At 66.3% G+C, this 108961-nt stretch carries 116 protein-coding genes and 2 tRNA genes (1 of these 118 cut by a window edge); 59 read left to right on the top strand and 59 right to left on the bottom strand.

What is annotated here, in order from left to right:
• Together MH112_RS13995 and glmS are read right to left on the bottom strand one after the other, a co-directional pair.
• Positions 1 to 439, bottom strand: partial view of a UTP--glucose-1-phosphate uridylyltransferase gene (locus tag MH112_RS13995; RefSeq protein WP_296568852.1) — the 5' portion only. 431 nt of this gene lie to the left of the window's left edge; the window shows 439 of its 870 coding nt (coding positions 1-439); the start codon lies at positions 437 to 439; its stop codon lies beyond the left edge, outside the window.
• Positions 440 to 545: 106 nt separating this feature from the next.
• Positions 546 to 2369: a glutamine--fructose-6-phosphate transaminase (isomerizing) gene (gene glmS, locus MH112_RS13990; RefSeq protein WP_296568850.1), complete on the bottom strand. Its 1824-nt coding sequence runs from the start codon at positions 2367 to 2369 to the stop codon at positions 546 to 548.
• 125 nt (positions 2370 to 2494) lie between these two features.
• On the opposite strand from glmS, the gene glmM reads away from it, so the two are divergent.
• Together glmM and MH112_RS13980 are read left to right on the top strand one after the other, a co-directional pair.
• The gene (glmM, locus tag MH112_RS13985) at positions 2495 to 3847 is read left to right on the top strand and encodes a phosphoglucosamine mutase (RefSeq protein ID WP_296568847.1); all 1353 of its coding nucleotides are present in this window, start codon (positions 2495 to 2497) and stop codon (positions 3845 to 3847) included.
• 126 nt (positions 3848 to 3973) lie between these two features.
• Positions 3974 to 4135 (top strand): hypothetical protein, encoded by a 162-nt coding sequence (locus tag MH112_RS13980; protein WP_296568845.1) that lies wholly within the window; start codon positions 3974 to 3976, stop codon positions 4133 to 4135.
• A gap of 22 nt (positions 4136 to 4157) precedes the next feature.
• Here the strand turns inward: MH112_RS13980 and MH112_RS13975 are convergent, their stop codons facing one another.
• The 4 genes from MH112_RS13975 to MH112_RS13960 form a co-directional block, all read right to left on the bottom strand.
• A complete protein-coding gene (locus tag MH112_RS13975) occupies positions 4158 to 5462 on the bottom strand; it encodes a UDP-glucose/GDP-mannose dehydrogenase family protein (protein WP_296568843.1) in 1305 nt (434 codons plus the stop codon).
• A gap of 57 nt (positions 5463 to 5519) precedes the next feature.
• The gene (locus MH112_RS13970; RefSeq protein WP_296568841.1) at positions 5520 to 7022 is read right to left on the bottom strand and encodes a phosphomannomutase/phosphoglucomutase; all 1503 of its coding nucleotides are present in this window, start codon (positions 7020 to 7022) and stop codon (positions 5520 to 5522) included.
• Positions 7023 to 7117: 95 nt separating this feature from the next.
• Entirely contained in the window at positions 7118 to 8086 is a 969-nt protein-coding gene (locus tag MH112_RS13965) for a KpsF/GutQ family sugar-phosphate isomerase (RefSeq protein ID WP_296568839.1), read from the bottom strand.
• On the bottom strand, positions 8083 to 8328 hold the full coding sequence (locus MH112_RS13960; RefSeq protein ID WP_296568836.1) for a hypothetical protein: 246 nt from the start codon (positions 8326 to 8328) through the stop codon (positions 8083 to 8085). The genes MH112_RS13965 and MH112_RS13960 overlap by 4 nt, the downstream gene beginning before the upstream one ends.
• Before the next feature lie 121 nt (positions 8329 to 8449).
• On the opposite strand from MH112_RS13960, the gene gpmA reads away from it, so the two are divergent.
• From gpmA to MH112_RS13940, 4 genes are all read left to right on the top strand, one after another.
• Complete coding sequence (gene gpmA, locus MH112_RS13955; protein WP_296568833.1) at positions 8450 to 9163, top strand: 2,3-diphosphoglycerate-dependent phosphoglycerate mutase; 714 nt, start codon at positions 8450 to 8452, stop codon at positions 9161 to 9163.
• Entirely contained in the window at positions 9160 to 9618 is a 459-nt protein-coding gene (locus MH112_RS13950; protein ID WP_296568832.1) for a bifunctional diaminohydroxyphosphoribosylaminopyrimidine deaminase/5-amino-6-(5-phosphoribosylamino)uracil reductase RibD, read from the top strand. The genes gpmA and MH112_RS13950 overlap by 4 nt, the downstream gene beginning before the upstream one ends.
• A 65-nt stretch (positions 9619 to 9683) precedes the next feature.
• Positions 9684 to 10946: a pentapeptide repeat-containing protein gene (locus MH112_RS13945; RefSeq protein ID WP_296568830.1), complete on the top strand. Its 1263-nt coding sequence runs from the start codon at positions 9684 to 9686 to the stop codon at positions 10944 to 10946.
• A gap of 95 nt (positions 10947 to 11041) precedes the next feature.
• Complete coding sequence (locus MH112_RS13940; protein WP_296568828.1) at positions 11042 to 12298, top strand: pentapeptide repeat-containing protein; 1257 nt, start codon at positions 11042 to 11044, stop codon at positions 12296 to 12298.
• Between the two features lie 93 nt (positions 12299 to 12391).
• Here MH112_RS13940 and MH112_RS13935 read toward each other — a convergent pair whose 3' ends face one another.
• Positions 12392 to 12847: an Hsp20 family protein gene (locus MH112_RS13935; RefSeq protein WP_296568825.1), complete on the bottom strand. Its 456-nt coding sequence runs from the start codon at positions 12845 to 12847 to the stop codon at positions 12392 to 12394.
• 218 nt (positions 12848 to 13065) lie between these two features.
• Between MH112_RS13935 and MH112_RS13930 the strand changes: the two genes are divergently transcribed.
• Together MH112_RS13930 and MH112_RS13925 are read left to right on the top strand one after the other, a co-directional pair.
• On the top strand, positions 13066 to 13911 hold the full coding sequence (locus tag MH112_RS13930) for a methyltransferase domain-containing protein (protein WP_296568823.1): 846 nt from the start codon (positions 13066 to 13068) through the stop codon (positions 13909 to 13911).
• 3 nt (positions 13912 to 13914) lie between these two features.
• The gene (locus MH112_RS13925; protein ID WP_296568820.1) at positions 13915 to 14793 is read left to right on the top strand and encodes a methyltransferase; all 879 of its coding nucleotides are present in this window, start codon (positions 13915 to 13917) and stop codon (positions 14791 to 14793) included.
• A 6-nt stretch (positions 14794 to 14799) separates the two neighbouring features.
• Here the strand turns inward: MH112_RS13925 and MH112_RS13920 are convergent, their stop codons facing one another.
• On the bottom strand, positions 14800 to 15411 hold the full coding sequence (locus tag MH112_RS13920; RefSeq protein WP_296568818.1) for an MSMEG_1061 family FMN-dependent PPOX-type flavoprotein: 612 nt from the start codon (positions 15409 to 15411) through the stop codon (positions 14800 to 14802).
• 138 nt (positions 15412 to 15549) lie between these two features.
• Here MH112_RS13920 and MH112_RS13915 point away from each other — a divergent pair, with 138 nt between their 5' ends.
• Both MH112_RS13915 and MH112_RS13910 read left to right on the top strand, forming a co-directional pair.
• The gene (locus tag MH112_RS13915; protein WP_296568816.1) at positions 15550 to 15858 is read left to right on the top strand and encodes an SCP2 sterol-binding domain-containing protein; all 309 of its coding nucleotides are present in this window, start codon (positions 15550 to 15552) and stop codon (positions 15856 to 15858) included.
• 11 nt (positions 15859 to 15869) lie between these two features.
• Positions 15870 to 16841, top strand: a complete 972-nt coding sequence (locus MH112_RS13910) for an alpha/beta hydrolase (protein ID WP_296568813.1) — start codon at positions 15870 to 15872, stop codon at positions 16839 to 16841.
• Here MH112_RS13910 and hisN read toward each other — a convergent pair.
• Entirely contained in the window at positions 16816 to 17640 is an 825-nt protein-coding gene (hisN, locus tag MH112_RS13905; protein ID WP_296568809.1) for a histidinol-phosphatase, read from the bottom strand. The two genes, MH112_RS13910 and hisN, sit on opposite strands and share 26 nt — an antisense overlap.
• Before the next feature lie 58 nt (positions 17641 to 17698).
• A complete protein-coding gene (locus MH112_RS13900) occupies positions 17699 to 18079 on the bottom strand; it encodes a helix-turn-helix transcriptional regulator (protein ID WP_296568807.1) in 381 nt (126 codons plus the stop codon).
• A 197-nt stretch (positions 18080 to 18276) separates the two neighbouring features.
• Between MH112_RS13900 and MH112_RS13895 the strand changes: the two genes are divergently transcribed.
• Complete coding sequence (locus tag MH112_RS13895) at positions 18277 to 19206, top strand: lysophospholipid acyltransferase family protein (RefSeq protein ID WP_296568805.1); 930 nt, start codon at positions 18277 to 18279, stop codon at positions 19204 to 19206.
• A gap of 6 nt (positions 19207 to 19212) precedes the next feature.
• On the opposite strand, the gene MH112_RS13890 is transcribed toward MH112_RS13895, so the two are convergent.
• The 3 genes from MH112_RS13890 to xseA form a co-directional block, all read right to left on the bottom strand.
• Positions 19213 to 19995, bottom strand: coding sequence for a M23 family metallopeptidase (locus MH112_RS13890; protein ID WP_296568803.1), 783 nt, complete (start codon positions 19993 to 19995; stop codon positions 19213 to 19215).
• 65 nt (positions 19996 to 20060) lie between these two features.
• On the bottom strand, positions 20061 to 20285 hold the full coding sequence (locus tag MH112_RS13885; protein WP_296568800.1) for a DUF2093 domain-containing protein: 225 nt from the start codon (positions 20283 to 20285) through the stop codon (positions 20061 to 20063).
• Positions 20286 to 20352: 67 nt separating this feature from the next.
• Positions 20353 to 21804, bottom strand: a complete 1452-nt coding sequence (gene xseA, locus MH112_RS13880) for an exodeoxyribonuclease VII large subunit (RefSeq protein ID WP_296568799.1) — start codon at positions 21802 to 21804, stop codon at positions 20353 to 20355.
• Positions 21805 to 21986: 182 nt separating this feature from the next.
• Between xseA and MH112_RS13875 the strand changes: the two genes are divergently transcribed.
• Both MH112_RS13875 and MH112_RS13870 read left to right on the top strand, forming a co-directional pair.
• The gene (locus tag MH112_RS13875; protein WP_296568796.1) at positions 21987 to 22577 is read left to right on the top strand and encodes a GNAT family N-acetyltransferase; all 591 of its coding nucleotides are present in this window, start codon (positions 21987 to 21989) and stop codon (positions 22575 to 22577) included.
• Positions 22578 to 22669: 92 nt separating this feature from the next.
• Positions 22670 to 23020 carry a MarR family transcriptional regulator gene (locus MH112_RS13870; protein WP_296568793.1) on the top strand — a complete coding sequence of 117 codons (351 nt, stop codon included), beginning with the start codon at positions 22670 to 22672 and terminating at the stop codon, positions 23018 to 23020.
• A 245-nt stretch (positions 23021 to 23265) separates the two neighbouring features.
• Here MH112_RS13870 and MH112_RS13865 read toward each other — a convergent pair whose 3' ends face one another.
• Positions 23266 to 23859 carry a lysophospholipid acyltransferase family protein gene (locus tag MH112_RS13865; protein ID WP_296568791.1) on the bottom strand — a complete coding sequence of 198 codons (594 nt, stop codon included), beginning with the start codon at positions 23857 to 23859 and terminating at the stop codon, positions 23266 to 23268.
• 283 nt (positions 23860 to 24142) lie between these two features.
• Here MH112_RS13865 and MH112_RS13860 point away from each other — a divergent pair, with 283 nt between their 5' ends.
• Positions 24143 to 24478, top strand: a complete 336-nt coding sequence (locus tag MH112_RS13860; protein ID WP_296568788.1) for a GAP family protein — start codon at positions 24143 to 24145, stop codon at positions 24476 to 24478.
• Between the two features lie 256 nt (positions 24479 to 24734).
• Here the strand turns inward: MH112_RS13860 and MH112_RS13855 are convergent, their stop codons facing one another.
• Positions 24735 to 25244 (bottom strand): GcrA family cell cycle regulator, encoded by a 510-nt coding sequence (locus MH112_RS13855; RefSeq protein ID WP_296568786.1) that lies wholly within the window; start codon positions 25242 to 25244, stop codon positions 24735 to 24737.
• A gap of 224 nt (positions 25245 to 25468) precedes the next feature.
• Between MH112_RS13855 and MH112_RS13850 the strand changes: the two genes are divergently transcribed.
• From MH112_RS13850 to MH112_RS13835, 4 genes are all read left to right on the top strand, one after another.
• Positions 25469 to 26305, top strand: a complete 837-nt coding sequence (locus MH112_RS13850) for an ABC transporter permease (RefSeq protein ID WP_296568783.1) — start codon at positions 25469 to 25471, stop codon at positions 26303 to 26305.
• A 217-nt stretch (positions 26306 to 26522) separates the two neighbouring features.
• A complete protein-coding gene (locus MH112_RS13845) occupies positions 26523 to 27704 on the top strand; it encodes an aspartate aminotransferase family protein (RefSeq protein WP_296568892.1) in 1182 nt (393 codons plus the stop codon).
• A 111-nt stretch (positions 27705 to 27815) separates the two neighbouring features.
• Positions 27816 to 28751, top strand: a complete 936-nt coding sequence (argF, locus tag MH112_RS13840; RefSeq protein ID WP_296568781.1) for an ornithine carbamoyltransferase — start codon at positions 27816 to 27818, stop codon at positions 28749 to 28751.
• Between the two features lie 56 nt (positions 28752 to 28807).
• Positions 28808 to 29719, top strand: coding sequence for an Hsp33 family molecular chaperone (locus MH112_RS13835; protein ID WP_296568780.1), 912 nt, complete (start codon positions 28808 to 28810; stop codon positions 29717 to 29719).
• On the opposite strand, the gene metZ is transcribed toward MH112_RS13835, so the two are convergent.
• Positions 29716 to 30900, bottom strand: a complete 1185-nt coding sequence (metZ, locus tag MH112_RS13830) for an O-succinylhomoserine sulfhydrylase (RefSeq protein WP_296568777.1) — start codon at positions 30898 to 30900, stop codon at positions 29716 to 29718. The two genes, MH112_RS13835 and metZ, sit on opposite strands and share 4 nt — an antisense overlap.
• A 134-nt stretch (positions 30901 to 31034) precedes the next feature.
• Here metZ and MH112_RS13825 point away from each other — a divergent pair, with 134 nt between their 5' ends.
• Complete coding sequence (locus MH112_RS13825) at positions 31035 to 32057, top strand: 2'-deoxycytidine 5'-triphosphate deaminase (protein WP_296568775.1); 1023 nt, start codon at positions 31035 to 31037, stop codon at positions 32055 to 32057.
• 13 nt (positions 32058 to 32070) lie between these two features.
• On the opposite strand, the gene MH112_RS13820 is transcribed toward MH112_RS13825, so the two are convergent.
• Positions 32071 to 32436 (bottom strand): VOC family protein, encoded by a 366-nt coding sequence (locus tag MH112_RS13820; RefSeq protein ID WP_296568772.1) that lies wholly within the window; start codon positions 32434 to 32436, stop codon positions 32071 to 32073.
• A 131-nt stretch (positions 32437 to 32567) separates the two neighbouring features.
• Here MH112_RS13820 and MH112_RS13815 point away from each other — a divergent pair.
• From MH112_RS13815 to MH112_RS13805, 3 genes are all read left to right on the top strand, one after another.
• Positions 32568 to 32642 (top strand) — tRNA-Gly (locus MH112_RS13815).
• Positions 32643 to 32822: 180 nt separating this feature from the next.
• Positions 32823 to 33464: a TetR/AcrR family transcriptional regulator gene (locus tag MH112_RS13810; protein ID WP_296568769.1), complete on the top strand. Its 642-nt coding sequence runs from the start codon at positions 32823 to 32825 to the stop codon at positions 33462 to 33464.
• Between the two features lie 271 nt (positions 33465 to 33735).
• Positions 33736 to 34101, top strand: coding sequence for a hypothetical protein (locus MH112_RS13805; RefSeq protein WP_296568767.1), 366 nt, complete (start codon positions 33736 to 33738; stop codon positions 34099 to 34101).
• Positions 34102 to 34131: 30 nt separating this feature from the next.
• Here MH112_RS13805 and MH112_RS13800 read toward each other — a convergent pair whose 3' ends face one another.
• From MH112_RS13800 to MH112_RS13785, 4 genes are all read right to left on the bottom strand, one after another.
• The gene (locus tag MH112_RS13800) at positions 34132 to 34515 is read right to left on the bottom strand and encodes a limonene-1,2-epoxide hydrolase family protein (protein ID WP_296568764.1); all 384 of its coding nucleotides are present in this window, start codon (positions 34513 to 34515) and stop codon (positions 34132 to 34134) included.
• Between the two features lie 86 nt (positions 34516 to 34601).
• Entirely contained in the window at positions 34602 to 35228 is a 627-nt protein-coding gene (locus tag MH112_RS13795; protein WP_296568761.1) for a retropepsin-like aspartic protease, read from the bottom strand.
• Between the two features lie 45 nt (positions 35229 to 35273).
• A complete protein-coding gene (locus tag MH112_RS13790; protein WP_296568759.1) occupies positions 35274 to 35951 on the bottom strand; it encodes a nitroreductase in 678 nt (225 codons plus the stop codon).
• 144 nt (positions 35952 to 36095) lie between these two features.
• Complete coding sequence (locus tag MH112_RS13785; protein WP_296568756.1) at positions 36096 to 36758, bottom strand: Fe2+-dependent dioxygenase; 663 nt, start codon at positions 36756 to 36758, stop codon at positions 36096 to 36098.
• Between the two features lie 224 nt (positions 36759 to 36982).
• Between MH112_RS13785 and MH112_RS14990 the strand changes: the two genes are divergently transcribed.
• A complete protein-coding gene (locus tag MH112_RS14990) occupies positions 36983 to 37342 on the top strand; it encodes a zf-TFIIB domain-containing protein (protein WP_365787389.1) in 360 nt (119 codons plus the stop codon).
• 51 nt (positions 37343 to 37393) lie between these two features.
• On the opposite strand, the gene MH112_RS13775 is transcribed toward MH112_RS14990, so the two are convergent.
• Together MH112_RS13775 and MH112_RS13770 are read right to left on the bottom strand one after the other, a co-directional pair.
• Positions 37394 to 37597, bottom strand: a complete 204-nt coding sequence (locus tag MH112_RS13775; RefSeq protein WP_296568753.1) for a hypothetical protein — start codon at positions 37595 to 37597, stop codon at positions 37394 to 37396.
• An 8-nt stretch (positions 37598 to 37605) separates the two neighbouring features.
• Positions 37606 to 37920 carry a helix-turn-helix domain-containing protein gene (locus MH112_RS13770; protein WP_296568751.1) on the bottom strand — a complete coding sequence of 105 codons (315 nt, stop codon included), beginning with the start codon at positions 37918 to 37920 and terminating at the stop codon, positions 37606 to 37608.
• Positions 37921 to 38100: 180 nt separating this feature from the next.
• On the opposite strand from MH112_RS13770, the gene MH112_RS13765 reads away from it, so the two are divergent.
• From MH112_RS13765 to MH112_RS13755, 3 genes are read left to right on the top strand one after another with little or no spacing between them, the layout of a single operon-like run.
• The gene (locus MH112_RS13765) at positions 38101 to 39867 is read left to right on the top strand and encodes a copper resistance system multicopper oxidase (RefSeq protein ID WP_296568747.1); all 1767 of its coding nucleotides are present in this window, start codon (positions 38101 to 38103) and stop codon (positions 39865 to 39867) included.
• Positions 39864 to 40814, top strand: coding sequence for a copper resistance protein B (locus tag MH112_RS13760; RefSeq protein ID WP_296568744.1), 951 nt, complete (start codon positions 39864 to 39866; stop codon positions 40812 to 40814). Before MH112_RS13765 ends, MH112_RS13760 begins: the two co-directional genes overlap by 4 nt.
• 11 nt (positions 40815 to 40825) lie before the next feature.
• Positions 40826 to 41215, top strand: coding sequence for a copper resistance protein CopC (locus MH112_RS13755; RefSeq protein ID WP_296568740.1), 390 nt, complete (start codon positions 40826 to 40828; stop codon positions 41213 to 41215).
• On the opposite strand, the gene MH112_RS13750 is transcribed toward MH112_RS13755, so the two are convergent.
• Complete coding sequence (locus MH112_RS13750) at positions 41202 to 41633, bottom strand: MerR family DNA-binding protein (protein WP_296568738.1); 432 nt, start codon at positions 41631 to 41633, stop codon at positions 41202 to 41204. The two genes, MH112_RS13755 and MH112_RS13750, sit on opposite strands and share 14 nt — an antisense overlap.
• Positions 41634 to 41699: 66 nt before the next feature.
• Here MH112_RS13750 and MH112_RS13745 point away from each other — a divergent pair, with 66 nt between their 5' ends.
• The 5 genes from MH112_RS13745 to MH112_RS13725 all read left to right on the top strand — a co-directional run bounded on the left by MH112_RS13745 (position 41700) and on the right by MH112_RS13725 (position 44272).
• Complete coding sequence (locus MH112_RS13745) at positions 41700 to 42446, top strand: glutaredoxin (RefSeq protein WP_296568735.1); 747 nt, start codon at positions 41700 to 41702, stop codon at positions 42444 to 42446.
• A gap of 103 nt (positions 42447 to 42549) precedes the next feature.
• Complete coding sequence (locus MH112_RS13740) at positions 42550 to 42996, top strand: hypothetical protein (protein WP_296568732.1); 447 nt, start codon at positions 42550 to 42552, stop codon at positions 42994 to 42996.
• A gap of 89 nt (positions 42997 to 43085) precedes the next feature.
• The gene (locus MH112_RS13735; protein ID WP_296568730.1) at positions 43086 to 43388 is read left to right on the top strand and encodes a TM2 domain-containing protein; all 303 of its coding nucleotides are present in this window, start codon (positions 43086 to 43088) and stop codon (positions 43386 to 43388) included.
• Positions 43389 to 43547: 159 nt separating this feature from the next.
• Entirely contained in the window at positions 43548 to 43847 is a 300-nt protein-coding gene (locus MH112_RS13730) for a hypothetical protein (protein ID WP_296568726.1), read from the top strand.
• Positions 43847 to 44272, top strand: a complete 426-nt coding sequence (locus MH112_RS13725) for a type II toxin-antitoxin system VapC family toxin (protein WP_296568723.1) — start codon at positions 43847 to 43849, stop codon at positions 44270 to 44272. Before MH112_RS13730 ends, MH112_RS13725 begins: the two co-directional genes overlap by 1 nt.
• A 72-nt stretch (positions 44273 to 44344) precedes the next feature.
• On the opposite strand, the gene MH112_RS13720 is transcribed toward MH112_RS13725, so the two are convergent.
• The 6 genes from MH112_RS13720 to MH112_RS13695 all read right to left on the bottom strand — a co-directional run bounded on the left by MH112_RS13720 (position 44345) and on the right by MH112_RS13695 (position 49729).
• A tRNA-Arg gene (locus MH112_RS13720) sits at positions 44345 to 44421 on the bottom strand.
• Positions 44422 to 44545: 124 nt separating this feature from the next.
• On the bottom strand, positions 44546 to 45061 hold the full coding sequence (locus MH112_RS13715) for a CarD family transcriptional regulator (RefSeq protein WP_296568721.1): 516 nt from the start codon (positions 45059 to 45061) through the stop codon (positions 44546 to 44548).
• A 290-nt stretch (positions 45062 to 45351) separates the two neighbouring features.
• The gene (gene fdxA, locus MH112_RS13710) at positions 45352 to 45693 is read right to left on the bottom strand and encodes a ferredoxin FdxA (protein ID WP_296568720.1); all 342 of its coding nucleotides are present in this window, start codon (positions 45691 to 45693) and stop codon (positions 45352 to 45354) included.
• A gap of 118 nt (positions 45694 to 45811) precedes the next feature.
• Positions 45812 to 46105 (bottom strand): RNA-binding S4 domain-containing protein, encoded by a 294-nt coding sequence (locus MH112_RS13705; RefSeq protein ID WP_296568718.1) that lies wholly within the window; start codon positions 46103 to 46105, stop codon positions 45812 to 45814.
• The gene (locus tag MH112_RS13700; protein WP_296568717.1) at positions 46102 to 48744 is read right to left on the bottom strand and encodes a helicase-related protein; all 2643 of its coding nucleotides are present in this window, start codon (positions 48742 to 48744) and stop codon (positions 46102 to 46104) included. The genes MH112_RS13705 and MH112_RS13700 overlap by 4 nt, the downstream gene beginning before the upstream one ends.
• Before the next feature lie 154 nt (positions 48745 to 48898).
• Positions 48899 to 49729 (bottom strand): universal stress protein, encoded by an 831-nt coding sequence (locus MH112_RS13695; RefSeq protein ID WP_296568715.1) that lies wholly within the window; start codon positions 49727 to 49729, stop codon positions 48899 to 48901.
• Positions 49730 to 49912: 183 nt separating this feature from the next.
• On the opposite strand from MH112_RS13695, the gene MH112_RS13690 reads away from it, so the two are divergent.
• Positions 49913 to 50881, top strand: a complete 969-nt coding sequence (locus MH112_RS13690; RefSeq protein ID WP_296568712.1) for an alpha/beta hydrolase — start codon at positions 49913 to 49915, stop codon at positions 50879 to 50881.
• Between the two features lie 310 nt (positions 50882 to 51191).
• Positions 51192 to 51491, top strand: a complete 300-nt coding sequence (gene rpmB / locus MH112_RS13685; protein ID WP_296568709.1) for a 50S ribosomal protein L28 — start codon at positions 51192 to 51194, stop codon at positions 51489 to 51491.
• 86 nt (positions 51492 to 51577) lie between these two features.
• On the opposite strand, the gene MH112_RS13680 is transcribed toward rpmB, so the two are convergent.
• Positions 51578 to 52540 carry an esterase-like activity of phytase family protein gene (locus MH112_RS13680; RefSeq protein WP_296568707.1) on the bottom strand — a complete coding sequence of 321 codons (963 nt, stop codon included), beginning with the start codon at positions 52538 to 52540 and terminating at the stop codon, positions 51578 to 51580.
• On the bottom strand, positions 52537 to 54489 hold the full coding sequence (gene cobT / locus MH112_RS13675) for a cobaltochelatase subunit CobT (protein WP_296568706.1): 1953 nt from the start codon (positions 54487 to 54489) through the stop codon (positions 52537 to 52539). The genes MH112_RS13680 and cobT overlap by 4 nt, the downstream gene beginning before the upstream one ends.
• A 128-nt stretch (positions 54490 to 54617) precedes the next feature.
• Here cobT and MH112_RS13670 point away from each other — a divergent pair, with 128 nt between their 5' ends.
• Complete coding sequence (locus MH112_RS13670; RefSeq protein WP_296568703.1) at positions 54618 to 54797, top strand: DUF1328 family protein; 180 nt, start codon at positions 54618 to 54620, stop codon at positions 54795 to 54797.
• Between the two features lie 82 nt (positions 54798 to 54879).
• Here MH112_RS13670 and MH112_RS13665 read toward each other — a convergent pair whose 3' ends face one another.
• Positions 54880 to 56094: a DUF3089 domain-containing protein gene (locus MH112_RS13665; protein WP_296568700.1), complete on the bottom strand. Its 1215-nt coding sequence runs from the start codon at positions 56092 to 56094 to the stop codon at positions 54880 to 54882.
• Positions 56095 to 56373: 279 nt separating this feature from the next.
• Between MH112_RS13665 and MH112_RS13660 the strand changes: the two genes are divergently transcribed.
• Positions 56374 to 56682: a hypothetical protein gene (locus MH112_RS13660; RefSeq protein ID WP_296568697.1), complete on the top strand. Its 309-nt coding sequence runs from the start codon at positions 56374 to 56376 to the stop codon at positions 56680 to 56682.
• A gap of 81 nt (positions 56683 to 56763) precedes the next feature.
• On the opposite strand, the gene cobS is transcribed toward MH112_RS13660, so the two are convergent.
• Positions 56764 to 57768, bottom strand: coding sequence for a cobaltochelatase subunit CobS (gene cobS, locus MH112_RS13655; RefSeq protein WP_296568693.1), 1005 nt, complete (start codon positions 57766 to 57768; stop codon positions 56764 to 56766).
• Positions 57769 to 57895: 127 nt separating this feature from the next.
• Between cobS and MH112_RS13650 the strand changes: the two genes are divergently transcribed.
• Together MH112_RS13650 and MH112_RS13645 are read left to right on the top strand one after the other, a co-directional pair.
• The gene (locus tag MH112_RS13650) at positions 57896 to 58729 is read left to right on the top strand and encodes a TauD/TfdA family dioxygenase (protein ID WP_296568690.1); all 834 of its coding nucleotides are present in this window, start codon (positions 57896 to 57898) and stop codon (positions 58727 to 58729) included.
• Positions 58730 to 58841: 112 nt separating this feature from the next.
• On the top strand, positions 58842 to 59225 hold the full coding sequence (locus tag MH112_RS13645) for a hypothetical protein (RefSeq protein ID WP_296568687.1): 384 nt from the start codon (positions 58842 to 58844) through the stop codon (positions 59223 to 59225).
• Positions 59226 to 59260: 35 nt separating this feature from the next.
• Here MH112_RS13645 and MH112_RS13640 read toward each other — a convergent pair whose 3' ends face one another.
• Together MH112_RS13640 and MH112_RS13635 are read right to left on the bottom strand one after the other, a co-directional pair.
• Positions 59261 to 60511, bottom strand: coding sequence for a serine hydrolase (locus MH112_RS13640; protein WP_296568684.1), 1251 nt, complete (start codon positions 60509 to 60511; stop codon positions 59261 to 59263).
• 21 nt (positions 60512 to 60532) lie between these two features.
• A complete protein-coding gene (locus tag MH112_RS13635; RefSeq protein WP_296568681.1) occupies positions 60533 to 61192 on the bottom strand; it encodes a J domain-containing protein in 660 nt (219 codons plus the stop codon).
• Positions 61193 to 61245: 53 nt separating this feature from the next.
• Here MH112_RS13635 and MH112_RS13630 point away from each other — a divergent pair, with 53 nt between their 5' ends.
• From MH112_RS13630 to MH112_RS13615, 4 genes are all read left to right on the top strand, one after another.
• Positions 61246 to 61518 carry a BolA family protein gene (locus MH112_RS13630; RefSeq protein WP_296568677.1) on the top strand — a complete coding sequence of 91 codons (273 nt, stop codon included), beginning with the start codon at positions 61246 to 61248 and terminating at the stop codon, positions 61516 to 61518.
• A gap of 67 nt (positions 61519 to 61585) precedes the next feature.
• Positions 61586 to 62089: a 2Fe-2S iron-sulfur cluster-binding protein gene (locus MH112_RS13625; RefSeq protein ID WP_296568674.1), complete on the top strand. Its 504-nt coding sequence runs from the start codon at positions 61586 to 61588 to the stop codon at positions 62087 to 62089.
• Positions 62086 to 63042 carry a xanthine dehydrogenase family protein subunit M gene (locus MH112_RS13620; protein WP_296568671.1) on the top strand — a complete coding sequence of 319 codons (957 nt, stop codon included), beginning with the start codon at positions 62086 to 62088 and terminating at the stop codon, positions 63040 to 63042. Before MH112_RS13625 ends, MH112_RS13620 begins: the two co-directional genes overlap by 4 nt.
• Positions 63039 to 65288 carry a xanthine dehydrogenase family protein molybdopterin-binding subunit gene (locus tag MH112_RS13615; RefSeq protein WP_296568669.1) on the top strand — a complete coding sequence of 750 codons (2250 nt, stop codon included), beginning with the start codon at positions 63039 to 63041 and terminating at the stop codon, positions 65286 to 65288. The genes MH112_RS13620 and MH112_RS13615 overlap by 4 nt, the downstream gene beginning before the upstream one ends.
• 23 nt (positions 65289 to 65311) lie before the next feature.
• Here MH112_RS13615 and MH112_RS13610 read toward each other — a convergent pair whose 3' ends face one another.
• From MH112_RS13610 to MH112_RS13590, 5 genes are all read right to left on the bottom strand, one after another.
• Positions 65312 to 65686 (bottom strand): response regulator, encoded by a 375-nt coding sequence (locus tag MH112_RS13610; RefSeq protein WP_296568666.1) that lies wholly within the window; start codon positions 65684 to 65686, stop codon positions 65312 to 65314.
• Between the two features lie 308 nt (positions 65687 to 65994).
• Positions 65995 to 67284 (bottom strand): HlyC/CorC family transporter, encoded by a 1290-nt coding sequence (locus tag MH112_RS13605; protein WP_296568664.1) that lies wholly within the window; start codon positions 67282 to 67284, stop codon positions 65995 to 65997.
• Positions 67281 to 68408, bottom strand: coding sequence for a 3-dehydroquinate synthase (aroB, locus tag MH112_RS13600; protein WP_296568661.1), 1128 nt, complete (start codon positions 68406 to 68408; stop codon positions 67281 to 67283). Before aroB ends, MH112_RS13605 begins: the two co-directional genes overlap by 4 nt.
• Complete coding sequence (locus tag MH112_RS13595; RefSeq protein ID WP_296568658.1) at positions 68405 to 68953, bottom strand: shikimate kinase; 549 nt, start codon at positions 68951 to 68953, stop codon at positions 68405 to 68407. Before MH112_RS13595 ends, aroB begins: the two co-directional genes overlap by 4 nt.
• A gap of 110 nt (positions 68954 to 69063) precedes the next feature.
• Positions 69064 to 70509 (bottom strand): coniferyl aldehyde dehydrogenase, encoded by a 1446-nt coding sequence (locus MH112_RS13590; protein WP_296568656.1) that lies wholly within the window; start codon positions 70507 to 70509, stop codon positions 69064 to 69066.
• A 114-nt stretch (positions 70510 to 70623) separates the two neighbouring features.
• On the opposite strand from MH112_RS13590, the gene MH112_RS13585 reads away from it, so the two are divergent.
• The 6 genes from MH112_RS13585 to MH112_RS13560 all read left to right on the top strand — a co-directional run bounded on the left by MH112_RS13585 (position 70624) and on the right by MH112_RS13560 (position 77839).
• The gene (locus MH112_RS13585) at positions 70624 to 71943 is read left to right on the top strand and encodes a hypothetical protein (RefSeq protein ID WP_296568654.1); all 1320 of its coding nucleotides are present in this window, start codon (positions 70624 to 70626) and stop codon (positions 71941 to 71943) included.
• Complete coding sequence (locus MH112_RS13580; protein ID WP_296568652.1) at positions 71940 to 72860, top strand: tyrosine recombinase; 921 nt, start codon at positions 71940 to 71942, stop codon at positions 72858 to 72860. Before MH112_RS13585 ends, MH112_RS13580 begins: the two co-directional genes overlap by 4 nt.
• Positions 72861 to 73907, top strand: coding sequence for a mechanosensitive ion channel domain-containing protein (locus MH112_RS13575; RefSeq protein WP_296568650.1), 1047 nt, complete (start codon positions 72861 to 72863; stop codon positions 73905 to 73907). It begins immediately after the preceding gene.
• A 119-nt stretch (positions 73908 to 74026) separates the two neighbouring features.
• Complete coding sequence (locus MH112_RS13570; RefSeq protein ID WP_296568649.1) at positions 74027 to 74986, top strand: acetyl-CoA carboxylase carboxyltransferase subunit alpha; 960 nt, start codon at positions 74027 to 74029, stop codon at positions 74984 to 74986.
• 84 nt (positions 74987 to 75070) lie between these two features.
• Positions 75071 to 76066 carry a nitronate monooxygenase family protein gene (locus MH112_RS13565; protein ID WP_296568647.1) on the top strand — a complete coding sequence of 332 codons (996 nt, stop codon included), beginning with the start codon at positions 75071 to 75073 and terminating at the stop codon, positions 76064 to 76066.
• 90 nt (positions 76067 to 76156) lie between these two features.
• Positions 76157 to 77839 (top strand): LuxR C-terminal-related transcriptional regulator, encoded by a 1683-nt coding sequence (locus MH112_RS13560; RefSeq protein WP_296568646.1) that lies wholly within the window; start codon positions 76157 to 76159, stop codon positions 77837 to 77839.
• Positions 77840 to 77853: 14 nt separating this feature from the next.
• On the opposite strand, the gene MH112_RS13555 is transcribed toward MH112_RS13560, so the two are convergent.
• The 5 genes from MH112_RS13555 to MH112_RS13535 form a co-directional block, all read right to left on the bottom strand.
• A complete protein-coding gene (locus tag MH112_RS13555) occupies positions 77854 to 78876 on the bottom strand; it encodes a beta-eliminating lyase-related protein (RefSeq protein WP_296568643.1) in 1023 nt (340 codons plus the stop codon).
• Complete coding sequence (locus tag MH112_RS13550; protein WP_296568641.1) at positions 78873 to 80024, bottom strand: epoxide hydrolase family protein; 1152 nt, start codon at positions 80022 to 80024, stop codon at positions 78873 to 78875. The genes MH112_RS13555 and MH112_RS13550 overlap by 4 nt, the downstream gene beginning before the upstream one ends.
• Before the next feature lie 83 nt (positions 80025 to 80107).
• A complete protein-coding gene (locus MH112_RS13545) occupies positions 80108 to 80707 on the bottom strand; it encodes a TetR/AcrR family transcriptional regulator (protein ID WP_296568639.1) in 600 nt (199 codons plus the stop codon).
• A gap of 128 nt (positions 80708 to 80835) precedes the next feature.
• A complete protein-coding gene (locus MH112_RS13540) occupies positions 80836 to 81987 on the bottom strand; it encodes a saccharopine dehydrogenase NADP-binding domain-containing protein (RefSeq protein WP_296568637.1) in 1152 nt (383 codons plus the stop codon).
• Complete coding sequence (locus MH112_RS13535) at positions 81984 to 83087, bottom strand: NADH:flavin oxidoreductase (protein WP_296568635.1); 1104 nt, start codon at positions 83085 to 83087, stop codon at positions 81984 to 81986. Before MH112_RS13535 ends, MH112_RS13540 begins: the two co-directional genes overlap by 4 nt.
• Before the next feature lie 141 nt (positions 83088 to 83228).
• Between MH112_RS13535 and MH112_RS13530 the strand changes: the two genes are divergently transcribed.
• Both MH112_RS13530 and MH112_RS13525 read left to right on the top strand, forming a co-directional pair.
• Complete coding sequence (locus MH112_RS13530; protein ID WP_296568634.1) at positions 83229 to 84215, top strand: NADPH:quinone reductase; 987 nt, start codon at positions 83229 to 83231, stop codon at positions 84213 to 84215.
• On the top strand, positions 84212 to 84595 hold the full coding sequence (locus MH112_RS13525; protein WP_296568632.1) for a nuclear transport factor 2 family protein: 384 nt from the start codon (positions 84212 to 84214) through the stop codon (positions 84593 to 84595). Before MH112_RS13530 ends, MH112_RS13525 begins: the two co-directional genes overlap by 4 nt.
• A gap of 98 nt (positions 84596 to 84693) precedes the next feature.
• Here the strand turns inward: MH112_RS13525 and MH112_RS13520 are convergent, their stop codons facing one another.
• The 4 genes from MH112_RS13520 to MH112_RS13505 form a co-directional block, all read right to left on the bottom strand.
• Positions 84694 to 85104, bottom strand: a complete 411-nt coding sequence (locus MH112_RS13520; protein WP_296568630.1) for a hypothetical protein — start codon at positions 85102 to 85104, stop codon at positions 84694 to 84696.
• Positions 85105 to 85197: 93 nt separating this feature from the next.
• Positions 85198 to 86010: a class I SAM-dependent methyltransferase gene (locus MH112_RS13515; protein ID WP_296568628.1), complete on the bottom strand. Its 813-nt coding sequence runs from the start codon at positions 86008 to 86010 to the stop codon at positions 85198 to 85200.
• Positions 86011 to 88770, bottom strand: a complete 2760-nt coding sequence (gene secA, locus MH112_RS13510) for a preprotein translocase subunit SecA (protein WP_296568626.1) — start codon at positions 88768 to 88770, stop codon at positions 86011 to 86013.
• Between the two features lie 243 nt (positions 88771 to 89013).
• A complete protein-coding gene (locus MH112_RS13505) occupies positions 89014 to 90183 on the bottom strand; it encodes an acetyl-CoA C-acyltransferase (RefSeq protein WP_296568624.1) in 1170 nt (389 codons plus the stop codon).
• 150 nt (positions 90184 to 90333) lie between these two features.
• On the opposite strand from MH112_RS13505, the gene MH112_RS13500 reads away from it, so the two are divergent.
• Positions 90334 to 91314 carry a peptidylprolyl isomerase gene (locus MH112_RS13500; RefSeq protein ID WP_296568622.1) on the top strand — a complete coding sequence of 327 codons (981 nt, stop codon included), beginning with the start codon at positions 90334 to 90336 and terminating at the stop codon, positions 91312 to 91314.
• 101 nt (positions 91315 to 91415) lie between these two features.
• Entirely contained in the window at positions 91416 to 92780 is a 1365-nt protein-coding gene (gene argJ / locus MH112_RS13495) for a bifunctional glutamate N-acetyltransferase/amino-acid acetyltransferase ArgJ (RefSeq protein ID WP_296568889.1), read from the top strand.
• A gap of 64 nt (positions 92781 to 92844) precedes the next feature.
• Here argJ and MH112_RS13490 read toward each other — a convergent pair whose 3' ends face one another.
• Positions 92845 to 94269, bottom strand: a complete 1425-nt coding sequence (locus tag MH112_RS13490; RefSeq protein WP_296568619.1) for a DEAD/DEAH box helicase — start codon at positions 94267 to 94269, stop codon at positions 92845 to 92847.
• 311 nt (positions 94270 to 94580) lie between these two features.
• Between MH112_RS13490 and MH112_RS13485 the strand changes: the two genes are divergently transcribed.
• Positions 94581 to 94988, top strand: a complete 408-nt coding sequence (locus tag MH112_RS13485; RefSeq protein WP_296568617.1) for a (deoxy)nucleoside triphosphate pyrophosphohydrolase — start codon at positions 94581 to 94583, stop codon at positions 94986 to 94988.
• Positions 94904 to 95137, top strand: a complete 234-nt coding sequence (locus tag MH112_RS14985; RefSeq protein ID WP_365787343.1) for a Flp family type IVb pilin — start codon at positions 94904 to 94906, stop codon at positions 95135 to 95137. The genes MH112_RS13485 and MH112_RS14985 overlap by 85 nt, the downstream gene beginning before the upstream one ends.
• Positions 95138 to 95146: 9 nt before the next feature.
• Here the strand turns inward: MH112_RS14985 and MH112_RS13480 are convergent, their stop codons facing one another.
• The gene (locus MH112_RS13480; protein ID WP_296568614.1) at positions 95147 to 96061 is read right to left on the bottom strand and encodes a methyltransferase domain-containing protein; all 915 of its coding nucleotides are present in this window, start codon (positions 96059 to 96061) and stop codon (positions 95147 to 95149) included.
• Here MH112_RS13480 and MH112_RS13475 point away from each other — a divergent pair.
• The 5 genes from MH112_RS13475 (at position 96060) to clpB (ending at position 101184) form a co-directional block, all read left to right on the top strand.
• Complete coding sequence (locus tag MH112_RS13475; RefSeq protein WP_296568612.1) at positions 96060 to 96842, top strand: ComF family protein; 783 nt, start codon at positions 96060 to 96062, stop codon at positions 96840 to 96842. The genes MH112_RS13480 and MH112_RS13475 overlap by 2 nt on opposite strands.
• A 57-nt stretch (positions 96843 to 96899) precedes the next feature.
• The gene (gene grxC / locus MH112_RS13470; RefSeq protein WP_296568610.1) at positions 96900 to 97157 is read left to right on the top strand and encodes a glutaredoxin 3; all 258 of its coding nucleotides are present in this window, start codon (positions 96900 to 96902) and stop codon (positions 97155 to 97157) included.
• Between the two features lie 19 nt (positions 97158 to 97176).
• Positions 97177 to 98010: a carbon-nitrogen hydrolase family protein gene (locus MH112_RS13465; RefSeq protein WP_296568609.1), complete on the top strand. Its 834-nt coding sequence runs from the start codon at positions 97177 to 97179 to the stop codon at positions 98008 to 98010.
• Positions 98007 to 98435, top strand: a complete 429-nt coding sequence (locus tag MH112_RS13460; protein ID WP_296568608.1) for a DUF1178 family protein — start codon at positions 98007 to 98009, stop codon at positions 98433 to 98435. The genes MH112_RS13465 and MH112_RS13460 overlap by 4 nt, the downstream gene beginning before the upstream one ends.
• 166 nt (positions 98436 to 98601) lie before the next feature.
• On the top strand, positions 98602 to 101184 hold the full coding sequence (clpB, locus tag MH112_RS13455) for an ATP-dependent chaperone ClpB (protein ID WP_296568607.1): 2583 nt from the start codon (positions 98602 to 98604) through the stop codon (positions 101182 to 101184).
• 88 nt (positions 101185 to 101272) lie between these two features.
• Here clpB and MH112_RS13450 read toward each other — a convergent pair whose 3' ends face one another.
• The 4 genes from MH112_RS13450 to MH112_RS13435 form a co-directional block, all read right to left on the bottom strand.
• The gene (locus MH112_RS13450; RefSeq protein ID WP_296568606.1) at positions 101273 to 101806 is read right to left on the bottom strand and encodes a hypothetical protein; all 534 of its coding nucleotides are present in this window, start codon (positions 101804 to 101806) and stop codon (positions 101273 to 101275) included.
• Positions 101807 to 101874: 68 nt separating this feature from the next.
• Positions 101875 to 102300 carry an alternative ribosome rescue aminoacyl-tRNA hydrolase ArfB gene (arfB, locus tag MH112_RS13445; protein ID WP_296568604.1) on the bottom strand — a complete coding sequence of 142 codons (426 nt, stop codon included), beginning with the start codon at positions 102298 to 102300 and terminating at the stop codon, positions 101875 to 101877.
• A complete protein-coding gene (locus MH112_RS13440; RefSeq protein ID WP_296568603.1) occupies positions 102284 to 103588 on the bottom strand; it encodes a hemolysin family protein in 1305 nt (434 codons plus the stop codon). The genes arfB and MH112_RS13440 overlap by 17 nt, the downstream gene beginning before the upstream one ends.
• A gap of 82 nt (positions 103589 to 103670) precedes the next feature.
• A complete protein-coding gene (locus MH112_RS13435) occupies positions 103671 to 104156 on the bottom strand; it encodes a Fur family transcriptional regulator (RefSeq protein WP_296568601.1) in 486 nt (161 codons plus the stop codon).
• 102 nt (positions 104157 to 104258) lie between these two features.
• Here MH112_RS13435 and MH112_RS13430 point away from each other — a divergent pair, with 102 nt between their 5' ends.
• Positions 104259 to 106325, top strand: a complete 2067-nt coding sequence (locus MH112_RS13430) for a TonB-dependent receptor (RefSeq protein WP_296568599.1) — start codon at positions 104259 to 104261, stop codon at positions 106323 to 106325.
• A gap of 96 nt (positions 106326 to 106421) precedes the next feature.
• On the opposite strand, the gene MH112_RS13425 is transcribed toward MH112_RS13430, so the two are convergent.
• The 3 genes from MH112_RS13425 to MH112_RS13415 all read right to left on the bottom strand — a co-directional run.
• Entirely contained in the window at positions 106422 to 107315 is an 894-nt protein-coding gene (locus MH112_RS13425) for a DUF4167 domain-containing protein (RefSeq protein ID WP_296568597.1), read from the bottom strand.
• Positions 107316 to 107564: 249 nt separating this feature from the next.
• On the bottom strand, positions 107565 to 108434 hold the full coding sequence (gene prmC, locus MH112_RS13420) for a peptide chain release factor N(5)-glutamine methyltransferase (RefSeq protein ID WP_296568595.1): 870 nt from the start codon (positions 108432 to 108434) through the stop codon (positions 107565 to 107567).
• A partial coding sequence (locus MH112_RS13415; RefSeq protein ID WP_296568593.1) for an MOSC domain-containing protein occupies positions 108431 to 108961 on the bottom strand: 531 nt, incomplete at its 5' end. The genes prmC and MH112_RS13415, both read right to left, overlap by 4 nt.

Below are 108961 nucleotides of genomic sequence, written 5' to 3'. Positions count from 1 at the left end.
CCTGCGCTAGCGCCGCAGGATCGGCTGCCATCAGCATGTCCGGCAGCATGACGGCAAAGGGCTCGTCACCGATGATGTCGCGGGCGCACCAGACTGCGTGGCCCAGACCCAAAGGGGCCATCTGACGCACGAAGCTCATCTGGCCGGGCTTGGGCAGGTCCCGGCGCACCTCGGCCAGGATGTCGGTCTTACCCTTGGCCTCAAGGGCACCCTCGATTTCAGGGGCGGCGTCGAAATAGTCCTCGATCGCGCCCTGTCCGCGCCCGACGATAAAGACGAAGTGCTCGATACCGGCCGCCCGGCCTTCCTCGATCACATAGGACAGGATGGGGCGGTCAAAGACGTTGAGCATGTTCTTTGGGGTCGTCTTGGCCCCGGGAAGCACCCGCGTCCCCAGTCCCGCCACCGGCAGCACCGCCTTACGAACCCGCCTCGTCATCCCGTCCTCCGTCCATGCCGCCCAACTCGCTAGACGAGGGCGCGGGGGAAATCCACCACCGTCGGATGAAATCCCATGGGCCTGGAGCGCTTAGCCCAGGATCATGTCACTCGACGGTGACCGACTTGGCCAGGTTGCGCGGCTGATCCACGTCGGCACCCTTCTGCACGGCCACATGATAGGCCAGCAGCTGGATGGGGGCTGACATGACCAGGGTAGACACCAGAGGGTCGGAGGAGGGGGCTGTGACCACCACCTTGGCCCCGTCCGGCGCATGCTTGGCCCCTTCAGTGTCGGTGATGAACACCACCTGGCCGCCCCGGGCCATGACCTCGCTCATGTTGGAGGCCGACTTCTCGAACCAGGAGTCATAAGGTGCCAGGATGATGATCGGCGTCTGGTCGTCCACCAGGGCGATAGGGCCATGCTTCAGCTCGCCAGCCGCATAGCCCTCGGCATGGATGTAGCTGATCTCCTTGAGCTTCAGCGCGCCCTCCAGGGCCAGCGCCGACATGGGCCCTCGGCCGAGATAGAGCACGTCCTTGGCCTTGGCGATCTCGGTGGCGATGGCGCTGATGGCGTCCTCCAGGCCGATGGCCTCAGCCATCAGACGGGGTGCGCCCAGCAGCACCTTGACCAGCCGGGCCTCCTCGGCCGCATCGATCCTGCCCCGGGCCTTGGCCGCGGCGATGGCCAGGGCGATCAGCACACTGACCTGGGCGGTGAAGGCCTTGGTCGACGCCACCCCGATCTCTGGCCCGCAATGGATCGGCCACACCACATCCACCTCCCGGGCGATGGTGGATTCGGTGGCATTGACGATGGCGGCGCTGCGCATGTCCCGGGCCTTGCAGTAGCGCAGGGCCGCCAGGGTGTCGGCGGTTTCCCCCGACTGGGACATGGCGATCACCAGGGCACCGGGCCGCAGGGCGGGCTGGCGGTAGCGGAACTCCGAGGCGATCTCCACGTCCACCGGCAGATCGGCCAGCTGCTCGATCAGATAGCGGCCGATCATGCCGGCGATATAAGAGGTGCCGCAGGCGACGATCTGAATGCGCTCCAGGCTAGCGAAATCCAGCCCCCCGGGAATGGCGGCCCGGCTGGTCAAGGTGTCCACATAGGCCGCGATGGTGCGCTGGCACCCCTCGGGCTGGTCGTGGATTTCCTTCTCCATGAAGTGCCGGTAGTTGCCCCGCTCTACCAGGGCTGCAGCCTGGGCGAGCTGCTTGACCTCCCGGACCACGCCTTCGCCCGCGGCATCGAAGATCTCGGCCTTGTCATGGTCGATGCGGACGAAGTCACCCTCCTCCAGATAGGCCACACGGTTGGTGAAGGGGCCGACCGCCAGGGCGTCGGAGCCCAGGAACATCTCGCCTACGCCATAGCCGACCACCAGGGGGCTGCCCCGCCGGGCACCAAACACTGCCTGATCCTCGCCGGCGATCAGCACCGCCAGGGCATAGGCGCCGGTCAGTCGGTCCAGGGTGGCCTTCAGGGCCTTGAGCGGCGGAAGGCCCGCCTGCAGCTGACTGTCCAGCAGGTGGGCGATGATCTCGGTGTCGGTGTCGCTGGAAAAGGTCCGCCCCTGAGCCTCCAGCTCCCGCCGCAGCTCGGCGAAATTCTCGATGATGCCGTTATGGACCAGGGTGACCCTGCCGGCCGTATGGGGATGGGCGTTACGCTCCGAAGGTGCCCCGTGGGTCGCCCATCGGGTGTGGCCAATGCCCACCTTGGCCACTAGGGGCTCGGCCGCCAGCACGTCCTGCAGGGCGCGGATCTTGCCCTTGGCCCGGCGGCGCTCGACCTGCCCTGTGCCCGTAACCCCCGCCACCCCGGCGGAGTCATAGCCGCGATATTCCAGGCGCAGCAGGCTCTCCACCAGCCGGTCCTGAACGTCGGTCTTGCCGACAATGCCAATGATGCCGCACATGGCCTGAACCTCACGTTTTGCCGGATGGCTCCGACACGCCTAATGTCTGGCCATGCGCCGCCTTTAGCATTCGCAAACGCCGCGTCGACTAAATCTGGGTTTCCGATCGTTTCGTGAGTCCGACCATGACCAAGCGCACCTATTTTGGAACTGACGGCATCCGGGGGGAGGCTAACCGCCATCCCATGACCGCCGAGGTCGCCCTTCGGGTCGGCATGGCGGCGGGCAAGGTGTTCATGTCCCAGGACGCCCGACGCCATCTGGTCGTGATCGGCAAGGACACGCGACTGTCTGGCTATATGATCGAGCCCGCCCTGGTGGCCGGCTTCACCAGCGTGGGCATGGATGTCCGCCTGCTGGGCCCCATGCCCACCCCGGGCGTCGCCATGATGACCCGCTCCATGCGGGCTGATCTCGGCGTCATGATCAGCGCATCGCACAACGCCTTTTCCGACAATGGCATCAAGCTGTTTGGTCCCGATGGCTTCAAGCTCTCCGACGCCCGAGAGCTGGAGATCGAGGCCCTGATGGACGAGGGGTTGCAGGAGCGACTTGCGGCGCCGGACGCGCTGGGTCGAGTGGCGCGGATCGATGACTCCCAGGCCCGTTATGTGGAAATCGCCAAGGCCACCTTCCCCCGCCGCCTCAGCCTCAACGGCCTGCGCATCGTCATCGATTGCGCCAATGGGGCGGCCTATAAGGTGGCCCCTACCGCCCTCTACGAGCTGGGTGCCGAGGTCATCCGCCTGGGGGTGGAGCCCAATGGCTTCAACATCAACAATGACTGCGGCTCAACCCACCCGGAAGCCATGGCGCGGATGGTGCGGGAGTATCGTGCCGATATCGGCATTGCCCTGGATGGAGACGCCGATCGTCTTGTGATCTGCGATGAGACGGGCCACGTGGTCGACGGCGACCAGATCATGGCCATGATCGCCGGGCACTGGGCGGCTCGCGGCCGACTGACCGGCGGCGGCGTCGTGGCCACGGTGATGTCCAATCTGGGCCTTGAGCGTTTCCTCAGCGACCGAGACCTGATTCTGGAGCGGACCGCCGTGGGCGACCGCTCGGTGATGAAGCGCATGCGCGAGGGCGGCTTCAATCTCGGCGGCGAGCAGTCGGGCCATGTGATCCTGTCGGACTTTTCGACCACTGGCGATGGCCTGCTGGCGGCCCTGCAGGTCCTGGCCGTCCTCAAGGAGTCCGACAAGCCGATGAGCGCGCTCGCCCGCCAGTTCGAGCCGGTGCCGCAACTGCTGGAAAACGTCCGCTTTGGCAGTGGCCGCCCCCTGGACTCCGACAGCGTCAAGGGAGCCATCGCCAGTGCCGAAAAGCGCCTGAACGGCTGTGGCCGCCTGCTGGTGCGGGCGTCCGGCACCGAGCCGCTGATTCGTATCATGGCTGAAGGTGACGATGAGAAACTGATCTTCGAGATCGTCCACGAGATCGCCGGCGTGGTGCGACAGGCCGCAGCCTGAGACCTATTGTCACCGATTTGGGTTTGGACTTCAGAAACCCTGTTCAGTCTCCCAGGTTTATGTCAGTCTCGTAACGTTCGACCCGCTCGACCGGGTCGAAGACACAAGATCGACTGGGAGAAACGCATGTCTCGCAACACCGCTACGGCGGAGCGCGGGCAAGGGACTGGGAATCGGGGCCCCGCCTCGATCGCCTGCCTGGCCTTCGTCGCCCTTCTCAGCCTGGCCTTCTGGGCTGGTGCACTCTGGATCGTCCAGCAGATTATGGGTTTGATGCCGCTGGGCTGACCGGCCCCATCTCAGGCGGGCCTTAGACCCGCCCGATGCTCACATAGTCAAAGCCCTGGCGGCGTACATCGTCAGGCCGGTAGATATTGCGCAGATCGACCAGCACTGGAGCGGCCATGTCGGCCTTGATCCGGTCTAGATCCAGCGCCCTGAACTCATCCCATTCGGTGATGATCACGATGGCGTCGGCGTCCTTGGCCACAGCATAGGGCTCGGCGGCGAAGGTGACGCCCGGCAGCAGGTGGCGCGCCTCGGTCTCGCCTTCCGGATCAAACGCCGTGATCACGGCACCGGCCGCCTGCAGGGCCGGAATGATGTCCAGGCTCGGGGCATCGCGCATGTCGTCGGTGTTGGGCTTGAAGGTCAGGCCGAGAACCCCGATCCGCTTTCCCTGCACATCCCCGCCCATGGCCTTCACCACCTTGTCGGCCATGGCCTTCTTGCGCTGGTCATTGACCCGCACCGTGGCCTCGATCAGCTGCACCGGCGCGCCGAAGTCGGTGGCGGTGCGCACAAGCGCCAGGGTGTCTTTCGGAAAGCATGAACCGCCATAGCCAGGACCGGCATTCAGGAACTTGCCCCCGATCCGTCCGTCCAGGCCGATACCCTTGGCCACCTGCTGCACATCAGCACCCACGGCCTCGCAGAGATCAGCCATCTCGTTGATGAAGGTGATCTTCATGGCCAGGAAGGCGTTGGCCGCATACTTGATCAGCTCGCTGGTCCGCCGGCCGGTGAACACGATCGGGGTCTCGTTCAGATAAAGCGGCCGGTAAAGCTCGCTCATCACCGGCCGGGCCCGCTCATCCTCCAGACCCACCACCACCCGGTCGGGGCGCTTGAAATCCTCGATGGCTGCGCCTTCGCGCAGGAACTCCGGGTTGGACACCACGGCAAACTGCGCGTCCGGCCGCCTGGCCTTGATGATCTTCTCGATCTCATCGCCGGTGCCCACCGGCACGGTGGACTTGGTCACCACCACGGTGAAGCCCTCCATGAGGTCGGCGATCTCTTCGGCCGCCGCATAGACGTAAGAGAGGTCCGCATGGCCATCGCCACGCCGCGACGGCGTGCCCACGGCGATGAACACCGCATCAGCACTGCGCACCGCCTCGGCGGCCTCGGTGTCGAAGAACAGCCGGCCTGCCGTCACATTGCGCGCCACCAGACCCTCAAGGCCCGGCTCAAAGATCGGGATGCCCCCTTGGCGCAGGCGCTCAATCTTGCCCGCGTCCTTGTCGATGCAGGTCACCTGATGGCCAAAGTCAGCAAAGCACGCCCCGCTCACCAGGCCCACATAACCCGTCCCGATCATCGCCACTTGCATGGGTTGGTCCTTAAGTCCTGCAATCGCTGAAACCGCCGCCGCGAGGGCTAGGGTCGGTTAGATTTCCTGGTTGTAGCTGCCGACCTGCGGGTGCTGTCCCAGGCGGGGCTTCACCTCTTTGTGGAACAGGGCGCGCATGTCGTCGGCCGAATGCGTGCTTTCCACCACCACCACGATTTCCGGCTTATTGGACGAGGCCCGGACCAGCACCCAGGACCCGTCCTCCAGCGCCACGCGCACGCCATTGACGGTGATCAGATCAACGATCTTACGTCCTAGGATCGTGCCGCCCGCCGCCCGCAGGGCCTCGTACTCGGCGACGATCTTGTCGACCACCCCGTACTTTTCCTCGTCGGCGCAGTGGGGGGACATGGTCAGGGACGTATAGGCTACCGGCAGGGCCTTCTTGAGGTCCGACAGCTTTCTGTCCGGATTGCGGTCCAGCATGGCCAGGATGGCGGCGGCGGCCACCAGGCCGTCGTCATAGCCCCGGCCGATGGGGTCGTTGAAGAAGAAGTGGCCGCTCTTTTCGAACCCGGCCAGGGCGCCGAGCTCGGCGGTCTTGCGCTTGATATAGCTGTGGCCGGTCTTCCAGTAGACGGTCTTGGCGCCGTTGGCGGCCAGCACTTCGTCGGTGGCGTAGAGGCCCGTGGACTTCACATCGACGACGAACGTGGCGTCCTTGTGCAGGGCCGACAGATCCCTGGCCAGCATCAGGCCGATCTTGTCGGCGAAGATCTCCTCGCCCTCGTCGTCCACCACCCCGCAGCGATCCCCGTCGCCGTCAAAGCCCAGGGCGCAGTCGGCACCATACTGGCGCACGGCCTCAGCCATGGCGTGCAGCATTTCCTGGTCTTCGGGGTTGGGATTGTAGCGCGGGAAGGTCCAGTCCAGCTCGCAGTCCATCTCATAGACCACCGCCACGCCCATCTTGCGCAGGCCCTCGGCGGCAAAGGCGCCGGCCGTACCATTGCCACAGGCGCAGACCACCTTGAGCGGGCGCTTCAGGCTGACGCCAGCGGCCACGTCGGCGATGTAGCGCTCAGCCACGCCAGCGACGTGGGTCAGGCTGCCGCCAGGACGCAGCTCCCATTTGCCGCCCAGCACGATGTCCTTCAGGCGGCCCATTTCGTCGGGTCCGAAGGTCAGGGGCCGCTGGGCACCCATCTTCACCCCGGTCCAGCCGTTCTCATTGTGGCTGGCGGTGACCATGGCGACGCAGGGGGCGTCCAGGTCGAACTGAGCGAAATAGGCGATGGGCGACAGCGCCAGGCCGATGTCCAGCACCTCGCAGCCGGCCTGGATGAGTCCCAGGGTCAGGGCCTGTTTGATCGACAGGGAGTAGGACCTGAAATCATGGCCGACCACGATCTTCGTCTGACCCATCTGCCGGATCAGCGTGCCCAGCCCCATGCCGAGCGCTTCGACACCCAGCAGGTTGATGTCTGGGCCAAACAGCCACCGCGCATCGTACTCCCGAAAGCCTGTGGCTTTCACCAGCGGCTGGTTCTCATAGGCGAGGGTATTGGGGACAAGATCGGCGCTGGGGGCGAGAAGCATCTGAACTCCGCAGGTGGGTGGTCAACAGCTTTGGCGAGTGGAGGGCCGGAAGGCCACCCTGTTGCGTACGCCCTAAGGGCGCTCCGCGACAGTTGCTACATGACACCGGCCCGAAGCAGGTCATGGACGTGCAATATGCCCACAGGGCGGTCGTTTTCCACCACGAACAGCACGGTGACCGGGGGCGCCGGATCGCTCATCAGGGCCAGGGCCTCAGACGCCATCATGTTCGGAGGGGCGGTTTTCTTGGGTCCTGCGGTCATCACCTGGCCCGCGGTCTGGGTCAGCAGACCTTCGATGTGGCGGCGCAGGTCGCCGTCGGTAATGGCGCCCACCAGCCGACCAGCCCCGTCGGTGACCCCGACGATCCCCCAGCGCTTCTCGGTCATGATCAGCAGGGCCTCAGGCATGGGAGTGTCCTGGCTGACCAGGGGCAGCTCGGCCGCCCCATGCATCAGGTCCCCTACCGTGCGCAGCATGGCGCCCAGCTTGCCGCCGGGATGGAAGGTCTTGAAGTCCTTGGCCGTGAACCCCCGCCGTTCCAACAGCGCCACAGCGAGCGCGTCGCCCAGGGCAATCTGCAGGGTGGTGGAGGTGGTCGGGGCGCTGACCTCGGCGGTGGCCTCCGGCGCATCGGCCAGGCGCAGCACCACGTCGGCGGCCTGCCCAAGGGCGCTGCCGGGGGCTGCCGTCAGGGCGATCAGCGGGATCTTGAATCGCTTAGCATAGGCCAGGATGTCGGCGAGTTCGCGCACTTCGCCGGACTTGGAAAGCGCCAGGACGGCGTCTTCCTGGCCGATCATCCCCAGGTCCCCGTGGCTGGCCTCCGAGGCGTGGACAAAAAAGGCCGCTGTGCCGGTGGAGGCGAAGGTGGCCGCGATCTTGCGCGCCACATGCCCAGACTTGCCAATGCCAGTGCAGGCGATCCGGCCCTTGGCGGCATAGAGAATGTTCACCGCCTGAACAAAGGCCTCACCCAGGCCCTCGGCCTGCTGGCTCAGGGCGGCGGCCTCTGCGGCCAGCACCCGGCGACCGACGGCGACGGCGTCAAAATCAGCGCTCATGGTTGGGCCGCGAGCGCTTCGGCCTGCAGCCCGCGCATGGTTTCACGGGCCTGATTGATCCGCTTCTGAGACGCCTCGGTCTGGCGTTGCATGGCCGCCTGCATCTCTGGGCTCTGCAGGATCGGCTCGTGGCCGAAGGGTCCAGGCGAGCGCGCGCCTATGCCCTGGGGCCAGACGAGGGCCAGGGCGATGATCAGGGCGGCGGCCAGCGCCGACAGCGGAAAGAACAAGCGATCAAGCATTATGGTTCGCTATAGCCGCTCCTGACGGCCTCGGCCATGTCCTAGGCAGACGTGGCGGCTTGACGACGCTCAAGCCGCGCCCTAGCCGAACGGGCGACCCCGCCGACCCAGGAGATGCCCCATGCCGACCCTTGTCCTGCTCCGCCATGGCCAGAGCCGTTGGAACCTGGAAAATCGCTTCACCGGCTGGGTGGATGTGGACCTGACCGCCGAGGGCGAGGCTCAGGCCACCAAGGGCGGAGAGCTGATCCAGGCGGCCGGTATTCAGTTTGACCGGGTCTATACCTCGGTGCTGACCCGGGCGATCCGCACCAGCTGGCTGGCCCTCGCCGCGGCCGGCCAGGCCTATGTGCCCGAGGTCAAGGACTGGCGTCTGAACGAGCGCCACTATGGCGGGCTGACCGGCCTCAATAAGGCCGAGACGGCTCAAAAGCACGGCGATGACCAGGTCAAGATCTGGCGGCGCTCCTATGATGTCCCACCGCCGGCCCTGAGCGCCGACAGTGAGTATGATTTTGCGGGCGACCGCCGCTATGCCGGCGCGGTCCTGCCGCTGACTGAGAGCCTGAAGACCACCCTTGAACGGGTTCAGCCCTATTGGCAGGACGAGATCGCCCCGCGCCTGACGGCCGGCGAAACCCTGCTGGTGGCGGCCCACGGCAATTCCCTGCGGGCCATCGTCAAGCTGCTGTTTGGCCTGGACGACGCCGCGATCATCGACGTGGAAATTCCCACTGGAAACCCCCTGCTGATCCAGTTGTCGAACACCCTCACCCCGGTGGCGGCCCGATATCTGGACGAGAGCCGCGCCCAGCCCCTGCCGACCCTGCCGTGAGCCAGGCCGCCCACGAGACGCATATGCGCCAGGCCATAGCTCTGGCGCAGCGCCATCTGGGTCAGACGGCTGAGAACCCCTCGGTGGGCTGCGTCATCGTCTCCGACGACGAGGTTCTTGGGGAGGGCGTCACCGGGATCGGCGGGCGCCCCCATGCCGAAGAGCTGGCCCTCCAGGCCGCTGGCTCCAAGGCCCGGGGCGCAGTGGCCTATGTGACCCTGGAGCCCTGCGGCGCGCGGTCGTCGGGGGCGGCGTCCTGCGCCCAGCGCCTGGTTGAAGCCGGGGTCAGTCAGGTGTTCGTCGCCTGCCGCGATCCCAGTCCTTATGCCGATGGCCAGGGTCTGGCTCTGCTGGCAGCTGCAGGCCTTGAGGTTCAGTTGGGGTGCCTGAAAGCCGAGGCCCAGTCGCTCTACACTGACTATCGGCCCGCCGATGCCTCGCCTACACAAGATTAACCCTGCGAAGGGCTCGTTAATCTTGCCGCGCTAACGTTGAAGCCTCGACTTCACGATGGCGCACGATGCTGGCCTCCCGTCCGACCTCCGTCCCCGAACTGCGATGCCTGACTCAGGCTGAGGTGGATGCAGTCTGTGCGCGCCATGATCGCCTGTGGACCTCCCGTCCTGGGGGCGCCCGGGCGGTGTTCGCCTGGAAAGATCTCAGTGGTCTGGACCTGCGCGGACGCAATCTCTCCGATGCGGACTTTCTTGGGGCCTGTCTGAACGATTGCCAATTGCAGGGCACCAAGCTCGACAACGCCAATCTGTTTGGCTGCGACATGCAGAATGCCGATCTGACCGAGGCGTCCCTGCGCCGGGCCGATCTGCGCGGGGCCTGCCTACGGGGTGCCAATCTCACCGGCGCCGATCTCTTCGAGGCCGATCTGCGGGAAGGGTCCATTGCGGCGGCGGATCGAGACAAGGGACTGCGCATCCTCGAACACATGGCGCGACCGGGGGAGGTGCAGGGCGCGGTGCTGGCCGGGGCTAATCTGGAGCGCTCGCGGCTGTCTGGAGTCATGGCCGCCCGAGCTGACTTCTCCGATGCCATTCTCAAGGACGCCAAGCTCGTCCGGGCCAATCTCAAACAGGCCAATATGTCCGGTGCCAATCTGCAGGGCGCTGACCTCTCAGGGGCGGATCTGGCAGGTGCCGATCTGCGCGACGCCATCCTGGTAGGGGCCAAGACCTATTCCTGGAACGTCAGCAAGGCGGAAATGGAGGGGGTGCTGACCGACGCCCCGTCTGGGCTCGCAGTCTCCGACCTGCCCTACAAGACCATGATCCGTGAACATGCCCGCTGGTGTGAAACCGGCGGTGGCGAGGGCAATCCCTCGGTGTTCGACGGTGCCGACCTCCGGGCCCTTGAGACCATTCGGGGGTTTAACCTCACCGCCCTTTCGGCCAAGGGTGCCGTCTTCTACGGGCTGGACATGGAAGGTGTTCAGCTCCAGGGCGCGCAGCTGGAAGGCGCTGACCTGCGGGCCTGCAATCTGCGTCGGGCCGATCTGCGCGGGGCCCGGCTGGTCAACGCCAAGCTTTCAGGTGCCGATCTGCGGGATGCTCAGATGGGACCGCTGCTGATCGGCTCTGACCGCCTGTTGCCCTGCAACCTTTCGGGGGCAACGCTGAAAAACACCGACTGCGCTCGCGCTGACCTGCGCCAGGCGATTTTGCAGGATGCGGACCTCTCCCGGGCGAATTTTACCGGTGCCCAGCTCAAACAGGTGAACATCACAGGCGCCCGACGTGGCGGTGCGCGCGGGCTCGATGACTTAATTTAGGGTCTCGCCGCTCGGATATCTGGGGTCTCTTAACCCTTGAGTTGCTCTTATGCGTCTAAAGGTCGCGGGTTCGGAAACCATACGGGAGCCTTCTTGTGTCAGCCGCCATCGCGCTATCAGGCCGTCGCAAGCTGTCTCGCGGCGAGATCGAGATGATCCTGTCCGCTCACGAGCGCTTCATCACCGGACGCCCCGGTGGAAAGCTGGCCTCGATGCGGTTCATCGACTTCACAGGCGTTGATCTGGCGGGCGCCAATCTCCAAGACGCCGATCTCTCATCGTCCATTTTTGACAGCGCGCGGCTGACGGGGGCCAACCTCTCTCGGGCCAATCTGTTTGGCTGTGATCTGCGCAAGGCTGACCTTCGCCGGGCCAATCTGTCCCGGGCCGACCTGCGGGGCGCTTGCCTGCGTGGGGCCGATATGAGCGAGGCCGATCTGACCCAGGCTGACTTCCGCGTGGGACAGGTGGCGATGCCGCATCCCTCCAAGGGACTTACTTCTCTGATCCACCATCAGCGCAGCGGCGAGCTTGATCATGCCAAGCTTAGCGGGGCCACGCTCGACGGGTCGCAGATGGAGGATGTCACGGCCTTCGCCACCGACTTCACCGACTGTTCCATGCGCGGCGCCAAGCTGAACCGGGCCAACCTCAAGGACGCCAATCTCGAAGGCGCCAGCATGGAGGGGGCAGATGTGGGCGGGGCCAACCTGGAAGGGGCCCGTTTGGTGGACGCAATCCTGACCGGGGTGGATATCCGCACGGCCCGCATCTCCGGTGCCATCATCGAAGGCAACCTTTCAGCGCCCAACGCCGAGGCAATGGCCCGGGCCGATGAGCTCTATGAGATGGCGATCGCCAATCAGACCTGGTGCAAGACCGGGGGCAAGCAAGGGACCCCGGCCTGTTTCGACGGACTGGACGTGCGCCCCCTTGATCAACGTCTTCGCAATCTGCGCCTGTCTGTGATGAGCGCCCGGGGTGCGATCCTCGTCGGCATGGACCTCACAGGCACCCATCTCCAGGGCGCCAATCTGGAGAACGCCGACATGCGCGGGGTCTGCCTGCGGGGTGCCGATCTGCGCGGTGCCAAGCTCGCCGGCGCGAAGCTGATCAAGGCTGATTTGCGGGAGGCGGTACTGGGGCCTCTGCCAATCAGCGCAGATCGGGTCAGTCGCGGTGACCTGCACAGCGCCAAGCTGCGCTATGTAAAGGCCCAGGGTGCCGATCTCACCGGGGCAATTCTCGATGAAGCCGACGTGCGCGGGTGCAATTTCGAAGGTGCCTTGATGCGAGGCGTCAGCCTGCGCGGTGCCGATATGACCTTGGCTCTGGGCCTCAGCCCTCCTTGAGACAGCCGCTCAGGGTCTGATGGATCGCCACACCTGAAAAAAGGGCGACGCATCGCAGCGCCGCCCTCGTCTCACAGTGCCGCTGTCTCAGGCTCAGGCGGCCTGCTCACCCTCAATCAGGGGGGTTGCGGCAGCGGAGGTAATCGGAATCTGCCGAGGCTTCAGGGCTTCTGGCAATTCGCGGCGGAGCGAGATGGATAGCAGGCCGTCCGCCAGGGCCGCCTCACTCACCACCACATAGTCCGCCAGCTGGAACCGCCGCTCGAAGTCCCGCTCAGCCAGACCACGATGCAGATAGCGGCGGGCCTCTTCATTGGCGGCCTTGCGCCCTTGGACGGTGAGCAGGTTTTCCTTCACCTCGATGGCCAATTCCTCAGATCGGAAGCCGGCCACGGCGATCTCGATGCGATAGGCGTTCTCGCCCGTGCGCTCAATATTGTAGGGGGGATAGCCCGAGGCGGCGTCAGCGGCGGCCGTTTCGAGCAGGCCAGCCAGACGGTCGAAACCGACCACGGAGCGATAGAGCGGGGAAAAATCGAGGGTACGCATTTGCGTCACATCCTTCTTGTCTAAGCAAGGTTGCGGGGTCGATCTTTGGCGAGCCGTTATGGCCTCGTCAGCGATCGGAAGGCCCGGAGGTCCAGCGCCTTCGAGGTAGATTTGGGGTGGGTTGTGCGGGTTTCAAGACCTTGTGTGCGCAACGCCCTTGCCAGATCAGCCAACCCCACTAGGGTCACCGCCTCAACGACTTGCCGGAGCTCCAGACCATGTTTCACGACAAGTTCCCCGCCTTGATCGCGGGCGCCCTCGGGGCGCTAATTCTCGGCTCGGCCGCCCAGGCCGAGGACACTGCCCTGCGCGGCGCCGTCGATGGCGCGCAGCGCACGGAGGCCCACAAGGCCCGGGACCCCGCCCGCAATCCCTATGAAAGCCTCACCTTCTGGGGGCTCAAGCCTGGCCAGACGGTGATCGAGATTTCGCCGGGCAGTGGCTACTGGACCGAAATCCTGGCGCCCTACGCCATGGCCACCAACGGTGCCTATGTGGCCGGGGTGACCGATCTGGAAGACCCGGCTGTGACCGAGGCGGGCCGACGGGGCCGCGAGGCCTTTGCCGCCCGCTACGCCGACGCCAATGTTTTTGGCAACATCACCTATGTGGGCTTCGGCGCGGTTTCCAAGCCCCTGGGCGAGGCCGGCTCGGCCGACATGGTCCTGACGGCGCGCAACCTCCACAACTGGTATTGGCGCGAGGGCATGCTGGATAAGGCCCTGGCAGACTTCTTCGCCGTGCTTAAGCCAGGCGGCGTGCTGGCCGTGGAAGAGCACCGCTCCGATCCGCGGCCGCAGGTCGAGGGGGCCCGGGACGGCTACATGGCCACGGCCGTTGTCGTTGCCGCTGCGGAAAAGGCAGGCTTCAAGCTGGCCGAATCCAGTGAGATCAATGCCAATCCCAAGGACACCAAGGACCATCCGTTCGGCGTCTGGACCCTTCCGCCAGTTCGCCAGACCGCAGGCCGGGGCGAGCCCGCCAATCCGGACTTCGACCGGTCCAAGTATGACGCGATCGGCGAGAGCGATCGCATGACCCTGCGCTTCGTCAAGCCGTCCTGATCCGTGCAGGCGCCGAGACTGTCCCGGCGGGGCCTGCTGCTCTCCGGCCTCGCGGCCGGTGGGGCAGCGGCCCTCGCCGGCTGTAACCGGGCCGAGGAGGCCCCGCCTTCGACCCCAGCGTCGGCCATGAGCCTCGAAGAGGCCGTGGCCGGCGACTGGCGTGAGGCTCAGGACAAGGCCAGGGATATCTGGCGCCGCCCCCAGGAGACCCTGACCTTCTTTGGGCTCAAGCCCGGCATGACCGTGGTTGAGATGTGGCCCGGAGCCGGTTGGTATACGGACATTTTGGCCCCCTTCCTGGCGGCCTCAGGGGGAAAGCTCTACGCCGCCAATCTTCAACCCAACGATCCTGCCGCCGCCGAGATCGTGGAGGCTTATCGCCAGAAGCTGCGTTCCCGTCCGAGGCTCTATGGGGATGTGGAGATTACCGCCTTTGGCCCCACCAGCGGCCCAGTGGCGCCAGCCGGTACGGCCGACCTTGTTTTGACGGCGCGCAATATTCACAACTGGATGGCTGCGGGTATCGCCGACAAGGCCTTTGCCGACGCCTTCGCTGCCTTGAAACCCGGTGGTGCATTCGGGGTTGTGGAGCACCGGGCCAATCCTGGGGGGGTGCAGGATCCCACAGCGGCGGATGGCTATGTGGACCAGGCCTATGTCATCCGTCTGGTGCAGGAGGCGGGCTTCCTGCTGAACGAGGCCAGCGAGATCAACGCCAATCCCCGCGACACCAAGGATCATCCCTTCGGGGTCTGGACCTTGCCGCCGGTCCGGCTGTCTGCGCCCAGGGGACAACCGGCCGACCCCAGTTTCGACAGCAGCCCCTATGAGGCCATTGGCGAAAGTGACCGGATGACCCTGCGGTTCATCAAGCCCACCTGAGCGGCCTCACAGCTGCTGGCGATAGCTGTCGATGATCTGTTCATTGGTCACCGGCAGCTTGCCGAGGTTCAGCTGGTCAGAGATCATTTCCGCTCCGCTGGGCAGGACACTGCGCTCCATACGCGCTTCAGGATCCCACAGCCGTCCGCGCATGATCGCCTTGGGGCAATGGATAAAGGCCTCCTGAACCTCGACCATCAGCACCAGCCTGGGCAACCGGCCAAATTCCTCGAAGCACGACAGAAGGGGCCCGTCATCAGTGGCGCTGGCCCTGCCATTGACGCGGTAGACGTCGTCAAACCCCGGAATCATGAACATCAGCCCGATCTGACCGTCCCCGGCCAGCAGGTTGCGCAGGGTGTCCAGGCGGTTGTTCCCCGGTCGGTCGGGCAGAAACAGAGTTTTGCCGTCCTCGCTCACCTGCACAAAGCCCGGCTCGCCACCCCGAGGCGAAACGTCCACCGTGCCGCCGGGGCCTGCCGAACTCACCACGCAGAACGGCGAATGGCCGATGAAGGCTCGGCCATGGCGCTCCACATGGTCCAGGACCTTGTCCATCACCAGCTTCCCAGGGGCCCGATAGAGCTGGTCGAGATCTTCGAGAGAAAGCCGGCGCATGGCGCTTCCTTGGATTTGCGAGTTACTCGCAATTATTGGTCCATTCCAGCCGCCCTGTCCATGGCGCACGGCGGCGGGGCAGTTTGTTTACTTCGCGCCGGGGGCGGGCCAATCTCCCGCTCCCGTCTGAGAGGTCCGATGGCCACGATTGAACAGCTCACCACCCGCATCGCAGACACCCTTCGGGCCGGTGTGCCCCTGTCCCATGTGGTCAAGATCGACCTGAAGGGGGCGGGCTTCATCCATATCGATGGGGCGGTGGTGACCAATCAGGACGCCCCGGCCGATCTGGTGGTGACCATCAGCCTGGACGATGTGGTGGCGCTTGGCCGTCGTCGCCTGGACCCCATGACCGCCCTGATGAGCCGCCGGATGCGCATGTCCAATATGGGCCTGGCCATGTCCATGCAGTCTCAGATCCAGACCCTTTTTTCCCAGGCCGCCTGAAGGACCCACCCATGACCGAATCGGCGCCGCTCATCGACATTCCCGCCGCCCCCGTCCCCACGGGGGGAGCGGCCGAGTGGTTTACCGGCGCCAAGGGGGCGCGGCTGCGGGCGGCCCTGTTTCCGGCCCGGGGCAAGGCTCGGGGCACGGTTGTGCTGAGCGGCGGGCGGACCGAGGCGATCGAAAAGTATTTCGAGACCATCGAGGATCTCACCCTGCGGGGCTTTGTGGTCCTGGCCCATGACTGGCGTGGCCAGGGGCTTTCGCACAGGGACCTTTCCGACGACCGATTGAAGGGTCATGCGGTGGGTTTTGAGCCCTTTTTGGCCGATTTCGACGCCCTTTTGGCGCATTATGAAGAGCGGCTTCCCAAGCCCTGGTTTGCGGTGGGCCACTCCATGGGGGGCTGCCTGACCCTGCTGGCCCTGGCCAAGGGGCAGGCCCCGAGGTTCGCCGGCGCGGTGCTGTCGGCGCCGATGTTGGGGCTGCGGGTCGGGCGTTATCCCAAGGCGGTGCGGCTGCTGGCGGGCTGGAACCGCCTGACCGGTCGGGGGGGTGACTATTGCATGGGCGACCCCGGCAAGCCCTTCGACGACACCTTCGATGACAATGTGCTGACCCATGACCGGGTGCGGTTCGCCAGGGGCCGGGCCCTGATCGCCGCGCACCGGGACCTGGCGCTGGGGGCGCCCACCTGGGGGTGGCTGGACTTTGCCCTGCGGTCTGCGGCCGTCTTCGCCAGACCGTCCAATCTGGCGTCGGTGAACATCCCGGTGATCATCTGTCAGGCCGAGGATGAAAAGCTGGTGGACAATGCCGCCCAGGACCAGGTGGCGCGCAGCCTGCCCCAGGGCAAGCTGGTGGTGGTCAAGGGGGCCCTGCACGAGATCCTGATGGAGACCGACGACAAGCGCGCGGTGTTCTGGGCCGAGTTCGACGCCCTGGCGGCGAAGGTGGTTAGCCCGTCGTCGCCGAGCGCCTGAGGGCGACCAGGGCCTCGTCCAGGCAGGCCTGGTCGCCGGCGATCACCACCTGGCCGCCCATGGACCCGACGGGCCCGCCGCGCCAGTCGGTGACCAGGCCGCCGGCCCCTTCGATGATCGGAATGGCGGCTTCGATGTCCCAGGCCTTGAGGCCGGCCTCAATCACCATGTCCATGCTGCCGGCCGCCACCATGGCGTAGCCATAGGCATCCAGGCCCAGACGGGCCAGACGGGCGGCAGCGCGAACCTGGGTCCAGGCGCCCAGTTCGGCGCCGTTGAAACAGGCTTCTGGGTCGGTGGTGGCGATGACGGCATCGGTCAGCTTGGGACAGGCCCGTACCTTCAGAGGCCGGGACGCCCCCCGGGCCACCAGCCGCGAACCCCCGGCATGGCCGAGATAGACTTCATCGAGATAGGGCTGGCCGATGGAGCCCAGGACGGGACGGCCCTGATGGCGCAGGCCAATGAGCACGCACCACAGGGGCAGGCCGGAAATGAAGGAACGGGTGCCGTCGATGGGGTCGAGCACCCAGACGAACTCGGCGTCCGGGCGGTCCTCACCGTACTCCTCGCCGATCACCCCATGGTCTGGGAAGTGCTGGCTGATCAGCCGCCGGATGGCCGCCTCCGCCCCGCGATCAGCCGCCGTGACGGGATCGAAGGCGTTGAGGCCGGGCTGGCCGCCCTTGTTCTCCAGACCATGGTCGGCCCGGAACAGGGGCAGGGCCACATCGGCGGCGGCTTGGTTGAGCGCGAGGAGGAAGTCCTCGAGGGCGGGCAGACGATCAGGGCTCAGCATGCCCTCCTGTAGCCTGCCCCGCCGCCCGGCGAAATCCCGCCTGCGCGGGACCGCCGGCTCAGCCGTGCTCGACGTCGCCGTTGAGGGACTTGGCCAGATCCAGTAGCCGCCGGCGGGGACGCTCACCCAGCTGGTAGTAGGCCCGGATAAGATCCATGGTCTCCTTGCTGGCCAGAACCTCGCCGCCGCTCTCGCCCTCGGCCGCCTGGGCCTGAGCCGCCGCTGAGAGGCCGTCATAGAAATAGGCCACGGGAACCTCCAGGGCCTCCGACAGCTGCCAGAGGCGGGCGGCTGAGATCCGATTGGCACCGCACTCGTACTTCTGGATCTGCTGGAAGCGGACGCCGCAGGCGCCGGCTAGCTGTTGCTGGGTCAGACCCAGCAGGCGACGACGCCGGCGCAGACGCTTACCCAGGTGGACGTCAATCTCATTGCCCATGTCTCTTGCCCCCTTGTGGTTAAGAAGCCCGGCCGTCCCGATCGGGGACGGTCTGGGTTGACAGTGGCAAGTCGCGCGCCAAGCGACTGTGTTTCGCCTCTCCGAGGTCTCGGGATATGCGCCAAACTCAAGACAGGACGACTACATCAGTCCCAAAACCGGGTTCCACTTTTGCCGAACGCGCACTAGTACAAAGGATGGCGAGCGCCCGATCCTCCTGGCTCAAGACCTTCGCCCGCCGCCTCGGCTGGCGGCTGGAGGTCATGGCCTACGATGCTGTGACCTGGCTGGCGCGCCTGTTCCCGATCGATGCGGTGTCCGATTTCGGCGCAGCGGCGCTTAGCTGGCTGGGACCGATGACCAGCACCCACCGGGTGGCGGTGCGCAATCTGCAGATCGCCTTTCCGGACCTGACTCCGGCGGAGATCGACGCCCTGGCCGCCGAGCAGTGGCGCGAGATCGGCCGGACGTTTGCGGAGTTTCCCATTATCGACCGCATTGTCGCCGCGGGCGACCGGGTCGAAATCATCAATGCCGAGCGCCTGGCCGAGATTGCCCGCACCGGCGAACCGGTGGTGTTCATCTCTGGACACCTGTCCAACTGGGAGATCATGCCGGCGGTGATCGCCCATTCCGGCGTGGTCTGTCACATGACCTATCGGGCGGCCAACAATCCCTATTTCGACCAGCGCATCCGCGAGAACCGCTTCCGCTACGGGGTGCGGCTGTTTGCGCCCAAAGGGGGCGACGGGGCCCGCGAACTGCTCGACGCCCTGGGGCGGGGCGAGTCCGTCGCCCTGATGAACGATCAGAAGTTCAACGGCGGGGTCGCATCCCCCTTCTTCGGCAAGCTGGCCCACACCGCCCCAGGACCCTCGCGCCTGGCCCTGCGGTTTGACACGGTGCTGCAGCCCATGTCGGTGCAGCGCCTGGGCAAGGCCCGGTTCCGGGTCATCGTCCATCCGCCGATCAAGCCGATCGCCACTGGCGACCGCAGCGCCGACATCGCCCGGGCGGTGGAGCGGATCAATCTGTTCATGGAAGAGCGGATCGCCGAGCGTCCCGCCGAATGGTTCTGGGTCCATAAGCGCTGGCCCAGTGAGACCTACGCCCGCAAGCGGCGCTGAACCGCCTCAGGCGGCGCGGAACCCCACCAGGCTCATGGGATTGAGGTTGCGGTCGCGCCACTTCATCCGCCAGCAGAGGTGCGGTCCCGTGGCCCGGCCCTCGGCGCCGACGGCCCCGATCACCTGACCCTGGCTCACAGACTGGCCCGCCACCACGTCCAGGCGTGATAGGTGCAGATAGGCGCTGACCAGGCCCTGGCCGTGATCGATCATGATCAGGCCGCCCTCAAAGTGCAGACCGGTTTCGGCAAACGACACCAGGCCCCCAGCCGGGGCCACGATGGGCGTGCCCCGGGGGGCGGCCAGGTCGACGCCGTAATGCGGTCGGGCTGGCACGCCGTTCAAGATCCGCTGGCCGCCGAACCGCCCGGTCAGACGATAGGACGACAGAGGCAAGATGAAGCCCTCGCGGAAGTCGGTGCGCGGCGCCTGACTGGCGAACCCGGCCCGTTTCCGCTCTGCCTCGGCGGCGATGCGGGACAGCAGGACGGGATCTGTAGGGGCGACCTGATTGCGCGGCAGGCCGCTGATCCGCTGAATGTCGAAGTCGCCGGGTTGCAGGGTAATGGGCCGCCGGGTCTCGGCCCCGTCTGCGGCCACGCGCAGGACCTGTCCAACGGGCGCGTCCCGATCAAAGCCGACCACGAACCAGCCCTCAGGGGACGCCTGGCCCACTGGCATGTCGTCGAGAAACACCCCAGCGCCGGGCTGGGTCTGACCCACCGCCACACCACCCTGGATCAGGCGCCCGTCCAGGCGCAGGGGCAGGGAGGCCCCTTGCGCGCGCAAGGACGCTGGCAGGGCCAGGGCCGCCAGTCCACCAAGCAGGGTGGCGCGCCGATGCAGGGCGCGGCTCAGCTGCTGGTTTCCTTCCAGCGGGCAAAGGCCTCTGTGGGGCCGGCATAGGCTTCCTGCAGGGCCGGGCTCCAATAGCGCAGGGCCTGGAGGGGGATCTTCACCCCTGAGACGGCGCACACCACATGGCGGCCGGGCTTGAGGACGACGAACTCGCCGTCGCCATAATGCAGCACGGCAAGCTCGGCGGGCTTGCCGGAGAGGTCACGGTCATGGGCGTTCATGGGGCCAATCTAGCGTGCCGCCGCCGCCTCGAACAGACCTGAGGCATGCGCAAGCCTCAAGCGGTGCTCAGAACAGGTCGCCCTGCACCTTGCCGGGGTCAGCGGGGGAGGGGGCGGCCTTGCGGGGTTTGGGCCGGGGGATGGGGGGCGCCTCAGGCTCCCCACCGCCGCCGTCCACCACGGCGCTGCGGTGGGCGTCGGCAAACACCAGGGTGACGGTCTCGCCGGCCTCCAGGGCCGCCCCTTGCCGCGCCAGACTGCCATCGGCCCGGTGCACCCGGGCAAAGCCCCGGGACAGGGGGCGGTCGGGGTTCAGGGACTGGCGCAGCTTTTCCACCGCCGCCAGCCGCTCGGCCAGGCGCTCGGTCTGGCGCATTACTGCCGGGGCGAGCCGGGCGGTCAGGCTGTCCAGCCGCTGGCGGCGAACCTCCTGGGGGCGCAGCAGCAGGCCCGGCGACAGGCGGCTTGTGATGCGCACCAGGTCGCGCTCATGGGCCGCTGCGTTCTTCTGCAATCCCGCGCTCAGGCGGCCGGCCGCCAGGTTGAAGCGCTGGGCGGCCATCTCCACCAGGTCCGGTACGCGGGCCAGGCTGCGACCGGCGCTCTGCACCCGGCCCTGGCGGTCCTCCACCACGCGGCCGCCGCCTCGGTGCAGGCGGGCGTGCAGATCGCTCAACCCCGCCCGCAGCTCGGCCAGCACAGGCGTCGCCATTTCGGCCGCGGCCGTCGGCGTCGGCGCCCGGCGGTCGGAAACGAAGTCGATCAGGGTGGTGTCGGTCTCATGCCCCACCGCCGAGATGATCGGGATGTCGGCGGCCGCCACGGCGCGCACCAGGGCCTCGTCATTGAAGGCCCACAGGTCCTCCACCGAGCCGCCGCCCCGGGCGACAATGATGATGTCAGGGCGGGGCAGGTCGCCATGGGCCGGCAGATCACAGAAGCCGCGAATGGCCGCGCTGACCTGTGACGCAGCCTGCTCCCCCTGGACCACCACAGGCCAGACAATGACCCGGCAGGGCCAGCGATCGCGGATGCGGTGCAGGATGTCGCGGATCACCGCGCCGGTGGGGCTGGTCACCACCCCGATCACGGCGGGCATGGCCGGCAGGGGGCGTTTGCGGGCCGGCTCGAACAGCCCCTCGGCCGCCAGCTTGGCCTTCAGCCGCTCCAGCTGGGCCAACAGGGCGCCGACGCCGGCGGCCTCCATGGTCTCGATGACGATCTGATAGCGCGAGCCGGCCGGGAAGGTGGTGATCTTGCCGGTGACGATCACCTCCAGCCCCTGTTCGGGCCGGATGGACAGGCCCCGCACCGACCCCTTCCAGACCACCCCATCGATGGCGGCGCGCTCGTCCTTCAGGGTCAGATAGACGTGGCCATTGCCATGGTGGGTGACCTTGGACAGCTCGCCCCGCAGGCGCACAAAGCCATAGCGATCCTCCAGCGTCCGCTTGAGCGCGAAGGCGAGCTCGGAGACGGAGTAGGGCTGGGCATTGGAGTCAGGCGCGGCGTCGCTCATGACGCGAAGCTAGCCCGTCTCGCGGTAGGGCAAAACCGGGCGCGGGGAAAAACCTGGCGGGGGAGTTCAGCGCTCCGCTACGAACATCTGCGACAATGACCGCAAACGACCCTAGTCGGACCTTCCTCGGTCGGCTCGGGGCGGGTAAGCCCTGCTGAACACAAACCCCTGAGATAGGCATCGTGCGGTATTTGGCTCTTCCGAACATCATCGCAGCCGAGCGAAGTTCCGCTCCAGCGTTGCTAAGCACGCTCACCGTCGCTTTCGCCGCCGATCCCGTGTTTCGCTTCTGGTGGCCGGAACCGGCTGAGTATTTGAAGGTGTGGCCATCTTTCGCTTTGGCCATGGGGGAGCGCGGCTTTGACGCAAAGACAGTGCTTGCTACCAGCGACGCGCGGGCGGTGGCCTTCTGGCTGCCACCGGGCATCGAAGCGAACCCTGAGCAGATAGCTGCGCTCGATCTAGGAGGTTCGCCCGAGGACGATGAGATAGCGCGTGAACTCCGTTCGGAGATGGACCGCTATCATCCAGCGGCACCGCACTGGTATCTTTGGCTCATTGGCGTCGATCCCATCGCCCAAGGTCGAGGCCTCGGATCACACCTCCTAAGGCATACGCTGGCGACCTGCGATGAGCTGGGTGAGATCGCCTATCTGGAGAGTTCTGATCCTAGCAACGTGCCCTTTTATGAGCGGCACGGCTTCGAGCCCTTGGCTGAAATTCGCGTGCGGGACGTGCCCGTGGTCACGCCGATGATCAGGCATCCACGCTGAGAGAGGACAGCTCTCCCCCCTTCTCAGACGCTCCGCATGTCCGCTCGCCCGCCGGGCGCAGCGGCGCTAAACTGGGTCAGAGGCGGTGCGATATGACGAAGGACGTGAAGATACAGGTCGGCGGAACCCTTCGGGACGATCTCGTCGCGTTCAAGGACGCCTGGAAGCGGGCCGAGGCCGGCGATGATCGCCAGGAACGGGTGATCGCCTTTGAGAGCTGGGAGGGTCTCGCCTCGGTGATGACGGGGGAGCGCTACCGGCTGCTGCGGCATCTGCACGCCCATCCGGAGAAGTCGGTCAATGCGCTCGCCCAGGCCCTTCAACGACAATACCGCCGCGTCCATGAGGATGTGACGGTGCTGGAAAAGGCCGGGCTGGTGGAGCGGGTGGAGGGCCAGGTCCGCGCCACGGCCGACCGGCTGAGCGCGGTCGTCATTCTCTGACCACCCGGCCCCGCCCCCGCCCAATTAACTCGGGCAGCCAAGGTTAAAACGCTCGTATAGAGTGGTGATGGCCGCGAGCTCAGGACGAGCGTCGAAACCGCCGACCTTTTCGCCTTCCTGACGACCGCACCTTCGGAGCCTGTGAAGACGGCTCACCACCCATAGCGGCGGTCAGAAACGTCCGATTCATACCCTGATCCGGCCCAAGGACACCCAATCCCAGTGTCCACGTCACCGGCTTCCGTTCAGGAAGCCTGGCGCGATGCGGGCTCCGGCAGGATGGGCGAGGTGCGTTCCGGATGCTTACCGACGGCCCCCTGATAGAAGACGGCGACCTCCTTCATATCGGCCACATAGTCGCCGCTCGGGAAGATCGTGGGGCCGATCGTGATCCGTTTGCTGGGGAAGTCGATCGCGGCGCAGACGATGGGAACCTTGGCGGCCATGGCGATCGTGTAGAAGCCCGTCTTCCAACGATCCCGTCGTGCCCGGGATCCCTCGGGCGCGATGGTCAGGATGAGATTGTCGCGACGCGCAAACTCGGCCGCCATCGTCCCGACGATGTCCAGGGCCTGGGACCGGTCCACCGGGACGCCGCCGAGATCGCGCATGGCGCCGGCCAGGGGCCATCGGAACAGGGAGGATTTGCCGAGGAAGCTCAGGTCCAGATTCAGGGCTTCCGCGCCGCCAAGAAAGCCGACGAAATCCCAGTTGCTCGTGTGCGGGGCCCCGATGAGCACAAACTTCGGGTACGCCGGTCGCGGCCCGTGAACCTTCCAGCCCTGCATCTTGAACAGCAGCCCGAGGGTCAGTTTGATTGCATCTGCGAGCGCTGGCATAACGCAGTTTCAGTCGATTCAGCGACGCCGGGCAAGCAAAGCCTTGCCGGGTGCGGGCGACCCGGAACCCCCTGCCAATCCCGCCATGACCCGGTCGAGGCGGCGGGTGACAGGCTCCCGGTCTGTCCGACCTGTCGGGGCAGGGCCCTGGCCCAACCCGACCCAAAGCGGCGGTTGGAAGGGTCTGCTTGAGAGTAGCCGTTCCCGGCCGTGCTGGAGCCTAGCCTCGCCCCCGAACTCATGGCGTTGTCGTGCCATCGCTGAACGGGGCAGTCGCGCACAGATGAGCCTTGGTTGGATTGCTGCACTCCTGGGACTGGCGTTCCTCGACGCGATGAACCCGTTTTCGATCGCTGCCATGGTCTTTCTGCTGAGCACCGATCGGCCAGTACTGTGGGGCCTGGTTTTTTTGGTCGGGACCTTCGCCGTCTATCTGTTCGGGGGAGTGGTCCTGCTTGAGGGGTGGCTCGTCGTGCTGCGGACGTTCCTCCCGTCCTTGCCCGGGTGGGCACCGGGAGGCCTCGAGATGCTGGCCGGCGGGCTGGCCTCCGCTCTTGTTCTGGCCGGCATCGCACTGCTCATCGACGGGGCCAGGCGCGTGTTCGCGGTCCTGGTCTGAAGACAAAGTCGCGCGTCCCACCCTTCTCACCCTGCCGCTGATCGTTTGCGCATGGCTTTGGGGGTATGCTCGGATTGTGCTTGGGGTCGGTGGAGCCGTCCTGCTCCACGCGGCCTACAATGTCCCTGCGGTTATCGGAATGATCGCTTTGATGGCTCTGCAGAGCGCCTGAAAGCGTGCCGAGGCTGGCGATGACCTCCCGGCCCCCAAGCGGGCTGTGAACCCCCTGGCGCGCCGGGCCGATCTCAGAGTCTCGTCAGATATAGCGCCGCAGGGAGCGGGCGAGGTCGGAGCCGCCGGCGCGCTTTTTGGCCTGGGCCGGCTGATAGGCCACCCGGGCATGTTCGGTGCAATAGGGGCCATCGCTGCAACGGCGGCCGCAGAAGGTGAAGCTGTCGCTGGAGGGGTCGCCGATCGGCCACTTGCACATGTGGGCGCCGAGCGTCAGCACGGTGGCCGAGCCCGGGGCTTCGTCCACATAGCGCACCGGGGCCGTCGCCGGGGCGGCGGCCTCGGTCTCCACCGGTTCAGCGATGCGGCGCGGCGCCGAGGGTGCGGCGGCCGCAGCCCGCTGGGGCCTCGGCGCCTTGAACACCGGACGGGCCGGCTTGGACGGAATGGCCCGGCCTGACAGGCCCAGGCGGTGGACCTTGCCGATCACCGCATTGCGGGTGACGCCGCCCAGTTGTTTTGCGATCTGGCTGGCCGAAAGGCCGTCCTGCCAGAGCTTTTTGAGTGTCTCGACTCGCTCGTCAGTCCAACCCATCAGAGCCTCCCAAACCGGCCGCCTGCTTCGGTGGCCACCCCGCGCGGCCGGCCGAAACAATATGTTGTGGGGCGTGCTGTCGTCTCACCCCCCGGACTACCAGATATCGTAAAGACTTCCTTAAGGGCCACAATAGGCGCCCCTGGTTCCATCCACAGGAACTACATATAGCGTCCGAAGGTCGCGGACTTGCGGCCCGAGCCGTCCCGGCGCAAAAGTGGGTCATGAATGATATGACCCCGCTCCGCGCCGCCGAAATCGCCACCGCCACGCCGCCGGCGCCAAGGGCCTATCGCGGGTTCAACTGGCCGGGCTTCCGCACCCTCTATCTGCGGGAGGTGAAGCGATTCTGGAAGGTGGGCACCCAGACCCTGGCGGCGCCTGTGGTGACGTCGCTGCTCTATATGATGGTGTTCGTGGTCGCCGTGGGTGGGGCGCGGCCGACGGTGGCGGGGGTGGCCTTCGCCACCTTCATCGCGCCGGGCCTGATCATGATGACCGTGCTCAACAACGCCTTCGCCAATTCCTCCTCCAGCCTGCTGCAGGCCAAGATCAATGGCCTGGTGGGGGACTTCATGACCCCGCCGCTGACGCCTCTGGAACATGTGGCGGGTTTTGCCCTGGGGGCAGCGACCCGGGGCCTGGCCGTGGGCGCGGTGACCTGGCTGGCCGTGCTGCCCTTTGCCGACCTGCCACTGACCCACCTGTGGGCGGTGCTCTATTTCGCCGCCGTGGCCTCGATGATCCTGGGCTTGCTTGGCATCATGGCCGGGCTTTGGGCGGAGAAGTTCGACCACATGGCGGCGGTGTCCAACTTCGTCATCATGCCCATGACCTTCCTGTCGGGGACCTTCTATCTGGTCGACCGCCTGCCCGAGCCGTTCCGCACGGCCAGCCATTTCAACCCGTTCTTCTATCTGATCGACGGGTTCCGCTATGGCTTCATCGGCAAGGCTGAGGGCTCCCTGATCACCGGCGTGGGGATGACCGCGGGCATCGCCATTACGTTCGCCTGTGTCTGCCTGTGGATGTTTGAGAGCGGATACAAACTGAAGACCTGAGGCGCAAGGCCAGGCCACAGGCTGGCGGTGAGGCCACAGCCAAAGGCCCGCCGTTCCCCTGACCCTGCGAAATCATTGACAGCCTGGGGTTTGCGCCAGAAAAGGTTGAGCCTCTCAGTCCCCGTCGCCCGGCGTGCGGGGACGTTTCCTTTGGAGGCCCCCTCCCGTGACCGACAAGACCGCGACACCCGCCGCGACCGTTCCCAGCGACCACATCATGGGCGTCTATAACCGCGCCCCGCTGGCGTTCGAGCGAGGCGAGGGCGCGCGACTGTTCACGGCGGACGGCGAGGCCTATCTGGACTGTATGGCCGGCATCGCGGTGAACGCGCTCGGCCACGCCCATCCCCGCCTGGTTCAGGCCCTGAAGGACCAGGCCGAGAAGCTCTGGCACGTCTCCAACATCTTCAAGATCCCCGGCCAGGAGGCCCTGGCCAAGCGCCTGTGCGCCGAGACCTTTGCCGACGTGGTGTTCTTCACCAATTCCGGGGCTGAGGCCGTGGAATGCGCCATCAAGACGGCGCGGAAGTATCACTGGGCCCGGGGCAATCCTGAGCGGGTAGACATCATCGGCTTCGAGGGCTCGTTCCACGGGCGCACCGTGGCTGCGGTCAACGCCTCGGGCAACGCGTCCTATCTGGAGGGCTTTGGCCCGCCGCTGCCGGGCTTCATTCATCTGCCTTACGGCGACCACGACGCCCTGCGCGCGGCCATCGGCCCGACCACGGCGGCGATCATCATCGAGCCGGTCCAGGGGGAGGGCGGCGCCCGCTCCCTGCCGGTGGCCTGCATGACGGGCCTGCGCCAGCTGTGTGATGAGCAGGGCATCCTGCTGATCTATGACGAGATCCAGTGCGGCCTCGGCCGGACGGGCCGCCTGTTTGCCCATGACTGGGCCGACGGCGCGGGCAATCCCGACATCATGTGCGTAGCCAAGGCCCTGGGCGGCGGCTTCCCGGTGGGGGCTTGCCTCGCCACCATCGAGGCCGGTGCGGCCATGAGCGTCGGCTCCCACGGCTCGACCTATGGGGGCAACCCGTTGGCCATGGCCGTGGGCGAAGCGGCCCTGGACGAGTTGGCCAAGCCCGAATTGCTGGCCCATGTCCGCGACATCGCTGGCTATTTCAATCAGCAGATCGCCGGCTTGAAGGACCGCTTTCCCGACGTGGTGGCCGATGTGCGCGGCAAGGGCCTGCTGATCGGCGTCAAGCTGGTGACCCCCAACCGCGAGTTCATGCAGCATGCCCGCGACGAGCATCTGCTGATCGCCGGCGGCGGCGACAACTGCATCCGACTTCTGCCCCCCCTGACCCTCACCCAGGACGAGGCGCAGGAGGCGGTCGAGCGGTTCGAGCGCGCCTGTGAGCGGGCGCGCGCCAAGGCCCAGGCGGCGGCCTAAGGTTTTCACCCCCGGCGCTGATGCCGGGAGACATCAATCAAGGACCCCGCGCGCAGCACGCGTCACTTCGAATTTCCGGCGCAGGCGCGGGGTCGACGGGATTTCCCTTCGATGACCTCTTCACCGAGACATTTTCTCGACCTCTGGCGGATGGAGTCCGCGGACCTGCGCGCCATCCTCGATGACGCCAAGGCCCGCAAGGCCGCCCGGTCCGGCTGGCCCAAGGGCAAGGTGGACGCCGACGCCCCGGCCCGCGACCGGGTGCTGGCGATGATCTTCGAGAAGCATTCCACCCGCACCCGCTTCTCCTTTGACGCGGCCATGCGCCAGCTGGGGGGCGATGTGATCATCTCCACCTCCGCCGACATGCAGCTCGGCCGGGGCGAGCCCATCGAGGACACCGCCAAGGTGCTGTCGCGGATGGTGGACGCCGTCATGCTGCGGGCCAAGGTGCATGAGGACCTGGAGCGCCTGGCCCTGGCGTCTTCGGTGCCAGTGATCAATGGCCTGACCGACAAGAGCCATCCCTGTCAGATCCTGGCCGACCTCCTGACCTTCGAGGAGCATCTGGGGCCGGTGAAGGGCCGCACGCTCGCCTGGGTCGGCGACGGCAACAATGTCTGTTCCAGCTTCATCCATGCGGCCGGCAAGTTCGGCTTTAAGCTGAACATCGCCTGTCCGACCATCTACCATCCCGACCTCACCGACCTGGCCCGGGCCTCTGAGATGCAGGCCAACGTGGTGATGACCGATGATCCCAAGGCCGCCGTGCGCGGTGCTGACTGTGTGATCACCGACACCTGGGTCTCCATGGGCGACACCGACCATGAGGCAAGGATTTCCGCCTTTGAGCCCTATCAGGTGGATGACGGCCTGATGGATCTGGCGGCCCAGGACGCCATCTTCCTCCACTGCCTGCCGGCCCACAGGGGGGAGGAAGTCACCGACGCCGTCATGGACGGCACCCGCTCGAAGATCTGGGACGAGGCGGAAAATCGCCTGCACGCCCAGAAGTCGATCCTGGCCTGGTGCTTCGAAGCGATCTGAGGCGGCGATAGAGCCGGGCTCGCAATCGGGGCGCGAGGCACCTATATGGCCTCCCCATGCCCCAGAACACGCTGCTCATCCCCGACGATGTCGTCGCCCCGTTCCAGATCGAGGACGCTGCGGTCCGTGGCCGTCTCGTGCGGCTGGGCCCGGCCATCGACGAGATCCTGGCCGCGCACGCCTATCCCGAGGCCGTGGCCAACCTGCTGGGGGAGACCTGCGCACTGGCAGCCCTGGTGGGCTCCGCACTCAAGTTCGAAGGCCGGCTGATCGTCCAGGCGCAAGGGGATGGCCCGGTGCGCTACGTGGTCGCCGACTATGACACCGCCGGTCACCTGCGGGGCTATTGCCGGTTCGACGCCGATGCTGTGGCCGAGGCCTCAAAGGGCTTTGTGCGGCCCGGCGCCCGCACCCTGCTGGGCGGCGGGGTGTTCATCATGACTGTCGACCAGGGCCCGGACATGGACCGTTATCAGGGGGTCACGGCCATCGAGGGCGAGACCCTGGCGCTGTGTGCCGAGCAGTACTTCGTCCAGTCCGAACAGACCCCGACGCGGGTCCGGCTGGCCGTGGGTCAGGCCGATGTGGGCGATGGCCTGCGCTGGCGGGCCGGCGGCATGCTGATCCAGAACGTGGCCGAGGATCAGGCCCGGGGCTCCACCGAAGAGCCCTGGACCCGCAGCCAGGCCTTCTTCGAGACCATTGGCGAGGACGAACTGCTCGACCCGACCATTTCGGGCCAGACCCTGCTATTCCGCCTGTTCCACGAGGACGGGGTGCGGGTGTTCGAGGACCAGGCGCTGGCTGCGGTCTGCCGGTGTTCGGAAGACCGCATCCGTGGGGTCCTGGCCTCCTTTGATGCCGCAGAGCGCGCCGACATGATCGAGCCCGATGGGCGCATCCACGTCACGTGCGAGTACTGCGCCCGCACCTACCGGCTTGAGCCCGAGAGCCTGACCGGCGGCTAAGCCTGGTCCAGGGCCCGCTCCACGTCCCGCTGCAGGTCCTGAGCGCTCTCCAGGCCGACGCTCATCCGTACCCAGCCCTCGGTGAGGCCGATGGACTCCCGCTCAGCCGCTGGCATCGAGCGGTGGGTGGTGGTGCAGGGGTGGGTGGCCATGGACTTGGCGTCGCCGAGGTTGTTGGAGATGTCGACGATCTGCAGGGCGTCCAGGAACCGCCAGGCGGCCTCACGGCTGCCGAGGTCAAAGGCCAGTACGTTGCCGCCGCCGGTCATCTGCTCAGCGATGATGGCAGCCTGGGGATGATCGGACCGACCACAATAGACGGTCTGGCGCACCTTTGAGTGCGCGGCCACGGCGTCCGCCACATGGGCGGCGTTGTCGCTCTGACGGCGCACCCGCAGGTCCAGGGTCTCCAGACCTTTGAGCAGCACCCAGGCGTTGAAGGGCGAGAGCGCTGGCCCGGTATGGCGCAGGATGTCCTTATAGGACTCCAGCATCACCTCTTCGCCGCCCAGGATGGCGCCGCCCAGCACGCGGCCCTGGCCGTCGATATGCTTGGTGGCCGAATAGACGACGATGTCGGCACCCAATTCCAAGGGCTTCTGGAAGATCGGGGTGGCGAACACATTGTCCACCACGAGCTTCGCACCGCAGGCCCGGGCGATCTGCGCCACCGCAGCGATGGGGGTCACCTCCAGCAGGGGATTGGCCGGGCTCTCCACCAGGAAGCAGCGGGTATTGTCGCGTACAGCCGCCTGCCAGGCGGCGGGGTCGACGGCGTCCACATAGGTCACCTCGACGCCAAAGCGCGGCATCCACTCCGACAGGATCCAGCGGCAGGAGCCAAACAGGGCCCGGCCGGCCACGATGTGGTCGCCCGCCCGCACGAGACCCGTCAGGGCCACATGCACCGCCGACATGCCTGACGCCGTGGCCCGGCAGAGGTCAGCCCCCTCCAGCAGGGCCAGCCGGTCCTCGAACATCTGGGTCGTGGGGTTACCAAACCGCTGATAGATGAAGCCCGGTGCCTCGCCGGCGAACCGGGCGTCGGCGGCGGCTGCCGTGTCATAGGCAAAGCTCTGGGTGAGAAACAGCGCCTCGGAGATCTCGCCATAGGGGGTGCGGGCCATGCCGCCCCGGACCAGCTTGGTCTCCAGGTTCCAGTCGCGCGGATCTTCGGCCATGGGGGCTCCTCCCGGCAGGCAAGCAAGGCCTGCGCATCAACCGCCTTGCGGGGCTGGGGTCAAGGCCCGGCGCTAGGCTCTGGCCCTCAGACAGCCGCTTGTCAGACTCATGGCCAGCGGCGAGTGTCGCGGGGATGACAGCGCCCCTTCTCCCGCCCGGAATCCTGCCCTGCCAGGCCATTGATGCCCTGATCGCCCAGGGTGCCATCACCAGCGCCCGGCCCTTCGACGCCGATCAGGTCCAGCCCGCCAGCCTCGACCTGCGCTTAGGCGTGCGGGCCTGGCGGGTGCGGGCCTCCTTCCTGCCGGGCCTTGGTCGTAAGGTGGTCCAGCGGCTCGAGGACGTGGCCATGCATGAGCTGGACCTCTCCCGCGGCGCGGTGCTGGAAAAGGGCTGTGTCTATATCGCCGAGCTGCAGGAGGCACTGGCCCTGCCCCCTGGCATCTCGGCCCGGGCCAATCCCAAGAGTTCGACCGGTCGGGTGGATGTCTTTGTGCGTCTGCTCACCGACCACGGGGCCGCCTTTGACGATGTGGCCGAGGGCTATGCCGGGCCCATCTATATGGAGATCGCCCCCCAGACCTTTTCTGTGCTGGTGCGGGCCGGGACGAGGCTGAACCAGCTGCGGCTCAAGCGGGGGGAGCCCCCCAAGCTCGATCTGCGCAGCGTCGGCGTCGATCTCACCGAAGGGGTGGCGGGCTTCCGCGCCAGGCGCCATGCCGGGGTGATCGACATGGACAGGGAGGACGGCCACGACCCCCGGGACTTCTGGGAGCCGCTGGTCCCGCGCCGGGGGGAACTGCTGCTCGATCCGGGCGAGTTCTACATCCTGGCGTCCAAGGAGGCCGTGGAGATCCCCGTCCTTCAGGCCGCCGAAATGACCCCAATTGACCCCTCAGTGGGGGAGTTTCGGGTGCATTATGCGGGGTTTTTCGACCCTGGATTTGGCACAGAAGAGGCTGGCGGCCAGGGCTCGCGCGGGGTGCTGGAGGTGCGCAGCCACGAGACCCCCTTCCTGCTGGAGGACGGTCAGACCGTGGCCCGTCTGGTCTATGAGCCGCTCACCGAAAAGCCCGAACGGCTCTATGGCGAGGGGGGCTCCCACTACCAGCGCCAGGGGCTGAAGCTGTCGAAACACTTCCGCCCCTGGGGCTGAGCAGCTTGGGCGTTTAGCCCATTTTGAACACGCAGAGCTTGTTGCCGTCGGGGTCGCGGAAATAGGCACCGTAGAAGTTCGGGATGCGGATGCCCGGTGCGCCCTCATCGACGGCCCCGGTCTTCAGGGCGAGCGCGTGGATCTCATCCACAAGTTCGCGGGACGGGGCGGCCAAGGCAACCATGGTGCCGTTGCCGGCGCTGGGGCTTTCGCCGTCATAGGGGGTGCAGACGCTGAGCATCGGCCCCTGGCCATTGGAATAGCCCTGCATCCGGTCGTTGCCGAAGGCCGGCTTGGCACCCAGGGGGCCAAGCACGGTCCCGTAGAAGCTCTTGGCGCGGTCCAGGTCGCCGACGCCCAGTGTGACATAGCCGATCATAGGTAGGTCCTCCCCATATGTGATGGGCGAGACCCTAGCTGAGGTGACGGGCGGGGAAGCAAGGGCCGATAGCTGCGGCGCTGCTGGCCGGTTGACATCGCCCCCTCGCGCCCCCGATAGGTGTGTCCGACGCGGCCGTAGTTCAGAGGTAGAACGTCAGCTTCCCAAGCTGAATGTCGGGGGTTCGATTCCCCCCGGCCGCTCCAAGACTTCCTCGACCTGGGCCACCGGCCGCCAGAGTCGGGGGCAAACTCCTCAAATTGGTTGCTTGCAGACTTTCGGCACCCAAAGTGCCATGTTAGCGGCGCTGGCTGAGGGAGGGTCGTTTTCTGATCCTCCGGGTCCATGCTAGGTTTGGGACCAGGATAACGGGCTGCCGAACGATTATGGTTCAACGTGCGATACCGCTCCCGCCTGAGGGCATCCGCGAGGCCAGTGTCCGCGAGGCCATGGCGATCATCGAACGCGAAGGGCTAGCGAGTCTGTCGCTGCGGGATGTTGCCCGACGGCTGGGGGTGTCGCATCAAGCGCCCTACAAGTACTTTCCCACCCGAGATCACCTCCTGGCCGAGATCGTCGGGCGCTGCTTCGACGAGTTTGGCGACGCGCTGGAGGCTGCCATCGCCAACGAGCCCGACCTCGATCTGGCGCTGATGGCGATGGGGGCCAGCTATCTGAATTATGCGGCGGCGCATCCCTCGCATTACGGCCTGATGTTCACCTCGCCCCTGCCGGACAAGTCGGTACATCTGGACATGGCGGAGAAGGCCAGCCGGGCGTTTCACGTCCTGCGCCGGGCAGTGCTGGCGCTGCATCTGCATCACGGTCAACCAGAACCGGAGCGGCGCGCCGACCAGGACGCCCTGCATCTCTGGGCCACCATGCACGGCCTGGCCACCTTGCTGCAGCATGACTCCATCAAGGTGCTGGGTCTTGATCAGGCGCTGTTGCAGGCCGCGCCCCTGCACGCCTTCATGAGCATTGCTGCGGCCATGATCCCTGGTGGCTGTGACGATTCCACCCTCTAGAAGATCAAAGGCCAAGACCCGACCTTGATCCGGGGCGCGTCCCTTGACCATTGCTTTTCTGAGATAATTTTGCCTCACCGGAAAGATCTCAACCGGACCCAGGCCTAGAGGTGGTCGGTTACCCGGATCGGTGACTGAAGACCCAATGTGGGCGCCCGGGGGGCTGGGGGCGTGTTGACGCTGTCAGCATCACCGTTAAAGCCTGATTCATAAATGTGAGGTCAGGACGCGAAAGACGGTCGCGCCTCGCACTTGTGACAGGGGTAGTCAGATGACTGTGATCGAACTTGCATCCTATCGCCAGACGGCGCGCGCGCGCAGCCTTGGGGATGTGGCGCCAGCGATCGCTGACATTGTCGAGGTGCTCTCGAAATCCGGTGGTGCCCTGCATCGCTCCGACGTGATCAAGCGGATTGCCGAGCGTCGGGGGGTGCGGCCAGGGCCGGCGCGTCAGCAGCTTGAGATCGATGTTCTCGCGGCCTTCGACCGCTATATCGCCTTTGCCGCCACCCGCAAGCAGCCCCCCCTGCTGCATCTGCCCTTTGGCCCGGGCAGCTACCGGTGGTCCTTGACCGAGGCCGGCAGCAAACTGCTCCGCCGGGTCCATCAGCGTCAGAGCCAGAGCGTAGGCCGCTAGAGTCGCCTGTCAGGCTCGGACTGATGGCCCTTAGCCAGCAGGCCACTGGGACAGGATCGTGGGGGCGTCGAAATAGTCCCGCCAGTAGGTGATCTTGCCGTCCTGGACTTCAAAGACCCCGGTGACGGGGAGCTCCACCCACTTGTCGGCCAGCTGGTGCCGGTCAAGGCGCTCCATGAAAACGGTCGAGCCCTGGACCGCTTGACGTAACAGCTGGAAATCGTTGCGCAGGGTCGGGGCGAAGAAGGGTTCCAGCAGACCACGGACTCCGGCGGGGCCATAGACCACGGGCAGGGGCGGCGGGTTCACATACTCGCACTGGTCGGCCACCCAGCGCATGGCCGCATCGTAGTCCATCTGCTCCATGTCTTTCAGGAACTGCAGAGTGACGTCGAGGGGCGAAGGGGCGGGCATGGGGCTCTCCTGAGGCCTGCAAGGATGGCCTGCAAGCTGCGCCAGTGGCTCTGCCCGCCGCAATGACCTGGCGGGTTGTTATGACGTCAGGACGCGTCTGGGGTCTCTGACGGTGGATGCGGTGTCAGGATCATGGTCTGCCCCTCCACCCGCCAGCTGGCCAGCCGGACCAGGACATTCATGCCCAGGATGTCGACGGGTCCCAGGCTCGGAGAAATGGCCACCGCCAGGTCTGTGGCGGTCAGGCCCCCCAGCCGCAATTCGTCCACCGAGGACGGCCGCGCCTGAACAATGCCATTGCCGGTGCGCGCGTAAATGGGGTTGAGGCCCGGCGTGGGACTGAGGCCCGCGCGCTGGGCGGTGTCCACCGACAGGGTGGTCAAGGTCGCCCCGCTGTCCACCAGCATCCGGGTTTCGATGCCATTGAGGGTCACCTGCGCCCAGAAGTGGCCGTCGGGGGACATGCGCAGACGCACCTCCTGGCCGCTGACCACCTGGCGGTCAGCACCCACACGGTCGAGCAGGGGTGCCAGCCAGGGCTGATAGGGTGCCTGCTGCAGCAGAAAGAAGATGCAGAGCGCCAGCACGCCAAAGGAGAACACGGTGTGCAAGGCCTGGCCCACATGGGGCAGCTTCGGCAGCAGGGTCAGCAGCAGGGCTGCGGCCAAGGCATAGAGGGCCAGCTGCTGCCAGTGGGGAAGAGCGTCGAGCATGTGTTCCCCCTTAACGGCTGTGGCAGCGGCGCGATCCCGGCGAGATCAGCCTTTGAAGCCGACGAAGGTCGCGGCCTCGGCCACGGACTTGCGTTCGGAGACCACCGCATTGGCCGGGAAGGTGTCATCTGGCCAGCCGAGCGCGATGCTCTTCATGATGACCTGATCCTCGGCGATGCCCGCATGCTCGCGAACCACCGGTGACTGCATGATGCCCTGGCTGTTGATCACCGCGCCAAGGCCCCTGGACCAGGCGGCGTTGACCAGGGCGGTGGTGACCGCGCCGCAATCGAAGGGGGTGTCGTCGCTGCCGTCCAGGACACGGTCATAGGTGACGATGATGCAGACCGGCGCGTCGAACTGGCGAAAGCCGCGCAACACCCAGTCCTGACGCATCTCCTTGTCATCCCGAGCGATGCCCATGGCGGCGAACAGCTGCTTGGCCACCCCCACCTGGCGGTCCCGGTGCTGGCCCTCAAAGGCCTGGCCGGTGCGGAACTCCCGGGACTGCGGCACCCCGGCCACCGTCCGCTCGGTGTTGCCGGCCCGGATCCGGTCAAGGGGCTCGCCGGTGATGACGTAGAAATTCCAGGGCTGAGTGTTCATGGACGACGGGGCCCGCATGGCCAGGGTCAGGATCTCCTCGATCAGTTCCTTGGGAACCGGGTCTGGCTTGTAGCCGCGGATGCTGCGGCGACCGAGGATGACGTCATCAAACTGCACGAGGGGCCCCTGGGATAATTGGCGCGGCTTCTAGAGCGCGTTCTGTCGGAATTGAATCTGGTTCTACGGTCGAAAGGCCCGCCGACCCTAGACTCAAAATTCTGATTCAGCGTTCAGAGGATTTCGTCTGGTCCCCGTCGGCCCCTAGTCCTCGCTCCACATGCGCAGCAGGGCGGCGATGGTTTTGTCCAGACGCAGGGGCACCGCCTCAGGGCCAAGCTCATCGCGGACCTGTTCGAGGTCATGCAGGACCTCGCGCTGGTCGGGGCGGCGGATCCGGCTCTGGATCCAGCCGACGCAGGCCAGCCGGTGGCCAGAGGTCACTGGAGCCACCCTGTGCAGGGCACCTGTGGGGTAAAGCACGGCGCTGCCCGCCGGGGGTCGGAACCCATGTTCGCCCGAGAGGTCCTCCACCAGAAGGTCGCCGCCCCCATAGGCGTCCGGGTCGGATAGAAAGAGGGTGAAGCTGAAGTCAGTCCTCAAGGGCCAGCCGTGCTCGTCGACCATGGCGGCATTGTCCACGTGCTGACCGTATTGTTGCCCCGGCCCATAGCGGGAGAAGATCAGGTTCGACCAGCGGGCTGGCCGCACCAGGCTGCGCATCACCGGGTGGCGCTCCAGGGCCAGCCGCACGGGCCGGGCCATGGCGATCACTTCGGGATCATCGCCCCGGGCCTGCTGATTGTCTTTGACCTTTTGGGCTGCGGGTCCGGCGGTCGCCCGTCCATCCTGGAAGGGCGCGCGGGCCAGCCCCGCCTGGAGCGCCTGCAACTGATCGGGGCTCAGGACATCGCTCAGTATGATCAACGGGACCTCCTCACCGGCTCAGGCTGTTCCCCTCCATAGCTGAGGATGGGTCGGGGCGGCGCCCTTGTCAGGCCTGTTGCCCTCGCCCATCTTTGGTCTGCGAACCGGGCCCCTCTGGCACCGCCAAACTGTTGGTGGTTGCGATGTCGGACGCATCACCTCGTCCCGCGAGGTTCGATAGCGCCGCGCGCCGTTGCACCTCCTCGATTCAGAAGGAAGTCCCGATGCCCCTGCTCATGTGCCCCAATGACAACAGCCCCATGCAGACCGTAGAGCGCTCTGGCGTCCAGTTCGACATGTGCCCGACCTGCCGGGGGGTATGGCTTGACCGGGGGGAGCTGGAAAAACTCATGGAGTCCGCCGCCCGGGATGCCGTCCCGCTCCAGCCCCAGGCGCCCCCGCCTCCCCAGGCTCCGATGGGTGCCCCCCCCTATCGCGCCCCGCCGCCGCAGTGGGGCGGTGGCTATGGTGAGCGCGGCGAACGGGGGGAATATGGCGAGCGCGGCGAGCGTGGGGAGCGCGGCGAATATGGCTATGGCCCGGGCTACAGGAAGCGGCCCTCGATCTTCGACATCTTTGACTGAGTCCACGTCATTGGCCCGGCGATGGGCGTTGTCGGGCTGGAAGTTGAAGCCTCAGGCTACGTCCTTCAGCACCGTCTCGATGGCGGTGAGCCGGGCCTTGATTTCTGCCAAGCCATCCAGAAGGTCCTGGTGGGAGGCGTTGCTCTTCTGACTGGCCCTGGCCTGCATCACGAGGGCGCCGTAGCGCATCCCGAAGACCAGCAGGATCGTGGCCAGCGGCATGCTGAGGGCGAGGAGGAAGGTCTGTTGTTCCATGTCGGTCCTTATTGCTCAGGTTTTTCGGATAGGGATGGTGCCAAGGCGGCGATCAACTCCGGTGTCAGCTCCAGACGGAACGGCTGAATTTCGAAGTACTTCAGAGCCTTGCCGTCGGCCGAGAGCTCCAGCTGGCTCGAAACCAAATTGGCGTCCTCCAGCTTGCTCAGATGCAGGTGGAGCAGAGGCCGGCTGATTCCGATCTCCCGGGCCAACTGGCTCACATAGTTCCGCCCCCCCAGGCTCAGGGCCGCCAGGATGCGCAGCCTGTGGGGATTGCTGAGCGCGGCGAGGGTGAGTGCTAGCTCGTCTCCAGAGGTCAAAATGAATGCCCGCCTTTCATGTGTCAGTTATTTCTGACGCATGAAAGAAAGTCAACTCTCTGCTTCGCTTGAGGCCCCTGTGCCCAGACGTTGGTGAAAAAGCCCCACCGCGCTTGACTCCGTACCGTGGTCCTTAGGGCATCACGGACTCCAGTGACGGCGCAGAGGGAGTCCATCCGGATGATCGACCGCGGCAGACGCACGGTTTTGCGGGGCCTGGCTGGGGGGGCCGGCCTGGCGACCGCGCTAGGGCTCATGCCGGCCTGGGCGCAATCAGGGCATGGGCGTCTGCGCACTGATCCCGGCGTTCTGAGCGGTGCCGACATCCAACTGCGCGTCGGGCATTCGCCCTTCACTGTGGGCGGGCGCACCGGCCACGCCATCACCGTCAATGGAACTGTGCCCGCGCCGCTTATCCGTCTGCGCGAGGGGCAGGCAGCCCGGCTGTCGGTGACCAACACCCTGGACGAGGACACTTCGATCCACTGGCACGGGGTGCTGCTGCCCTTCCAGATGGATGGGGTGCCGGGCGTCAGTTTCCCCGGCATCGGGCCGGGTGAGACGTTTCAATACGAATTCCCGGTCATTCAGTCGGGCACGTTCTGGTACCACTCCCACTCCAATCTGCAGGAGGCGATGGGCCACTATGGGCCGCTGATCATCGACCCAGCCGGCGCTGACCCGGTAGCCTATGACCGCGAGCATGTGCTGGTCCTCGCCGACTGGAGCTTCCTCCATCCCCATGAAATTCTCGACCGGCTGAAGAAGAGCCCCGGCTACTTCAACCGCGCCCGGACCACCCTTGGGGGCCTGATCTCCGGCGAGGATGGGATGAGCCTGGAGGAACGGCGCATGTGGGGGGCCATGCGCATGGACCCGCGCGACATCGCCGACGTCAACGGGACGACCTACACCTATCTGGTCAACGGCCATGGGCCCGCTGAGAATTGGACGGGCCTGTTCAGCCCCGGCGAGCGGGTGCGGCTGAGGATCATCAATGCCTCGGCCATGTCGATCTTCAATGTCCGTATTCCCGGCCTGCCTATGAGCGTGGTCAATGCCGATGGCGAGAATGTCCGCCCGGTGGAGATTGACGAGTTTCAGATTGCCGTGGCCGAGACCTATGACGTCATCGTCCAGCCGACCGAAGACCGCGCCTATACCCTGGTGGCCGAAGCGGTAGACCGCTCAGGTCTGGCCAGGGCGACCCTGGCACCGCGCCTGGGCATGACGGCGGAGGTTCCGCCCCTGCGCAAGGTCCCGACCTTGACCATGCGCGACATGGGGATGGGGGGCATGAGCGGTATGGGAGCCATGGACCATTCGGCCATGGGGCATGGTTCGGCGATGGATCATGCCACCATGGGTCATGGGGCCGGCGGTCACGACATGCGCAACCCTGACAATGCGCCCGCCGCGATGGCGGTGGGCGTGGGCGTCGACATGATCTCGCCAGATCCGGCCAACCGGCTGGGTGAGCGGCCCATGGGGCTGGAGGACGTAGAGCACAGGGTGCTGGTCTATACCGACCTGGTGTCCCTGGCGCCCAACAAGGACCCGCGGCCCCCGTCGCGGGCGCTGGAGATTCACCTGACCGGCAATATGGAACGGTTCATGTGGGGCTTCGATGGCCGCAAGTTCTCCGAGATTGTCGAGCCGATCGCATTTGCCCGCAACGAACGGGTGCGGGTGACGCTGGTCAACGACACCATGATGGCCCACCCGATCCACCTGCACGGCCATTTCTTTGAACTGGTCACCGGCGGGCCAGCGGGACATCAGCCCCTGAAGCACACGGTCAATGTGGCGCCAGGGTCCAAGGTGACGTTTGACCTGACGGCCGATGCGCCGGGCGACTGGGCCTTCCACTGCCATATGCTGATGCACATGCATGCGGGCATGTTCAACGTGGTGACGGTGCGGCCCCTGGACGAGGCGCCGGCATGACCTGCTGGCTCCCCGGTCTGGTTCTGCTGCTTCTGGTTGCGGGTCAGGCGCAGGCTCAGGACCACGCCGCTGGTCACGGCCAGGGCGCGCCAACGGTCGATGCGCATGCCGGTCACGATATGGGCGGTCACGGTATGGGCCCTGGGGCCAGCGGCCCGCCGGACGTCCCGACCAGCGTCGATGATCCTGGCCGCCCCCGCAGACCGCCGCCGCCGCGCGCAGCCCTGGCTGGACCGGCCCACGCCGCCGACGCCCTGTGGGGCCAGGACCAGATGGCGCGGGCCCGGGAAGGTCTGCTGCGCGAAAACGGCGACATGCGCACCACTGCAGTGATCATCGACCGACTGGAACTGCGGTCTGCCGACAGCGAGACCCATTTGCTGTGGGATGTGGGCGGCTGGTCGGGCGGTGACATCAACCGGTTCTGGTGGAAGGCCGAAGGCGAGGGCGATTTCGACAGCGGCGCGCTCGAGGGCGAAGTCCAGGCGCTGTTCAGCCGTGCGGTCTCGCCGTTCTGGGACCTGCAGGGAGGCCTACGGCAGGACCTCATTGAGGACGGAGACGACCTGACCCATCTGGTACTGGGGGCACAGGGGCTGGCACCCTACTGGTGGGAGGTGGATGCCGCCGTCTTTTTGTCGAGCAAGGGCGATCTGACCGCACGGGTTGAGGCCGAATACGATCAGCGTCTCACCCAGCGACTGATCCTGCAGCCGCGGATCGAGGTCGAGGCCTCGGCGTCCAACATCCCTGAGCGGGGCCTGGGGGCTGGCCTGACCCACCTCGAGGCAGGCCTTCGCCTGCGCTATGAACTGGCCAAGGAATTTGCACCCTATGTGGGGGTCGATTGGAGCCGCGATCTGGGCGCGACCGCCGACCTGACCCGCGCCCGCGGGGGCGATCTGACCCATACCGTGTTTGTCATTGGCCTGCGGGCCTGGTTCTGAAGGCGTTTTGCATGCGACCGATCATCCTGGCCTTGTCCCTGTCCTTGGCGATCTCTGTCCCGGCTCTGGCGCAGGACCCCCATGCGGGTCATGGCGCCCCTGAGGCTGTGAGCGACCACGCCGCCCATGGGGTGGTCACCAGCCCCGCTGAAGGGGAGATGCTGGCAGGGTCGCCAGACTGGTTCACCATCACATTTGCCCACCCCATGACCCTGACGGCGGTCACCGTTGCGGTCGAGGGCCAGGCCCCCAGGACGGTGCCTGTGGCGGCGGCGGCGGCGACCACCGAGGTTTCAGCCGAGCTGCCGACCCTGGCGCCCGGCCGTTATGTTCTGAACTGGACGGCCCAAGGCGCTGACGGGCATCAGATGGCCAGCGCGGTTCAGTTCATGGTCCACTGATCTGCCCGGTGGCCTGTCCCTGAAAGGCAGCGATGATCGGGCAGGGACCGCTGTCGGTGGCATCGCAGGCCCCGGCCAGGCGTCGCAGCGAGGCCCTGGCTTCCACCAGATCCTCGATGGCCTGGTCGAGGGCCGCCAGACGCTCGGTGGCCAGGGCCCGGGCGCGATCGCGATCATCGCTGGCGTCCAGCGACAGGAGTTCCTTGATCTCTTCCAGGGTGAAGCCCGCGGTCTGGGCCGAGCGAATAAAGCGCAGGCGGCGGACATCCTCCTCCCCATAGCGGCGGACGCCGGTCCCCACCCCGTCGCTGGACCAGCGGTCCGGCGTCGGCATCAGACCCCGTCGCTGGTAGAACCGGATGGTCTCCACCCCCACGCCGCCTTCGCGGGCCAGGATGGCGATGGTTCTGGCCTTCATGATTGACTCCGTACTGATGTACGGAACCTAGGGTCGGGTCCAAGGATTACAAGGCCAGGAGCCTCCATGACCCCGTCGCCGAAGACCGCCGTGCTGCATCGCATGGTGATGAAAGACCACACCTGCCCCTGGGGGCTGAAGGCTAAGCACCTGCTGACCAGCCGGGGCTATCAGGTCGATGACCGGTGGCTGACTTCCCGGGAGGAGACTGACGCCTTCAAAGCGCAGCATGGGGTTGCGACCACGCCGCAGGTGTTCATCGACGGCGTTCGGATCGGTGGTCATGACGATCTGCGTCGCCATCTGGGGCTCAAGGTCCGCGACCCCAAGGCGACCACCTACACCCCGGTCCTGGTGGTGTTTGCCACTACGGCCATCATGGCTGCGATGATCAGCCTGGCGGTCTACGGGACCGTGCTGACTCAGCAGACGGCTGTGTGGTTCATCGCGCTCTCGATGATGGTTCTGGGCATGCTCAAGCTGCAGAACATCGAGAGCTTCTCGACCATGTTCCTGAACTACGACCTGCTGGCCAAGCGCTGGCCGCCCTATGGCAAGGTCTATCCCTTTGCCGAGTTCGGGGCCGGTGCTCTGATGACGGCGGGTGTTCTGACCTGGCTGTCGGTGCCTGTGGCCCTGGTGATTGGGATCATCGGTGGGGTGTCAGTGTTCAAGGCGGTCTATCTGGACCGCCGGCAGCTGAAATGCGCCTGCGTCGGCGGCGACAGCAACGTGCCCCTGGGCTTCCTCTCGCTGACCGAGAACCTGATGATGATCGCCATGGCGGTCTGGATGCTGGCCATGGCGCTGTAGGACTGATCCCGCCAGAGCAGGTGCAAGCGCCACTGGCGCAACGGTGATTTGGCGGGGAGGTGGGGCCAAGCTAGGCTTTGGTTGACACTGTTCCGGAGCCCCTATGCGATCATCCCTGAGCATCCCCCTTGCTGTCCTGACCGTCCTGGCGCTTGGGGCCTGTGGCGAGGCTGATTTGGCCCAGGCTGGACGTAACGCGGCGTGGTCGGCGGTGGAGGCCGCCAATCCGGAGCTCTCCCAGGGCCTGCGGGCGGCCCAGATCCTACGACAGGCGGCCACCACCTGTGGTTGGGCCGATGTGGACGCTGCGGCTCTGGCCCGAATTGGCGTCGCCGGGATCGAGGAGCCCATGCTGCGGGCTGCGGCCGAAAGCCTGGTTGAGGACCTCCTGACCGGCCCCGGTGCCGCCGAAGGGGCCGGTGCAGCCGCCTCCGATTGCACCCCTGAAACCCGCCGGGCCCTGGAAGCCCAGGTCGCAGCCATGGCCGGAGGCGAGGCAGGCGAGGCCAGTGAAGGCGGAGAGGGCGAGGCGGCTGAGGGGGGCTGGTAGCCCTCCGGCGTGCGCCGGCCCCCATCGATCAGAATGCGTGACAAGGCTAAGCGCCGGCGCGTAACCTCTCTTACGCCTGGGGATGGATCATGAGCCTGAGTACTGCACAATTGTCGTTGGTCGAGCAGCGGGTGGCCAATGATGGGCCGAGCACCGGTGTGGCCTATCTGCTGTGGTTCTTCCTGGGCCTGCTGAGCGGCCACCGGTTCTATCTCGGCCGGCCGGTGACGGCGATCCTGCAGATCCTGAGCTATTTCATCCTCATCGGCTTCATCTGGTGGGTGATCGACGGCTTCCTGATCCCCGGCATGATCCGGAAAAAGAAAGACGACATCCGCCAGCGCACCACGGCCGATCTGCTAGCCCGGGGCAGCGAGGCCGAACCGGGCTGAGGGACCAGGCGGGACTGGATCTGAAATTCGCCGGCATCGGCGGCACCAGGACCATGCCGCTGGGCATCTTCTCACTGACTGAGAACTGGATACCCCTCTCGGCGTTCTTGAGAAATCTTGATGCCCAGATATATTACTGGATATATCTCGGAGGGCGCTATGGGCAGCTCGCAGAAACGTGCCGTACAGACCTACCGCGCTCGTCTGACCGGTCGTGGGCTGGCGCGCTTTGAAGTTCTGGCCCGAGACGAGGATCGCAAGCTGATCCGCGCCTTGGCCCGCCGCCTTGCGGAGGACAGCCCCGAGGCCTCACGCCTGCGCGCGGCGGTGGCCCAGACCCTGGACAGGGAGCCACCAAAGACGGGCGGAATCCTGGCCAGGCTGCGGGCCTCGCCGCTGGTGGGCGCGGACCTCGATCTCGCCCGCGCCCGTGAGGACGGGCGGGATGTCGACATCTGATGCGCTACCTGCTCGACACCAACATCATCAGCAACATCGCCAGGCCCGCACCGCCGGACTCGTTGCTCGCCTGGATGGGCGCGCAGAACGACGAAGACCTCTTTATCGCCTCGCTGACAGTCGCCGAAATCCGTCGTGGGGTTCTGGAAAAACCGGCCGGCAAGCGCCGTGATCAGCTAGAGGGCTGGTTCTCCGGCCCCGATGGCCCGCAGGCGTTGTTCGCTGGTCGGGTCCTGCCCTTCGACGAAGCCGCCGGCCTGATCTGGGGCCGCCTGATGGCAGAGGGAAGATCGCAGGGCCGCCCCCGCAGCGCCCTCGACACCATCATCGCCGCCGTCGCGGAGGCCTATGGCTGCACCGTGGTCACTGACAATGAAAAGGACTTCGCAGGGGTTGAGGTTCTCAATCCGCTTCGAGGGGCTTAGCCACGCGCCTAGGTCCGACCGCCCATCGGCCGCGTGATGACCCACAGCGAGACATTGTCGAGCTGCACCAAGTGGCGGCCCGGAAGGGACTCGAACCCCTGACCTTCGGTTTAGGAAACCGCTGCTCTGTCCTGCTGAGCTACCGGGCCGGCTTGGGCTGGAGCGATGCCATGGGGCGGGGGGCGGCGCCAAGCCCCTATGGTCTTGGCCATGCCAAACGAAAAACGCCCGGCGCTTGGGCCGGGCGTCTTGATCGTCTGGCGTGCGCCCAGATCAGGCGGCGGCCGAGGCCTTCACCAGCAGAGACTTGTTCAGCATGACAATGGCGGCGTCCCGGTCGATCCGCTCGATGGCGGCGACTTCCCGGGCCATGCGGTCCAGGGCCGATTCATAGAGCTGACGCTCGGAATAGGACTGTTCGGGCTGGTTTTCGGCCCGGTGCAGGTCGCGGACCACCTCGGCGATGGAGATCAGGTCGCCGGAATTGATCTTGGCTTCATATTCCTGGGCGCGGCGGCTCCACATGGTGCGCTTGACCCGGGCACGGCCCTTCAGGGTGTTCAGCGCCTGGCTGACCACATCGCCCTCGGCCAGGGACCGCAGGCCCGAGCTGCGCGCCTTGCCGGTGGGCACGCGAAGGGTCATTTTTTCATGGTCGAAGGTGATCACATAGACTTCAAGCGAAAGACCGGCGATGTCCTGGGTCTCGACCGCCTGTACCTGGCCGACGCCGTGCGCCGGATAGACCACATGGTCGCCAACCTGGAAATCCAGACCGTTCTTGCTCATAGCGAGACCCTTCAAAATGGACCGGGCGGGCTGATCAGGAGTCACGGAGACAACGCTCACAGGGGCAAACCGGTCCTCGTCGCGGCAGGCGCGAAGTCCGATAAACCTGGAGCGGAGCAAACCTCTTTAAGACACCCTCGCCCTTGGCGGGCGTGATCGGCCGGCGACGGCTCTTCTGTTGAACGACGGGGCAGGCGACAGCCGCCTACCTCCACGCCAAGTATGACGCTAACATAAAAATGAACCGAAAGAAAGGCTTGGGGTCCCCCAGAGCGGGTGGCCCCAGCCGGTCAGGAGCCGCGACCCGGCTTCTCGCTGAAGTACTTCTCCAGCTTGCCGGTCTCACGCTCGTACTGCTCGGCGTCTGCCGGAGGCTCGCCCTTGACGGTGATGTTCGGCCAGACCCGGGAATATTCCGAATTGATCCGCAGCCACTTGCCGTCCGGATCATCCTCGGTGTCGGGCTTGATGGCGTCCACCGGGCATTCAGGTTCACAGACGCCGCAGTCGATGCACTCGTCGGGATTGATGACCAGGAAGTTCTCGCCCTCATAGAAACAGTCGACGGGACAGACCTCGACGCAATCCATGAACTTACATTTTATGCAGGCATCCATGACGATGTAGGTCATCGGGTCGATAGCTCCGGTCGCCGCCAGCCGTGGCGAGAGTTTGGAAGGCGCGGTTTTTCATGGCGCGGGGGCACCTTGTCAACCACGGGGCATAGCCTGTCTTTGGCCCCCGCGCGCCTCAGTATATCTGCAAGGGTGAATAGAGGGTTCGGGCTTCGGTGGGCGGGCCGCGCCGCTCGCCCATGGCCTCGACGGTGACCGCCGTCACCCGGCCGCCAATGGCGAAGACCAGCTGGTCCCCAGCCCGCACCGTGCGCGAGGGCTTATCCAGACGGTTCTCCTGGCCCGACCGCGTCAGACGCACCCGCTTGGCCTCGACAAAGGCCGCCGCCAGGGTCCGGGTTTTGAAGAACCGCGCCCGCCACAGCCAGACATCGATGCGGCAGGTCTCGGCGCCGTCGGTCTCGCTCATGCCGCCCCTCCTGTGGCCGGGCTACGGCGCCGGCGGCGGGGCCTGCGCCTGGCCGTTGGGGCCGGAGCCGCTGGTGCAGCTGCTGGCGCCGCCGCCCTTGGCGGGGCCGGGCGCGGCGGCGGGGTCTTCAGGGCGGCCAGTGCGGCGAAGGGTGAGGCGGGCAGGGGGGGCTTGGCGGCCTCTGACTTGGCCAGGAGTTTGCGCCGCCGCCAAAGCCTGGCTGCTCCGGCCGGCCCGGCGGGACCCGCGGGGGCATAGTCCAGGGCGCGCAGGATCGTCTCCCCCTGCGCCGGGCTCCAGCCCAGGGCGGTCCAGAGCTCGGGGTCCAGCTGAAAGCCTCCGGCGGCTCTTGGGGCGGCCCGCAGCCGCGCGTCCAGATCCTCCAGAGCTTCGACCGGGACGGACAGGCCGCCGACCGCCCGGTGGCCATGGGCGGCCAACCGCCAGGGCGGCGGCATCTGCAGGGGCAGAGCGCCGAGCCCGACCGTTGGCGGGCGCCAGGGCGGGGCGTCTCCATAGGCCTCCGCGACATCGGCCTGGTTTGCAAAGGCCTGGGCGAAGGCGAGCGCCTCGGGCTTCAGAAGGCCCGGCATGAAAAGACTGAAGGCACCGATCCGCACCCCCAGCGCCTTCAATGCCCGGCGTTCCACCTGGCTGAGCGCGGCCACCTCCTCGCGCACCTGGGCGCGATCCAGCACGCCACCCTGCTCCAGCAGGCGGTAGGCCAGGCCCCGGGGCAGGCCCTTGATCCGGCCCTCGGTGACGGCGGCGTCGAGCTTGCGAAGCGGGTTCAGGCGGCGTCCGGCCTCGGCAGCCAGGAAGGCTTCCAGACGGCGCTGGGCCCGCTCCCGGGCGGCGGCCTCGCCAAGCTCGCCAAACAGCCGCACCCGCGGGGCGAAGGGCCGGCCACCGCTCAGCGTGCCGACGGCCTCGCTACGCCAAAGGACGATCCCGTCGGGCATGAGGGCGAAGGCCTCATCAGCCTCGGCGGCCAGCTTGCCCAGCCGGCGGGCGATCTCGGGACCCACCGCAGCGATGGCGGCGGCGCGCAGGGCCTTGGTCTCCAGGATCGAGGCCCCCTGGTCGGGCTCGAAACTCACGCCCCGCAGGCGGCCCACATACTGGCCCTCGACGGTGACGGCCCCATCACCGCCGACGCCGGCCAGCATTTCGTGGCGGACCCGCAGGCCCCGCATCAGCGCACTGGTGCGGCGGTCGACGAACCTCGCCATGAGCTTTTCGTGCAGGATGTCCGACAGTCGGTCTTCCAGCTGGCGCATTCTGCCCTGCCAGCCCGTCGGATCGACCAGCCAGTCGGGGCGGTGGGCCACATAGGACAGGGTGCGCACCGACGACAGCCGCTGGGCCAGGGCGTCAATCTCGCCCTCGGTGCGGTCCAGCTGTTTGTGCTGGCGGGCGATCCAGTCGTCGGGAATGCGGCGACGCCCCGTGGTCAGATTGTCGAACAGGTCGCGGACCAGGCGCACATGCTCCTCGGACGAGACCTTTCGGAAGTCCGGCGTCTGGCAGACGTCCCACAGCTTGAAGAGCGCAGCGCGATCTCGCACCCGGCTGACGATGTCGGGGTCTGAGGCCAGCTTGCGCAGGGTGATCTCGTCCAGGGCCTCCTGGGCCAGCCGCAGGCCCGAGCGATCAGGTGTGCGGGCCAGGGACCGCAGGAGGTCTGGAAGGGAGTCAAAGTCGAGCTTGGCGTTGCGCCACTCCGCGCCGGTCACGGCTTCGAACTGGTGGGTCTCGACCGCCTCGACCAGATCCTCGTCCATCTCGTCGCAGTCGCCGGTGACGCCGAAGGTCCCGTCCGTGCGGAAGCGCCCGGCGCGTCCGGCGATCTGGCCGATTTCCTGGGGGGTGAGCCAGCGATTGCGCCGCCCGTCGAACTTGCGCAGGCCGGCAAAGGCCACATGGTCGACATCCATGTTCAGGCCCATGCCGATGGCGTCTGTGGCCACCAGAAAGTCCACCTCGCCCGACTGATAGAGTGCCACTTGGGCGTTGCGGGTCCGGGGGCTGAGCGAGCCCATGACCACCGCGGCCCCGCCCCGCTGGCGGCGGATCAGCTCGGCGATGGCGTAGACCTGGTCAGCGGAAAACGCGACGATGGCGCTGCGCCTCGGCAGGCGGGTGAGCTTCTTGGAGCCCGCATAGGTCAGGTTCGAGAACCGCTCCCGGCTGACAATCTCGGCGTCGGGCAGCATGCGGCGGACCAGGGGCGCCATGGTCGAGGCGCCCAGCAACATGGTCTCGTACTTGCCCCGGGCATGCAGCAGGCGGTGGGTGAAGACGTGGCCGCGTTCAGGGTCGGCGCAGAGCTGGATCTCGTCCACGGCCATGAACTCCACCTCCCGCGACAGGGGCATGGCCTCGACGGTGCAGACGAAATAGACCGCCCGGGGCGGGACGATCTTCTCCTCGCCGGTGATCAGGGCGACGGAGCGCGCGCCGCGCTGCTTGACGATCCGGTCGTAGATTTCCCGAGCCAGCAGCCGCAACGGCAGGCCGATCATGCCCGAGGCGTGCCCCAGCATGCGCTCGACGGCCAGATGGGTCTTGCCGGTATTGGTCGGCCCCAGCACCGCCACCAGGCGGGACGGCGCCGCACCTGAAGGACGGTCACTCATGGGTCCAAGGTGGGGGCGGAATCACCCAGGAGCAAGCGGGTCCGCAGCCCTAGTGGGCCGTTACACTGGCTCTGCTGACACTTGATTCGAGGTGCAACCCCATGACCTCCCCGCCGGCGGCCGGCAGCTTGACCGAGTTTGACCTGGGAAGGCATCAGGTCGCAGCGTTGGGGACAACGAGGATATCGGTGTCGGCGAACCGCAAAAGGTCCTGGGCCACGCCACTTAACCATGCCTGTGCCAAGGGCGAACGCTGAGATGTCCCTATGATCACAAGTTCAGCCCGCATGCGAGCCGCTACCCCCCTGAGGGTCTCGGCCGCTGAAACCGTAATCTGTTCAGCGATTTGGTCTGCGGGATCCAGGGCTAGCGCTGCGACGAATGCCGTCAACTGCGCCTTGGCCGCGAAGGTCTCCGGGTGATCTTCAGGGCCCAGGTCTGTGAGGGCGCGCAAACTCTGTCTGGCGACTGCATAGGCATGCGCGACAGAGACTTGAGTCATCTCCAGCAGGCCGAGGTTCTTTGCAGTCTCGACCGCCCTGCGCGATTCGGCGGAGAAATCCGTAGCGACGAGGACCCGCTCGTAGGGGGCGGCAGCCAGGCCATTGGCCATCAGGACTGGCCTAGGGCTGGCGCGGATGATCCGCTCTGCCGTTGCACCAATGAAGACGTTCTTTAGTCGATCGCGTCGGTAGGGGCCGATGACTATCAGGTCAGCATCCTCAGCCCTCGCCATGATGGCGATCTGTTCAAAGGGTTCGCCGAGGGCCAGCCGGCTTTCACATCTTAGGCCGTCGAAGTCCCGTAGACTGGCCGCTAGCTTTTCAAGAAGCACCTGAGCTTCCCAGCGCTCCGCCTCAACAAGGCTCTGAGCCTGATCGTCGTCGACGACATGGGTCACCAAGAGATCGCAGCTGAACTGCCGGGCCAAAAGGGTGCCCCTGCGGATCGCCCGATCGGCCCGGGCGGAGAAATCTGTAGCCATCAGGATGCGGCGCAGGGTGGAACTCCCTGTTGTCTTGCTGATGCGATTGGGACCGAAAGACCATGTCGGGTCCGGTTCTGCAATGGCCGCAGGCTTCCCCTAAGGCAGGATTGACCGAACGGGGGTCTTGCCGGACGGTTGCGCAGGATCGCCTTCGCGGTCGCTTCAGGGAGATCTCTGGCTGTGCTTCGATCCATTCGACGGATGACCCTGGCCCTGGCGGCGATGACCCTGTCGGCCTGTGTGGCTGCGGACATTCCTTATGAGGAGCTGGAGGCTCGATATGGGAGTGAGACCTCCCGCTACATGGAGCTGCCGGATGGTGTGCGGGTCCACTACCGCGACGAGGGCAATCCGGAGGCCACGGTCACCCTGGTGATGGTGCATGGCTTCGCCGCCTCCCTGCATACCTGGGAGCCCTGGGTGGCGCGGCTGGAGAATGACTATCGGCTGGTCAGCCTGGACCTGCCAGGTCATGGCCTGACCCGGGCACCGGCGGGCTATCAGGCCAGTCCCGAAGGTCAGCTGGCGGTGGTGGACGCGGTGGCCCAGGGCCTGAGCCTGCCCCCCTTTGTTCTGGCGGGAAATTCCATGGGCGGCGGGGTGGCCTGGCGCTATGGCCTGGCCCATCCGGAAAAGGTGCGAGGTCTGGTATTGGTCAATGCCGCAGGCTGGCCGGAAACCGCCGAGCCTGCAGACGGCGCCGATAGCCGGCCCCTGGTGTTCAAGCTCTTAGAGAACCCTGTCGGCCGCAGTCTGCTGCGTAATCTTGATCCCCGCCCCCTGGCCGGTCGGGGCCTGCGCCAGGCCTATGGGGACGAAACGCTGGTCACGCCAGAGCTGATCGACCGCTATGTGGCGCTGGCCCGGGCCCCTGGGCACCGGGCCATCCTCACCGATCCCCGCCGACGGGGCGGCGCTGAACCGGTGACCCCTGAGACCTTCCAGGCGATCAAGGCCCCGACCCTGGTCATGGTCGGGGCGCTGGATCAGGTGATTCCCGCCGCGCGGGGGGCTGGCTTTGCGCAGGGGATTCCCGGGGCGCGGCTGATCACCTATGCCGATGGCGGACATGTGCCGATGGAGCAATTGCCCGACCGCACCGTGGCGGATCTGCGCGCCTTCCTGGAGGCCCTGCCGCCCGTCCCCTGAGGGGCCCAGGAACGCGGGCAAAACAAAGCGGGACCGAATCGGCGACAGGGGTCAATTCAGCCTTTGTTCTCCACAAGATATTGTAGTTCCGAGATTTTCGGACACAAGTGGACTTCCCAATCGGTCACGGGCGGGCGCTGGATTGTCGCCGCTCAGGATGAAAGTCACCGACGATCAGGTCGCCCGGAGCCAACCTTTCGCTTCTGCGCCGCTTCGCCTTGACGGCATGGGCGGGTTTCGCCTATATCGCCCGCTCTCTTGTGCGGACCGGGGTCCGCGCGTTTTGGTTTCCACGCGAAGGTTGAACACCATGTCGCGCCGTTGCGAACTCACTGGCGTTGGTCCGATGATCGGGCACAATGTCAGCCACTCGAATATCAAGACCAAGCGTCGGTTCCTGCCGGCCTTGTCTCCGGCTACGCTGCAGTCCGACGCCCTGGGCCAGTCCTTCCGACTGCGCATCAGCAATGCGGCCCTGCGCACCCTTGATTTCCGGGGTGGCCTGGACGTGTTTCTGGTCAAGGCTAGCGATGAGCAACTCTCGCCGCGCGCGCTGAAGATCAAGCGTCAGCTGAAGGCCAAACTGGCCGAGGCCAAGACCGCCGCCTGAGGGCGTCAGGTCTGACGATAAGATTGAAAGGGCCGGTCCTTCGGGGCCGGCCTTTTTCGTGGTCGGTGGGTGGCCTGTGGGCCTGTTCAGGGCGTCCAGTTGAAGGCCAGCAGCAGGGTGCGCTGGCTGGCACTAAAGTTGTCATCCGACAGGATATAGACGCGGTAGCCGCCGTTTGGCCGTGGGACGAAGTGCACGCCCTCGAAGTTGTCCAGGGTGAGGGGCCGGGCCATCTCCATCCGGGCGACTTCGCCGGCAGGGCCGGTAATCGACAGAACGATCCGGTTTCCCCTTAGCCGGTCCCAGGCCCGCAGCAGATAGGCGGTCTGGTCGCCAGGCAGTCGGCGCAGGGCGACGAGGCCGAACTCCGGGGCCTTGGCGACCTGTGGTTCAGCCACGCAGGGCGTATTGAGGCGGCAAAGCCAGGTCTGGCCCGTCTCCTCGCCCCCGGCCACGTAGGCGTCGGGCCCCCGTTCAGGGTCAGCGGCCAGGGCCTCCAGTCCGCCGTTCAAGGGGAACTCAGCCTCTGGTGCGGGGACTGCACGGGGCGGTCCGCCGGCCGCTGGATAGAGCCAGATACGGCTCATGCGTTCGAAACTGACCAGCCGGTCGCCATTGTCCAATTGGGCCAGGCCTTCGGCGTCGGACATCTCCTTGTTGGGCAGGGGCTTGCCATCGAGGCCGCTCAAGGGGCTCAGGGTGACGCCGGTCAGGCCCGTCAGGCGATCATTTTCGAAGACCAGCTGGCCCTCGATCAGGTCGCCCTCGTCGCTGATGGCGGTCAGCCGGCCGTTGGCATCCACCACAAGGTCAGACAGGCCGTGGAAGCGCGAAGTATCCCCCGATGACAGCTGCAGCCCGCCGGCATAGATGAAACGGCCGAGGGCGTTCTGGTCGGGGGCCTCGGGGTTGAGGGGGACTGGAACCGCCAGGACATTGATCGATGCGCCAGCGGCCACCGGCGCGGCGGGCAGGGGAGGAGACGCAGGGGCGCAGGCCCAAAGCCCCACCAGGGCGATCAGGGCGCCGAGACGGGGCAAAGGGCTCATGCCAGAACTCTCCGGACTTCCTTGAAGGTGGAACCGCGGCCGGGGCCTGAGGGCCCCTGCGTGCTGGGCGGGGGCGCCAGCAGATTGGCGGTGGCCCGTGACGACTTGCGGATCTCCTCGTCGAACAGTTCGGCCAGCTGATCGACAATGACCCCGGCCAGCTGCTCCACGTCGACGATGGTCACCGCCCGGCGATAATAGCGGGTCACATCATGGCCGATGCCGATGGCGATCAATTGCACCGGGCTCTTGGTCTCGATCTCCTCGATGACTTCGCGCAGGTGCCGCTCGAGATAGTGGCCGGAGTTCACCGACAAGGTGGAGTCGTCCACCGGCGCGCCGTCGGAAATCACCATCAGAATGCGGCGCTGCTCGTGCCGGCCCATGAGGCGCTGGTGCGCCCACATCAGGGCTTCGCCGTCGATGTTCTCCTTCAGGAGGCCTTCGCGCATCATCAGGCCCAGATTGCGCCGGGCCCGGCGCCAGGGGGCGTCGGCGGCCTTGTAGACAATGTGGCGCAGGTCGTTGAGCCGGCCGGGCTGGGCGGGCTTGCCGGCCTTCAGCCAGTCCTCGCGGCTGGCACCGCCCTTCCAGGCCCGGGTGGTGAAGCCGAGGATCTCGGTCTTGACCCCGCAACGCTCCAGGGTCCGGGCCAGGATGTCGGCGCAGATGGCGGCGACCATGATCGGGCGTCCCCGCATGGAGCCCGAATTGTCGATCAGGATGGTGACGACGGTGTCGCGGAACTCGGTGTCCTTCTCTTCCTTGAAGGACAGGGGCGCGGTGGGGTCGATGATCACCCGGGTCAGGCGGGCGACATCGAGCATGCCTTCTTCGAGGTCAAAGCTCCAGGTGCGGTTCTGCTGGGCCATCAGCTTGCGCTGCAGCTTGTTGGCCAGGCGGGAGACCACGGTCGACAGGCTGGCCAGCTGCTGGTCGAGATAGGCCCGAAGCCGGCCCAGCTCCTCGGCCTCGCACAGCTCCTCGGCGGCCACGATCTCGTCATGGGCGCTGGAGAAGACCTTGTAAGTGGGGATCCTGGCGTCGGCCCTGGGGTCTGGGCGGGCGGGCTGCTCGCCTTCGCCCATGTCGGGCTGTTCGTCAGTGTCCTCGGCGTCCGGGTCCTCCTCGGCCGACATCATCTGGCTGTCGGTCTCTTGGCTCTCCCGGTGGGTGGACTCGCTGTCGTCCATCGCCGTCTGCTGGGGGGACTGGTCCTCGCCTTCGCCGCCGTCCTGGTCCTCGGCCGATTCCGACACCGCCTCATCGCCGCCCTCTTCGTCCTCGTCCGGCTGTTCCGGGGCGTCAGAGAGATCATCGCCCATGGACAGGTCGCGCAGGATGGCCTTGGCGACCTTGCCGAAGGCCTTCTGGTCCTTGAGGTTGGCGGCTAGGCGGTCGAGGTCGGTGCCAGCCTTGGCCTCGATCTCGGCGCGGAACAGATCCACCAGCGGACGGGCGGCAGGCGGCGGCGCCTCGCCCGTCAGGCGCTCGCGCACCATCAGCGAGACGATCTCGTCCATGGGCGGATTGGCCTGGGCCTCCAGGGGGTTGAACGGCTTTTTGGCCCAGGTCTGGTCCAGCACCGCCCGCAGGTTTTCCCGAACCCCGCCCAGGGCGTTGGCCCCGATGGCCTGGGTCCGGGCCTGCTCGATCGCATCATAGATGGGCCCGCCCTGGGCCGACTGGGGCCGGCCCTTGGCATGGGCGGCTTCATCGTGATGGGCCAGGCGAAGGGCCATCTGGTCAGCCAGACCGCGCATCCGCGCGGCGTCTTCGGGGCCGAGATCCCGGGGGGGATGGGGCAGGATCGCGCGGTTGCCCTGCAGCTGAGGGCCTTCTCCGGAGAAGACAATCTCCAGATCCGGCGCTTCGGCCAGGGAGCGTGCGGCATTGGCCAGGGCGCGCTTGAAAGGCTCGACCGGGCTCTCGGGGGGGGACTTGGCCATCACCGCCTAGATAAGGCGCCGTGAGGCCTGGGGGAAAGCAGAAGATATTCCCCCGTCTGGCTTTGGAACGGGGATCGGGGCCACCGCGTTGTCTACGTCACACACATGGCTGTTCTGGAGGCGACCCCATGCTCAAATGGGCCCTGATTTTTGCGCTGATCGCCCTCGTGGCTGGTGCCCTTGGTTTTGGCGGCATCGCGGGTGCGGCGGCCGGTATCGCCAAGATCCTGTTCTTTATCTTCCTGATCGGCTTCGTGATCTTCCTGGTTCTGGGGGTCATGGCCGGCAAGAAGATCACCGGCGGCTGACCTGCTGATCCCTGCAAACTGAGAACGGCCGCCGCTCATAGCCTGAGCGGCGGCCGTTTTCGCAGGTCACTGTCCCTGGGGTTCAGGGTTTGCGGGCGGCAATCCAGGCCGCGCCCTGGGACTCCACCAGAGCCAGGATGTCGCCCATGGCCAGGTTCACGTCGATCAGATGCAGGCCCCAGTCCTTGAACACGACCCCGTTCTGGATCACGTCGCCGGCAATGGTGTCGGTGCGCAGATCGGCCGGATCGGCATTCACGGTCACGGCCAGATAGTGGAATCCGTCCTGACGCACGCATTCGGCGCTCAGCAGGCCCGGAACTGAAACGAAGGGGGTGGTCACCGCAGCCCCGTCCTTCACCCAGGCCTGGCGCCCGCCCCCGGCGCTCAGCAGGTCTCCGGCGCTGGTCAGATAGGCGTGCAGATCGGCCTTGCCCCCCGCCAGGGCGGCGGGATTGACGCAAGCGGCTTCCATATTGGCTGCCGGGGGCGGGGCGATGCCGAACCGGGAGTTGGCCGGCGGCGGCTGGTCGGCGCGGAAGCTCACATAGGCCACCGCGCAGCCGGTCTGACCCGGGGCCTCGCATAGGGGGACATTCTTTAGAGTCCCGGTCTTGCCACCCTTCTCCACCAGAAGATTGGTGCCGATGAGCAGGGCTGAGACCAGCCTGTCCTGCACGGGTTTGCCGTCGATCTCATTGGCGATGAGCTGGGAGAGGACGCCGGCACCCTGGCTGTGGCCGATCAGGACCACTCCGCGACCCTGGTTTTCGTGAGTCAGGTAATGGTTCCAGGCATCCACCACGTCGAGATAGCCGGTATTGGGCCGTGGACCGCCGGCGGGCAGGGCACCGCCGGTGACCAGGGTGCGCAGGGCCGTCAGGGTGAACTGGCGGTAGAGGGGGGCAAAGACCCGGCATTTGGCACCCAGGCGCGACAACTGCTGCTCCACCACCCGGCGCTCCTCAGCGCCTGCGGTCATGTCGCTCAGAATACCCGGGTCGTTGGAGACCGTCGGATAGACATAGAAGCAGTCGACCGGTGCCTGGGGGTCCGCCGACCAGGTCTCTACCGCCATGGCACCATTGGCCGCGACGATGGTGGTGCTGTTGTCCCCGGCGCAGGCGTCGTCCTGGCCAGGCCAGCAAAGCCAGCTGGCCTTGTCGCCATAATCATTGGCGGGCAGCACCGCCCCAGGAGGGGCGGCGGCGGTCTGGGCCTGGGCGGGTGTGGCAGCAGACGCCAGGGCCAGTGCCCCGGCGGTGGCGGCGAGTGCGGCGAGCAACGTCCTGGACATGTCTTCCCCCGAGCTGCGGATCAGATCCGTAAATTTGGCCGGACCATTGCTCAGCGCGATGGGGTCGTCCAGGTCTGAAGGGGACTTACGGGGCCATTCCTTACCCAAAAACCATCTGTACAAGGATAGAAGTGACGGATTTGACCCTTCTTGGCGGACGATGGCGACCAGATGTCGCAAAAATGACAGCCAAACGTCATAAAACCTTCACAAGAGCGCGCGCTCGTGAGAGCCTTTCCCCAAGTCGAGGTTTTGGCCTCGCCATAAGTGGAGGAAACCATGAGAGTTCTTGTTCTCGCCGCCGCTGCGGCCCTGATCGCCGGGTCCGCTCAGGCTGCTCCCGCGACGACCGTGCAGGACGCCGCTCGAGACGCCGTGGCCCGGGAATCGGTGACGCCGAGGGTAGAGCGCGTGGTCTATGTCTGTGACCGCTCTGAGCTGACCCGCCGGGCCTTCGCCCGCGAGCATGGCGAGGTGAAGTTCGTCACCGCTGAGGAGGCTCTGAACGGGTCGTCCGATAGCTGGGCTGCGCCGCGCTGCGTCAGCGAGGTCGAGGCCGCCAAGCTCAACGCCATGCTGCAGCGCTAAACCTTCGCCGAGCACGACCGAAACGAAAAACGGCGGCCCGTTGGGGCCGCCGTTTCCATGTCTAGCGTCAAGAAGGAGCCCTTAAGCCACCCGCACCCGGGCCGTGCTTTCCGGCAAGTCCTTGCCGAAGGCGCGCTGGAAGAACTCGGCCACGGTGCCGCGTTCCAGCTCATCGCACTTGTTCAGGAAGGTCATCCGGAAGGCCAGCGCCACATCGCCGCCGAAAATCTCGGTGTTCTGCGCCCAGGTGATCACTGTGCGCGGGCTCATGACCGTGGAGATATCCCCGTTCATGAAGGCGTTGCGAGTCATGTCAGCGACACGGACCATGGCGTTGATCGTCCGACGGCCCTCGTCGGTGTCATAGTTCGGCGACTTGGCCAGCACGATCTCGGCCTCGGCATCATGCTCCAGATAGTTGAGCGTGGTGACGATGGACCAGCGGTCCATCTGACCCTGATTGATCTGCTGGGTGCCGTGATAGAGGCCGGTGGTGTCCCCAAGACCGATGGTGTTGGTGGTGGCGAACAGGCGGAAATAGGGGTTCGGCCGGATCACCCGGTTCTGGTCGAGCAGGGTCAGCTTGCCCTGAGCTTCCAGGATACGCTGGATGACGAACATCACGTCCGGGCGGCCGGCGTCGTACTCGTCGAACACCAGGGCGATCGGCCGCTGAAGGGCCCAGGGAAGAATCCCCTCGCGGAACTCGGTGACCTGCTTGCCCTCTTTCAGGACGATGGCGTCCTTGCCCACCAGGTCGATGCGGCTGACATGGCTGTCCAGGTTCACGCGGATCAGGGGCCAGTTGAGCCGGGCGGCGACCTGTTCGATGTGGGTCGACTTGCCCGTGCCATGATAGCCCTGGATCATCACCCGGCGGTCGTAGGCAAAGCCCGCGCAGATGGCCTTGGTGGTCTCCGGATCGAACCGATAGGTGTCGTCTATCTCCGGGACATGGCTGTCGCGGTGGGAAAAGGCCGGCACGGACATGTCCATGTCGACACCGAAGGTGTCGCGGACGGCGACCTTCTTGTCCGGGACAAGGGTTAGCAGGGCGTCGTCGTGGGTCTGGGAAATCGTGCTCATGACGAGGTTCGCATACAGGGTTACGTCCGCAAAGCAAACGTGTGTTTCATAGGCAGCCGATCAAAAACAATGAGGAGACGCCGGCGTCATGTTGGACAAGGTTCATACACAAAGTTCGAAAGTTCAGGTGGCGCCTGCGGCCTCGGGATTTGGTGCCGTCGTGACCGGTCTGAACCTCGCCTCGCCTATGGACGAGGTGACCCTGGGGCAGGTGCGCGGCGCCTGGGCTGACCATGGTGTGCTCAGCTTTCCTGGCCAGCCGCTCAGCCTGGATGAGCTGGAGGCCGTGACGCTGCAGTTTGGCCCCTTCGGCGTTGATCCCTTCATTGCCCCCATGCCCGGGCGGCCCAATGTGCTGGAACTGCGCCGGGAGCCTGACGAGAAGGCGACCAACTTCGGGGCGGGCTGGCATTCGGACTGGAGCTTCCAACCGGCCCCGCCCGCAGCCACCCTGCTGCATGGTCAGGTGATCCCGCCGGTGGGCGGCGACACCATCTTTGCTGACTGTGCCGGGGCCTATGCCGCCCTGTCGCCGGTGATGCAGGACATGCTGGCACCCTTACGCGCCATCCACAGTGCCGGTCGCGCCTATGGGACCAAGGGGGTCTTCGCCCGGGAGACCGAGAAGCGCACCATGCAGATCATCGTCTCCGAGGAGGCGGACAAGACCCATACCCACCCCCTCGTGCGGACCCATCCGGTGACCGGGCAAAAGGCCCTGTTCGTGAGCCCGGTCTATACGCTGGGCATCGAGGGCATGACCCCGGCCGAGAGCCAGGCGATCCTGGGCTTTCTGTTCGCCCATATGACCCAGGCGGAGTTCATCTTCCGCCACCGTTGGGCCAAGGACACTCTGCTGATCTGGGACAACCGCCGCACCATCCATCTGGCCGAGGGCGGCTATGACGGCCACCTGCGGGTCATGCACCGGACCACTGTGGCCGGTGAAGTCCCGGTTTAGATCCTGACGCCGCCGCCATCACCAAGCCGCCCGACTGCGCGGCCACATTCGCGTCTGGCTCGGCCTGGTCTGGACGACAGACGCCCGAGCCCAGGTCAAAGGGAGACCGAGCATGAGCCGAAACCAGCCCGCCGAGGACGCCGCCATGGCCTGCCTCGACGCCTTCATGATCGCCTTTAACGCCCGGGACATTGGGGCCTTCGAGAAGACCTTCAACTTTCCCTCGATCCGCCTGGCGTCCAACACCTTGCGGATCATCAACCAGGGCGACCAGAGCCAGGCAGTGTTTGAACAGACTGCCCTGAAGGACTGGGACCACTCAGCCTGGGAAAAGCGAGAGATCATCCATTCGGGGCCCGACAAGGTGCATATCAACACCCGCTTCACGCGATACCGCAAAGACGGAAGCGTCATCGGGGGGTTCGATTCGATCTATGTGGTCACCTGTGAGGACGGTCACTGGGGGATCAAGGCGCGGTCCAGCTTCGCCCCCTGAGCGCCTTACGGCCGCGAGCCCGGCACCAACCGGCTTCAAGGGGCGGGAAAATTGCCGCGCAGTTCGAGGTCGGCTGTCTCCTGGCCGGCGAGGGGCAAGAGATTGAAATCTTCCGAAGCCGATTGGCGGGGATCATGGCCGTGGTGCTGGGCGATGACCGCGCGGGTGACGGCCTGCATCAGGGCCTGACGCTCTGGCACCGATCTTGTGGTGTCGGCGATGAACACTGCCACTGCATAGGTTCGGCCATCAGGGGCGGTGAGCAGACCCACATCGTTGTAGCCGGTCGCCCGGGCCCCCAAAACCTGGCCAGTTCCGGTCTTGTGGGCGAGGTGCCACCCTTCCACCAGGCCCCCCGCCAGTCGGTCAGGCCCCGTCTGGCTCCTGCCCATGAGGTCGAGGAGCAGGGCGGTGGAGTCTTCGGACAGCAGGTCTCCCGCCGCCAAACGATCCAGGGCTTTGACCACGGCTGCGGGGGTCGCGCCATCGGCGGGGGCGCTGAGATAGGCTTCCAGGGCAGCTCGGCGTTCGTCCTGCGGCATCGCCGCCCGGGCTCGCCAGAAGTTGCGCCCGAAGGAAAACTCCGGCCGCCAGTCCAGGCCAGCGATGGCCGTCTGGAAGTAGCGTTCCTCATCGGCCAGGCTGATGGCCCCGAGCTCGCGCTCAGCAATGACGGCGCGCACATGGTCAGGGCCCCCCACCAGCCGGATCAGCACATCATTGGCCGCATTGTCGCTGCGGCTGGCGGCGCTGGACAGCAGGTCTCCTACGGTCGTGCGATAACCATAGCGGCCCACATGGTCGCGGATCGGTTGGTGGAAGATGCTCAGATCCTCCCGCCGCACCGTCACGGGATCGCTCAGGCTCAGGACGCCGCGGTCCACCGCATCGAGCACACTGATCGCCACCCAGAGCTTGCTGACGCTCTGCTGCGGATAGAGCGCCTCGCCGTCGTGAGTCGCGGTCCAGCCGCCCTCCAGATCCCGCACCGCAATCCCCGCCCGGCCATCGAAGGCCGCGCCCAGGGCGGCGATCTGCGCGGCCAGGGGGGCCGGGGGCTGGGGGATAGGCGGCGGCAGCCTGAGAGACGCCCATTGCGCCATGGGGCGCTCGCCGGCCCCGGGGCTGGGTGTGGCCGGTGTCAGGGCCGTCGTCCCAAAGGCGCAGACGGACAAGACACCGGCGATGGTCCCGACGGCGAAGCGGCGTTGGGCCCGAGCCTGGGCCAGGCGGCCGGCCTTTCGGGCCGCCATCAGCTGCAGGATCGACTGGTCTTCCGCAATCACCCTTGCGCCCCTCTTGTGCCCCTAGACCATGCCTGCCTTGCGCAGGGCCTGATAGGCCTTGATCACCCGCTGCAGCTTGTTCTCGGCCGAACGGTCGCCGCCATTGGCGTCGGGATGGCAGCGCTTGACCAGTTCGGTGTAGCGGGCGCGGATGGCGGGCCCCTCGGCATTGTCGTCCAGGTCGAGGTCGGCCAGGGCGTTACGTTCGATCTTCCCCAGACGCCGTGCGGGCTGGGCCTGGGGTCCCGGGCTGTGGGCACCCCCATGGCCGAACAGGTTGAAGGGGTCCTGATAGCCGCCCTTGCCCCGGGCAAAGTTCTTGCTGAAGGTTGCCGACTCCCGGGAGTTGCGGCTGGCCTTGAAATCCCAGGTCGGGCGGCCGCCCGTGGTCTGCTCCTGCTCCTGCCGGGCCTTGATCTCGCCTTCGCTCATACCGGCAAAGAAGTTCCAGTTCCGATTATACTCCGCCGCATGCGGCTGGCAGAACCAGTAGTGCTCGTTCATCATCTCCCGGGACTTTGGCGCCCGCGCCGCTGCGGGCATGGAGCATCCGGGGTGATCGCAACGGCGCTCACCGGGCTTCAGGGCGAAAACGTCATCGGCCTGTTCGGTCTCTCCGGGTTTCGGAGGGCGAACGCGGATATCGACGAACTTGGGCTTGTATTGAAACGCGCCGGGCATGCCCCAAGTATGGGCCTACGGCCCGCACTTTTGAAGAATTGAAGATTTGAACGATGGGCGCCATATTCCAAACTATTCATCACAAATTGACCGAGGCCTTCGCGCCGACCCGTCTGGAGATCGAGGACGAGTCTGCCCGCCATGCCGGTCATGCGGGTGCCCGCCCGGGAGGCGAGAGCCATTTCAATGTCCTGATCGAGGCTGAGGCCTTTGCCGGCGCGCCAAAGGTGGCCCGGCAGCGGATGATCTACCGCGCCCTGGCTGAGGAAATGGCCGGACCTGTCCATGCGCTTTCGCTCAAGGCCCTGGCCCCCGGCGAGACCTGACACCGAATCGAGACCAGATAAATCCAAGAGGGCGGCCATATCCGCCCAGCGTTTGGGGAGACGCCCGTTGAAGACCAGTTTCACGCTCAATGGCCAGGCTGAAAGCCTGGACCTTGACCCACGCACCACCCTGCTCGACGCCCTCCGCGAACAGATCGGCCTGAAAGGCTCCAAGAAGGGCTGTGACCATGGCCAGTGCGGCGCCTGCACGGTCCTGGTCAATGGACGCAGGATCAATGCCTGCCTGTCCCTGGCGGTCACGCACGACGGCGACGAGATCACCACGATCGAGGGCCTGGCCAAGGACGAGACCCTCCATCCAGTCCAGGCTGCCTTTCTCGCGCAGGACGCTTTCCAGTGCGGCTACTGCACGCCCGGTCAGATCTGCTCCACGGTCGGCATGCTGCAGGAGGCCGCCGACGGCTGGGCGAGCCTGGTGACCGCCGACCTCACCGCCGACACGGTCCTCACCGACGAGGAAATCCGCGAGCGGATGAGCGGAAACCTCTGCCGCTGCTCGGCCTATCCGCAGATCCTGGCCGCCATCCGCACCGCCGGAGGCCTGGCATGAAGCCCTTCACCTATGCCCGGCCCAGCACCGTGGCCGACGCCTTGGCCATGGTGGCCGAGGTTCCCGGCGCGCGCTTCCTGGCTGGCGGCACCAATCTTGTGGATCTGATGAAGTTGCAGATCGAGCAGCCGACCCACCTGGTGGATGTCAGCCGTCTGCCGCTCGGCCAGGTCGAGGAAACCGCCGAAGGCGGCCTCCGCCTCGGGGCAACCACCACCAACAGCCAGGTGGCGGCCGACGCCAGGGTCCGCGTCCGCTATCCGGCCCTGGCCCAGGCCATCCTGGCGGGGGCTTCAGGCCAGCTGCGCAACAAGGCCACGACAGCGGGCAATCTGCTGCAGCGGACCCGCTGCGCCTATTTCTATGACACCACCAAGCCCTGCAATAAGCGCGAACCCGGCGCCGGCTGCGCGGCCATCGGCGGCATCTACGCCAATACCGCCATCTTCGGGGCCAGCCAGGCCTGTATCGCCACCCATCCCTCGGACATGGCCGTGGCCCTCAGCGCCCTTGACGCCCAGGTGGAGGTGACTGGCCAGAATGGACAAGCCCGCGCCGTGGCCCTTGATGACCTGCACCGGCTGCCTGGCGAAACCCCGCAGATCGAGACGTCCCTGCAGCCCGGCGAACTGATCACCGCCGTCGTCCTGCCGCCGCCGCCGCTGGGGGGGCAGATCTATCGCAAGGTCCGGGAGCGGGCCTCTTACGCCTTCGCCATCGGGGCCGTCGCCGTAGCCGGTGGTAAGGTCGCGCTTGGTGCCGTGGCCCATAAGCCCTGGCGCGCCAAGGCCGCGGAACAGGCCTTGGCGAAGGGGGCAAACCCCGCCGAGGCCATGGCCGCCGAGATGACCGGGGCCAGGAGCGATGGTCACAACGATTTCAAGGTGAAGCTCATGGGTCGCCTGGGTGCGGCCTGCCTCACCTCCACCGCCGGCGCAGGGAGCGACCAATGAGCTCGGTGAAGGATTGGGCGGCGCCGACCCCCATCAGCGAAAATCGCAGCGGCCTGATCGGCAAGGGGGTGAATCGCTATGAGGGCCGCCTGAAGGTCACCGGCACAGCGCCCTTCGCCTATGAGGTCGAAGCGCCCTCACCGCCGGCCTATGGGGTTCTGATCCCAGCTTCCATCGCCCGGGGGGTCGTCACCTCCGCCGATGTCAGCCAGGCCAAGTCCGCCCCTGGCGTCCTGCTGGTCTGGTCCCCTGACACCGTGCCGGCCCAGGGAGAGCGGGGCGCTCGGATCAATCCCCGCAGCCAGCGCGGTTCCAATCCGGCCCTCGCCGCGCGAGTCGAGCACTTCGGCCAGCATGTGGGTTTTGTGGTCGCCGACACCTTGGAGAACGCCAAGGCCGCTGCCGCCCTGGTGCGCTTCACCTACGACTCCGTCCCGGCGGACCTGATCTTCGAGGACTGTCTGGACAAGGCCGAAGACCCGGAAGGGGAGGAGGATGTTCGGATCGGCGACTTCGAGGCGGCCTACGCCAAGGCCCCGGTGCGCCTGGACGCCAGCTATGTGAGTCCGCTGCAGAACCACGCCCAGATGGAGCCCTGTGCCACCACCGCCTGGTGGGACGGCGATCAGGTCACGGTCCACACCTCGATCCAGATGGTGAAGGGTGGGCAGCACACGCTGGCTGAGACCCTGATGATCCCCTCGACCCAGGTTCGCCTGCTGACCCGCTATATCGGCGGCGGCTTCGGCGGCAAGGGACAGTCCTATGACGACCTGACACTGGCGGCCCTGGCCGCCCGGGAACTCGGCCAGCCGGTGAAGGTCGCCTATACCCGCCAGCAGATGTTCCAGGCCACCATCCACCGGCCTGCGGTCCAGATGCGGGTTCGTCTGGGCGCACAGGCCGACGGACGGCTGGATGCCTTCGCCCTGGAGGCGGTCACCCACTGCCGCCGGGAGGCCCCCTTCACCGAGCACGCGGCCAATTTTGCCCGCAGCCTCTATGCCGCGCCCAACCGGCTGACCGGCCACCGGCTGGTCAAGCTGGACATTCCAGCCGCCGGCGCCATGCGGGCACCGGGCGAGGCCTCAGGCATGCTCAGCCTGGAATGCGCCATGGACGAGTTGGCCGAACAGCTCGGCCTCGATCCTATCGAGCTTCGCCTGCGCAACGAGCCGGAGACCGATCCCGAGACCGGCAAGCCGTTCAGCACCCGCCAGCTGGTCCGCTGCATGACCGAGGGCGCTCAGCGGTTCGGCTGGGACCGGCGCAACCCGAAGCCTGGTCAGGTCCGTGACGGGCGCTGGCTGGTGGGGCTCGGCATGGCCGCTGCCATCCGCGGCAACTTCCTGCTGCCCGCCAAGGCCGGCGTGCGGATCGATGCGGATGGAACCCTCACCCTGCGTCAGGGCATGACGGATATTGGTACGGGCACCTACACCATTCTGGCCCAGATCACCGCCGAGACCCTGGGCGTGCCCCTGTCTCAGGTGAAGGTGGAGCTCGGGGATTCCGACTTCCCGCCGGCCCCGGGCTCGGGGGGACAGTTCGGCGCTGCCACGGCCGGGTCAGCGGCCTTCGCCGCCGGAATGAACCTTCGCCGGGCCCTGGCCGAGCTGGCCACCGGTGATCCCAATTCACCGCTTTATGGGGATGATCCGGAGCTTGTGACCTTCGGCGGTGGCAATATCGCCGTCGATAACCGCGCCGAACCCCTGGACGTTCTGGTGGCCCGCGCCGCCCCCGAGGGGGTCTATGTTGAGGGCTCGATCACACCGGCCGCCGACGCACGGGACTATTCCCAGCACACCTATGGGGCCCACTTCGCTGAGGTGGGGGTGGATCCCGACACCGGCGAGGTCCGTCTGCGCCGGATGTTCGGGGTGTTCGCCGCCGGTCGTATCCTCAATGCCAAGACGGCCATGAGCCAGATCACCGGTGGCATGATCTGGGGGGTGGGCACGGCGCTGCATGAGTACAATGCGGTGGATCCCCGCTATGGCTCGTTCATCGCCCAGGACCTGGCCGGCTATCATGTGCCCGCCCACGCCGATATCGCCAATCTCTCGGCCATGTTCCTGGACGAGGTGGACGACAAGGCCAATCCCATGGGCATCAAGGGCGTGGGGGAATTGGGCATTGCCGGGGCCGGCGCGGCCATCGCCAACGCGGTCTACAATGCCTGCGGTGCCCGCATCCGCGACTATCCGCTAACCCCTGAAAAGGTGCTCGCTGCGCTTCCTTGAAGGGGCGCTGGCGCAGCAGGGCTTCAAACCCGGGTGTGCAGTTCGCTGAGCACCCGGGCGAGGTCGCTTTCGCGGAAGGGCTTCTGGAGCACTGGTGCGCCCCGATCGACCTCGCGCAGGCCAGCGTCCCCATAACCGGTGGCAAAGGCGAAAGGCGCTCCCCTGGCCCGCAGGATGTCGACCAGGGGGAAAATGGGCTGCCCCCCGAGGTTCACATCCAGCACGGCGCAGTCCAGCGCCTCAGTCTCGACCAGGGCGATGGCCTCTTCCAGGCGTGAGGCTGGACCGACCACCTTGCAGCCCAGATCGCTCAGCATGTCTTCGATGAGCATGGAGACCATCATCTCGTCCTCGACCACGAGGACGCGCAGGCCGGCGAGCTTGGCAAGATCCTGCATCCATCAGCCTCCAGATCGTCGCGGGCGGTCAGCGAACGCGCCGCGTGGCAGAGATAAAGGCAAAGTCCACCGCCAGAGTCTCGCGTGATCGGTGAGACCCGGTGATGAGACCAAAATTGGCGCTGAACTCGCGGCTTTAGGCCCATTCTCGCGCCCGACCGTCTATACGCGCCCGCTTCGCCGCAATGAATGCGGTCCTGCGGCCAAGGTTCCACCGGTTCTGGAGACTGAACCTCGAGCGCTCTTCGATCGCCAGGCCAGAGTCCAACCTCATCGGGCGCGCGCTGGATGGTTGGTAGGGCGGCTTGTCAGTCCTCGACCGTCGTCTCGATCGGCTGCGATATGCGAAGTGCCGTAATCTGGTTGCGCTCGCGCCGGACCACCTGGAAGCGATGTTGGTGGAAGATGAAGGTCTGGCCGACCCGGGGAATGGTCTGGGCTTCGTGGATCACCAGACCGGCCACCGTCACAGCGTCTTCGTCGGGCAGGTCCCAGTCCATGGCGCGGTTGAGGTCTCGAATGGGCACCGAGCCGTCGACGCTGACGGTGCCGTCCGGCTGGGGCCGTACCCCAGGGACGACGACATCATGCTCATCCTCGATCTCGCCGACGATCTCTTCGAGGATGTCTTCCAGGGTGATCAGTCCCTGCAGGGCACCGTACTCGTCCACCACCAGGGCAAAGTGCGTGTGGCGCTTCAGGAAGGCGTTCAGCTGATCCTTCAGGTTGGTGGTGTCGGGAATGAACCAGGGTTCGCGCAGGATGGCCTGAAGATCCATGCCATCCATATCGCCGTCGGACTCCGCCAGGGCACGGAGCAGATCCTTGGCGTGCAGGAAGCCGACAATGTTTTCCGGGTCATCCCGATAGACCGGCATCCGCGTGTGGGCGCTGCCCAGGACGGCGGCGACGAACTCCCGAACCGGGATCGAAATGTCGAGCATCGCGATGGATTTGCGGTGCACCATCACCTGGCTCACGTCCATTTCGGCGAGATCAAGCACGCCGCCCAGCATCTGCCGGTCACGGTTCTCAACACCACCTTCGGAATGGTGGTACTCCACAGTGCCGCGGATCTCCTCGTGGGCGGCCAGGACGTCGGTCGCCATGTCGAGTTTGATGCCGAAGGGACGCAGGCTCAGGCGCGCAATCCACTGCGCGCCATTGGCCACAGGGCCGAAAATGCGCACCACCCAGGTTGCGGGCAGGGACAGCAGGCGGGCGGCCTGATCTGGCCGGGTGATCGCCAGGGTCTTGGGTAGGATTTCGGCGAAGATCACCACCAGGGTGGTCATCATCACCGTGGCGATCAAGGCTCCGGTCGGGCCAGGAATGGCGGCCGTCAGCACGGTCGTGGCCAGGGCCGAAGCGCCGATATTGATGGCGTTGTTCGACAGCAGGATCGCTCCGATCAGCTTTTCCTGATTGCCGATCAGACGATTGACCCGTGCGGCGGCGCGGTCGCCCTCGCGCTCCAGCTTGTGCATGCGACTGCGGCTGGCCGCCGTCATGGAGGTCTCAGTGGCCGAGATGACCGCCGAGAAGAACAGCAAGACAAAGATGGCGGGAGCCAGCCCAATGAGAAGCGCAGTGATCATGCCTGTGCGCCGGCGGACCGGGCGCCCTCCGTCGTCAGGAACTGAAGAATGGCGTCGGCTTCCACATCGCGGGCCACAATGGCCTCGCCCAAGGCGCGGGCCAGGATGAAGGTCAGTCGGCCGCCCTCTGCCTTCTTGTCCTGAGCCATATGGCCCAGGAGACGTGCACCGTCGAAGGGATGGCTGGCCAGCTCATTTAACCGCACCGGCAGGCCGACGGCGGCGATGGCGGCCTGGGCCCGTCCGGCGTCCTGGCCGGGACACAGGCCCTGCGCCGCGGAGTATCGGAACGCCATGGCCATGCCGATGGCCACGGCTTCCCCGTGCAGCAGGGCGTCCCCGTAGCCCGACTCAGACTCCAGGGCGTGACCAAAGGTGTGGCCAAGATTGAGCAGGGCGCGGCGGCCCGCCTCACGCTCGTCCTCGGCGACGATCTGGGCCTTCATCTCCACGGAGCGGCGGACCGCATGGGTCAGGGCGTCAGGCTCGAGGTCGATCACGGCCTGGCCATGGATCTCCAGCCACTGGAAGAATGTCAGGTCGCCGAGCAGGCCGTATTTGAGAATCTCAGCATAGCCCGCGCGCAGTTCCCGAGGGGGCAAGCTGGCCAGGACGTCCAGATCGGCCAGGACCAGCCGGGGCTGGTGAAAGGCACCGATCAGGTTCTTGCCTCGTGGGGTGTCGATGGCGGTCTTGCCGCCCACCGAGGAATCCACCTGGGCTAGCAGGGTGGTGGGGATTTGGACGAAGTCGATGCCGCGCTTATAGATCGCCGCGGCAAACCCAGCGAGGTCGCCCACCACGCCGCCGCCAAAGGCGACGATCAGATCGCCCCGGTCCAGTTCCAGAGCCAGCAGGTCATCGCTGACCCTGGCCAGCATCTCGAAGCTCTTGGACCCTTCGCCGGCTGGAACCAGCACCGGGCTGGCGCTGATCCCCTCGGCGGCGAGGGCAGCGGTCAGGTCCGGGCCGTGCAGGCGCCACACGGTCTCATCGCTGATCACGGCGGTACGGCCGCGCTTCAAAAGGGGGCGGATGTGCCGGCCAGCTTCGGCGATCAGGCCAGGGCCTATGCGGACCTCATAGGCCCGCTCCCCCAGGCCGACGGTGACAGTCTGGATCATGAACCTTGCTCGGCGAGATGTCGGGTCAGGGCGTCAATGACCTGAGAGACCGTCACATGATGGGCGGTATCTCCGGTGTCGAGGGCCACATGGGCCTCGGCATAGATCGGATATCTTTGCTCGGCCTGAGCTTTCAGGACAGTGAGGGGATCGGCGTCCTTGAGCAGGGGGCGGGTATCCTTGCGCCCCACCCGACGGGCCAGAAGCTCGAGATCGGCCCGCAGCCAGACCACCAGGGCCTTTTCTTTCAGCAATGCCCGGGTCTCGTCATTCATGAAGGCCCCGCCGCCGGTGGCCAGCACATGCGGGGGCTCCTCCAGCAGGCGCTGGATCACCCGGCGCTCGCCGTCCCGGAAGGCAGCCTCGCCCAACTCGGCGAAGATTTCGGTGATCGGACGCCCAGCGGCGGTCTCGACCTCATTGTCAGCGTCCCGAAAGGGAAGCTCCAGGGCATTGGCCAGCCTTCGGCCGACACTCGACTTGCCGACGCCCATCAGGCCCACCAGGGCGATGGTGCGGTTGCGTAGGGGTGCGTAGCGATCCATGAGCCGCAAGGCTTTACACGAGCCCGACCGCCCGCGCCAACCATCGGCGCGGCTGGGTCTGAAAAGGCCCCGAGGCAGGGGGCTCGCCGCCCCGGGGGTGAGCGTTCTCCCTAGCGCTTGACCGCGCCCTTCAGATAGCTGGCGATGGCGGGCCCATAGGGCGGACGCATGCGCTGCAGGGGACCGATGTCCTTCTTCAGTTGGCTGTAGACCGACTTACGATGGCTGAACTCCTTGAAGCCGTCATGGCCATGATAGGAGCCCATGCCGGAGGGGCCGACCCCGCCAAACGGCAGCTCTTCCTGGGCCACATGGAAGATCACGTCATTGACGGTGGCGCCCCCGGAGGTGGTCTTGGTCAGCACCGCATCCTTCTCGGCCTCATCGGTTCCGAACCAGTAGAGGGCCAGGGGCCGCTCGCGGCTGTTCACATAGTCGATCGCCGCCTGTGTCCCGCGATAGGTCTTCACCGGCAGAACCGGGCCGAAGATCTCCTCCTGCATGACGGTCATGTCGTCGGTGGGGTTGAGGATCAGGGTCGGCGGGATCTTCCGATAGGGCTGCTGGCTGAAGTCTTCTTCGGCGGGGTTCAGTTGCACCACCTGAGCGCCCTTGGCCCGGGCGTCCTCGATATAGCCGGTGATCCGCTCATAGTGGTTCTGGGCAATGATGGCGGTGTAGTCGGGATTGTCCTTGATGGTCGGGAACATGCGGGCCACCGCACCGCGCGCCTCCTCGACGAAGGCATCGACCTGTCCTTCAGGGGCCAGGACGTAGTCCGGCGCCAGGCAGATCTGACCCGCATTCAGGGTCTTGCCGGCCATGACACGGGCGGCGGCCAGGCCCATGTCGGCACCTTCCGACAGGATGACCGGGCTCTTGCCGCCCAGCTCCAGGGTCAGAGGCACCAGATTATCGGCGGCCGCGCGCATGACATGGCGGGCCACTGATGTGCCGCCAGTGAAGATCATGTGGTCGAAGGCCAGACCCGAGAAGGCCCGTCCTACCTCGGGTCCGCCAGTGAAGACGGCGATCTCGTCCTCGCTGAAGGCCTTGGCGAACATGGCCTTCATCAGCTCGGAGGTTTTCGGGGTGAACTCCGAGGGCTTGATCATCGCCCTGTTTCCCGCCGCCAGGATTCCGGCCAGAGGCCCGAAGGTCAGATTGACCGGGAAGTTCCACGGGCTGATCACGCCCACCACGCCCTTGGGCTGGAACTGCAGTTGGGCCTTGGCGCCAAAGAGGCCAAGGATCGCCGGCGTCGTCTTGCGCTTCTCCGGTGCCATCCACTTCCGCAGGTGGGCCTTGGCGTGCTTCAGGGGGCCGATGGAGGAGGCGACATCGGTCAGGCCGGTGACTGCCTTGGAGCGCGAGCCAAAGTCGTCATTCAGGGCCTCGGCGATGGCGTCGGCATGATCGACCAGGAGGTCGATACAGCGATCCAGTCGGGCCAACCGAAGTTCGATCGACGGGGGCCCTTCGGCCAGCTGGGCGGCCTTCTGGCGCTCGAGAATTAGCTGCATGTGCTCACGGGTAGGGTCAGCGGACGTGCTCATTTGGGGCCTCGCATCTGAATTTGGGATCAATGAAGCGAGGTTTACCTGACGGCTGTCATGCAAAATCCGCAGCATGGGGCATGATCGCGTCGAAACCCGGTCTAAGGTGTCTCCATGCTGATGCTCAGATCCTCCATGCTCGCGGGCCTCGCCCTTCTGGCCGTGGCCTTACCCGTCCCCGCCGGGGCACAGATTGTTGAGACCTCGGTCCTGCCGGCTCCTGACCTGTTCTCCAATGCCGGGCGTGAAACCGGCCTTGGTCAGGACCTGTGGAAAGATGCCTCGGCCGAGACGGCGCGCACGGTGCTGCCCCTGCTGGTTCAGAAGGCCCTGTCGCCGGCCAGCTCGGCCCTGGCCCGGGCCGTGTTGGCCACCGGCGCTCGGGGACCGGATGGCGCAGGCGATGATCCGGCCCTGGCGGCCGCCCGCACGCGTGCTTTGATCGCCCTGGGAGAGGCCCCGGCGGCCCAGGCCATTCTCAGCCGCACACCTGGGCTGGAGCGCCATGAAGCCTTGTCCCGGGCGGCGGCGGAGGCCGCGCTTCTGACCGGCGCTGATCAGGGGGCCTGCGACGTCGCCCAGGCGCTCAGCGTCGATCGGGAGCAGGTCTATTGGCTGAGGCTGCGGGCCTATTGTCAGGCCAGGGCTGGCGAGCCCGCAGCCCGCCTGACCTATGAGCTGGCGCAGGGTGTGGAGCGGGACGCTGTTTTCGGGCGGCTGATCGGGGCCAAGCTGGCTGGGACCGGCGATCCGGGCGCTGCCGCCCTTCGGAACGGCCTGGACCTTGCCCTGTCCCGCAGTCTTGGGCTGGACCTTAGCAGCACAGACCCCGGCCCTGGCGTTGCTGCAGCGCTCTCGGCCCCGCCGCCCCCTGAGGCGCGCTGGCCGGTGGAGGCGGGGGAGGGGCCTGTTTCGGCCGCGATCGCAGTCCTGGCCCAGGGGGACCTGGCCCTGGCTGAAGGGGTTCGCGGGGCCCTGGTGCAGGATGAGATCCCCCAAGCCGATATTCTGGATCTGGCGCTGCTGGACGCCCTGATCGCCGCAGCCGCAGGACGGGACGACAGGGCGACCCTGGACCGGCTGGTGGAGCGCGGTGGCGTGGGCGAGGCCCGTAGCCGGCGGCGCGCTCAAGAGGCCGCCCTGATCCTGGCCGCCCTGGGAACACCCCTGAGCGCTCAGGCGAGGGGGGAATTTGCGACCTTCAATCTCCCGGCTGCCAAGGCACCCGTCGCGCGCACCTTCGCCCTGGGGCAGGCCGCCGCAGCAAAACTGCAAGGTGAGACGGCGCTCCTGGCCCTCTGGACCAGCCAGGAGGCCGGCCCCGCCGGACCTGGGGTCGCCGATCGCGCCCAGATCATCGCGGCCCTGGCGATGGCAGGGCTCTCCGACCACGCCCGGGCTTTTGCGGTCGAAGGCCTGTTGGCCCTGAGATGAGCGCCCAGACCACCGAAGGCTGGATCGAGGCCTTTCTGGAAATGATGTCGGTGGAGCGGGCTGCGGCCCGCAACACCCTGACCGCCTATGGCAAGGATCTGGCGGATGCTCAGGCCTATCTGGCCGCGGCAGGGACCAGCCTGGCTGAGGCCAGCGCCGAGGCCATGGAGGCCTATTTCGCTGAACTGGGTTCCCGGGGCCTGGCACCGGCCACTGCCGCCCGGCGCCGGGCCAGCGTGCGCCAGTTCTATCGTTTCGTCCTTGGAGAGGGCTGGCGGACGGACGATCCCTCCCGCCGGGTGGACGCCCCGCGCAAGGGCCGGTCCCTGCCGCGGACCCTCAGCCGGGCTGAGGTGGATGCCCTGATCGCCGCGGCGGCGGCCCGGGATGGTGCCCAGGGGCTGCGGTTGGCCTGCATGGTGGAACTGCTCTATGCCTCGGGCCTGCGGGTCTCTGAACTCACTGCCCTGCCGCTCGCGGTCCTGGCGCGGGACCCGGCCTATCTGATCGTCAAGGGCAAGGGCGGCAAGGAACGGCTGGCCCCTCTGAACGCGGCGGCACGCACAGCGGTGAAGGCGTATCTCGACGTCCGGAAGGCCTTCCTGCCCAAAGGCGACGCGGCCAATCCGTGGCTGTTTCCCTCGCGGGGCAAGGGGGGGCGGCTGACGCCGCGCAGGCTGGCCCAGCTGTTGGACGAGGCGGCTGGCGACGCGGGCATCGATCCGGCCCGGGTCAGTCCCCACGTCCTGCGTCACGCCTTCGCTACCCACCTGCTGGAGGGCGGGGCTGACCTGCGGGTGGTGCAGACCCTGCTGGGTCACGCCGACATCGCCACCACACAGATCTACACCCACCTTGCCGGAGATCATCTTCGCCAGGTGGTGGAAACCAAACACCCTCTGGGGCGTAAGCGTTAGTTGCAGACTGAACTCGAGCGGGTGGAAGAGTTCGTTCTCTTCACCATCGGCCGGACCCCCGTGACCCTCGGGGGTATCATCGCAGGGCTTCTGGTGGTGGTGGCCGCCTTTGCGCTCGCCGCCGCCTTGGCCTTTGCCCTGCGGCGGGTCCGAGCCCGGACGCGCTATGGCGGCGCGGCACTCTACATCGTCGAAAAGCTGCTGACCTATGGGGTGGTGATCATTGGTTTCGTGGCGGCCCTCTCCACGGTCGGCCTCGACTTCTCGTCCCTGGCCATCTTCGCCGGGGCCATCGGTGTCGGTGTGGGCCTTGGCCTGCAAGGGGTGGTCAAGGAGTTCGTCTCCGGCCTCGTGCTGATCTTCGACCGGGTGGTGAACATCGGCGACTATGTGGAGCTGGAGGGGGGCGAACGTGGCCAGGTGCAGGAAATCGGTCCCCGCGCCACCCGCCTGCGCAACAACGACAATATCGACATCATCGTCCCCAATTCGCAGCTGATCGAGGGAACCCTGGTCAACTGGACCCTGCATGGGGCGACCCGGCGGATCCATGTTCCCTTCGCCGTGGCCTACGGGGCCGACAAGGAGAAGGTCCGGGACGCCGTCTTGGCTGCAGCCCGCAGTCTGCCCTTCGCCATGCCAGAGGACGAGGTGCACAAGTCGCAGGTCTGGCTGGTGGGCTTTGGCGAGTCAGCGCTGAAGTTCGAGCTGCTGGTCTGGCCAGATCTCAGCGCAGCCAAGCGGCCTAATGCCATGCTGGCGGCCTATACCTGGGCCATTGATGACGCCTTGCGGGCGGCGAACATCGAAATTCCCTATCCGCAGACCGACCTGCGCATTCGCAGTCTGTTTGGCCATGAGGGAGACAAGGCCCTTGATGTCCTGCAGCTCAAGACCCCTCAAGACCCCGAGGTGCCAAAGGCTGTCACCCTGACGACCAATGATGCGGCCGCTGACGTAAGCCGCCCTTTACCGCCCCCTGCACGGGACACCGAACCCGGGGCGGAGTCCCTGGCCGCAGGGCCAGAGATCACCGGGCTCACATAGGCAGCAGGAATGTCCGCCTTGGGACCTGGTCTACCGAGGTTGGCAGACGGGCCTTGTGAGCCTGCAGGTTCCCGCCTAACTTCCGCCGCTTCCGCGAACAGCCAGGGACAGTCACCTCGATGGCCGCACATTATCTCGAGTTTGAGCGCCCCATCGCCGAGCTCGAAGCCAAGATCGAGGAGCTTCAGCGCCTGTCGGAAACCGCCGAGGGCGGCGGCATGGACACCGAGATCGAGGCGCTGCGCGCCCGGGCAGCGGAATTGCGGGTCAAGGCCTATGCCAAGCTCGACCCCTGGCAGAAGACCCAGGTGGCCCGCCATCCCCAGCGACCGCACTTTGTGGACTACACGGCGGGCCTGATCGAGGACTTCGTCGAGCTGCGCGGCGATCGGAAATATGCCGACGACCAGGCCCTGGTCGGGGGACTTGGGCGGTTTCGCGGTCGTCCGGTGATGATCATCGGCCACGAAAAGGGTCACGACACCGCCAGTCGGGTGAAGCACAATTTCGGCTCGACCCGTCCGGAGGGCTACCGCAAGGCCATCCGGCTGATGGACATGGCGGAATCCTTCAACCTGCCGGTCATCAGCTTCATCGACACCGCCGGCGCCTATCCCGGCGTGGGCAGCGAGGAGCGCGGGGTAGCTGAGGCCATCGCACGGTCTACGCAGCGCTGCCTGACGCTGGGCGTGCCGATGATCTGCGTGGTGAGCGGCGAGGGGGGCTCCGGTGGGGCCATCGCCATCGCCTCAGGCAACCGGGTGCTGATCCTGGAGCACGCCATCTATTCGGTGATCTCGCCGGAGGGGGCCAATTCGATCCTGTGGCGGGGCTCGCGCACCGCTGAGGAGGCCGCCAAGGCGATGAAGATCTCCGCCCAGGACCTCCTGAAGATGAAGATCGTCGACCGCATCGTGCCCGAGCCCCCGGGCGGGGCCCATTCCAATCCAGCCGCCATGCTGCAGACCCTGGGCGATGTTCTGGAAGAAGAGCTGGACGCCCTGGCGGGGCTTTCAGCCGATGAGCTGCGGGCCCGCCGGGCCAAGCGGTTCTACGCCATTGGCCGCTCGGGCCTCTGAAGCCTGGCGCTCCCCTTACGGCATGGCTTGCCTCAGGACCGTTCAAGCGATTGAGTGATCCAAACAATCGTTTGGGAGAACGTCATGGCCTTGAAGACCCGTTTCACCGAGATGTTCGGCATTGAGCATCCGGTCGTGCAGGGCGGCATGCAGTGGGTCGGCCGCGCCGAGCTTGTGGCCGCGGTGGCCAATGCCGGAGGCCTTGGCTTCATCACCGCCTTGACCCAGCCGACACCTAAGGATCTCGCCAAGGAGATCGAGCGGTGCCGCGCCCTGACCGACAAGCCGTTTGGGGTGAACCTGACGATCCTGCCAGCCATCAACCCGCCCCCCTATGCGGAGTATCGTCAGGCGATCATCGATTCCGGCATCAAGATCGTTGAGACCGCCGGCAACAAGCCCGCCGAGCACGTCGAGGAATTCAAAAAGCACGGGATCCTGGTGATCCATAAGTGCACCGCTGTGCGTCACGCCTTGTCGGCGGAGCGGATGGGGGCAGACGCCATCTCCATCGATGGCTTCGAATGCGCGGGCCACCCTGGCGAAGATGACATTCCGGGACTGATCCTGATCCCGGCGGCAGCCGACAAGGTGAAGGTTCCGATGATCGCTTCGGGCGGCTTCGGCGACGGCCGTGGCCTGGCCGCAGCCCTGGCGCTTGGGGCTGAGGGGATCAATATGGGAACCCGCTTCATGTGCACGGTGGAAAGCCCGATCCATGAGAACGTGAAGCGGCAGATCGTCGCCAATGACGAGCGCCAGACCGACCTGATCTTCCGCACCATGCACAATACCAGCCGGGTGGCGCGCAACGACATCAGCCGCCAGGTGGTGGAGCTGGAGCGCTCCGGCGCCAAGTTCGAGGACGTCCGTGACCTGGTGGCCGGCTCTCGTGGTCGGGTGGTCTATGAGACCGGGGATCCGGAACACGGCATCTGGTCGGCGGGCATGATTCAGGGCCTGATCCACGATATCCCCACCTGCCAGGAGCTGATCAGCCGGATCGTCGCCGACGCCGAGGAGATCATCGCGGGTCGGATGGCGAGAATGCTATCTCAGCGGACGCCTGCCATGGCCTGAGGCCAGCGGCGGTGAACTTCGCCATGTTGGCGGACGGGGTTGGCGGTGTAATCTGAAGCCCCCCGTCCCCCGATGTGTGTCTGATCACCCTTGTCCTCGTCTCTCACTCAGAAGGCTGATGCCGCTCAGCTGATCGAGACCATCTATGCTGTGGCGGCGCGTCCGGAGCGCTGGGAGGAGATCATCGCGGCCGTAGGGGCGGCACCTCCCGGTGGCCCGGCCGCCGAGGCGGCTCTGGCGGGCCTGAAAGACCTTGAGGAAGTCCCACAGGGGGGCCAGGCGACCCTGGGGGTCATCCTGCTGTCGCCGACCGGCGGCGTCGTAGGGTGGAACAGCGCTGGTGAGGCCCTGTTCCGCGATCGGCTCGGGGTCGTAGAGAGCCGGGGCCTGCGGTTCTTTAATCCCTCAAACCATGAAGCACTCGCCCACGCCCGGGCGCGTCTGGCAGAGTCTTCGGCCAGTCAGGTGATCGTCAAGTTTGTTCAGGCTGACGATGATGACCCGCACTTCGCCTACATGTCGCCTCTTGCTGCGACCCCGCCCGAGCTGATCATCGATGTCACTGGTGCCGATCGGGCTTCGGCGGCGCTGATCTTTCCGGCGGTCGAGGCCACTGACCATCTCTGGCGCACAATCCGAGAGAGCTTTGGTCTGACGCCGGCTGAGACGCGATTGGCGGCGCGTCTGAAGGATGGCCTGACCCTCAAGGAGGCCGCAGAGGACCTGAACGTCTCGTTGAACACCGTGCGCAATCAGCTTCGCGCGGTGTTCGAGAAAATGGGCCTTAACCGCCAGAGCGACTTGGTCAGGGCCTTGGCCCAGCTCAGCGCCCTGTCGTCCTCCCTCCAGCCTTCGGCCCCCTTCACCGTGGTGGCCACGGAGGCGGGCGCTCTGGGGGCGGCACCGCCGGTGCAGATTCATCGACTGGCTGACGGTCGTGCCCTGGCCTACCGCGCCTATGGAGATCCCCAAGGCCGGGCCTGCATGATGGTCCATCAGGGGATTGGCTCGAGCCTGCTGCCCAGGGGCACGGACCGACTCGCCCGGGATCTTGGGCTCCATATCATTTGCGCCGAAAGGCCAGGGACCGGCCGTTCCGACGCCCCGGCTGAGCTCACCTTCCCCGGTGTCGCCAGAGATCTCGTCCACCTGACCGAGGCCCTTAACCTTCAGCAGGTCCGGATCGCGGCCTTTATGAACGGCGTGGCCTTTGCCCTGGCCTATGCCAATACCCTGGGGGACCGGGCTGAGCGACTTCTGCTGGCCTCAGGGCGGACCACCGGGGTGGAGCCGGAGACCGAGCGCGACCGGCGCCACCCCATGATCCTGTTGCATCGGCGGATGGCCAGGTCGGCCTGGGCGGCGATGCCGCTCTATGCGCTTCTCCGCCGCCGGCTATCGCGCCGCCAGGTTGAGACCATGGTCCGTACGGCCGCCTCAGCCCCGGGCGACGCCGCCTATCTGCGCAGCCATCCTGACGTGACGACCTTCATCTTCGACTATATGAGCGAATGTCTCAGCCGGGGCTCAAAAGGCGCGGCGCGGGAGCTCATGCTCAGCGTCAACACCCCCAAGCTGGACCTTCCCCATCTGACGGTGCCGATCAGCATATGGTACGGCGCAGATGATCCGGGTGCCTCGCCGGAGCGCCTGATGGCCTGGCTCGGGCGTCCCTGCGAAGCGGTGCGCGTCGTGCCCGGGGTCGGCCACTTCCTGCCGCACAAGCACTGGCCAGACGTGCTGGCCTGGCTGGCGACCGACGATGGGTCTTGAGCCTGACGCCGACGCTACGGCGTAGGCTCCAGTGCCACGGTCACGGCATCGATCAGGGTCTCGATCGCCTCCATCGTCGTGGCCCATGAGCACATGAAGCGCACGGAGCCGTCGATGAAACGGTAGACGAACCAGCCGGCCCCCTGCAGGCGCTTGAGGGTCGGTTCGTCCATCTCGACGAAGACCCCATTGGCCTCCACGGGATGCCGCAGGGGGAGCGGCATGAGCTCGGCCAGTCGCCTGGCCATGGCATTGGCATGGGCGGCGCGGGTTATGAAGGCACCGCTTTCAAACATGCCCACGAAGGGGGCGGCGTAGAACCGGCTCTTGGAGGGCAGCTGTCCGGCCTGCTTCAGGCGGGCATCGAAGCGCGGGACAAGATCCTTGCGGAAGATAACGATGGCCTCGGCAGGCGTCATGCCCGCCTTGGTCCCGCCGATCACCAGCAGATCGACGCCCAAGCCTGGAATGGATTTCAGATCAAAGCCGGTGGCCGCGGCATTGGCCAGCCGGGCGCCGTCCAGGTGAACGCCATATCCCCGGTCGCGGACTGCGGCGGTCAGGACCGCCAGGGCCTCTGCGGAATAGACCGTGCCATACTCGGTAGCGTTGGTCAGCGACAGCGCGGCTGGGGGCTGGGCGTGGGCGCTCTCGGGCTTGGCGAGAGCCCGGGTCAGGGCTTGAGGATCGATGCGCCCCGAGGCGCCCTCCAGACCCTGGATGGCCAGGCCATGGCCAAAGAAGCCCGGCGCGCCGGTCTCATCGGTGGCCACATGGGAGTCCCGATGGGCCAGCACGCCCTCGAAGGGTCGGGCCAGGGCAGCCAGGCAGATGGCGTTGGCCGCCGTGCCTGACGTGACGAAGCGGACATCGGCATCGGCGTCCAGCATCTGCCGGATCAGGTCCGCAGCCCGGGCAGCGGTGGCGTCGGCCCCATAGCTGGCGGAAAACCCCGCATTGGCGGCGATCAGCGCCGCCATCGCTTCAGGGGCGGCCGGGGCGGTATTGTCGGAGGCAAAGTCGTAGCGGGGGCTCATCCCGCCGTTCTACCCCACGCCTTTACGTCGTCCACAAAGAGATCCGGCTCCTCCATGGCGGCGAAGTGCCCCCCGCTCGGCATGTCGGTCCAGCGGACGATGTTGTAGCCCCGGTCGGCGAAGGACCGGGGCGGGGCGGGGTACAGGGCTTCACCGGGGAAGTTGGCAAACGCCGTCGGGGTCTCGCAACGCTGGCCCGGCTGCAGGGCCACCCCGCCTTCTTCTAGCATGCCGCGATAGTACCAGGCACCGGTGGCGAAGCTGTCGGTCATCACATAGAGCATGATGTTGGTGAGCAGCCGATCCTTGGAATAGACCTCGTCGAAGGTCTTGGTCCGCAGGTCGGACCAGTCGTGGAACCGCTCGGCGATCCAGGCGGCCTGACCGACGGGGTTTGATGCGCCCAGCCAGGCCAGGGACTGAGGCTTCGAGGCTTGCAGGCGGAAATAGGCGCCCATCACGTCCATCATCCCAGCCTGGCGGGTCATCCAGGCCGTCTCCTCAGGGGTCTGAGGCCCGCCGGGCGCGCGGAACGCCATCATGTTCAGGTGGATGGCCTTGGCGTGGGCAGCGTGGTCCAGCCCCAGCCAGGAGGTGATCATCGAGCCCCAGTCACCCCCCTGGGCCAGATAGGTCTGATAGCCGAGCACCTGAGTCATCAGAGTGTTGAACAGCCGCGCCGTGCTCCGCTGACCCATAGGGCGACTGGGCTTGGAGGAGAAGCCAAAGCCCGGCAGGGATGGGATCACCAGGTCAAAGGCGTCGGCCGCGTCGCCGCCGAAGCGGGACGGGAAGGCGAGCTTTTCAATCACCTCCCAGAATTCGTAGTGCGAGCCAGGCCAGCCGTGGGACATCAGCAGGGGCCGGGCGCCGCCAGCCTCACCCACCACGTGGACAAAGTGCAGGTCAAAGTCCTCGACCCTGGCGGTGAACTGCGGAAAGCGGTTCAGCTCGGCCTGGGCCGCGCGCCAGTCATAGGCGCTGGTCCAATGGTCGCAGAGCCCCTTCAGCCAGGCACCATCGCAGCCATAGGCCCAGCCGTCTGGAACCTCCGGGATGGGGGGCCACGCATAGGCAGCGACCTGATCCAGGACGGATGTGACCCTGGCGGCATCCCACTGGACCTCAAACGGTTGAACCTGGCTCACGGCGCGCTCCCTCCAAACTGTTCTGCGCGCAGGGTGGCGGGGTTGACCTTGGGCGCGTCAAGGGCGCGATGCGCAGCTGTGGGTCAGCCTGCGGGGCGCAGACCCCGGGAAATGGCCGGAATCACCTCGCCGATCAGCTTGCGGGCCCCGCCGGGCGGCAGCTTGCCGACCATCTCCAGCACCACGCAGCCATGGGTCGAAGCCCAGAACATTTCACCGATCCGGACCGGATCGCCCACCAGATAGCCGCTGTCCACCAGGCTTCGGACATACTGGCTCATGGTCTGACGCGCCCGGTCCGCAGCCCTGGCCAGGTCGGGATAGTCGGCCTCATTGGGCTGATACATGTCGAACATCAGCTTGTAGGTCTGAGGATTGTCGAAGGCGAAGGTCACATAGGCCTCCCCGACGGCTGCGCCCCGGGCGCGGGGGTCGCCGCCCCGGGCATAGGCCGCCTCCAGGGCCTCGGCGAACCGGTCGAAACCGGCCGCCCGGACGGCGGCCAGGATATCGTCCTTGTCCTTGAAGTAACGGTAGGGCGTCATGGGGCTGACCCCGAGCGCCGAGGCCAGTTGGCGCATGGTCACCGCCTCTGGTCCGCGCTCAGCGAACAGATGCTCAGCCACCTCGCACAGGCGGTCGCGGAAGTCGGCGACATCAGATTGGGTGAGGACCCGGGGCATCAGACCTCAGAACAGCAGGTTGATCGCAAGTACCGCAACAACCTCACTGTTACATTTACGTCGTAAAATCAAGCTTGAGCACCTGCGGCCCGCCCATCCTGCCTCGGATGGGCGGGCCGCAAGGCGTTTCAGGCCTCAACCTCGAAGGTCATGCCCGCATTGGCGCGCAAACGCTCGATCAGCTTCATGCCCATCGCCGCCCCCGGCGTCCAGACGCCCCCTGGGGTGTCGGTGGCCTCGTGGATCAGGCAGATGGCGGCCTCGCCGATCATCTTGGAGGTGCAGCCATAGCCAGGGTCCTTGTCCCCGGTGACGGCGACCCGCATCTGCTCGCCGCCGGTGCCCAGACCGATGAACAGCACATCGAAGAAGCCGGTTTCCCGTTCTTCCTTGCTGGGACCTTCGCCGGGCTGGGGACCGCCTTCGCCGCCGAGGGCCGGGGCCGGGGGGGCGTTGGGATCCACCACCACCATCTCGTCATAGGCCAGGTCAGTGCCATAGGCGTGACCCAGCAGGGCGTTGGAACGATGGACGTTGCGGGTGTTGATGGCGGCCATGATGAAGGGACCGACGGTGGCACCCAGGTCGGTGTCTTCCTCGACCTTGTCGCCCTTGGGCTGCTCAGGCCCCTTGAAGCCCGGCGTCAGGGCGAAGGGGTCGATCATGAGGGCGAACAGGCTGGGGTCCTTGGACAGGGCCGCCATGGTGGCCTTCAGGCTGGCGGCGGTGCCGCCGGAGAAGCCGCCCTTCATCTTGCGCACGCGCCCCTTCACCCGGGGCAGGGTGTGGCCGAACTTGGCCCGGGCCTGCTCGGCCAGATAGAAGACGCCCAGCTCAAAGGGGATGGAGTCAAAGCCGCAGGAAAAGACGATCCGCGCTCCAGTCTGTTTGGCCTTGGCCTCGTGGGCGTCGATCATGTGGCGCATCCAGACCGGCTCGCCGCAGAGATCGAGATAATCGGTCCCGGCCTCGACACAGGCGGCCACCAGTTCATTACCATAGAGCTGATAGGGACCGACGGTGGTGATCACCGCCTTGGTCCGCGCCACCATGGCCTGCAGCGAGACCATGTCGCTGGCATCGGCCACCACCAGCGGAGTCTCGGCCGGGGCACCGATCTCGTCCCGGACAGCGGCCAGCTTGTCGGCACTGCGGCCGGCCATGGCCCACTTGACCTCGCCGCCAAGGCCGTAGCGTTTGGCCAGGTGCTCGGCGACCAGCCGGCCGGTGAAGCCGGTGGCTCCATAGACGATGATGTCGAATTCGGCGTCGTGTTTCAAAGGGCGTCCTCCGTCTGGTCCTGGGCTACGAAGCCCGGCCAGTTGTTCATGTAGGTGATGAAGCCAGGGCTGAGGCCCTCGGCCGCCAGATGGGCGCGGCTGACCGGCAGGGCCACCGGGATGAAGCCGGCGTCGGCCTGGACCTTTTGCGGGTAGTCGTGGTGCAGGATGGCACCCCGGCCGATCAGCACATAGTCGGCACCTGCCGCAATGGCATCCCGCGCCTCCTGGGCGCTCATGATCTTGCCTGCGACCCCAAGCCGAACCCCGGACCTGGGCAGGTCGGCGAAGTAGGACATCAGGCTGCGCCCCTTGAACTCGGCCTCGGTGGGTTCCTTGCGGACGTCCCAGAGAGACATATCCAGGAAGTCCAGGGCCGGGTGGGTCAGCATCTGGGCGGCCAAGGCGCGGATCTCGGTCAGCTGCAGGCCAAAGCGCTCCGGCGACAGGCGCAGGCCCAGCAGGAAGTCCTCGCCGCAGCGGGCGCGGATGCCCTCGACGATCTCCACGACGATCCGGGCGCGGTTTTCGGCCGACCCGCCATAGGCGTCGGTGCGATGGTTGAGGTCGGGCGAGAGGAACTGGCAGAGGATGTAGCCGTGGGCACCGTGCACCTCGACCCCGTCAAAGCCTGCCCGCTTGGACCGCTCGGCCCCGGCGATAAAGGCTTCGATGAGGTCGGCGACCTCGGCCTCGCTCAGGGCCCGGGCGCCGGTTTCCGGATCATCTGACGGACAGACCGGGGCTTCGCCGATCAGCTCTTTAGGCGAGCGGTTGCCGGCATGGTGCAGCTGCAGGACCGCGACGCTACCCTCCGCCTTGATGGCCTTGGCCAGGCGGGTCAGCCCTGGAAGGTGCGCGTCTGAAAACACCCCCAGCTGGCCGGGGAAACCCTGACCGATCTTCTGCACGTGGGCCGCGCAGGTCATGGTCAGGCCAAAGCCCCCAGTGGCCCGCATGGTCAGCCAGTGGAACTCCTCGTCCGACAGGGTCCCGTCGGGGTGGCTCTGGGTGTTGGTCAGGGGGGCGAGCATGAAGCGGTTCTTCATCTCAGGCCCGTGCGGGAAGCTGAGGGGCGCAAACAGGTCGGGCTCAGCCATGGTCTCGTCTCCAGTGCAAAGTGAACCCTGTTCATAGACGAGGTGGACGCCACGACGAAGGGGCGACGTGGCGTAAGGCGTGACTTGTCACCGGCCCGCGCGCAGGTCATCCAGGGGGCGATGAATCCCCCTGGAGGCGAGATGCGAGCCGTCTGGTACGACCAAACCGGGCCTGCGCGGCAAGTGCTGCAGCTGGGCGAACAGCCAACCCCCAAGGCTGGTCAAGGCCAGGTGCTGATCGCGGTGAAGGCGTCTGGGGTCAATCCGTCCGATGTCGGCATGCGGGGCGGGGCGTCCGGGGCGCCCATGGCCTATCCGAGGATCATCCCACACAGCGACGGGGCCGGCGTGGTGGAGGCGGTGGGGCCAGGGGTCTCGGCGTCCTGGGTCGGACGACGGGTCTGGTTCTACAACGGGCAACGCAACGGTCGCGCCTTCGGCTCTGCGGCGGAGTACATCGAACTGGACGTGGACCTTATCCGGCCGCTCCCCGACGAGGTTTCCTTTGCCGAAGGCGCGACCTTGGGGATTCCCTGCATGACCGCCCATCGTGCGCTGTTCCTGGCCGGACCGGTGCAGGGCCGCACCGTCCTGGTGACCGGCGGCGCTGGGGCGGTGGGGCACTATGCCGTGCAGCTGGCCAAATGGGCCGGGGCCACGGTGATTGCCACGGTCTCCAACGCTGACAAGGCCGAGCGGGCCAGGGCCGGTGGAGCTGACCACACGATTGACTATCGCCGAGAGGATGTGGCCGCCCGGGTGCGGGACCTGACCGGCGGCCAGGGGGTGCACCATGTGGTCGAGGTGGACTTCGGTGGCAATGCGGCCTCAACCCTGGCCAGCGTCAGCCTGAACGGCTCGGTGGCCTATTACGCCACCAAGGGCGCCCGGGAGCCGGTGATCCCCGCAGGCGTGCTGATGGGGCTGAACCTGTCGATCCACGGGGTCTATCTGCCGGTCAGCCCTCATGAGGCCAGGCGCCGGGCCCAGGCTGACATCACCGCCTGGATTGGCACAGGCCAAGCTATTCTGTCCGTGGCGGGAACCTACAGGCTTGAGGACTGCGCCAGCGCCCACGAGGCCGTCGAGGCGGGGACCAAGATCGGCACGGTGGTGGTCGAGCCGTGACCACGCCTGTGGACGCCATCCTCGCCCGCCGGCGGCTGACCAACAAGCTGATCGCGGCCAAGGCGGCGGTGCGGCTGAGGCCCTTTTTTGATCCCCGGGTGAACGTCATCGTCGGCGACGGGACCCTGATCACCGGCGTCGAGGCGGTCATTGCCGCCTTCGCCGCGCAGTTTTCTGACCCGGACTTTGTCGCCTTTGTCCGCACGCCAGACGTTGTAGAACTGGACACGCTCGGCGCGCGGGCCGCCGAGCGTGGGACCTGGGTCGCGGTCTCCCGCAGCGAAGGCGAGCACATCGCCGGCTGGTATCTGGCGGCCTGGACGAAGGCTCGCGGTCAATGGCTGATCGAGAGCGAGACCTTTGTCACCCTCAGACCATGACGCGATCAGACGGAGCCGTCTGCACGCATCATGATCTAAACTCAAAGACTTGAGCCCGTTTTGTTCCGATAACCGGTTACCACTTATCTGAACGCGCTCTAAGGGCTGACGGGCTCTGTCACCGGTTTGCGATAGGCGTAGAGCAGCAGCACCTGGGCCACGATGATGAACAGGGCCGCACCTGACAGCAGAAAGGCGTCCTCATAGACCTTGGGGGAGATGACGTATTCGCCCTTCATCACCTTGCGCCAGCCGCTGAAGTGTTGGGTTGCGCCCACCACGAGGCCGAACACGCCCAGCACCGAGCCTATATAACGGGTGATCCAGAAGCCGGGATTGGGGGTCAGCATCAGCAGGCCCAGCAGACCGATCACCGTGCGCTGGGTCCGGCAGAAGGGGCAGACATAGACCAGGCCCGTGAGCTCCATAGCCCAGGTGGCGACGCTGATGCCTATGGCGATCAGGCCCAGCAGGCGCATCCGCCCCGTCCAGAATTCCAGCTGAAGCATCTTTAGCCCCCCGGCGAATGAAATCCAGACTGTTACATCGTAACGTAAGATGCAACGCCTTTTCACCCTGTGGGTCCAGGGGGGGGCGACCGATCAAGCCCCGCTGAGGACTTGTCTCAGTCCTCGGCCCACCCGCAAAAGCCAAGGGCGACGGTCCGGCGCTCCGTCGGGGGTGACCTGGCTGGGCAAGGCCTTTGTGGAGACCAGCACCTCGATATAGGCCGCGCGTATGCCCTGGCTCAGGTCATCGATGGTGTGGATCGTGGTCGACAGGCCGCTGGCCCGGTCGAGATAGTCGGCGATGTCATAGCCCCAGTCGACGGTTACCAGCGCGCCGTCCGGGTCCATGGGATTGCCATGGTATTCAGGCTCGGCCAGGTGCTCGATCGACCCGTCCCGTCGCCGTTTCGCCCTGCGGACCGAGGGGGCCGCCTTTTTGACGATGGGCACGGTGCAGATGTGAAAACCGCCGGGCTTCAGGGTCCGGGCGATCTCGGCGATAGCCCGGTCGGGCGCAAAGAGATGCTCGAACACATCCTGGGTGACGACAATGTCGAAGCTGGCGTCAGCGAAGGTCTGGGCCTCCAGGTCCTCGCTGCGATAGCCGTGGGGGTGCTGCGTCCCCCAGGGGGTGGCTGGATCATACTGGGTGGCCACATAGCCCGGGCACTGGGCGCGCAGTCGGTTGCTGGACACCGAACAGCCAGAGCTCTCGTGGATGGCCAGGTTTCGCCAGTCCGGGGCAAGCTCGGCCAGCACCCGCATCAGGGCGCGCTCCCTTGGGATCGAGCCGCAGCCTGAGCATTTGAACCCATCCCGGAGCCAGCCGTCAGCCGACGCGAACACCACATCGTCTTCGCAGACGGGGCACCGGCCGTGGGACTCCAGAACCGGCGGGGCGCTCACCTAGACCAGGGCCCCGTGACAGTGCTTGAACTTCTTGCCGGACCCGCAGGGGCAGGGGGCGTTGCGGCCGGTCTGCTCCCAGCCTGCGGGCAGGGACGAGACGGGCAGGCCCTCCCGCTGCTCCCGCGACAGGCCTGAGGGCAGGGCCCCTGCGGTGGCAGCGTTCTCACCGCTCAGGGGATCAAGGTGCACTTCCATCAGCCGCTGGGGTTGTTGCAGCGGCGGCGGAGCCTCCCGCTGGAGCTCCACGGTCATCATCCACTTGGTGACGTTGTGGCGCAGGTCGGTGAGCAGCTTCTCAAACAGGGAGAAGGCCTCGGTCTTATACTCGTTCAGCGGATCTCGCTGACCATAGCCCCGCAGACCGATCACATTTCGCAGGTGATCGAGGTGCATCAGGTGTTCGCGCCATTGCAGATCGACGGTCTGCAGCAGGAAGCTCTTTTCCAGCATGCGCATGCGCTCAGGGGAGAAGGCGACCTCGCGCTCGGCGGCGCGGGCATTGGCGGCCTCGGTAATCCGCTGGTGGATTTCCTCATTGGCGATGCCGTCTTCGGCGGCCCATTCCCGTACCGGCAGCTCCAGGCCGAGAATTTCGCGGACCCGCTCATCGAGCCCGTCCACATCCCACTGTTCGGCATAGGCCTTGGGGGGCATGTGGCGGTTGACCATGTCCTCGATGGTGTCGGCCCGCATCTCGGTGACGACCTCGGTTAGGTCTGCGGCCTCCATGAACTCCTGGCGCTGCTCAAAGACGGCCTTGCGCTGGTCGTTGACCACGTCGTCGTACTTCAGGAGGTTCTTGCGGATCTCGTAGTTGCGCTGCTCGACCTTTTTCTGGGCCGTAGCAATGGCACCGTTCAGCCACTTGTGCGTGATGGCCTCGCCTTCCTGGACACCGAAGGTGCGCATGATCGAGTCCAGCCGGTCGCCGGCGAAAATGCGCAGCAGGTCGTCTTCGCAGGACAGGAAGAACTTGGACCGGCCAGGGTCCCCCTGACGACCTGTCCGGCCGCGCAGCTGGTTGTCGATCCGGCGGCTTTCGTGGCGCTCGGTGCCGAGCACATAGAGACCGCCGGCCGCCAGGGACTTTTCCTTCAGATCGGCGATCTCGGCCTCGATCTCCTGGCGACGCAGAAGATAGGCGTCGGCGTCGGGCTCGATGCCTAGGCCTCGCTGCTCGTCGCGCCAGCGCGACAAACGAATGTCGATGCTGCCGCCCAGCTGAATGTCGGTGCCCCGACCGGCCATATTGGTGGCGATGGTCACCGCGCCAGGCACGCCCGCGTCGGCCACGATCAGGGCCTCCTGCTCGTGATAGCGGGCGTTGAGCACATTGTGCGGGATGCCGGTGCGGGTCTGACCCTCATGTTCGAAGACGTGGCTCTTCAGCAGCTCTGACAAGAGCTCAGACTTCTCGATGGACACCGTGCCCACCAGGATCGGCTGACCGCGTACAAAGCAGTCGGCAATCTGCTTGAGGATGGCCTGGTTCTTCTCGGCGGCGGTGCGATAGACCTCGTCGTCTTCGTCCACACGGGTCACCGGCCGATTGGTGGGGATCTCGACGACTTCCATCTTGTAGATGTCGCCGAACTCCTGGGCCTCGGTGGAGGCCGTGCCGGTCATGCCCGACAGCTTTTTGTAGAGGCGGAAATAGTTCTGGATGGTCACCGAGGCCAGCGTCTGGTTCTCGGGCTGGACCCGGGCACCTTCCTTGGCTTCGATGGCCTGGTGCAGGCCTTCCGACAGACGGCGGCCCTGCATCATGCGGCCGGTGAACTCGTCGATCAGGATCACCTCGCCGGCGCGGATGATATAGTCCTTGTCCCGGGTGTAGAGGATGTTGGCCCGCAGGGCCTGGTTCACATGGTGGACCGACGACACATTGGCCGGGTCGTAGAGGCCCGCTGAGTCCTCCACCAGATGGCCGCTCTGTTCCAGCATCTCCTCGATGCGCTCGGAGCCGGTTTCGGTGAGCAGAACCTGGCGCTGCTTCTCGTCCAGATCGAAGTTCGTCGTGTCCTTGATGAGCTCTTTGACCAGCACATCGATGGTTTTGTAGAACTCGCTGCGGTCTTCGGTGGGCCCGGAGATGATCAGCGGCGTGCGCGCTTCGTCGATCAGGATGGAGTCCACTTCGTCGACGATGACGAAGTTGTGGCCCCGCTGGACCATCTCCCCGGACTCATAAACCAGGTTGTCGCGCAGATAGTCGAAGCCGAACTCGTTGTTGGTCCCGTAGGTGATGTCCGACTGGTAGGCGGCCTTGCGCTGGCCCTGCGACAGCCCGTGAACGATGACGCCGACGCTCATCCCCAGGAATCTGTAGATCTGCCCCATCCATTCGGCGTCACGCTGGGCGAGATAGTCGTTCACCGTGATCGCGTGGACGCCCTTGCCCTCCAGCGCATTCAGATAGACCGGAAGGGTGGCCACCAGGGTCTTGCCCTCGCCGGTGCGCATTTCGGAAATGCCGCCGCGATGCAGCACCATGCCGCCGACCATCTGCACATCGAAGTGGCGCAGGCCGATGGTGCGCTTGGAGGCCTCCCGCACCACGGCGAAGGCTTCTTCCAGCAGCTGGTCCAGGGTCTGGCCCTTGGCCAACCGGGCCCGGAACTCCTCGGTCTTGCCGCGCAGCGCCTCGTCCGACAACGCCTCCATCTGGGGTTCAAGCGCGTTGATCTTCGCGACCCGGGCCTGGAAGGCCTTGATCTTGCGGTCGGGAGAGGAGCCGAAGAGCCGTTGGAAAAACATGTGCGGGGGCGTCCGAGAATGCGGTCGATGCGGGGTCGCGGGCGTTGCGCACGGCGCGCCGTCTGACCTTCGCCTGCCCGGAATCCCGCTCTGAGAGCGAGGGCGAGACTTAAGCAGCGGTCCTGCCAGTGTCAACGTGAGGCCCCCCTGTATGGCCTCTGGCTCAGGCAAAACCTGAAATAGAAAGGGCTCCACCGTTGCCGGGGAGCCCTTGGAGATCGTCACCGCCTGGGCGGCGGGGGATCAGTAGACCTCGAACAGGCCCGCTGCGCCCATGCCGCCGCCGATGCACATGGACACCACCACATGCTTGGCGTTACGGCGCTTGCCTTCCTGCAGGATGTGACCGGCCAGACGGGCGCCGGTCATGCCATAGGGGTGGCCAATGGCGATGGAGCCGCCGTTGACGTTGTACTTCTCCGGGTCGATGCCCAGCTTGTCGCGGGAATAGAGGCACTGGGAGGCGAAGGCCTCGTTCAGTTCCCAAAGGTCGATGTCGTTGACCTTCAGGCCATGACGCTCCAGCAGGCGCGGGATGGCGAACACCGGGCCAATGCCCATTTCGTCAGGCTCGCAACCGGCGACGACCCAGCCCTTGAACGCGCCCATGGGGCTCAGGCCGGCCTTCTCGGCGGCCTTGGCTTCCATGATTACCACGGCAGCGGCGCCGTCCGACAGCTGGCTGGCGTTGCCGGCGGTGATGAACTTGCCTTCGCCCCGCACCGGGGCGAGCTTGGCCAGGCCTTCGAGGGTCGTGTCGGGACGATTGCACTCGTCACGATCGACGACATAGTCGACCACGGTCTCTTCCTTGGTCTCCTTGTTGACCTGCTTCATCTTGGTCTTCATGGGGACGATTTCGTCCTTGAACTTCTGCGCCTGCTGGGCGGCAGCCATGCGCTGCTGAGATTCCAGGGAGTACTGGTCCTGGGACTCGCGGCTAACCTTGTAGCGCTCGGCGACCACGTCGGCGGTGTCGATCATCGGCATGAAGATGGCCGGGTATTGCTTGATCAGGTCAGAGTCGATGTTCTCGCGCCCGCCGCCGCCGCCGGGCATCGACAGGGACTCCACGCCGCCGGCGACCACGGCGTCAGCGCCGTCAATGCGCACATAGTTGGCGGCCGTGGCGATGGTGTTCAGACCCGAGGAACAGAAGCGGTTGACGGTGGAGCCAGACGTGGAGATCGGCAGGCCGGCCAGCAGGGACACCTGACGGCCCAGATTGCCTGCGCCGTGGGCCACATTGCCCATAATGCAGTCTTCGATGGCGGCCGGATCGATTCCAGCGCGTTCGACCGCGTGTTTCACCGCATGAGCGCCCATGCTCATGGTCGGGGTCATGTTGAAGCCCCCGCGACCTGACTTGGCGAGCCCGGTGCGGGCATAGGAAACGATAACGGCTTCGCGCATATGTAATTCTCCCGAATGAATATGATCCGGCTGCCTGCTTGTGGTGCGGACGCCGAGCTATGATCGCCGCAACCTTTGCATCCCACGGGGGAAATGGCTAGGGACGGACTGCGCCAGCAGTCTTGTCCCGGCGCTCCAGGGATGCTGCCCATGACCCGTGCAAACCCCACCCGTTTCGGCGGACTTGCCGCCGTACTGACCGCTGTCGGTCTATTGCTGGCCGCCTGTGGCGATCGCGGCGGCGATGAGCGCCCGCCCCAGCCCGGTGATGAGGCCGTGGCCAAGGTCGACGGCAAGACCGTCTGGGCCTCGGACGTCAAGCGAGAGGCCGTGGCCCAGGCGCTGATCGGAGAGGGTGAGCCCCTGGACATCTCGTCAGACCTGTTCCGGCGGGTGCTGGACGAGGTGATCGACCAGAAACTCCTGGCCGCCGAAGCCCTCAGCCGGAATCTCGACGAGGATCCGGTGGCCCAGCGCCGCCTGGCTGCCGCTCGGGAACGCATCCTCGGCGACATGCTCGTCGAGACCGTCGTGTCCGACGCCGTGAACGAGAACGCCATTCGCAGCCTCTATCAGGAGCAGCTGAAGCTCGCCCGGCAGTCTGAGGAAATCCGAGCCCGGCAAATCCTGGTCGCGACCCTTGAAGAAGGCGAGGCGGTCAAAAGCCTGCTGGCCACCGGCGCATCGTTCGAGGCCCTGGCCATGGAACGGTCCACCGACGCCGCGACCCGCTTCAACGGCGGTGATCTCGGCTATTTCACTACCGATGTGATGCCCGAAGCCTATGAGGGCGCATTGAAGGACGCCAAGGCCGGGCAGATCGTCGGTCCCTTTGAGGTGGAAGGCGGCTTTGCGGTGGTGCGTATCGAGGACCGCCGCCTGGAAGAGCCGATCACCCTGGAGGCCGCACGGCCGCAGATCATTCGCTTTCTGACCTATGATCAGGTCCGCGACCTGCTAGAAAAGCTGCGGGGCCGGGCCAAGGTCGAGACCTTGATCGCGGCAGCTGAGGACGTGCCCGGCGCCCCGGTGGAGCCTGCCGACGCAGCACCGCCCGCCAAGCCTGCGCCTGCGGCAAAAGCCGCCCCGGCCCCCAAGGCACCGGCTGCTAAACCTGCGGAGGCCAACTGATGGCCAGCAAGCCGCCAGAGACGCCTCAGGCCGCCAAGACCCGGGCCCCCAAGACGAAGGCTCCCGCCAAGGCCTCAGGTTCAACCCGGTCGGGAGAGAGCATGGGGGGAGCCATGGGTCATAAGATCGAGCGGGCGCTGGATCCCTTGGCCAGCGCTCTGAAGCGCGCGACCACCAAGCGGGCCGACAAAACGAGCAGCGCCGCACCGGTCGCCAAGCCAGCCAAGTCCGCCTTGCCGGTCTCGCCCTTGGTGGTGCCCTTCCCGACCATCCCACCGGTGGCCGGGGTTCGCCTGGCCGTGGGTCGGGCGGGGTTCTACAAGCACGAGCGCGATGATCTGCTGCTGGTCAGCCTCGATCCTGGGACCACCGCGGCGGGTGTCTTCACCCGGAGCAAGGTGGGTTCGGCGCCGGTAGACTGGTGCCAGAAGCAACTGGCGGCCACCGGGGGGGCGGAGGTCCGGGTCCTGGTGGTCAACGCCGGCTGCGCCAATGCGTTTACGGGCAAGCCGGGTGCCGATGCAGCCCGCCGGGTGGCCTCGGCAGTGGCCAAGCGGTTCGATTGCCGTCAGCGGGATGTGATGCTGGCCTCCACCGGCGTGATCGGCGTGCTGCTAGACGACACCAAGATCACCCAGCGGCTGCCTGAGGTGGAACAGAAGCTCGAGGCTGACAACTGGGACGCTGCGGCCCGGGCGATCATGACCACCGACACCTTCCCCAAGGGGGCGACCGCCGAGGCGCTGATCGACGGGACGCCGGTGCGCATCGCCGGCATCTGCAAGGGCTCAGGCATGATCGCGCCGGATATGGCGACCATGCTGGCCTTTGTGGCCACCGATGCCGCCATCTCCGCCCCGGCCCTGCAGAGTCTGGTGAACCTCTATGTTCGTACCACTTTCAACTGCGTGACCGTGGACGGGGATACCTCGACCAACGACACCCTGCTGTTGTTTGCCACGGGCCAGTCGGGCGCTGCGAAGATCACCCGGGCCGGTGACAAGCGGTTGGCCGACTTCCGAGAAAAGCTCGAGGCGGTGCTGCTGGATCTCGCCCTGCAGCTGGTGCGGGATGGGGAGGGGGCGAGCAAGTTCGTCAAGATCACCGTGGCGGGCGCTGAGAACCCTGTGTCGGCGCGCAAGATCGCCCGGACCATCGCCGAAAGCCCCCTGGTCAAGACCGCGTTTGCCGGCGAGGACGCCAATTGGGGGCGGATCGTCATGGCGGTCGGCCGTGCAGACGAGCCGGTCAACCGGGACTCAATTTCCGTGCGCTTTGGCGAGCATTGGGCCGCCCGCGACGGCCTGATCTCGGCCACCTACGACGAGGCCAAGATGAGCGCTTATATGAAGCAGCAGGACCTTGAGGTCTTTGTCGATGTGGGCGTCGGCAAGGCCAGCGCCACGGTCTGGACCTGCGACCTGACCAAGCAGTATGTGGCCATCAACGGCGACTACCGGTCCTAATGCAATGCGGCCAGGCCTTCTGGGCCTGACCGCAAAGGTTCAAGGGCAGTTGAGCCGAGAGGCTTTAGTCAATCGGGCTCCAGGCCTTGGCGACGCCTTCGCGCTTGGGACCCCGGAAGCGATCGCCACCGGCGCTGGCACCGGCCTTGGCCGCCTGGGCGGGCTTGGCACCGTCACGGCGGGGCTGGCCACCCCGGCCTTCACCGCCACCGCCGCCACGGCTCTGGTCAGGACGACGACCGCGGGTCTGACGCAGGGCTGCAGGCACGTCGTTGCGCGGATCGCGTGAACGGCCGGAGGGCAGACGGGGCTCTTCCGGCGTGACGTCGGCAATGGCCTTGGTCATCAGGGCCAGGCCCTTATCGTTGCGCCGGTCGAAGGACGGGATGGTCTGGCGGGTGACCTTCTGGATATCCCGCAGCAGGTTGCGCTCGTCATCGGCGCAGAACGCGATGGCCGAGCCATCGGCGCCGGCCCGGGCGGTCCGCCCGATCCGGTGGACATAGGCCTCCGGCACGTTGGGCAGTTCGTACTGGACCACGTGGCTGACCGCGTCGATGTCGATGCCGCGGGCGGCGATGTCGGTGGCCACCAGGGCGCGAACCTTGCCCGCCTTGAAGTCGGCGAGCGCGCGTTCGCGCTGGCCTTGGCTCTTGTCACCGTGGATGGCCGAGGCTTCTACCCCGCCCTGCTCCAGGCTCTTGGCCACCCGGTCGGCACCGCGCTTGGTACGGGTGAAGACGATGACGCGCTTGAAGTCCTTCTCGGCGAACAGCTCGGCCAGCAGGGCGCGTTTGCGGGTCTGTTCGACGAACAGCACCTTCTGGGTGATGCGCTCGACGGTGGTCGCCTGCGGGGTTACCGAGACCTTCAGCGGGTCCTTCAGGAGTTCGCCGGCCAGCTTGCCGATTTCGGTGGGCATGGTGGCCGAAAAGAACAGGTTCTGCCGCTGGGCGGGGATGTGCTTCACAATGCGGCGGATCGGGACGATGAAGCCCATGTCCAGCATCTGGTCGGCTTCATCGAGGACGAAGGTTTCGACGCCCTGCAGGGTGACGGTCTTCTCGCCCAGATGGTCGATCAGGCGGCCCGGGGTGGCCACCAGGACATCGACGCCCGGTGCCATGGCGCGCATCTGGCCGCCATACTTCACGCCGCCGAAGATCACGGTGACGGTGAGGCCCAGGTGCTGGCCATAGGTGCGGAAGCTATCGGCGATCTGGGTGGCCAGTTCGCGGGTCGGCGACAGGACCAGCACCCGGCAGCCGCGACGGGGCGCGGGCTTGGGGTCGGCCGCCAGGCGATGGAGGATCGGCAGGGCGAAGGCGGCGGTCTTGCCAGTGCCCGTCTGGGCGATGCCCAGGATGTCACGGCCAGACAACACGCCCGGAATGGCCTTGGCCTGGATCGGGGTCGGGGTCTCATAGCCTTGGTCGGCCAGGGCCTTGAGCAAAGGTTTGGCCAGGCCGAGTTCAGAAAATTGGGTCAAGTGACTTACAGTCTTTCGGAGTGCACCGAACGCGACCGCTTGCTCTGCAAGGGCCGCTGGGCGCGGGTCAGTTTGGGGAAAGCCCCCGCGTGGCGGGGCGATCTATGCGATCTCTTAGGGCGCTCAACAGGCCGAACCCCCATTTCAGGAGGCCCTCACGCGGGCTGGAGCACCGATAGCGCCAATCAGGGCGCAGGCCCTAATCCTCTTTCGCAGGTGCGAAGTCAACCCATGACCGTCTCAGCCCGCCCCGGTGACACAGATTGTCGAGGCCTGTTGCATTGCCGGCCCAGCCGGGGAATGGAGAGGTTATGAGCTCAAAGCCTATCCTGCTGGTCGCCGCCGCGGCCCTGATCGATGTCGACGGTCGCGTGCTGATCTGCCAACGGCCAGAGGGCAAGGCGTTGGCGGGCCTGTGGGAGTTTCCGGGCGGCAAGGTCGAGGACGGCGAGACGCCTGAGGCCTGCCTGATCCGCGAGCTCGATGAGGAACTGGGCATTCAGGTGACGGGTGCGTGCCTGGCCCCCTTCGTGTTCGCCAGCCACGGTTATGAGTCCTTTCACCTGCTGATGCCACTTTATCTGTGCAGACGCTGGAGCGGGTTCGTCACCGCAAAGGAGCACAAGGCCCTCGCATGGGTGAAGCCGAACAAGCTGAGCGACTATCCCATGCCGCCGGCCGACGCGCCCCTGGTGGCCTGGCTTCGCGACCTGGTCTGACGTCCCTGAGCCGGAATGAGTCTGGCGCCACGGCGGTCGAACATGCCGTGATGGCCGCCGTGCTCGGCCTTGTGGTCATCACCGCAGCAGGCGCTTTACGTTCCCAGATCTATGATGTTTTGATCAAGGTCTCAGACGCGCTGGGCTGACCAAGCCCTTCAGTCTTCTGATCGCGGCAGCGGGTTCTCCTCCACCCCCAGGGCATCGGCCAGGCGCATCTTGGCTGAGCCAGGCTTCAGAGGCTGTTGCTGGCTGACATGCGGCGCCCAGCCGGTAAGGGTCAGGATCTCGAAGGTGGCGGGTATTCGTCCGTCAGCCTCGCCAAACCGCTCAAAATAAAGTTCGAAGGCCCGCGCCAGGACCGTGCGGGTCAGCGCCCGGGGATGGCGCTCGGCCAGGGCGTTGGTCTCGGCCATCTGCCGCAGGTCGGCCATCAGTTTCAGGGGGTGGGTGTAGCGGACATTCACCCGGTCCACATCGGCGACGGGCAGGGCAAAGCCCGCCCGCTGCAATAGCCCGGCTGCGTCAGAGGGATCTGCAAACGGGGAGACGCGGCTGCCGGCCCCGCCGGTCAGCTCGACCTCGGCGTCGATCAAAGAGCGGCGCAGCTCAAAGAGAGTCGAACCGCCCAGGAAGGCCCCGATGAACAGGCCATCGGGCTTCAGGGCGCGGCGAATTTGGATCAGGGCTCCGACGACATCATTGGTCCAGTGCAGGCCAAGCGTCGAGATCACCAGGTCCAGGCTGGCTGGGGCAAAGGGCAGCCGCTCATCATCGAGCACGACCCTTGGACCTGGACGCCCCGCCAGCATGGCGCCGGAAAAGTCGGCCTCGATGACCGTTCCGATGCGCGCCTGAGCATCGCTCTGCCCCAGGGCCTGGCAAAATGCGCCCCGACGCGCCGAAAGATCGACGGCCAGGGGGAAGTCGCGCATGATCGCTTCCAGCCGTTCCACGGCATCCTGGGCGGCGCGCCGATGCAGGAAGTCGGCCTGGTCAAAGACCGGGGCGGCCCGGGTCAGGCGCTTACGCACCAGGGCGCGGTCGAAGAGTTTGGGGGGAGCAGGTGACATGAGCCTGCAAGATGGCCTGTCGGGCCGCGTCTGGAAACCAGGACCGCAGCTGAAATCAGCTGGGCGGGGGCTCCTGGACCTGGTCTTTCCGCCGCTGGCCCTGGATGACGGGCCAAGGCCCATGTCGGCCGGCCTGTCGGCACAGGCCTGGATGAAGATCACCTTCATTGACGGCCCCGTCTGCGACGGCTGCGGGACGCCATTCGAGTTCGCCCTGGGCGCAGGTGCCCGCTGTGTTGCCTGCGAGGCACGCCCGCGAGCCTTCTCACGCGCCAGGGCCGCCTGTCTCTATGACGAGACGTCCCGCGATCCGATCCTGCAGTTCAAGCATGCCGACCGGCAGGATCTGGCCCCTTTGTTTGCCCGCTGGCTTTCGCGGGCGGCTGATGAGCTGGTGATCGAGGCCGACGCCATCATTCCGGTGCCCTTGCACCGGGGCCGCCTGTTTCAGCGCCAGTTCAACCAGGCTGCCGAGATCGCTCGCGGCCTGGCCAGGCTCAGGGACCGGCCCTATCTCCCCGACGCCCTGGTCCGCCGCCGCGCCACCGAGAGCCAGGGGGGCAAGTCGGGCTCTGGTCGGCGGCGCAATGTGGCGGGCGCCTTTGTCGTCCCAGAGGGCCGCGCCTATCAGGTGGCGGGACGAAACATCCTGCTGGTGGACGATGTTCTCACCACCGGGGCCACCGCCCAAGGCTGCGCGCGCGCCCTGCTCGCGGCTGGGGCGGCCCGCGTCGATCTCGCCGTGGTCGCGCGGGTCAAGGCCGCGACCACTCCCTCATGACCGGAGGCTTCGCGCCGAGGTCTGGACATTTAACTTTGGACTCCCCTTATCCCCGCCATGCCCAACGTGACCCTCTACACCAAGCCGTTCTGCCCCTACTGCGTGCGCGCCATGGCGCTGCTCGAAAAGAAGGGCGTCGAATTCACCGAGATTGAGGCGGCGTTCGATCCTGAACGGCGCCAGGAGATGAACCGGCGTTCGGGCCGCAACACCTTCCCGCAGATCTTCATCGGTGAACGTCACATCGGCGGCTGCGACGACATGATGGAGCTGGAGCGAGCCGGCAAGCTCGACGCCCTGCTCGGCGCGGCCTGAGCCAGCGAGACCAGAGCCCATGACCCTCCGCGTGGCCCTCATTCAGACCCGAACCCCGGCCAGCCACGCCGGGGCGTTGGACCATGTGGTGCCCCTGATCAGCCAGGCCGCCCAAGGGGGCGCGCAGCTGATCCTCACGCCGGAGGGGACAAATTTCCTGCAGAAGGATCGCAATCTGCTGGCGGCGCAGTTGACCTCGCTGGAGGACGACCCGGTGGTCCAGGGTCTGCGGGATGCGGCGCGGCGGCTCTCGGTCAGCGTGTTGATCGGCTCAGCCCTGGTGCGGCGAGGGGATGGTCAGGCGGCCAATCGCAGCGCTCTGATTGCCCCGGACGGTGAGATCACCGCCACCTATGACAAGCTGCACATGTTCGATGTGGATCTGCCCAATGGAGAGACCGCACGGGAATCGGCGGTCTACACCCCCGGGGATCAGGCCGTCATTGCCCAGGCCGAAGGTGCCGTGCTTGGTCTGACCATCTGCTACGACATCCGCTTTCCGGCCCTGCATCGGGCGCTCGCCCTAGCCGGGGCGCAGATCCTCACCGTGCCCGCCGCCTTTACACGACCCACCGGCGAGGCCCATTGGGAGGTGCTGTTAAGGGCCCGGGCCATTGAGACCGGCAGCTTCGTCCTGGCCCCGGCTCAAGGGGGTTTCCACGAGGACGGCCGCGGCACCTATGGCCACAGCCTGGCTATTGCCCCCTGGGGCGAGGTTCTGGGCAAGCTCGACCACGACGAGCCGGGCGTGCTGTTTGCGGACCTCGATCTTGATCAGGTGGCCAAGGCGAGGGCCGCCATCCCGGCCCTGGCCAACGCCCAGCCCTTCAGCGGCCCGGTGCCCTTGCCATGATCCGCTACGCCCTGGTCTGCGCCCATGACCATGAGTTCGAGGGCTGGTTTGGTGCCTCGGCAGACTTTGACGATCAGAAGGCCCGGGGCCTGCTGTCCTGCCCGGTCTGCGAGACCGCTGAGGTGCGCAAGCAGATCATGGCCCCGGCCGTCGCCGGGACCAAGCGCAATACCCCTGATCTGCCGCCCCAGGCCCGGGCGGTGATGATGGAGGCGCTCAGCAAGGTGCGCCGCCATGTGGAGGAGAACTTCGACAATGTCGGCGACGCCTTCGCCGCTGAGGCCCGCGCTATCCACGAAGGACGCTCCGAGGACCGAGGCATCTACGGCGAGGCGACGCCAGCTGAGGTCAAGGCCCTGGTGGAGGACGGTGTCCCCGTGGCCCCATTGCCCCCAGAGCCGCCCAAGAAGACCGAGCTGAACTGACCGCGCAACGGGGCTCTGGTTAATCGGTTTAACCTAGGGCGCGTGGCCGAAAAGAAACGGGTCGAGGCGGCTTGTGTGGCCTAAGTGTCACACCTACATCATGAGTGGACGGGGCTTGCGCTTGCGCAAAGGCGAGGCCCGTCAATCCGCCTAACGAGGGGATGCCATGAACATCGACGTCTATTCCGATCGCGCCAAACAGGCGATCCAGTCGGCTCAGAGCCTCGCGCTTGCCCGCCGTCACCAGCAACTTGCCCCCATCCACCTGCTCAAGGTCCTGCTCGAGGAAAAGGACGGGTTGTCCCGCGCCCTGATCCAGAGCGCCGGGGGTCGGCCCGATGAGGCCGATGCGGCCGTTGAGGCCGCCTTGGCCAAGCGGGCCAAGGTCGAGGGGGGCTCAGGCCAGCTCTATATGGCCCCCGAAAGCGCCCGGGTTTTCGCCAAGGCTGAGGCTGACGCCAAGTCCGCTGGCGATGCGTTCGTCACCACCGAACGTCTGTTGATGGCGATCGCTGCGGAAGGTGGCGAGGCCGCTGAGGCCCTGAAGAGCGCGGGCGTCAAGGCCAGCGCCCTGGAAGGTGCCGCCAGCGATGTCCGCAAGGGTCGCACGGCGGACTCCGCCTCGGCCGAGGAAGGCTACGACGCGCTTAAGCGATATGCCCGTGACCTGACCCAGGCCGCCCGGGACCAGAAGCTCGATCCGGTAATTGGCCGGGATGAGGAAATCCGCAGGACCATCCAGGTGCTGTCGCGGCGCACCAAGAACAATCCCGTCCTGATCGGCGAACCGGGCGTCGGCAAGACCGCTATCGTCGAGGGCCTGGCCCTGCGGATCATCAATGGGGACGTGCCTGAAAGCCTGAAGGACAAGAAGCTCCTGTCCCTGGACATGGGCTCCCTGATCGCCGGGGCCAAGTATCGCGGCGAGTTCGAAGAGCGGCTGAAGGCGGTCCTGAACGAGGTCACCGCCGCCGAAGGCTCGATCATCCTGTTCATCGACGAGATGCACACCCTGGTGGGTGCCGGGAAGTCTGAGGGCGCCATGGACGCCTCCAACCTGCTGAAGCCTGCCCTGGCGCGGGGCGAGCTGCACTGCGTCGGTGCCACGACGCTGGACGAGTACCGTAAGCATGTGGAGAAGGATGCCGCTCTGGCTCGCCGGTTCCAGCCGGTGTTCGTGTCCGAGCCGACGGTGGAGGACACCATCTCCATCCTGCGCGGCCTGAAGGAGAAGTACGAGGTCCACCACGGGGTGCGGATTTCTGACAGCGCCATCGTGGCCGCCGCCACCCTGTCCAATCGCTACATCGCCGACCGCTTCTTGCCCGACAAGGCCATCGATCTGGTGGACGAGGCGGCCAGCCGGGTGCGCATGGCGGTCGACTCCAAGCCTGAAGAGCTGGACGAGATCGACCGTCGGATCGTCCAGCTGAAGATCGAGCGTGAGGCCCTGACCCGGGAGACTGACGCAGCCTCCAAGGCGCGGCTCGAAAAGCTCGAGGACGAGCTGGTGGAGCTTGAGGCGGAATCGGCCGGCATGACCGGCCGCTGGAAGGCGGAAAAGGACAAGCTGAGCTCAGCTGCCCAGATCCGCGAGGCGCTCGACCGCCTGCGCGCCGAACTGGTCGCCGCCCAGCGGCGGGGTGATCTGCAGCGGGCATCTGAGATCGCCTACGGGGAAATTCCGCCCCTGGAACGCAGCCTGGCCCAGGCCGAGGCTGCCGCCGAAGAGGCACCTGTCAGTCCTGAGGTGGTGGACGCCGAACAGATCGCCGCTGTGGTCAGCCGCTGGACGGGCGTTCCTGTCGACAAGATGCTGGAGGGCGAGCGTGAGAAGCTGCTGTCCATGGAGGACAGCCTCCGGGGCCGGGTGGTGGGCCAGGAGGAGGCGCTCGCCGCCGTCTCCGACGCCGTCCGCCGCGCCCGCGCGGGTCTGCAGGATCCCAACCGGCCTATTGGTTCTTTCCTGTTCCTCGGCCCCACCGGGGTCGGCAAGACTGAGCTCACCAAGGCGCTGGCGGAGTTCCTATTTGACGATGAGCAGGCCATCACCCGCCTCGACATGAGTGAGTACATGGAGAAGCATTCGGTCAGCCGCATGATCGGGGCACCTCCTGGCTATGTCGGCTACGATGAAGGGGGCGCGCTCACCGAGGCGATCCGCCGCCGGCCCTATCAGGTGATCCTGTTCGACGAGGTCGAGAAGGCGCACCCCGACGTGTTCAACATCCTGCTGCAGGTGCTCGATGATGGTCGTCTGACGGACGGGCAGGGGCGTACCATCGATTTCCGCAACACCCTGATCATCATGACCTCGAACATGGGCTCAGAGCACCTCGCCGCCCAGGCCGAGGGCGAGCCGGTGGACGCGGTGCGGCCCCTGGTGATGGATGTGGTGCGCAGCCATTTCCGGCCCGAGCTCCTGAACCGGATCGACGAGATCATCCTGTTCAAACGGCTTGGCCGGGCGGAGATGGGCAATATCGTTGGCATCCAGCTTCACCGCCTGGAGAAGATGCTGGCCGACCGGCGCATGGCCTTGTCCCTGGACGCCTCAGCCCTGACCTGGCTGGGCAATAAGGGCTATGACCCCGTCTATGGCGCTCGCCCGCTGAAGCGGGTGATCCAGAAGGACCTTATCGACCCCATCGCCCGCAAACTGCTGGCTGGCGATCTGGAGGATGGGGCGGTGATCGAGGTCCAGGCCGATGATGACGGCCTGGTGATCGGTCGCGCCCAGGTCCACTGAGGCTCTGGTCTGATGACACCGACGACGCCCTTCCCGCATGCGCGGGGAGGGCGTTCGGCTTTCAGGTCTCAGGTGGAGGTGGCCCGCGTCAAAGATCGATGGGGCTGATGCGACCGCCTCGGGTCACCACACGACGCATGATGGCCATGCTCGGGCCGGGTCCGGCGGAGGGACGGGTGACCGTGATCACGAACCAGGCACCATCGGGCAGATTTGCGAAGGTGAAGCGATCGGCGGCGTCACAGGTGGTCCGTCGGACAAAGGACGAATAGTCGTCATTGGGGGCCGAGGGCGTCCGGGCGCGGACCTCGTCAGCGGGCAGGGCAGCGGCCTCCGGCGACGAATAGAGGATCGCCATGCGCCGCCGGGTCCAGGGGGTCTCCGGCGTCAGCACCACGCCGGCACCCGAGCAGGTGTAGCGGGTGGTCCCCTGGCGATAGGTCAGGCGGCCATCAATGGTGTTGCGGCCCGGCACCGCCGACCAGGAGAAGTCCTCTTGGCGGAAGACCGTGGCCGACGGGGTTCCTGTGCCGGGCGGCGGGGGAGGCGGGCCCATGGTCGGGGCGCAGGCCGTGGCCAGGGCGAGCGTGGCGGAGATCGCCAGGATGCGGAGCTTAGACATGGTCAGACCATAGTTAAGGACTGTGACAGATGCCAACAATTGCTGCGGCGACCCCACACGGTCTGGGTTTAGTCGTCGCCGCCGGGGCGTCCCCGGCCAGCCTTGACCACAGCCCGGCGGGTCTTGCTCTCCAGGCGGCGCGTCTTGGAGGCCAGGGTCGGCCTGGTCTTTTTGCGGGGGGGCGGCGGAGGTTCGGCGGCCTTGCGGATCAGCTCCAGCAGGCGGTCCTGAGCATCGGCGCGATTGCGCTCCTGGGTCCGGAACCGCTCGGCCAGCAGAACCAGCACTCCCTCCTGGGTCAGCCGGCGGCCGGCCAACTTGGCCAAGCGTGCGCGCACTGGCTCGGGCAGGGTTGGGGCGTTCCAGACGTCGAAGCGCAGTTCGACGGCGGTGGAGACCTTGTTGACGTTCTGACCCCCGGGACCCGAGGCCCGGACAAACCGCAGGGTGATCTCGTCCTCGTCTATGGCGAGGGTGTCATTGATCCTCAGCATCGCCGTCGCGCCGGGTGAAAAGCAGCTTGTCGATCCGGCGCTCATCCATGTCCAGGACCTCGACCTGGTAGCGGCGGATGATGGCCGTGTCGCCTTCCTTGGGGATGCGGCCCATGCGCTGAAGCACCAGACCGGCAGCGGTGTGGAAGCCGTCGCCCTCGTCGAAGGTCTCCCCCAGACGGTCGCCGAGATCCATCAGGTCGGCCCGCCCGTCCACCAGGAATGATCCGTCCTCCCGCTCCAGGATCAGCGGGGCTGGTGCGTCATGTTCCTCGGGGAAGTCGCCAGCGATCATTTCCAGCAGGTCGATAGGGGTGACGACACCCTCCAGATTGCCGAACTCATCCACCACGAAAGCCATGTGGATGGTGGTCTTCTTGAACTGCTCCAGGGCCCGCAGGATCGAGGTGGTGTCGGGGATGAACAGGGGCGTGAGGACCAAGGGCTCCAGGTCGAAGGCGGCGTCATCCATCAGCAGATCCGCCACATCTTTCTTGTGCAGCACGCCCACCAGATCATCGATGTCCTGGCCGCGGCTGACCACAATGCGCGAATAGGGACAGGCGCGGATCTCATCACGCAGGGTCTCTGGGGTATCGGCCAGCGAGATCCAGTGCAGGTCCCGGCGCGGTGTCATGGCCACTCGGACGGGTCGGTCGCCCAGGCGCATCACCTCGGTCATGATCTGCTGCTCGGCGGGCTCGATCAGGCCGGCGCGGGCCCCCTCGGCCAGGGCCATCTCCACATCCTCGTGGCTCATGGCTTCACCCTGGGCGTCACGCACCCCCAGCAGGCGGAGGACCGCTGCGGTGGATGTGGTCAGCAGGGTAATGAACGGCCCCATGGCCAGGGCCAGCAGGGTCAAGGGGCGGGCGGCCAGGGAGGCCATGGTCTCGGGAAAAATCAGCGCCAGGCGCTTGGGAACCAGCTCACCGACAATCAGCGACAGATAGGTCAGGACGATGACAACGATCCCGGTGGCCAGGGCCTCGGAATAGGGGGCCAACGGCGCCACGGTCTCCAGGATCAGGTCAAGCTCGGCGGCGATGGTCGCCTGGCCAAAGGCACCGGCCAGGATGCCGATCAGGGTGATCCCCACCTGGACCGACGACAGAAAGCGCGTGGGGTGATCGGCCAGACGCAGGGCCGCCGCTGCCCCGCGATCCCCCCTGTCGGCCCTGGCCTGGAGCTTTCCACGCCGGGCTGAAACCACCGCCAGTTCTGACATGGCGAATAGGCCGTTGAGCACCAGCAGGAGCAGAACAGCAACGACAGAGATGAGCAGCATTGACCTGGAAGGGGTGAGCGCGACGAGAATTCAGCCGCCGCTACAGTTTAGGGCCTCAGGAACCCGGCGCTAGAGGCAAATTCTAGGCTTCAACCTTGCAGGCCGGACAGAGACCTCGCGCTTCCAGCGTTACGGTCCGGACCGCATAGCCCGCAGATTCGGCTGCAGCGAATTGTGGGGCGAAGTCGGGTTCAAACTCTTGCGCCGCCCCGCAGCATTCGCAGATCAGGAAGGCCGCCCTATGGCTGGTGCCTTCCATCCGGCAGGGCACATAGGCGTTCAGACTTTCGATCCGGTGGGCAAAGCCCAGTCGCTCGAGGAAATCCAGGGCGCGATAGACTGTCGGCGGTTTGGCCGGCTCCCCATCGTGCCCATAGGCGGCGATCAGGTCATAGGCCTTCATCGGTCCATCGGCTTCCAGCAGAAGCTCGAGCACCCGGCGGCGGGGGGGCGTCAGGCGTTCTCGGGTCCGCTCGCACTTGTTGACTGCGGCGGCGACGGCGTCTGCCAGGGCGACGCCTTCAAGCCCAGGATGCGCGCTTTCGGTGTGGTGGCAATCGACTCCCATGCAGACCAGCTAATCATCTCCCAATTCCGGCGCAACCGACTTGACGTTTAGTTATGTTATTTCATAACAGTTTTGCTGAGTTTTTCAGAACAGGTCCTCCCCATGCGCAAGTCCCTCCTTCTCGCCTCCGCAGGCCTGCTGGTCGCCGCCGGCCCGGCCCTTGGCCAGACCGTCAGTCAGGGGGGCGAGGTGTCCGAGGTCGTGGTGACCGCCGCCCCGTTCGTCATCTCCATCGACTCGGTGACCACCAGCGTCGACATTCTTGACCGCGATGATCTGGATACGGGCCTCTCCGGGGGGTTGGGCGAGGTGCTCAGCGACCTTCCGGGCGTTCGGTCCAGCTTCTTCGGGCCTGGCGCGAGCCGCCCTGTAATCCGAGGAATGTCTGGTCCGCGGGTTCTGGTGCTCAGCAATGGCGTCGGCATGGTGGACGCCAGCGCCCTGTCCCCTGATCACCAGGTCGCCGTCGACCCGCAGGAGGCGCGACGCATCGAAGTGCTTCGGGGGCCGGCGGCCCTGGCCTATGGCGGCTCAGCCATCGGCGGTGTCGTCAATGTGATCGACGACCGGATCTCCGAGACCCCGGTGGCGGGGATTGAAGGTCGGGTCCTGGGTGCGGTGTCCAGCGTTGACACTGGAGAGATGCTGTCGGGCGCACTCAAGGCCGGTGCCGGCCCCTGGGTATTCAGCCTCGACGCCATGCGCCGCCAAGCCGAAGACTATGATGTGCCGGTGGGGGCGGAATCCCGTCGCCAGCTTGCCGCTGAGGGCGAGGATTTCCTCGGCCCTCAGGCGAGCCAGGTGGAGAACACCGCTGTCACCCTCGACTCCTACGGCGCAGGCCTCTCCTATGTTGGCCAGGGCGGGTTCCTGGGGCTCTCGGTCAAGCAGACTGACAGTCGCTATGGGGTGCCCGGTCACGCCCACGGTCATGACGACCACGATGACCATGACGACCACGATGATCATGACGATCATGACGATCATGACGACGACGCCCACGGGGATGAGGAAGGCGTCAGCATTGACCTCAAGCAAACCCGCTACGACCTGCGGGGGGGTATGGATCTGGCCCTGGGCCCCTTTGAGCGTCTCCGGGTTTCGGGCGGCTATGCCGACTACGAGCACGTGGAGATTGAGGATGGCGCGCCCGCCACCCGCTTCCTGTCTGAAGGCTGGGAAGGTCGGCTTGAACTGGTTCAGGCCGAGCGTGACGGCTGGCAGGGCGCAGTCGGTATCCAGGCCCTGACCCGGGATTTCGACGCCAAGGGCGAGGAGGCCTATGTACCTGCCGTAGAGATTAACGAGGCTGGGGTCTTCACCCTGCAGCGCCTGGATCTTGAGCGCTGGGGTATCGAAGGCGGCTTGCGGCTCGATCGTCGGACCCTGGAGACGGCTGCCCGCAAGGCGGAATTTGACAATGTCTCGGCCAGCTTCGGGGCCTTCCTGCGTCCATCCGAGGGCTGGTATGCGGGCATGAGCCTGTCCCGGACAGCCAGGGCCCCCACCGAGGCGGAGCTGTTCGCCGATGGCCCGCACATCGCCACCCGTGCCTTTGAGGTGGGCAACCCCAACCTCAATTCCGAAGTCTCCTACGCCCTGGATGTCACGCTGCACTATGACGGCGGGCCCTGGGCGGCGGATCTGCATGCCTTCGCCGTCCAGTATGATGGCTTCATCGACCTGCGGCCCACCGGCGAGGAGGATCACGACAGTGAGCTGGATATCTTCGCCTATCGTCAGACCGACGCCGAGTTCTGGGGCGGAGAGGCGCAGGTCGCCTATCGGCTGTGGCAGGATGGGGCGCGCAGCTTCACCCTTGAGGGGAGCGCCGACTATGTCCGTGGCGATACCGACCTTGGGGCTCCGGCCCGCATTCCGCCCTGGTCAGCCACCGGCCGCGCGGTGTTCGCCACCAGCTGGTGGACGGGGAAGCTGGAACTGCGCCAGGTGGGTGAACAGACCCGGGTGACCGAGGGCGAATTGCCGACCGACGGCTACAGGATGCTGAATGCTTCGGTGGTGGTGCGTCCCACGGACGGCTTCAAGCTGTTCCTGGAGGGCCGCAATCTGAACGATGCCGAGGCCCGGGAGCATGTTTCCTTCCTCAAGGATCTCGCCCCTTTGCCTGGCCGCAGCGTCAGGTTAGGCGTGGGCTACAGCTTCTGATCCCTGGGGCACCGCCTTTGGGCAACTCAACCTGAATGCAAAAACCCCCGGAAGCTTCGCTCCCGGGGGTTTTCATGTGGATCATGTCTGAGGCGATCAGGCGTCTTCGGTCTCGCCGCCTGAGGGCGCTGCACCTTCGCCGCCTTCAAAACTGCGGGGCGCGCGGCGTCGGCGGGGCTTGCGGACCGCTTCATCGCCGTCTGCCTTGGCAGGCTCAGGGCTCCGCATCTGCAGGAAGGCCGGTGCCTCGCTGGCCCCCCCGTCAGCGTCACGCAGCATGGGACCGTCGGAGACCGGGGCTGGGGCCGGGGCGGAAGGCACTAGGGGTGTGGCTTGCGGTTCAACCACGGCCATGGGGTCCCGCTCCGAGCGAGGTTCGCGGTCATTGCGATCCCGACGCTCGTCGCGTTCCCGCCAGCGGTCCCGGCGAGGCGGGCGGTTCTCGTCCCGGCGACCTTCGTCACGGTCCCGGCGGTTTTCGTCCCTACGGACCTCTTCGCGCTTGCCGTCATTCTGCCGAGGCTCGTTGCCCCGAGCGTCGTCGCGCCGGTTATCGTCGCGGCGGGACTCATCGCGCTCGCGGCCCTGGCGGGTCTCGCCGTCAGACTCCGGTTCAGCTTCCGGAGGGTCGGAGGCATAGGGCAGGCCCTGGCCGCTCTCGTCCTCGAAATCGATGTCGAGGCCAGAGGTCACCTGATCTCGGCCGAGAATCTCACTGGGGGAGCGCTGGGGCTGCATGGCCCGCAGCAGGCGGAAATAGTGCTCGGCGTGCTGGAGATAGTTCTCCGCCAGAACCCGGTCGCTGGAGGACGTCGCGTCCCGGGCCAGCTGCTGGTACTTCTCGAAGACATGCTGGGCGTTGCCCCGCACCTTGACGCCGTCCGGGCCGTTCGAATCGAAGGCGCGGTTCGCATTGTGCTGCTGGGGTTTATTCCCGCCGCCTCCGCGATTGCGCCCGCGCTGACGCTTCATGCCCTTGAAATCTCTCATATTCGGTAACCGTCTTGCGCCGCGTCCAGGGCTTGACCTTCAGGACGTGCGGCTGCGTGAGCCTCATCTCGGGATCGGGCGTTTCGCCCAAGGTTCCGTGTTGAAGACGTAAATTATCCCCGTCATCCCCCCGGACCTGGGAGCGCCCGTCGCAACGCGGCGCTTGCCGGCTTGGCCGATGCCCCGTTTTCCGGGATCGAGGCCTGTTTCACCGGCGATTTGGGTGGAGACAGTTAGGGATGTAGCGGCTCAGGCCGGAGTTTCCAAGGCTCTTTTTTCGCCGAGCACCACCCTGTCCAGTCCTGCCAGGTCCTGCTGCGTGGTGACGGCCAGGGCACCGGCGCTGCGGAAAAGCGTTTCCACCGCCGTCTTCTGGTCATAGCCGATCTCCACGGCGAATCGCCCGCCGGGCTTGAGCACCCGCAGGATTTCCGGCGCGAGGTTGCGGTAGGCGTCGAGACCGTCAGGTCCGCCATCCAGTGCCAGCCTCGGCTCATGCACCCGCACCTCCGGCTCCAGGGTCTCAAGGACCTCCGAGGCGATGTAGGGCGGATTGGCCGTGACGATGTCGAAGCTCTCGTCTGACAGCCCCTGCGCCCAGTCCCCCCGGAGCAGGGCGCACCGGCCGGCCAGGCCGAGATGCGCAGCGTTGTCCCGGGCCACAGCCAGGGCCTCCTCCGACACATCCACCCCCAGGCCCCGGGCGTTGGCGCGCTCGGCCAGGATGGCCAGCAGAATGGCGCCGGAGCCGACGCCCAGATCCAGGATCGACAGCCGGTCATGCTCACCGGTGGCCTTCAGCACCGCATCAACGACGCACTCGGTGTCCGGCCGGGGGGTCAGCACGTCTGGCGTGACCTGCAGCATGATCTTCCAGAAGCCCTTGCGTCCGAGGATATGGCTGACCGGTTCCCGCCTTGAGCGACGGACCAGATAGTCCTCCAGCTGCGCCTCCTGCTCGGCGGTGAGCACCCGGTGGGGGTCGGTGACGATGTCCAGCCGAGTGGCATCGGCTGCGGCCTCCACCAGCAGGCGGGCGTCGATCACCGGACCCGTCAGGCCGACGGCCTCCAGGCGCGCCTTGGCCATGCCCCAGGCCTTAAGCAGGGTCAGGCTCATGGACGGGGGCTCCCCTGGGCGTGCTCAGCGCCGCCGGCGGTCTCGGGCTGGCTGCAGGCGTCGCCCAGGCTCGCCATCCCGTCGCGGACGATGTGGACATAAATCCCACAGAACATGTGGCCATAGTGATCGAACAGGGCCTTGGTGATCTCCAGATCGCGCTCAGCCGTGGTCGGATCGACGTCTGTGGCGGCGCATCGGACGATCGGCTTGAAGACCTTGGCCTGGGCCCAGCCCACCATCATGCCTAGCCCCTCCCACTGGTTCTCCACCCAGGGGGGCCAACCCTCCACATAGAGGTTGGCGCGAAACCGCAGGGGATCGATCTCCTGCCCCAGCTTTTGCTCCAGGTCGCGGACGCTGGCGAGATTGACGATGGAGACGTCCCCTTTGGGGTGATCCATGAACCGGTGACCCGGGGCCTGAAGCACCCGCAAGGGCCCCCGCGCCTCTTCCCCCAGCAGACGGGTCAGCCAGTCGGCAAAGGCCTGGCGGCCGGCTTCCTCGCCCAGGGGCGCAATAAGGTC

Origin of the sequence: Phenylobacterium sp. (assembly GCF_022402485.1) — a bacterium.
In the GTDB taxonomy this organism is placed as follows: Bacteria; Pseudomonadota; Alphaproteobacteria; order Caulobacterales; family Caulobacteraceae; genus Phenylobacterium.
This window is presented reverse-complemented; position numbering and strand designations above follow the sequence as displayed.

Excerpts from the sequence above, each read along its gene's own strand:
- glmS (WP_296568850.1), bottom strand. The coding sequence starts at position 2,369 with ATGTGCGGCATCATTGGCATTGTCGGCAAGACCGACGTTCAGGACCGG.
- glmM (WP_296568847.1), top strand. The coding sequence starts at position 2,495 with ATGACCAAGCGCACCTATTTTGGAACTGACGGCATCCGGGGGGAGGCT.
- MH112_RS13980 (WP_296568845.1), top strand. The coding sequence starts at position 3,974 with ATGTCTCGCAACACCGCTACGGCGGAGCGCGGGCAAGGGACTGGGAAT.
- MH112_RS13975 (WP_296568843.1), bottom strand. The coding sequence starts at position 5,462 with ATGCAAGTGGCGATGATCGGGACGGGTTATGTGGGCCTGGTGAGCGGG.
- MH112_RS13970 (WP_296568841.1), bottom strand. The coding sequence starts at position 7,022 with ATGCTTCTCGCCCCCAGCGCCGATCTTGTCCCCAATACCCTCGCCTAT.
- MH112_RS13965 (WP_296568839.1), bottom strand. The coding sequence starts at position 8,086 with ATGAGCGCTGATTTTGACGCCGTCGCCGTCGGTCGCCGGGTGCTGGCC.
- MH112_RS13960 (WP_296568836.1), bottom strand. The coding sequence starts at position 8,328 with ATGCTTGATCGCTTGTTCTTTCCGCTGTCGGCGCTGGCCGCCGCCCTG.
- gpmA (WP_296568833.1), top strand. The coding sequence starts at position 8,450 with ATGCCGACCCTTGTCCTGCTCCGCCATGGCCAGAGCCGTTGGAACCTG.
- MH112_RS13945 (WP_296568830.1), top strand. The coding sequence starts at position 9,684 with ATGCTGGCCTCCCGTCCGACCTCCGTCCCCGAACTGCGATGCCTGACT.
- MH112_RS13935 (WP_296568825.1), bottom strand. The coding sequence starts at position 12,847 with ATGCGTACCCTCGATTTTTCCCCGCTCTATCGCTCCGTGGTCGGTTTC.
- MH112_RS13930 (WP_296568823.1), top strand. The coding sequence starts at position 13,066 with ATGTTTCACGACAAGTTCCCCGCCTTGATCGCGGGCGCCCTCGGGGCG.
- MH112_RS13920 (WP_296568818.1), bottom strand. The coding sequence starts at position 15,411 with ATGCGCCGGCTTTCTCTCGAAGATCTCGACCAGCTCTATCGGGCCCCT.
- MH112_RS13915 (WP_296568816.1), top strand. The coding sequence starts at position 15,550 with ATGGCCACGATTGAACAGCTCACCACCCGCATCGCAGACACCCTTCGG.
- MH112_RS13910 (WP_296568813.1), top strand. The coding sequence starts at position 15,870 with ATGACCGAATCGGCGCCGCTCATCGACATTCCCGCCGCCCCCGTCCCC.
- hisN (WP_296568809.1), bottom strand. The coding sequence starts at position 17,640 with ATGCTGAGCCCTGATCGTCTGCCCGCCCTCGAGGACTTCCTCCTCGCG.
- MH112_RS13900 (WP_296568807.1), bottom strand. The coding sequence starts at position 18,079 with ATGGGCAATGAGATTGACGTCCACCTGGGTAAGCGTCTGCGCCGGCGT.
- MH112_RS13895 (WP_296568805.1), top strand. The coding sequence starts at position 18,277 with ATGGCGAGCGCCCGATCCTCCTGGCTCAAGACCTTCGCCCGCCGCCTC.
- MH112_RS13885 (WP_296568800.1), bottom strand. The coding sequence starts at position 20,285 with ATGAACGCCCATGACCGTGACCTCTCCGGCAAGCCCGCCGAGCTTGCC.
- xseA (WP_296568799.1), bottom strand. The coding sequence starts at position 21,804 with ATGAGCGACGCCGCGCCTGACTCCAATGCCCAGCCCTACTCCGTCTCC.
- MH112_RS13870 (WP_296568793.1), top strand. The coding sequence starts at position 22,670 with ATGACGAAGGACGTGAAGATACAGGTCGGCGGAACCCTTCGGGACGAT.
- MH112_RS13865 (WP_296568791.1), bottom strand. The coding sequence starts at position 23,859 with ATGCCAGCGCTCGCAGATGCAATCAAACTGACCCTCGGGCTGCTGTTC.
- MH112_RS13860 (WP_296568788.1), top strand. The coding sequence starts at position 24,143 with ATGAGCCTTGGTTGGATTGCTGCACTCCTGGGACTGGCGTTCCTCGAC.
- MH112_RS13855 (WP_296568786.1), bottom strand. The coding sequence starts at position 25,244 with ATGGGTTGGACTGACGAGCGAGTCGAGACACTCAAAAAGCTCTGGCAG.
- MH112_RS13850 (WP_296568783.1), top strand. The coding sequence starts at position 25,469 with ATGAATGATATGACCCCGCTCCGCGCCGCCGAAATCGCCACCGCCACG.
- MH112_RS13845 (WP_296568892.1), top strand. The coding sequence starts at position 26,523 with ATGGGCGTCTATAACCGCGCCCCGCTGGCGTTCGAGCGAGGCGAGGGC.
- argF (WP_296568781.1), top strand. The coding sequence starts at position 27,816 with ATGACCTCTTCACCGAGACATTTTCTCGACCTCTGGCGGATGGAGTCC.
- MH112_RS13835 (WP_296568780.1), top strand. The coding sequence starts at position 28,808 with ATGCCCCAGAACACGCTGCTCATCCCCGACGATGTCGTCGCCCCGTTC.
- metZ (WP_296568777.1), bottom strand. The coding sequence starts at position 30,900 with ATGGCCGAAGATCCGCGCGACTGGAACCTGGAGACCAAGCTGGTCCGG.
- MH112_RS13825 (WP_296568775.1), top strand. The coding sequence starts at position 31,035 with ATGACAGCGCCCCTTCTCCCGCCCGGAATCCTGCCCTGCCAGGCCATT.
- MH112_RS13820 (WP_296568772.1), bottom strand. The coding sequence starts at position 32,436 with ATGATCGGCTATGTCACACTGGGCGTCGGCGACCTGGACCGCGCCAAG.
- MH112_RS13810 (WP_296568769.1), top strand. The coding sequence starts at position 32,823 with ATGGTTCAACGTGCGATACCGCTCCCGCCTGAGGGCATCCGCGAGGCC.
- MH112_RS13805 (WP_296568767.1), top strand. The coding sequence starts at position 33,736 with ATGACTGTGATCGAACTTGCATCCTATCGCCAGACGGCGCGCGCGCGC.
- MH112_RS13800 (WP_296568764.1), bottom strand. The coding sequence starts at position 34,515 with ATGCCCGCCCCTTCGCCCCTCGACGTCACTCTGCAGTTCCTGAAAGAC.
- MH112_RS13795 (WP_296568761.1), bottom strand. The coding sequence starts at position 35,228 with ATGCTCGACGCTCTTCCCCACTGGCAGCAGCTGGCCCTCTATGCCTTG.
- MH112_RS14990 (WP_365787389.1), top strand. The coding sequence starts at position 36,983 with ATGCCCCTGCTCATGTGCCCCAATGACAACAGCCCCATGCAGACCGTA.
- MH112_RS13775 (WP_296568753.1), bottom strand. The coding sequence starts at position 37,597 with ATGGAACAACAGACCTTCCTCCTCGCCCTCAGCATGCCGCTGGCCACG.
- MH112_RS13765 (WP_296568747.1), top strand. The coding sequence starts at position 38,101 with ATGATCGACCGCGGCAGACGCACGGTTTTGCGGGGCCTGGCTGGGGGG.
- MH112_RS13760 (WP_296568744.1), top strand. The coding sequence starts at position 39,864 with ATGACCTGCTGGCTCCCCGGTCTGGTTCTGCTGCTTCTGGTTGCGGGT.
- MH112_RS13755 (WP_296568740.1), top strand. The coding sequence starts at position 40,826 with ATGCGACCGATCATCCTGGCCTTGTCCCTGTCCTTGGCGATCTCTGTC.
- MH112_RS13750 (WP_296568738.1), bottom strand. The coding sequence starts at position 41,633 with ATGAAGGCCAGAACCATCGCCATCCTGGCCCGCGAAGGCGGCGTGGGG.
- MH112_RS13745 (WP_296568735.1), top strand. The coding sequence starts at position 41,700 with ATGACCCCGTCGCCGAAGACCGCCGTGCTGCATCGCATGGTGATGAAA.
- MH112_RS13740 (WP_296568732.1), top strand. The coding sequence starts at position 42,550 with ATGCGATCATCCCTGAGCATCCCCCTTGCTGTCCTGACCGTCCTGGCG.
- MH112_RS13735 (WP_296568730.1), top strand. The coding sequence starts at position 43,086 with ATGAGCCTGAGTACTGCACAATTGTCGTTGGTCGAGCAGCGGGTGGCC.
- MH112_RS13730 (WP_296568726.1), top strand. The coding sequence starts at position 43,548 with ATGGGCAGCTCGCAGAAACGTGCCGTACAGACCTACCGCGCTCGTCTG.
- MH112_RS13725 (WP_296568723.1), top strand. The coding sequence starts at position 43,847 with ATGCGCTACCTGCTCGACACCAACATCATCAGCAACATCGCCAGGCCC.
- MH112_RS13715 (WP_296568721.1), bottom strand. The coding sequence starts at position 45,061 with ATGAGCAAGAACGGTCTGGATTTCCAGGTTGGCGACCATGTGGTCTAT.
- fdxA (WP_296568720.1), bottom strand. The coding sequence starts at position 45,693 with ATGACCTACATCGTCATGGATGCCTGCATAAAATGTAAGTTCATGGAT.
- MH112_RS13705 (WP_296568718.1), bottom strand. The coding sequence starts at position 46,105 with ATGAGCGAGACCGACGGCGCCGAGACCTGCCGCATCGATGTCTGGCTG.
- MH112_RS13700 (WP_296568717.1), bottom strand. The coding sequence starts at position 48,744 with ATGAGTGACCGTCCTTCAGGTGCGGCGCCGTCCCGCCTGGTGGCGGTG.
- MH112_RS13695 (WP_296568715.1), bottom strand. The coding sequence starts at position 49,729 with ATGGCTACAGATTTCTCCGCCCGGGCCGATCGGGCGATCCGCAGGGGC.
- rpmB (WP_296568709.1), top strand. The coding sequence starts at position 51,192 with ATGTCGCGCCGTTGCGAACTCACTGGCGTTGGTCCGATGATCGGGCAC.
- MH112_RS13680 (WP_296568707.1), bottom strand. The coding sequence starts at position 52,540 with ATGAGCCCTTTGCCCCGTCTCGGCGCCCTGATCGCCCTGGTGGGGCTT.
- cobT (WP_296568706.1), bottom strand. The coding sequence starts at position 54,489 with ATGGCCAAGTCCCCCCCCGAGAGCCCGGTCGAGCCTTTCAAGCGCGCC.
- MH112_RS13670 (WP_296568703.1), top strand. The coding sequence starts at position 54,618 with ATGCTCAAATGGGCCCTGATTTTTGCGCTGATCGCCCTCGTGGCTGGT.
- MH112_RS13665 (WP_296568700.1), bottom strand. The coding sequence starts at position 56,094 with ATGTCCAGGACGTTGCTCGCCGCACTCGCCGCCACCGCCGGGGCACTG.
- MH112_RS13660 (WP_296568697.1), top strand. The coding sequence starts at position 56,374 with ATGAGAGTTCTTGTTCTCGCCGCCGCTGCGGCCCTGATCGCCGGGTCC.
- cobS (WP_296568693.1), bottom strand. The coding sequence starts at position 57,768 with ATGAGCACGATTTCCCAGACCCACGACGACGCCCTGCTAACCCTTGTC.
- MH112_RS13645 (WP_296568687.1), top strand. The coding sequence starts at position 58,842 with ATGAGCCGAAACCAGCCCGCCGAGGACGCCGCCATGGCCTGCCTCGAC.
- MH112_RS13635 (WP_296568681.1), bottom strand. The coding sequence starts at position 61,192 with ATGCCCGGCGCGTTTCAATACAAGCCCAAGTTCGTCGATATCCGCGTT.
- MH112_RS13630 (WP_296568677.1), top strand. The coding sequence starts at position 61,246 with ATGGGCGCCATATTCCAAACTATTCATCACAAATTGACCGAGGCCTTC.
- MH112_RS13620 (WP_296568671.1), top strand. The coding sequence starts at position 62,086 with ATGAAGCCCTTCACCTATGCCCGGCCCAGCACCGTGGCCGACGCCTTG.
- MH112_RS13615 (WP_296568669.1), top strand. The coding sequence starts at position 63,039 with ATGAGCTCGGTGAAGGATTGGGCGGCGCCGACCCCCATCAGCGAAAAT.
- MH112_RS13610 (WP_296568666.1), bottom strand. The coding sequence starts at position 65,686 with ATGCAGGATCTTGCCAAGCTCGCCGGCCTGCGCGTCCTCGTGGTCGAG.
- MH112_RS13605 (WP_296568664.1), bottom strand. The coding sequence starts at position 67,284 with ATGATCACTGCGCTTCTCATTGGGCTGGCTCCCGCCATCTTTGTCTTG.
- aroB (WP_296568661.1), bottom strand. The coding sequence starts at position 68,408 with ATGATCCAGACTGTCACCGTCGGCCTGGGGGAGCGGGCCTATGAGGTC.
- MH112_RS13595 (WP_296568658.1), bottom strand. The coding sequence starts at position 68,953 with ATGGATCGCTACGCACCCCTACGCAACCGCACCATCGCCCTGGTGGGC.
- MH112_RS13590 (WP_296568656.1), bottom strand. The coding sequence starts at position 70,509 with ATGAGCACGTCCGCTGACCCTACCCGTGAGCACATGCAGCTAATTCTC.
- MH112_RS13585 (WP_296568654.1), top strand. The coding sequence starts at position 70,624 with ATGCTGATGCTCAGATCCTCCATGCTCGCGGGCCTCGCCCTTCTGGCC.
- MH112_RS13580 (WP_296568652.1), top strand. The coding sequence starts at position 71,940 with ATGAGCGCCCAGACCACCGAAGGCTGGATCGAGGCCTTTCTGGAAATG.
- MH112_RS13570 (WP_296568649.1), top strand. The coding sequence starts at position 74,027 with ATGGCCGCACATTATCTCGAGTTTGAGCGCCCCATCGCCGAGCTCGAA.
- MH112_RS13565 (WP_296568647.1), top strand. The coding sequence starts at position 75,071 with ATGGCCTTGAAGACCCGTTTCACCGAGATGTTCGGCATTGAGCATCCG.
- MH112_RS13555 (WP_296568643.1), bottom strand. The coding sequence starts at position 78,876 with ATGAGCCCCCGCTACGACTTTGCCTCCGACAATACCGCCCCGGCCGCC.
- MH112_RS13545 (WP_296568639.1), bottom strand. The coding sequence starts at position 80,707 with ATGCCCCGGGTCCTCACCCAATCTGATGTCGCCGACTTCCGCGACCGC.
- MH112_RS13535 (WP_296568635.1), bottom strand. The coding sequence starts at position 83,087 with ATGGCTGAGCCCGACCTGTTTGCGCCCCTCAGCTTCCCGCACGGGCCT.
- MH112_RS13530 (WP_296568634.1), top strand. The coding sequence starts at position 83,229 with ATGCGAGCCGTCTGGTACGACCAAACCGGGCCTGCGCGGCAAGTGCTG.
- MH112_RS13520 (WP_296568630.1), bottom strand. The coding sequence starts at position 85,104 with ATGCTTCAGCTGGAATTCTGGACGGGGCGGATGCGCCTGCTGGGCCTG.
- secA (WP_296568626.1), bottom strand. The coding sequence starts at position 88,770 with ATGTTTTTCCAACGGCTCTTCGGCTCCTCTCCCGACCGCAAGATCAAG.
- MH112_RS13505 (WP_296568624.1), bottom strand. The coding sequence starts at position 90,183 with ATGCGCGAAGCCGTTATCGTTTCCTATGCCCGCACCGGGCTCGCCAAG.
- MH112_RS13500 (WP_296568622.1), top strand. The coding sequence starts at position 90,334 with ATGACCCGTGCAAACCCCACCCGTTTCGGCGGACTTGCCGCCGTACTG.
- argJ (WP_296568889.1), top strand. The coding sequence starts at position 91,416 with ATGGGGGGAGCCATGGGTCATAAGATCGAGCGGGCGCTGGATCCCTTG.
- MH112_RS13485 (WP_296568617.1), top strand. The coding sequence starts at position 94,581 with ATGAGCTCAAAGCCTATCCTGCTGGTCGCCGCCGCGGCCCTGATCGAT.
- MH112_RS14985 (WP_365787343.1), top strand. The coding sequence starts at position 94,904 with ATGGGTGAAGCCGAACAAGCTGAGCGACTATCCCATGCCGCCGGCCGA.
- MH112_RS13475 (WP_296568612.1), top strand. The coding sequence starts at position 96,060 with ATGAGCCTGCAAGATGGCCTGTCGGGCCGCGTCTGGAAACCAGGACCG.
- MH112_RS13480 (WP_296568614.1), bottom strand. The coding sequence starts at position 96,061 with ATGTCACCTGCTCCCCCCAAACTCTTCGACCGCGCCCTGGTGCGTAAG.
- grxC (WP_296568610.1), top strand. The coding sequence starts at position 96,900 with ATGCCCAACGTGACCCTCTACACCAAGCCGTTCTGCCCCTACTGCGTG.
- MH112_RS13465 (WP_296568609.1), top strand. The coding sequence starts at position 97,177 with ATGACCCTCCGCGTGGCCCTCATTCAGACCCGAACCCCGGCCAGCCAC.
- MH112_RS13460 (WP_296568608.1), top strand. The coding sequence starts at position 98,007 with ATGATCCGCTACGCCCTGGTCTGCGCCCATGACCATGAGTTCGAGGGC.
- clpB (WP_296568607.1), top strand. The coding sequence starts at position 98,602 with ATGAACATCGACGTCTATTCCGATCGCGCCAAACAGGCGATCCAGTCG.
- MH112_RS13450 (WP_296568606.1), bottom strand. The coding sequence starts at position 101,806 with ATGTCTAAGCTCCGCATCCTGGCGATCTCCGCCACGCTCGCCCTGGCC.
- arfB (WP_296568604.1), bottom strand. The coding sequence starts at position 102,300 with ATGCTGAGGATCAATGACACCCTCGCCATAGACGAGGACGAGATCACC.
- MH112_RS13440 (WP_296568603.1), bottom strand. The coding sequence starts at position 103,588 with ATGCTGCTCATCTCTGTCGTTGCTGTTCTGCTCCTGCTGGTGCTCAAC.
- MH112_RS13435 (WP_296568601.1), bottom strand. The coding sequence starts at position 104,156 with ATGGGAGTCGATTGCCACCACACCGAAAGCGCGCATCCTGGGCTTGAA.
- MH112_RS13430 (WP_296568599.1), top strand. The coding sequence starts at position 104,259 with ATGCGCAAGTCCCTCCTTCTCGCCTCCGCAGGCCTGCTGGTCGCCGCC.
- MH112_RS13425 (WP_296568597.1), bottom strand. The coding sequence starts at position 107,315 with ATGAGAGATTTCAAGGGCATGAAGCGTCAGCGCGGGCGCAATCGCGGA.
- prmC (WP_296568595.1), bottom strand. The coding sequence starts at position 108,434 with ATGAGCCTGACCCTGCTTAAGGCCTGGGGCATGGCCAAGGCGCGCCTG.